This is a genomic window from Lysinibacillus sp. NPDC056185 (assembly GCF_047737915.1).
Taxonomy (GTDB): domain Bacteria; phylum Bacillota; class Bacilli; order Bacillales_A; family Planococcaceae; genus Lysinibacillus.
The window spans coordinates 325,979-431,060 of record NZ_JBLLLQ010000001.1 but is presented as its reverse complement, the minus strand read 5'-3'; the positions used below and the strand labels follow the sequence as shown (position 1 = coordinate 431,060).

Annotated in this window: 103 protein-coding genes, 2 pseudogenes and 2 riboswitches (1 of these 107 only partly in view); of the genes and pseudogenes, 84 read left to right on the top strand and 21 right to left on the bottom strand. The window is 37.7% G+C overall.

Annotated features, from left to right (window positions below; genetic code table 11):
* Positions 1-493 precede the first annotated feature (493 nt).
* On the bottom strand, positions 494-958 hold the full coding sequence (locus tag ACMZ42_RS02145) for a hypothetical protein (RefSeq protein WP_415730388.1): 465 nt from the start codon (positions 956-958) through the stop codon (positions 494-496).
* 64 nt (positions 959-1,022) lie between these two features.
* On the opposite strand from ACMZ42_RS02145, the gene ACMZ42_RS02140 reads away from it, so the two are divergent.
* Together ACMZ42_RS02140 and ACMZ42_RS02135 are read left to right on the top strand one after the other, a co-directional pair.
* Positions 1,023-1,583, top strand: coding sequence for a glycerol-3-phosphate acyltransferase (locus ACMZ42_RS02140; RefSeq protein WP_415730387.1), 561 nt, complete (start codon positions 1,023-1,025; stop codon positions 1,581-1,583).
* 4 nt (positions 1,584-1,587) lie between these two features.
* On the top strand, positions 1,588-3,129 hold the full coding sequence (locus ACMZ42_RS02135) for an aminotransferase class V-fold PLP-dependent enzyme (protein WP_415730386.1): 1,542 nt from the start codon (positions 1,588-1,590) through the stop codon (positions 3,127-3,129).
* A 21-nt stretch (positions 3,130-3,150) separates the two neighbouring features.
* Here ACMZ42_RS02135 and ACMZ42_RS02130 read toward each other — a convergent pair whose 3' ends face one another.
* The gene (locus tag ACMZ42_RS02130) at positions 3,151-4,119 is read right to left on the bottom strand and encodes an asparaginase (protein WP_415730385.1); all 969 of its coding nucleotides are present in this window, start codon (positions 4,117-4,119) and stop codon (positions 3,151-3,153) included.
* 358 nt (positions 4,120-4,477) lie between these two features.
* On the opposite strand from ACMZ42_RS02130, the gene prsW reads away from it, so the two are divergent.
* From prsW to ACMZ42_RS01945, 37 genes are all read left to right on the top strand, one after another.
* On the top strand, positions 4,478-5,152 hold the full coding sequence (gene prsW / locus ACMZ42_RS02125; RefSeq protein WP_370075937.1) for a glutamic-type intramembrane protease PrsW: 675 nt from the start codon (positions 4,478-4,480) through the stop codon (positions 5,150-5,152).
* Positions 5,153-5,634: 482 nt separating this feature from the next.
* The gene (sleB, locus tag ACMZ42_RS02120; RefSeq protein ID WP_370075935.1) at positions 5,635-6,456 is read left to right on the top strand and encodes a spore cortex-lytic enzyme; all 822 of its coding nucleotides are present in this window, start codon (positions 5,635-5,637) and stop codon (positions 6,454-6,456) included.
* Between the two features lie 15 nt (positions 6,457-6,471).
* Positions 6,472-7,755: a PepSY1/2 domain-containing protein gene (locus ACMZ42_RS02115; RefSeq protein ID WP_415730384.1), complete on the top strand. Its 1,284-nt coding sequence runs from the start codon at positions 6,472-6,474 to the stop codon at positions 7,753-7,755.
* A gap of 84 nt (positions 7,756-7,839) precedes the next feature.
* A complete protein-coding gene (locus ACMZ42_RS02110) occupies positions 7,840-8,499 on the top strand; it encodes a flagellar brake protein (RefSeq protein ID WP_370075931.1) in 660 nt (219 codons plus the stop codon).
* A 209-nt stretch (positions 8,500-8,708) separates the two neighbouring features.
* Complete coding sequence (cmk, locus tag ACMZ42_RS02105; RefSeq protein WP_415730383.1) at positions 8,709-9,383, top strand: (d)CMP kinase; 675 nt, start codon at positions 8,709-8,711, stop codon at positions 9,381-9,383.
* 102 nt (positions 9,384-9,485) lie between these two features.
* Entirely contained in the window at positions 9,486-10,622 is a 1,137-nt protein-coding gene (gene rpsA, locus ACMZ42_RS02100) for a 30S ribosomal protein S1 (RefSeq protein WP_370075927.1), read from the top strand.
* Positions 10,623-10,859: 237 nt separating this feature from the next.
* A complete protein-coding gene (gene der, locus ACMZ42_RS02095) occupies positions 10,860-12,170 on the top strand; it encodes a ribosome biogenesis GTPase Der (protein WP_370075925.1) in 1,311 nt (436 codons plus the stop codon).
* Positions 12,171-12,365: 195 nt separating this feature from the next.
* Positions 12,366-13,382 carry an NAD(P)H-dependent glycerol-3-phosphate dehydrogenase gene (locus tag ACMZ42_RS02090; protein ID WP_415730382.1) on the top strand — a complete coding sequence of 339 codons (1,017 nt, stop codon included), beginning with the start codon at positions 12,366-12,368 and terminating at the stop codon, positions 13,380-13,382.
* Positions 13,383-13,826: 444 nt separating this feature from the next.
* A complete protein-coding gene (locus tag ACMZ42_RS02085; protein ID WP_370075921.1) occupies positions 13,827-14,036 on the top strand; it encodes a DUF2768 domain-containing protein in 210 nt (69 codons plus the stop codon).
* Positions 14,037-14,061: 25 nt separating this feature from the next.
* Complete coding sequence (locus ACMZ42_RS02080; RefSeq protein WP_370075919.1) at positions 14,062-14,853, top strand: hypothetical protein; 792 nt, start codon at positions 14,062-14,064, stop codon at positions 14,851-14,853.
* Positions 14,854-14,944: 91 nt separating this feature from the next.
* The gene (gene spoIVA, locus ACMZ42_RS02075; protein WP_370075917.1) at positions 14,945-16,423 is read left to right on the top strand and encodes a stage IV sporulation protein A; all 1,479 of its coding nucleotides are present in this window, start codon (positions 14,945-14,947) and stop codon (positions 16,421-16,423) included.
* A gap of 199 nt (positions 16,424-16,622) precedes the next feature.
* A complete protein-coding gene (locus tag ACMZ42_RS02070) occupies positions 16,623-16,895 on the top strand; it encodes an HU family DNA-binding protein (RefSeq protein WP_004232618.1) in 273 nt (90 codons plus the stop codon).
* A gap of 466 nt (positions 16,896-17,361) precedes the next feature.
* Positions 17,362-17,931: a GTP cyclohydrolase I FolE gene (folE, locus tag ACMZ42_RS02065; RefSeq protein WP_370075915.1), complete on the top strand. Its 570-nt coding sequence runs from the start codon at positions 17,362-17,364 to the stop codon at positions 17,929-17,931.
* Positions 17,932-17,994: 63 nt separating this feature from the next.
* The gene (gene mtrB, locus ACMZ42_RS02060; protein ID WP_049666799.1) at positions 17,995-18,213 is read left to right on the top strand and encodes a trp RNA-binding attenuation protein MtrB; all 219 of its coding nucleotides are present in this window, start codon (positions 17,995-17,997) and stop codon (positions 18,211-18,213) included.
* 574 nt (positions 18,214-18,787) lie between these two features.
* The gene (locus ACMZ42_RS02055) at positions 18,788-19,555 is read left to right on the top strand and encodes a heptaprenyl diphosphate synthase component 1 (RefSeq protein ID WP_402868795.1); all 768 of its coding nucleotides are present in this window, start codon (positions 18,788-18,790) and stop codon (positions 19,553-19,555) included.
* A gap of 15 nt (positions 19,556-19,570) precedes the next feature.
* A complete protein-coding gene (locus ACMZ42_RS02050; RefSeq protein WP_370075911.1) occupies positions 19,571-20,275 on the top strand; it encodes a demethylmenaquinone methyltransferase in 705 nt (234 codons plus the stop codon).
* Positions 20,276-20,294: 19 nt separating this feature from the next.
* Positions 20,295-21,269, top strand: a complete 975-nt coding sequence (gene hepT, locus ACMZ42_RS02045) for a heptaprenyl diphosphate synthase component II (RefSeq protein ID WP_370075909.1) — start codon at positions 20,295-20,297, stop codon at positions 21,267-21,269.
* Between the two features lie 86 nt (positions 21,270-21,355).
* The gene (gene ndk, locus ACMZ42_RS02040) at positions 21,356-21,772 is read left to right on the top strand and encodes a nucleoside-diphosphate kinase (protein ID WP_053482577.1); all 417 of its coding nucleotides are present in this window, start codon (positions 21,356-21,358) and stop codon (positions 21,770-21,772) included.
* A 674-nt stretch (positions 21,773-22,446) separates the two neighbouring features.
* Positions 22,447-23,595, top strand: a complete 1,149-nt coding sequence (locus ACMZ42_RS02035) for a thiolase family protein (RefSeq protein WP_415730381.1) — start codon at positions 22,447-22,449, stop codon at positions 23,593-23,595.
* Between the two features lie 15 nt (positions 23,596-23,610).
* Positions 23,611-24,372, top strand: a complete 762-nt coding sequence (locus ACMZ42_RS02030) for a 3-hydroxyacyl-CoA dehydrogenase (protein ID WP_370075905.1) — start codon at positions 23,611-23,613, stop codon at positions 24,370-24,372.
* Positions 24,373-24,595: 223 nt separating this feature from the next.
* Positions 24,596-26,221 carry a long-chain fatty acid--CoA ligase gene (locus ACMZ42_RS02025; RefSeq protein ID WP_415730380.1) on the top strand — a complete coding sequence of 542 codons (1,626 nt, stop codon included), beginning with the start codon at positions 24,596-24,598 and terminating at the stop codon, positions 26,219-26,221.
* A gap of 315 nt (positions 26,222-26,536) precedes the next feature.
* Positions 26,537-26,767: a hypothetical protein gene (locus tag ACMZ42_RS02020; RefSeq protein WP_415730379.1), complete on the top strand. Its 231-nt coding sequence runs from the start codon at positions 26,537-26,539 to the stop codon at positions 26,765-26,767.
* A gap of 84 nt (positions 26,768-26,851) precedes the next feature.
* Positions 26,852-27,622, top strand: a complete 771-nt coding sequence (locus ACMZ42_RS02015) for a CheR family methyltransferase (protein WP_415730378.1) — start codon at positions 26,852-26,854, stop codon at positions 27,620-27,622.
* Positions 27,623-28,046: 424 nt separating this feature from the next.
* Positions 28,047-29,228, top strand: a complete 1,182-nt coding sequence (aroC, locus tag ACMZ42_RS02010; RefSeq protein ID WP_402868799.1) for a chorismate synthase — start codon at positions 28,047-28,049, stop codon at positions 29,226-29,228.
* A 1-nt stretch (position 29,229) separates the two neighbouring features.
* Entirely contained in the window at positions 29,230-30,321 is a 1,092-nt protein-coding gene (aroB, locus tag ACMZ42_RS02005; protein WP_415730377.1) for a 3-dehydroquinate synthase, read from the top strand.
* On the top strand, positions 30,318-30,686 hold the full coding sequence (aroH, locus tag ACMZ42_RS02000; RefSeq protein ID WP_370075893.1) for a chorismate mutase: 369 nt from the start codon (positions 30,318-30,320) through the stop codon (positions 30,684-30,686). The genes aroB and aroH overlap by 4 nt, the downstream gene beginning before the upstream one ends.
* A gap of 18 nt (positions 30,687-30,704) precedes the next feature.
* Entirely contained in the window at positions 30,705-31,805 is a 1,101-nt protein-coding gene (gene hisC, locus ACMZ42_RS01995; RefSeq protein WP_415730376.1) for a histidinol-phosphate transaminase, read from the top strand.
* The gene (locus tag ACMZ42_RS01990; protein WP_415730375.1) at positions 31,802-32,899 is read left to right on the top strand and encodes a prephenate dehydrogenase; all 1,098 of its coding nucleotides are present in this window, start codon (positions 31,802-31,804) and stop codon (positions 32,897-32,899) included. The genes hisC and ACMZ42_RS01990 overlap by 4 nt, the downstream gene beginning before the upstream one ends.
* Positions 32,900-32,977: 78 nt before the next feature.
* Positions 32,978-34,264: a 3-phosphoshikimate 1-carboxyvinyltransferase gene (gene aroA / locus ACMZ42_RS01985; protein WP_415730374.1), complete on the top strand. Its 1,287-nt coding sequence runs from the start codon at positions 32,978-32,980 to the stop codon at positions 34,262-34,264.
* Between the two features lie 95 nt (positions 34,265-34,359).
* Positions 34,360-35,628, top strand: coding sequence for a tetratricopeptide repeat protein (locus tag ACMZ42_RS01980; RefSeq protein ID WP_370075885.1), 1,269 nt, complete (start codon positions 34,360-34,362; stop codon positions 35,626-35,628).
* Positions 35,629-35,642: 14 nt separating this feature from the next.
* Positions 35,643-36,200, top strand: coding sequence for a ReoY family proteolytic degradation factor (locus ACMZ42_RS01975; RefSeq protein WP_370075883.1), 558 nt, complete (start codon positions 35,643-35,645; stop codon positions 36,198-36,200).
* A 243-nt stretch (positions 36,201-36,443) separates the two neighbouring features.
* The gene (locus tag ACMZ42_RS01970) at positions 36,444-36,893 is read left to right on the top strand and encodes a DUF2487 family protein (RefSeq protein ID WP_415730373.1); all 450 of its coding nucleotides are present in this window, start codon (positions 36,444-36,446) and stop codon (positions 36,891-36,893) included.
* 154 nt (positions 36,894-37,047) lie between these two features.
* Complete coding sequence (locus tag ACMZ42_RS01965; protein ID WP_142508359.1) at positions 37,048-37,554, top strand: ubiquinol-cytochrome c reductase iron-sulfur subunit; 507 nt, start codon at positions 37,048-37,050, stop codon at positions 37,552-37,554.
* 14 nt (positions 37,555-37,568) lie between these two features.
* Complete coding sequence (gene qcrB, locus ACMZ42_RS01960; protein ID WP_053482547.1) at positions 37,569-38,243, top strand: menaquinol-cytochrome c reductase cytochrome b subunit; 675 nt, start codon at positions 37,569-37,571, stop codon at positions 38,241-38,243.
* Positions 38,244-38,285: 42 nt separating this feature from the next.
* Complete coding sequence (locus tag ACMZ42_RS01955) at positions 38,286-39,080, top strand: menaquinol-cytochrome c reductase cytochrome b/c subunit (RefSeq protein WP_370075879.1); 795 nt, start codon at positions 38,286-38,288, stop codon at positions 39,078-39,080.
* A 480-nt stretch (positions 39,081-39,560) separates the two neighbouring features.
* Positions 39,561-40,157, top strand: coding sequence for a DUF1405 domain-containing protein (locus ACMZ42_RS01950; RefSeq protein WP_415730372.1), 597 nt, complete (start codon positions 39,561-39,563; stop codon positions 40,155-40,157).
* A 60-nt stretch (positions 40,158-40,217) separates the two neighbouring features.
* Positions 40,218-40,892 carry a zinc metallopeptidase gene (locus tag ACMZ42_RS01945; RefSeq protein WP_053593597.1) on the top strand — a complete coding sequence of 225 codons (675 nt, stop codon included), beginning with the start codon at positions 40,218-40,220 and terminating at the stop codon, positions 40,890-40,892.
* Between the two features lie 118 nt (positions 40,893-41,010).
* Here the strand turns inward: ACMZ42_RS01945 and ACMZ42_RS01940 are convergent, their stop codons facing one another.
* Positions 41,011-41,880: a YitT family protein gene (locus ACMZ42_RS01940; RefSeq protein WP_415730371.1), complete on the bottom strand. Its 870-nt coding sequence runs from the start codon at positions 41,878-41,880 to the stop codon at positions 41,011-41,013.
* Positions 41,881-41,995: 115 nt separating this feature from the next.
* Here ACMZ42_RS01940 and ACMZ42_RS01935 point away from each other — a divergent pair, with 115 nt between their 5' ends.
* The 6 genes from ACMZ42_RS01935 (at position 41,996) to ACMZ42_RS01910 (ending at position 47,280) form a co-directional block, all read left to right on the top strand.
* Entirely contained in the window at positions 41,996-42,331 is a 336-nt protein-coding gene (locus tag ACMZ42_RS01935; protein WP_370075871.1) for a nucleotide pyrophosphohydrolase, read from the top strand.
* Positions 42,331-43,128, top strand: coding sequence for a 4-hydroxy-tetrahydrodipicolinate reductase (gene dapB, locus ACMZ42_RS01930; protein ID WP_370075869.1), 798 nt, complete (start codon positions 42,331-42,333; stop codon positions 43,126-43,128). Before ACMZ42_RS01935 ends, dapB begins: the two co-directional genes overlap by 1 nt.
* Positions 43,129-43,147: 19 nt before the next feature.
* Positions 43,148-43,552, top strand: a complete 405-nt coding sequence (gene mgsA / locus ACMZ42_RS01925; protein ID WP_370075867.1) for a methylglyoxal synthase — start codon at positions 43,148-43,150, stop codon at positions 43,550-43,552.
* Positions 43,553-43,585: 33 nt separating this feature from the next.
* Positions 43,586-44,731, top strand: a complete 1,146-nt coding sequence (gene bshA, locus ACMZ42_RS01920; RefSeq protein WP_415730370.1) for an N-acetyl-alpha-D-glucosaminyl L-malate synthase BshA — start codon at positions 43,586-43,588, stop codon at positions 44,729-44,731.
* A complete protein-coding gene (locus ACMZ42_RS01915) occupies positions 44,718-45,896 on the top strand; it encodes a CCA tRNA nucleotidyltransferase (protein ID WP_415730369.1) in 1,179 nt (392 codons plus the stop codon). Before bshA ends, ACMZ42_RS01915 begins: the two co-directional genes overlap by 14 nt.
* Before the next feature lie 400 nt (positions 45,897-46,296).
* Entirely contained in the window at positions 46,297-47,280 is a 984-nt protein-coding gene (locus ACMZ42_RS01910) for a biotin--[acetyl-CoA-carboxylase] ligase (protein WP_415730368.1), read from the top strand.
* A gap of 114 nt (positions 47,281-47,394) precedes the next feature.
* Here the strand turns inward: ACMZ42_RS01910 and ACMZ42_RS01905 are convergent, their stop codons facing one another.
* The 5 genes from ACMZ42_RS01905 to ACMZ42_RS01885 form a co-directional block, all read right to left on the bottom strand.
* Complete coding sequence (locus ACMZ42_RS01905; protein WP_415730367.1) at positions 47,395-48,186, bottom strand: CPBP family intramembrane glutamic endopeptidase; 792 nt, start codon at positions 48,184-48,186, stop codon at positions 47,395-47,397.
* A 186-nt stretch (positions 48,187-48,372) separates the two neighbouring features.
* Positions 48,373-48,900, bottom strand: a complete 528-nt coding sequence (locus ACMZ42_RS01900; RefSeq protein WP_415730366.1) for a GNAT family N-acetyltransferase — start codon at positions 48,898-48,900, stop codon at positions 48,373-48,375.
* Positions 48,901-49,157: 257 nt separating this feature from the next.
* A complete protein-coding gene (locus ACMZ42_RS01895; protein ID WP_415730365.1) occupies positions 49,158-49,991 on the bottom strand; it encodes a DUF4097 family beta strand repeat-containing protein in 834 nt (277 codons plus the stop codon).
* The gene (locus ACMZ42_RS01890) at positions 49,991-50,596 is read right to left on the bottom strand and encodes a DUF1700 domain-containing protein (RefSeq protein ID WP_415730364.1); all 606 of its coding nucleotides are present in this window, start codon (positions 50,594-50,596) and stop codon (positions 49,991-49,993) included. The genes ACMZ42_RS01895 and ACMZ42_RS01890 overlap by 1 nt, the downstream gene beginning before the upstream one ends.
* Entirely contained in the window at positions 50,589-50,909 is a 321-nt protein-coding gene (locus ACMZ42_RS01885) for a PadR family transcriptional regulator (protein WP_415730363.1), read from the bottom strand. Before ACMZ42_RS01885 ends, ACMZ42_RS01890 begins: the two co-directional genes overlap by 8 nt.
* A 224-nt stretch (positions 50,910-51,133) precedes the next feature.
* Here ACMZ42_RS01885 and ACMZ42_RS01880 point away from each other — a divergent pair, with 224 nt between their 5' ends.
* From ACMZ42_RS01880 to dinG, 6 genes are all read left to right on the top strand, one after another.
* Positions 51,134-51,805 (top strand): TetR/AcrR family transcriptional regulator, encoded by a 672-nt coding sequence (locus ACMZ42_RS01880; protein ID WP_370075847.1) that lies wholly within the window; start codon positions 51,134-51,136, stop codon positions 51,803-51,805.
* 2 nt (positions 51,806-51,807) lie between these two features.
* Positions 51,808-52,572, top strand: coding sequence for a lysostaphin resistance A-like protein (locus ACMZ42_RS01875; RefSeq protein ID WP_415730362.1), 765 nt, complete (start codon positions 51,808-51,810; stop codon positions 52,570-52,572).
* 379 nt (positions 52,573-52,951) lie between these two features.
* Complete coding sequence (gene panB, locus ACMZ42_RS01870) at positions 52,952-53,788, top strand: 3-methyl-2-oxobutanoate hydroxymethyltransferase (protein ID WP_415730361.1); 837 nt, start codon at positions 52,952-52,954, stop codon at positions 53,786-53,788.
* Entirely contained in the window at positions 53,788-54,642 is an 855-nt protein-coding gene (panC, locus tag ACMZ42_RS01865) for a pantoate--beta-alanine ligase (protein ID WP_415730360.1), read from the top strand. Before panB ends, panC begins: the two co-directional genes overlap by 1 nt.
* A gap of 1 nt (position 54,643) precedes the next feature.
* Positions 54,644-55,027 carry an aspartate 1-decarboxylase gene (panD, locus tag ACMZ42_RS01860; RefSeq protein WP_370075839.1) on the top strand — a complete coding sequence of 128 codons (384 nt, stop codon included), beginning with the start codon at positions 54,644-54,646 and terminating at the stop codon, positions 55,025-55,027.
* A gap of 127 nt (positions 55,028-55,154) precedes the next feature.
* On the top strand, positions 55,155-57,926 hold the full coding sequence (dinG, locus tag ACMZ42_RS01855) for an ATP-dependent DNA helicase DinG (RefSeq protein ID WP_402868822.1): 2,772 nt from the start codon (positions 55,155-55,157) through the stop codon (positions 57,924-57,926).
* A gap of 237 nt (positions 57,927-58,163) precedes the next feature.
* Here the strand turns inward: dinG and ACMZ42_RS01850 are convergent, their stop codons facing one another.
* Both ACMZ42_RS01850 and ACMZ42_RS01845 read right to left on the bottom strand, forming a co-directional pair.
* Positions 58,164-58,343, bottom strand: a complete 180-nt coding sequence (locus tag ACMZ42_RS01850; protein ID WP_415730359.1) for a hypothetical protein — start codon at positions 58,341-58,343, stop codon at positions 58,164-58,166.
* A gap of 113 nt (positions 58,344-58,456) precedes the next feature.
* The gene (locus tag ACMZ42_RS01845) at positions 58,457-59,134 is read right to left on the bottom strand and encodes a TetR family transcriptional regulator (RefSeq protein WP_415730358.1); all 678 of its coding nucleotides are present in this window, start codon (positions 59,132-59,134) and stop codon (positions 58,457-58,459) included.
* A gap of 306 nt (positions 59,135-59,440) precedes the next feature.
* On the opposite strand from ACMZ42_RS01845, the gene ACMZ42_RS01840 reads away from it, so the two are divergent.
* On the top strand, positions 59,441-61,471 hold the full coding sequence (locus tag ACMZ42_RS01840; protein ID WP_415730357.1) for a CocE/NonD family hydrolase: 2,031 nt from the start codon (positions 59,441-59,443) through the stop codon (positions 61,469-61,471).
* A 23-nt stretch (positions 61,472-61,494) separates the two neighbouring features.
* Positions 61,495-62,784 (top strand): MFS transporter, encoded by a 1,290-nt coding sequence (locus ACMZ42_RS01835; protein WP_415730356.1) that lies wholly within the window; start codon positions 61,495-61,497, stop codon positions 62,782-62,784.
* Positions 62,785-62,994: 210 nt separating this feature from the next.
* Here the strand turns inward: ACMZ42_RS01835 and ACMZ42_RS01830 are convergent, their stop codons facing one another.
* The gene (locus ACMZ42_RS01830; RefSeq protein ID WP_415730355.1) at positions 62,995-64,794 is read right to left on the bottom strand and encodes a diguanylate cyclase; all 1,800 of its coding nucleotides are present in this window, start codon (positions 64,792-64,794) and stop codon (positions 62,995-62,997) included.
* A gap of 693 nt (positions 64,795-65,487) precedes the next feature.
* Between ACMZ42_RS01830 and ACMZ42_RS01825 the strand changes: the two genes are divergently transcribed.
* Positions 65,488-65,880 carry a DUF378 domain-containing protein gene (locus ACMZ42_RS01825; protein ID WP_415730354.1) on the top strand — a complete coding sequence of 131 codons (393 nt, stop codon included), beginning with the start codon at positions 65,488-65,490 and terminating at the stop codon, positions 65,878-65,880.
* A 221-nt stretch (positions 65,881-66,101) separates the two neighbouring features.
* Here the strand turns inward: ACMZ42_RS01825 and ACMZ42_RS01820 are convergent, their stop codons facing one another.
* Positions 66,102-67,271 carry a PucR family transcriptional regulator gene (locus ACMZ42_RS01820; RefSeq protein WP_415730353.1) on the bottom strand — a complete coding sequence of 390 codons (1,170 nt, stop codon included), beginning with the start codon at positions 67,269-67,271 and terminating at the stop codon, positions 66,102-66,104.
* Between the two features lie 138 nt (positions 67,272-67,409).
* On the opposite strand from ACMZ42_RS01820, the gene ACMZ42_RS01815 reads away from it, so the two are divergent.
* From ACMZ42_RS01815 to ACMZ42_RS01790, 6 genes are all read left to right on the top strand, one after another.
* Positions 67,410-68,654, top strand: a complete 1,245-nt coding sequence (locus ACMZ42_RS01815; protein ID WP_402868835.1) for a Zn-dependent hydrolase — start codon at positions 67,410-67,412, stop codon at positions 68,652-68,654.
* A 66-nt stretch (positions 68,655-68,720) separates the two neighbouring features.
* Positions 68,721-70,124, top strand: a complete 1,404-nt coding sequence (hydA, locus tag ACMZ42_RS01810; RefSeq protein ID WP_415730352.1) for a dihydropyrimidinase — start codon at positions 68,721-68,723, stop codon at positions 70,122-70,124.
* A gap of 334 nt (positions 70,125-70,458) precedes the next feature.
* Complete coding sequence (locus ACMZ42_RS01805) at positions 70,459-71,835, top strand: NAD(P)-dependent oxidoreductase (protein ID WP_415730351.1); 1,377 nt, start codon at positions 70,459-70,461, stop codon at positions 71,833-71,835.
* 180 nt (positions 71,836-72,015) lie between these two features.
* Positions 72,016-73,278: an NAD-dependent dihydropyrimidine dehydrogenase subunit PreA gene (gene preA, locus ACMZ42_RS01800; RefSeq protein ID WP_370082721.1), complete on the top strand. Its 1,263-nt coding sequence runs from the start codon at positions 72,016-72,018 to the stop codon at positions 73,276-73,278.
* A 197-nt stretch (positions 73,279-73,475) separates the two neighbouring features.
* The gene (locus ACMZ42_RS01795) at positions 73,476-74,996 is read left to right on the top strand and encodes an NCS1 family transporter (RefSeq protein WP_415730350.1); all 1,521 of its coding nucleotides are present in this window, start codon (positions 73,476-73,478) and stop codon (positions 74,994-74,996) included.
* Between the two features lie 149 nt (positions 74,997-75,145).
* Positions 75,146-75,355, top strand: coding sequence for a hypothetical protein (locus tag ACMZ42_RS01790; RefSeq protein WP_049666712.1), 210 nt, complete (start codon positions 75,146-75,148; stop codon positions 75,353-75,355).
* Between the two features lie 69 nt (positions 75,356-75,424).
* Here ACMZ42_RS01790 and ACMZ42_RS01785 read toward each other — a convergent pair whose 3' ends face one another.
* The gene (locus tag ACMZ42_RS01785; protein ID WP_415730349.1) at positions 75,425-75,568 is read right to left on the bottom strand and encodes a hypothetical protein; all 144 of its coding nucleotides are present in this window, start codon (positions 75,566-75,568) and stop codon (positions 75,425-75,427) included.
* Positions 75,569-75,758: 190 nt separating this feature from the next.
* Between ACMZ42_RS01785 and ACMZ42_RS01780 the strand changes: the two genes are divergently transcribed.
* The gene (locus ACMZ42_RS01780) at positions 75,759-77,123 is read left to right on the top strand and encodes an amino acid permease (protein WP_415730348.1); all 1,365 of its coding nucleotides are present in this window, start codon (positions 75,759-75,761) and stop codon (positions 77,121-77,123) included.
* A 26-nt stretch (positions 77,124-77,149) separates the two neighbouring features.
* On the opposite strand, the gene ACMZ42_RS01775 is transcribed toward ACMZ42_RS01780, so the two are convergent.
* On the bottom strand, positions 77,150-77,374 hold the full coding sequence (locus tag ACMZ42_RS01775; protein ID WP_415730347.1) for a hypothetical protein: 225 nt from the start codon (positions 77,372-77,374) through the stop codon (positions 77,150-77,152).
* Between the two features lie 152 nt (positions 77,375-77,526).
* Positions 77,527-78,291 (bottom strand): peptidoglycan editing factor PgeF, encoded by a 765-nt coding sequence (pgeF, locus tag ACMZ42_RS01770; RefSeq protein ID WP_415730346.1) that lies wholly within the window; start codon positions 78,289-78,291, stop codon positions 77,527-77,529.
* A gap of 169 nt (positions 78,292-78,460) precedes the next feature.
* Between pgeF and ACMZ42_RS01765 the strand changes: the two genes are divergently transcribed.
* Both ACMZ42_RS01765 and ACMZ42_RS01760 read left to right on the top strand, forming a co-directional pair.
* Positions 78,461-79,084: a hypothetical protein gene (locus ACMZ42_RS01765; RefSeq protein WP_415730345.1), complete on the top strand. Its 624-nt coding sequence runs from the start codon at positions 78,461-78,463 to the stop codon at positions 79,082-79,084.
* 180 nt (positions 79,085-79,264) lie between these two features.
* Positions 79,265-80,257 carry a VanW family protein gene (locus tag ACMZ42_RS01760; RefSeq protein WP_370082731.1) on the top strand — a complete coding sequence of 331 codons (993 nt, stop codon included), beginning with the start codon at positions 79,265-79,267 and terminating at the stop codon, positions 80,255-80,257.
* Between the two features lie 407 nt (positions 80,258-80,664).
* Here the strand turns inward: ACMZ42_RS01760 and ACMZ42_RS01755 are convergent, their stop codons facing one another.
* From ACMZ42_RS01755 to ACMZ42_RS01745, 3 genes are all read right to left on the bottom strand, one after another.
* A complete protein-coding gene (locus ACMZ42_RS01755) occupies positions 80,665-81,282 on the bottom strand; it encodes an HAD hydrolase-like protein (RefSeq protein ID WP_415730344.1) in 618 nt (205 codons plus the stop codon).
* 318 nt (positions 81,283-81,600) lie between these two features.
* Positions 81,601-82,380, bottom strand: a complete 780-nt coding sequence (locus tag ACMZ42_RS01750) for a YibE/F family protein (protein WP_415730343.1) — start codon at positions 82,378-82,380, stop codon at positions 81,601-81,603.
* A complete protein-coding gene (locus ACMZ42_RS01745; protein WP_415730342.1) occupies positions 82,380-83,498 on the bottom strand; it encodes a YibE/F family protein in 1,119 nt (372 codons plus the stop codon). Before ACMZ42_RS01745 ends, ACMZ42_RS01750 begins: the two co-directional genes overlap by 1 nt.
* Before the next feature lie 386 nt (positions 83,499-83,884).
* Between ACMZ42_RS01745 and ACMZ42_RS01740 the strand changes: the two genes are divergently transcribed.
* The 9 genes and pseudogenes from ACMZ42_RS01740 (at position 83,885) to ACMZ42_RS01700 (ending at position 91,805) form a co-directional block, all read left to right on the top strand.
* Positions 83,885-84,016 (top strand): SDR family NAD(P)-dependent oxidoreductase, encoded by a 132-nt coding sequence (locus ACMZ42_RS01740; protein WP_370082739.1) that lies wholly within the window; start codon positions 83,885-83,887, stop codon positions 84,014-84,016.
* A gap of 12 nt (positions 84,017-84,028) precedes the next feature.
* Positions 84,029-84,190 (top strand): annotated as a pseudogene (locus ACMZ42_RS01735) (short chain dehydrogenase); the annotation flags it as partial.
* A 228-nt stretch (positions 84,191-84,418) separates the two neighbouring features.
* Positions 84,419-84,544: riboswitch (FMN riboswitch) on the top strand.
* A 125-nt stretch (positions 84,545-84,669) separates the two neighbouring features.
* Positions 84,670-84,795, top strand: a riboswitch (FMN riboswitch).
* A 141-nt stretch (positions 84,796-84,936) separates the two neighbouring features.
* Complete coding sequence (gene ribE, locus ACMZ42_RS01730) at positions 84,937-85,572, top strand: riboflavin synthase (RefSeq protein ID WP_415730341.1); 636 nt, start codon at positions 84,937-84,939, stop codon at positions 85,570-85,572.
* A 212-nt stretch (positions 85,573-85,784) separates the two neighbouring features.
* Positions 85,785-86,375, top strand: a pseudogene (gene ribB, locus ACMZ42_RS01725) (3,4-dihydroxy-2-butanone-4-phosphate synthase); the annotation flags it as partial.
* 361 nt (positions 86,376-86,736) lie between these two features.
* Positions 86,737-87,204: a 6,7-dimethyl-8-ribityllumazine synthase gene (gene ribE, locus ACMZ42_RS01720; protein WP_370082743.1), complete on the top strand. Its 468-nt coding sequence runs from the start codon at positions 86,737-86,739 to the stop codon at positions 87,202-87,204.
* A gap of 170 nt (positions 87,205-87,374) precedes the next feature.
* Positions 87,375-88,835 (top strand): spore germination protein, encoded by a 1,461-nt coding sequence (locus ACMZ42_RS01715; protein ID WP_370082745.1) that lies wholly within the window; start codon positions 87,375-87,377, stop codon positions 88,833-88,835.
* A 123-nt stretch (positions 88,836-88,958) separates the two neighbouring features.
* Positions 88,959-89,261, top strand: coding sequence for a hypothetical protein (locus ACMZ42_RS01710; RefSeq protein ID WP_415730340.1), 303 nt, complete (start codon positions 88,959-88,961; stop codon positions 89,259-89,261).
* Between the two features lie 6 nt (positions 89,262-89,267).
* Positions 89,268-89,993, top strand: a complete 726-nt coding sequence (locus ACMZ42_RS01705; RefSeq protein WP_415730432.1) for a C45 family autoproteolytic acyltransferase/hydolase — start codon at positions 89,268-89,270, stop codon at positions 89,991-89,993.
* A gap of 507 nt (positions 89,994-90,500) precedes the next feature.
* Positions 90,501-91,805, top strand: coding sequence for a GHKL domain-containing protein (locus ACMZ42_RS01700; protein ID WP_415730339.1), 1,305 nt, complete (start codon positions 90,501-90,503; stop codon positions 91,803-91,805).
* A gap of 90 nt (positions 91,806-91,895) precedes the next feature.
* Here ACMZ42_RS01700 and ACMZ42_RS01695 read toward each other — a convergent pair whose 3' ends face one another.
* Entirely contained in the window at positions 91,896-92,486 is a 591-nt protein-coding gene (locus ACMZ42_RS01695) for a hypothetical protein (protein ID WP_415730338.1), read from the bottom strand.
* A gap of 164 nt (positions 92,487-92,650) precedes the next feature.
* On the opposite strand from ACMZ42_RS01695, the gene ACMZ42_RS01690 reads away from it, so the two are divergent.
* The 8 genes from ACMZ42_RS01690 (at position 92,651) to ACMZ42_RS01655 (ending at position 98,587) form a co-directional block, all read left to right on the top strand.
* The gene (locus tag ACMZ42_RS01690) at positions 92,651-93,277 is read left to right on the top strand and encodes a TetR/AcrR family transcriptional regulator (protein ID WP_370082755.1); all 627 of its coding nucleotides are present in this window, start codon (positions 92,651-92,653) and stop codon (positions 93,275-93,277) included.
* Between the two features lie 137 nt (positions 93,278-93,414).
* The gene (locus ACMZ42_RS01685) at positions 93,415-94,116 is read left to right on the top strand and encodes a M23 family metallopeptidase (protein ID WP_370082757.1); all 702 of its coding nucleotides are present in this window, start codon (positions 93,415-93,417) and stop codon (positions 94,114-94,116) included.
* Between the two features lie 454 nt (positions 94,117-94,570).
* Complete coding sequence (locus ACMZ42_RS01680) at positions 94,571-95,134, top strand: histidine phosphatase family protein (RefSeq protein ID WP_415730337.1); 564 nt, start codon at positions 94,571-94,573, stop codon at positions 95,132-95,134.
* A 20-nt stretch (positions 95,135-95,154) separates the two neighbouring features.
* On the top strand, positions 95,155-96,021 hold the full coding sequence (locus tag ACMZ42_RS01675) for a GNAT family N-acetyltransferase (protein WP_415730336.1): 867 nt from the start codon (positions 95,155-95,157) through the stop codon (positions 96,019-96,021).
* Between the two features lie 187 nt (positions 96,022-96,208).
* Complete coding sequence (locus ACMZ42_RS01670; RefSeq protein WP_142508321.1) at positions 96,209-96,430, top strand: DUF2829 domain-containing protein; 222 nt, start codon at positions 96,209-96,211, stop codon at positions 96,428-96,430.
* A 55-nt stretch (positions 96,431-96,485) separates the two neighbouring features.
* A complete protein-coding gene (locus tag ACMZ42_RS01665) occupies positions 96,486-97,241 on the top strand; it encodes a 3-oxoacyl-ACP reductase (RefSeq protein ID WP_415730335.1) in 756 nt (251 codons plus the stop codon).
* 152 nt (positions 97,242-97,393) lie between these two features.
* The gene (locus ACMZ42_RS01660) at positions 97,394-97,903 is read left to right on the top strand and encodes a QueT transporter family protein (protein ID WP_402868867.1); all 510 of its coding nucleotides are present in this window, start codon (positions 97,394-97,396) and stop codon (positions 97,901-97,903) included.
* A 456-nt stretch (positions 97,904-98,359) separates the two neighbouring features.
* On the top strand, positions 98,360-98,587 hold the full coding sequence (locus tag ACMZ42_RS01655) for a transcriptional regulator SplA domain-containing protein (RefSeq protein ID WP_370082767.1): 228 nt from the start codon (positions 98,360-98,362) through the stop codon (positions 98,585-98,587).
* A 105-nt stretch (positions 98,588-98,692) separates the two neighbouring features.
* Here the strand turns inward: ACMZ42_RS01655 and ACMZ42_RS01650 are convergent, their stop codons facing one another.
* Positions 98,693-99,139 (bottom strand): NUDIX hydrolase, encoded by a 447-nt coding sequence (locus tag ACMZ42_RS01650; protein WP_370082769.1) that lies wholly within the window; start codon positions 99,137-99,139, stop codon positions 98,693-98,695.
* A gap of 142 nt (positions 99,140-99,281) precedes the next feature.
* On the opposite strand from ACMZ42_RS01650, the gene ACMZ42_RS01645 reads away from it, so the two are divergent.
* Complete coding sequence (locus ACMZ42_RS01645; protein WP_415730334.1) at positions 99,282-100,217, top strand: arginine deiminase family protein; 936 nt, start codon at positions 99,282-99,284, stop codon at positions 100,215-100,217.
* 25 nt (positions 100,218-100,242) lie between these two features.
* Positions 100,243-101,568: an amino acid permease gene (locus tag ACMZ42_RS01640; RefSeq protein WP_415730333.1), complete on the top strand. Its 1,326-nt coding sequence runs from the start codon at positions 100,243-100,245 to the stop codon at positions 101,566-101,568.
* 373 nt (positions 101,569-101,941) lie between these two features.
* Here the strand turns inward: ACMZ42_RS01640 and ACMZ42_RS01635 are convergent, their stop codons facing one another.
* The gene (locus ACMZ42_RS01635) at positions 101,942-102,706 is read right to left on the bottom strand and encodes a YqcI/YcgG family protein (RefSeq protein WP_402868875.1); all 765 of its coding nucleotides are present in this window, start codon (positions 102,704-102,706) and stop codon (positions 101,942-101,944) included.
* A gap of 591 nt (positions 102,707-103,297) precedes the next feature.
* On the opposite strand from ACMZ42_RS01635, the gene ACMZ42_RS01630 reads away from it, so the two are divergent.
* Positions 103,298-104,878 (top strand): ATP-binding cassette domain-containing protein, encoded by a 1,581-nt coding sequence (locus ACMZ42_RS01630; protein ID WP_415730431.1) that lies wholly within the window; start codon positions 103,298-103,300, stop codon positions 104,876-104,878.
* Positions 104,875-105,082 carry the beginning of an ATP-binding cassette domain-containing protein gene (locus tag ACMZ42_RS01625; protein WP_415730332.1) on the top strand. 1,367 nt of this gene lie beyond the right edge of the window, so the window shows 208 of its 1,575 coding nt (coding positions 1-208); its start codon is at positions 104,875-104,877; the stop codon falls past the right edge of the window. The genes ACMZ42_RS01630 and ACMZ42_RS01625 overlap by 4 nt, the downstream gene beginning before the upstream one ends.

Sequence of the window (105,082 nt, the reverse complement as noted above, 5' to 3'; positions counted from 1 at the left end):
GCCGAATCGACGGATAGAAGGGCAAGAGCGACGGAAAGAGATTGAAGCGACGGATAGAAGAGCCAGAGCGACGGATAGAAGGGTCAGAGCGACGGATGAAAGAGCTGAATCGACGGATAGAAGGGCAAGAGCGACGGAAAGAGAACGAAGCGACGGATAGAAGAGCCAAAGCGACGGATGAAAGAGCCGAATCGACGGATAGAAGGGCCAGAACGACGGAAAGAGATTGAAGTGACGGATAGAAGGGTCAGAGAGACGGATGAAAGAGCTGAATCGACGGATAGAAGGGCCAGAGCGACGGAAAGAGATTGAAGCGACGGATAGAAGGGTCAGAGCGATGGAAAGAAGAGCCGAATCGACGGATAGAAGGGCAAGAGCGACGGAAAGAGATTGAAGCGACGGATAGAAGAGCCAGAGCGACGGATAGAAGGGTCAGAGCGACGGATAGAAGGGCCAGAGCGACGGAAAGAGATTGAAGCGACGGATAGAAGGGTCAGAGCGATGGAAAGAAGAGCCGAAGCGACGGATAGAAGGGCAAGAGCGACGGAAAGAGATTGAAGCGACGGATAGAAGAGCCAGAGCGACGGATAGAAGGGTCAGAGCGACGGATGAAAGAGCTGAATCGACGGATAGAAGGGCAAGAGCGACGGATGAAAGAGCCGAAGCGACGGATAGAAGAGCCAAAGCGACGGATGAAAGAGCCGAAGCGACGGATAGAAGGGCCAGAACGACGGAAAGAGATTGAAGTGACGGATAGAAGGGTCAGAGCGACGGATGAAAGAGCTGAATCGACGGATAGAAGAGCCAGAGCGACGGATGAAAGAGCCGAAACGACGGATAGAAGGGCAAGAACGACGGAAAGAGATTGAAGCGACGGATAGAAGGGCCAGAGCGACGGAAAGAGAACGAATCGCTCATCGAATGCCTCCAGGAAAGCGCCCAGTCGTAAGGAAATCACCCCCGCGTTAAGGTGTTAATACATAATTTCTCTAATGGAAGTTGAGAAAAAAAGGTGTGAAAGAATGCTTGGATTATATTGGATTCTTAGTTATATTACAGGGAACTTTATGACGGCGTATGTCGTTGGAAAAGCATATGGTGTTAATTTACAGGAAGAAAGAAGTAGAAACTTAGGGGCTAGAAATGCTGGTAGTGTGATTGGGAAAGGTGCTTTTCTATGGACTTTTTTAGGGGACTCTTTAAAAGGTGCACTCATTGTTGGTGTAGGGCGTTTATTGCATTTCGAAGAATGGGTAATTGTGTTAGGCGCTAGTTTGGGCATGCTTGGTCATATGTTTCCGTTTTGGCTTAAGTTTAATGGGGGAAAAGGAGTAGTAACTTTTATAGGTGTAGGTCTGACATTATCTCCGAGCTTATTTTTCATGATGGTTGCAGGGACAGCTATTACGCTTGGTGTAACTAGAAGTTTAACACTTAGTATGTTAGGTGGCTTTGTTTTATATGTTGGAGCGATTGTTTATACAGATAAATTACTGTTATACATACCGATACTAGTAGCAATAAGTTTTATGCTTATTAAACATATGTCGAATATTAAAGAGTCTTTAGAGAGAAGGAAGTGATTATATGTATTGGTGTAAAATTGCGCATACAGAAGTGGAGTTTGAGGAAATTGCACGATTAAATTATGAAACCTTTGTCGAAGAAATTCCACAGCATAAACCAAACTCTGAAAGGAAAAAAGTTGACCGTTTTCATCATGAAAATACGTATATTGTTGTTTATAAAGGAATAGAACTTATAGGCATGCTTGCATTTAGAGATCAGAGGCCGTTCTCAATTGATGAAAAGATAGGAAAGGTTGAGCAGTATTTATCAAAAGAGATTAGTACTAAGCTATGTGAAATTAGATTGCTTGCCGTTAAGAAGGCTTACCGAACAGGAAGAGTACTGCTGAAATTGACGCAGGCATTGACTGCTTTTGCGTATGAAAAAGGTTATTCGGCAGCGGTTATCTCAGGTACTACTCGTGAAGAGAAGCTGTATAAGCAAATGGGCTTTACCCAATTTGCACCTGCTACAGGGACAGAGGGTGCTTTATTTTTACCAATGGTATTAACTAGACAGCAGTTTGAAAAATCTTTACAGCAAAGACTTGCGAAGGAGTGCCATACTTTTTATCCAGGTCCAGTGAAACAAAGAGAATCATTTATGTATTCAGAGCTTTCTCATCGTTCATTAGGCTTTCAATCATTATTTGAGCAAATGAGAAATAAGTTGCTTCAATTATCAGGAGCGGAGCATGTAGCTACAATTGTAGGGACTGGGACATTGGCAAATGAAGTTATGCTCGGGCAATTGAAGGCTCAACAATTAGGGCGTGGACTAATTTTAACAAATGGAGAGTTTGGAGAACGTCTTCGGAAGCAAGCAGAGAGATGGTCATTGGATTTTGATGTAATGGAGCAAGATTGGGGAAGTTCCTTTGATACAAATATTTTGGACGCTTATTTGCAAAAAAGATCTTATCAATGGCTTCTTGCAGTGCATGGAGAAACGTCGACTGGTACTTGTAATGATATTAAGGAAATTTTACAGCTTACAAAGCGATATAATATTAAGCTTTGCATTGATAGCATTAGTTCTTTCGGAGCAATGCCATTTTCTTTAAAAGATTGTTATTTAGCGACTGCGGTGAGTGGAAAAGCAATTGGTGCGCTCAGTGGTTTGGCTTTTGTTTTTTCGCAAAACATTGTGAAATCTTCTTCAACATTACCTGCTTATCTCGATTTAGCTATTTACCAGCAAGGTGAGATTCCATTTACATTACCAGCAGTACTTGTTGCAAATGTTACTGCAGCATTACAAGCATATCCAGAAAGATATGGACAGTTACAGCAACGTTTTAAAACATTACTGCAACTACCATTTATGCACTACCAAGTTTCAACTAGACCGTATCCGATGTTGGTCACTTTACAACTTCCTAAGACTTTGGCAAATCTACAGAGTGATTTAAATTTAAATGGTTATTATGTTCATGCAGATAGTCAATACTTACGTCAAAGAGATTTCATACAGCTCTCTGTTATTCAACCGGACTTTGAGATAGCAATCCATCATTTACATAAAATCTTGAATTATTATAAGCAAATTGTAGAGGCATAAGCCTAATTGAATACAATAGTCTTACATGAAAAATTCCTTTAAATCAAGAGGAGTTCCTACTTTGTTGAGCCCAATTAATAATTTTAGTCGCGCCTTTTGACCATTGATACCAGTTGCAAATATAGCTCCTAAGTCTTCGAGCATTTTGCCACCGCCAACATAGCCATAAACTCCTTCTGCGATACCATTAAAACAACGGGATACGAGTATAACAGGAATACCGCGCTCTAAAAGACTTTCAATACCTTTAACAACTGTTGGAGGGACGTTGCCTTGTCCAAGGCCTTCTAACACCACGCCATCGTATTTACATGCGAGTACTACATTAAGTAAGTCATCCTCCATACCAGCATACACTTTCAGCATGGCTACTCGTTTTGATAATCCATCAATTTCTACATATTGACGGCGGAGAGGGGCATGATGAAATAATATTCTTGATTTTGTAATAAGTCCAATCGGGCCATATTGAGGTGACTGAAAGGTATTTACCGAACTAGTGCTTGTTTTTGTAGTGTTAACAGCAAGGTGGACCTCGTCATTCATGACAACAAGCACACCTTTCTCTCGAGCTTCTTCATCAACGGCCACACGAACGGCTTCTACTAAATTATAAATACCGTCTGCACCGAGTTCGTTTGAGGAGCGCATTGCACCTGTTAAGACAATAGGAATTGATAAATCAGTCGTTAACTCTAAAAAATAAGCTGTTTCTTCTAATGTATCAGTACCATGAGTGATAACAACGCCATCAATTTTCTCCTCTGCAACTTTTTCGATTATAAGATTACGTAATTTAAGCATTTCTTTTTGTGTAATATGTGGTGATGGGAGGTTAAAAGCCTCCATTTCAATAATTGTGGCAAGTGCATCAAGTTTACTGCTCTCCTTCATTAGAGGATTTTCCTTGTTTGGCATAACGGCACCTTCATCACTCATCGCCATAGAAATTGTTCCACCTGTATGAATTAATAAAATTGTTTTTTTCATAAAAAATATTTATCTCCTTTTAAAAAGTTTTATGTCATATCATGGTATAATAATAGCAGTTTATCTTCATGTAATAGATATTTATTGTCGAAAACGGAAGCTTAAGTCTAATAAGTTTTCCACCTGAGATATACGGATATATTTTTTATGCAGGTGTCCAATATTCGGTAGATAAAGATAAACTTAGGATATGGAATTTTACATCCTTTGAAAACGCCAAAGTTAACCAACATTATGCGCTGTCGCTTCGCTTTTGCGCAGAAAATATTTGTTAATACTTTAGAAGGATGTCACGAATTTTAAAATCTTAACATAAATATGTCAAGGCGAAATTGATTTTTTGAAAGGAGCCGGCATCATGATCATTTTATTATCAGCTGCCATTGCTCCCGGTCTAGCGCTTTTTAGTTACTTTTATTTGCGCAATCAGATGGCAACGGAGCCAAGAAAAACCTTACTTCAAACGTTTTTGTATGGCGCATTTTTAACGTTCCCAATCTTGTTCTTACAATATGTACTAACAGAGGAAGGGGTCTTTCGTTATCTTTATCTACAAGATGTAGTTTTTTCTAGTGTAGTTGAAGAGTTTTTTAAATGGTTTGTTCTTTTGATCGCAATCTACAATCATGTAGAATTCGATGATCCTTATGATGGCATACTGTATGGTGCAAGTATATCTCTTGGTTTTGCTACGATAGAAAATGTGCTTTATTTATTTTCTTTCGGTTTGAATACTGCATTTATGCGTGCATTATTACCTGTATCGAGTCATGCTTTGTTCGGTGTTGTAATGGGCTATTATTATGGACGTGCCAAGTTTTCTAAGCTTGCAAAGACGAAAGAAATGATTGCTATGGCGCTATGTGCACCGGTAGTATTACACATTTTATATAATACAATTTTATCATTCAAAGGGTATTGGGTATATTTAATGATCCCTTTTATGCTATTTTTGTGGTGGTTTGGGCTACGGAAAGTCAAGCTCGCTCACTATCACCTAGTACAACATTTGCATATGCATAAAAAAATATAAAGCGTAGAAATCTAAAAAAGATTTCTGCGCTTTTCTATTTTTAACTTCTTTCAGCAAATGTTCCTTTGTACCGAAAGCGTAGCGACAGGTATAGGAATCTTCTTCCTCTATAGGTGGTGAGATGAATACGGATTTAAGTTACTTTTCAGCGGGTGTCCAAACACCTGTAGCTGACGCTTCGCTTTCGCTACAAAAAAATTGCTGAAATAAAGGAACTCAGTCTAAGAACGCCACGTCCTGTGGCAACGACTGAGTGACCAACTTCGTGTCGGCCTAAAGCCTCCGGCGGATGTCACGGAATCGGAAAGGAGTTCTTAACGGCTAACTGACCTGCATCGGTGCCGCTGCCGCTTCGCTTTCGCGCAAAAAACATCTGCAGGCCTAAGCACAAAGCCGATTCCAGACGCAATTTTGCCGAGGCAAAATTGATATGTATAAAATGAGTCGTTTGTTTCAAGCTATGAAAAAAAGGAGTGATGATAATGCGTTTAGTAAGCATAGTTTTTGCTTTGATGTTGGGGATTAGTATATTTGCTATTCCGCAAAATGACGCCATTGCATTTACCGAGCAACAGATTTCTCGTGGTGCTTATGGAGATGATGTAATTGAGCTACAGGCAAGGCTACAATACTTAGGATTTTATAAAAGTAAAATTGATGGAAAATTTGGCTATAACACATATTGGGCTTTACGAATTTTCCAAGAGAAATATGGTTTACCAGTAGATGGAATAGCCGGTGCTAAAACTAAAAAAACTTTATCGGGTTATTCAGATTACGATGAAGGATGGGTAAAAGCGCAATTAAATGCAGGAAATCAATTTACTTATTATGGTGGAACGCCACTTGAACAGCAAGTGAAAACAAACACTGGTGGCGGTGGTGGAGGAGGTAAAAGTAGTGGCAGTACTAATAATAATGGGACTAAAACTCAAGTACCTCCAAAGTATACTGACAGAGATGTACAGTTAATAGCGAATGCGGTTTATGGTGAAGCTAGGGGAGAGCCTTATGAAGGTCAAGTGGCTGTAGCGGCTGTTATTTTAAATCGTTTGGAAAGTCCTGAATTCCCAAATACTATTTCAGGTATTATTTTCCAGCCACTAGCATTTACTGCAGTGGCAGATGGGCAAATTTGGCTTGAACCAAATGAACGTGCAAAAGAAGCAGTTCTTGATGCTATGAATGGATGGGATCCTTCGGAAAATGCACTGTATTATTTTAATCCGAAAACAGCAACAAGTAAGTGGATTTGGTCACGACCTCAAATTAAACGAATTGGAGAACATATTTTCTGTTCATAAGAAAGGAGGAAAAAAATGAGAACTATGCTCGTTATACTCACTGCGGCAGTTATTGGATTAGGGGCATATAGCATTAATATGCACGGAAAAAATGCAAGTTTACAACGTACTGTGCTAGCTCAGTACACAGATAATTTAACGGATGCATCCGAGAAATTATCTCATCTACAACAAGCAGTTTCACAATCTCTATTGTTTCGGGATGACAATGCCATTCACAATGAGTTAGATTCCGTTTGGCGACTAAGCTCTGACGTTCGATCTTCCATGTCGAATATTCCTATCGGGCAGGAAATGTCGAACGACTGGCTAAGTTACTTAGGACGTCTAGGAGATGAGGCAAAGAAAACATCTAAAACTGGTGATTATAAAGCTTGGCGAGAAAAAATGCCACAAGTCTCAACGAATTTACAATCACTTTCAGATGAATGGTCAGCTGCAACAGTAGATTTTTATAAAAATAACGGTAAAATGGATGTCTGGTTAAGACAAGTAGATACGAAAAATCCAAATACAACTTTTGATAATGTACAAAAGACATTAAAGGGTTACAGTGAAAAAGACTTCCCGCTTACATTAAGCGAATCAGATTGGCAGAAAAAAATAGATCTTAAAGCCTTACAAGATTCAGTCATTACTGAAAAAGAAGCGTTGGAAAAAGTAAAACAATTATTCCCTATCATAAAAGATGCAACATTTACTGTGACGAAAAGTAGCGATACTGCACCATATCCGTTTTATCATATCCAATTCCACCAAGATATTCGTTTAGGATATGTCGATCTAACAGAAAAGGGTGGACATTTAATATCCTATTTAGTGGAACGTCCAGTAGATGAAGCAAGGCTATCACAAGATGAAATCATGAAAAAAGCTGAAGAATATGTAAAACGACTTGGGATGAATGATGTTGCATTTGTGGAATCTCGTGAAAACCATCAAGCGTGGCATGTGACATTTGCACGTGTTCACCCTGGCGATAATGCATTGATTTATGCAGATGGGGTGCAATTGAAACTTGCTAAGGATACAGGCGAGTTACTTGGTGCAAATGCGATGGAATATATTCAGGCAGAGACGATTAAACCACAAACTCCAAAACCAATTGATTGGAGAACTTTCTTCGATGATGATGTGAAAGTACAAGAAGTGAAAAATATTTATACAGATAACGGCTCATTTGAACAACGTCTTTGTTATGAGGTAATTGCGGTCCGTGATAAAAACGCGCAAGAAACATTCCGAATTGTTATTGACGCTGAAAATCACAATGTTTTAAAAGTGGAATATTTAACTTAATATAAGAAAAAACTACCAGTCTATATAGCCAAATTGGGCATCTCGTGCGATAATAAATGTATATTTGTGTTCGGGGAGATGCTCATGGAAATAAAAATTGGTACACAATTAGAACTAGAACCAACTTATACAGAGAGTGTTGAAAAATTCCGCTGTAAAGTTGTAGAACAAAAAGAAAATATTGTTTATATCGATTATCCAATAAATGTTGCCACAAAGAAAACAGCTTTTTTAATAGATGGTTCTGAATTTAGAGCAACTTTTCGCACGGAGGATAAACAATCATTTGCTTTCAATACTGAAGTGATTGGACGTAAAGCTGGTAATATACCTATGATTATGTTGCATTGTCCACAGGCAGATGACTTTATCAAAATTCAACGTCGTGAATATGTACGTGTGGAAACGCCTGTGGATGTAGCGATAAAGTTTAAGGATTACAAATATCAGCTAGTAACATCGGACATTAGCGCAGGTGGTTTGGCAGTGATCTTGAAAGGGGCAATTGCTTTCCAAGATGGTGATGAGGTTCAGCTAACAATCGTTTTACCATATGCCAATGGGGATGTAAAATACGTGGTCACAGACGCGATGGTTGTTCGTATATACGAAAAAGATGATAAAAAAATTGCAACTATTCAACTAACAGATACCGATGATGTAGACCAACAGCATATTGTTCGTTTCTGTTTTGAACGTCAATTAGTGAATCGTCGTAAAGAAATAAATCCTTTTGATGCTTGATTTTTACAAAGCCGATTCTGGACGCAATTATGCCGTGGCATAATTGATTGGTCTTCCCAACCTCTATTGGTGAGTAGGAAATTCCATGAAATTTCTGTAGGGAGTTTACATTACCTTCAAATCGAGTAGTATTTTGATTTCAGAAAGCCCTCTGCTTAAAGAGGGCTTTTTTATGATACAATATGGTGTGTTAGAAAGTAGGGGAAAATATGAAGAAAAACATTCAAATTGCGATTGATGGACCGGCTGGTGCTGGGAAAAGCACAATCGCGAAAATTGTTGCAGAGGCACTTGGATTTACTTATATCGACACAGGTGCTATGTATCGTGCTGTGACGTATAAAGCAATGCAACAAAACATACATTTAGATGATGAAACAAAATTAGCAGAAATGCTAGCATCCAGCACAATTGAATTAAAGCCTTCTGCTGAAGGACAACTTGTCTTTTTAGACGGGAAGAACGTGTCGGCAGAAATTCGATCTAATGAGGTAACTTCATCTGTTTCACAAGTAGCGGCACATGCTAAAGTACGTGAACTATTAGTAGCACAGCAACAAAAGCTTGCGGCTAATGGTGGTGTTGTTATGGATGGGCGCGATATTGCTACGCATGTATTAAAGACTGCAGAACTAAAAATTTTTATGTCCGCAACTGTAGAAGAGAGAGCAAGACGTCGTTTTATGGACAATCAAAAACGAGGAATCGAATCTTCTATTGAAAAGCTTCAAGAAGAAATTGCCCTGCGCGATAAAATGGATAGCGAGCGTGAAGCATCGCCACTAATTCAAGCGGAAAATGCCGTATTTTTAGATACGACAGCATTGTCAATTGATGAAGCAGCACAGGCCATTTTAAAATTAGCGCAAGAAAAAATGGTATAAATCCTAAAATTTCAGACATTTTTTGAATTTAAAGGATTTATTTTTGTCTTTATCTTCAATTTCGAATAAAATAGTAAGGGAAGATGCGAAGGAGGGTTACATATGTCTGAAGAAATGAACTATGCAGAACAAACGTTTAACGAAGGTGATATCGTCAAAGGTATTGCAGAGCAAGTTGATGAAAAAGCGGTAACTGTTTCAATTCCAGGTGCACCATTTGACGGTATTGTACCAATAAGTGAATTATCAAGCTTACACATTGAAAAAGCGTCTGACGTAATTTCTGTTGGAGATGAGTTAGAGTTGATGATTACAAAAGTTGAAGAAGAAAACTATGTATTATCAAAACGCAAAGTAGATGCTGTAAAAGCATGGGATACACTTGAACAACAATTCAACGCTGAGGAAATTTTCGAAGCGGAAGTAAAAGATATTGTTAAAGGCGGTCTTGTCGTTGATTTAGGAGTACGTGGCTTCGTTCCAGCATCCCTAGTAGAAGACCACTTTGTTGATGATTTTGAAGACTATAAAGGTAAATCTCTTAGCTTTAAAATTGTTGAGCTAGATAAAGAAAAAAATCGCTTGATTTTATCACATCGTGCTGTAGTGGAAGCTGAAAAAGCTTCTCAAAAGAAAGATGTTATTAATCAAATTAAAACTGGCGATGTTTTAGATGGTAAAGTACAGCGTATCGCATCATTTGGTGCATTTATTGACCTTGGTGGTATTGATGGCCTTGTGCATATTTCACAAGTGTCTCATGAGCATGTGAGTGATGTGAGCGAGGTTTTATCGGAAGGACAAGAGGTGAAGGTAAAAGTTCTTTCTGTAGACCCAGAAAATGAGCGTATTTCGCTATCCATTAAAGAAACGATTCCTGGTCCTTGGTCGAACATCGAAGAGCGTGCAGCTAAAGGAACAGTGCTAGATGGAAAAGTAAAACGACTTACTTCATTTGGAGCATTTGTTGAAGTTTTCCCAGGTGTAGAAGGTTTAGTGCATATTTCACAAATCGCGCATAAGCATATTAACACGCCACACGAAGCGCTAAAAGAGGGACAAGATGTACAAGTAAAAGTGCTTGACGTTAATGCTGAAGAAGGTCGCTTAGCATTAAGTATTAAGGATTTACTTGAAAACCCTGAGGCAGAGGAAGTAGTCGACTATGAATTACCAGAAGAAAACACAGGCTTCTCTTTCGGTGATGTCATTGGCGATAAACTGAAAAATTTTAAATAAACTAGACATGCGAGGATGCAGTTTGTGTCCTCGCTTTTTTATGGAGGAAAATAGATAGAAGAGTCAAAGAGCCAAAGAGCCACATCGAACCACCAAATTTAAGAGGAAATGATGAAAAAAATACCAGAGAGATGAATAGAACGGTACATAGCGCGCTCGTTTATGGATATGATATGATATAATGGCATTTTTCGTGTATAATAGCGAAAGACAAGAAGTTGGAAGGATGAAGTACAGATGACGAAACCAGTAGTAGCCATCGTAGGTCGTCCGAACGTAGGTAAGTCGACGATTTTTAATCGTATCGTTGGAGAACGTGTATCGATTGTGGAAGACATTCCAGGAGTTACACGCGACCGTATTTATAGTTCGGCAGAGTGGTTAGCACATGATTTTAATATTATTGATACAGGTGGTATTGAGATTGGGGACGAACCGTTTTTAGAACAAATTCGTCAACAAGCAGAGATTGCCATTGATGAGGCGGACGTTATTGTCTTTATGACAAATGGCCGTGAAGGTGTAACAGCTGCTGATGAGCAAGTAGCAAAAATTTTATACAAAACAAAAAAACCGGTCGTTTTAGCAGTGAATAAAATTGATAACCCGGACATGCGTGAGATGATTTATGATTTCTATGCGCTTGGCTTTGGTGAACCTTGGCCAATTTCTGGTTCTCACGGCTTAGGCTTAGGGGATTTATTGGATGAATGTGCAAAACATTTCCCTAAGGAAGATGAAGATCAATATGGGGACGAAGTTATTAAATTCTCGTTAATTGGTCGTCCAAATGTGGGGAAATCTTCGTTAGTAAATGCATTTTTAGGCCAAGACCGCGTAATTGTTAGTAATATAGCGGGTACTACTCGAGATGCTATTGACACGCCATATGAGTATGATGGACAGGAATATGTCATTATTGATACTGCCGGTATGCGTAAAAAAGGAAAAGTATACGAAACGACAGAGAAATACTCTGTATTGCGTGCGTTACGTGCAATTGAACGCTCTGATGTTGTTTTAGTTGTTCTTAATGCAGAAGAAGGCATCCAAGAGCAAGATAAAAAAATTGCAGGCTATGCGCACGAAGCAGGAAAAGCTATTGTTATTGTTGTTAATAAATGGGATGCTGTTGAAAAAGACGAAAAAACAATGAACGTCTTTACACAACAAATTCGCGAGCATTTCTTATTCTTAGACTACGCACCAATTATTTTTGTTTCGGCCAATACAAAGCAACGTGTACATCAAATTTTACCGATTATACAACGTGTAAGTGAGAACCATGCAATGCGTATTCAATCATCTATCCTTAATGAAGTGATTGAGGATGCAGTGGCACGCAACCCAGCACCAACTGATAAAGGCCGCCGTCTTCGCATCTACTATGCTACCCAAGTTGCGATACAGCCACCTACTTTTGTGGTGTTTGTTAATGAGCCAGAGCTAATGCATTTCTCTTATGAACGATTTTTAGAAAATCGTATTCGAGAAACATTTGATTTTGAAGGAACGCCAATTCGTTTAATTACCCGTGCTCGTGCTTAGGAAAAATATACACATACAATACGCCAACCCGACAATTATTGTTGGGTGGCGTCTTTTTACAAGAGAGGAAAGAATAATTTTTCTAATGTCTACTAATAAGATTGCTTTGAAAGCTTTACTGTTATAAGCCTTTCTCTAGCATTTTTTGTAACTAATAGGAGTGAATTGTCTTTTCAAAACAAGGGAGGTTTTTGAATGGAAAAAGTTTGTGTGTTAGGGGCAGGCTCATGGGGTTCAGCGCTTGCGATGGTGCTTGCAGAAAATGGGCATGATACACTTCTATGGACTCATCGAACAGATCAAGCTGAAGAAATTAACAACCTGCATACAAATAGGAAGTATTTACCTGAAATGGTACTACCGACAAATTTGTATGCGACAAGCGATATTGCTAAGGCAGTTGCTCATTCGGAGACAATTGTCGTAGCCGTGCCTACTAAGGCTATTCGAGAAGTATGTGAAAAAATGATCGCAACACTTGATAAAAAAGTACTGTTTGTTCATGTATCGAAGGGAATTGAACCCGATACATTAAAACGAATTTCAGAAATTTTAGTAGAAAGTTTACCACCTGAATTTGTAGAAGAAGTTGTTGTACTTTCAGGTCCAAGTCATGCAGAGGAAGTTGTCTTACACCACCCGACAACTGTTACAGCCGCTTGTGCAAGCATTGAAGCCGCAGAAAAAGTACAGGATTTATTTATGAATCAATTTTTCCGCGTCTACACAAACAAAGATGTGATTGGCGTAGAAATAGGTGGCGCCTTAAAAAACGTAATCGCATTAGCTGCGGGTATTTCAGACGGCTTAAATTATGGTGATAATGCCAAAGCGGCACTAATTACTCGAGGATTAGCTGAGATTTCACGTCTTGGTGTTAAAATGGGGGGGAATCCATTTACATTCTCAGGACTTACAGGCATGGGAGACTTAATTGTAACATGTACAAGTGTGCACTCTCGTAATTGGCGCGCGGGTAATTTACTGGGGCAAGGAATGAAACTGCCAGAGGTACTAGACCAAATGGGCATGGTTGTTGAAGGGGTTCGCACAACAAAAGCTGCCTATCAACTAGCAGAGAAATATGACGTTGCTATGCCAATAACTACTGAGCTATATAGTGTTCTATTTAGTGATATAGAACCGAAAGTAGCGGTTGATGCATTAATGATGCGTATGAAAAAGCGAGAAATCGATGACATGATATATTGATAATATATATTTGTAGAGTAAAATAGGTAATCATTATACCTGATCTATAAGGTTTGTCATAAAATGGACATAAATAAGGTGTCTCAGTAAATAACTGAGACACCTTATTGTGTGCTTCTAATGGAATAATCTATAAAATTATAAAGGTTGTCCATTTAACTTCTTTCAGCAGATGTCTCCTACCTCAGTAGGTGGTGGTATGATGCGGATTTAAGCTACTTTTCAGAGAGTGTCCAAACACCCGCTGAAAGAAGTTAAAGCCTCCGGCGGATGTCACGGAATCGAAAAGGAGTTCTTTGTGCAAGCACAAAGGCGATTCCGGACGCAATTATGCCGAGGCATAATTGATTGATAGTTATAGGACAACTATTTCTTTTTAGCGAAAGCACATAGTATAATATACTTTGATTGTTTCGAGACGTTAAAGAAAGGTGGTTGTCTTAAATGGGTCCGTTAAAACATTTGCCTGCGCTTGATGTAATGTGGGTATCATTTTATTGTATCGGCTTTATGATTATATCTGTCGGGTTAATTTATTTAGCTCGTAATAAGGTTTCGAACGTTTTTTTACGTACAATCGTAAATTTAATTGCATACATACTGTTTGGACTTGGCACATTTTTAATGGTACTAATTGTAGCAACATGGCCATGATAAAAAATGATGAGGTGGAAGTGACATGAAAAAACTAAGTGCTTTTCTTTTGGTAATCGTAACCGCAGTGCTTCTAGTAGGTTGTGCATATCCAGAGGATGAAAAAAGGGCGAAATTAGTACCTGATGCTGACCAGTTAGCTGCTGTTCAGCGTGCGGTTGATGAATACCGTGAAGCAACTGGAGGCCTAGTTCCAATTAAAAATAGCGAGCTAGATACAGATATATATATAAAATATTTAATTGATTTTGAAAGACTAATGCCTAAATATCTTGCACAAATTCCAGGGAACGCCTATGAAAAGGGTGGGATTTTCCAGTATATTATTTGGGATCCTGAGAATGAAGCTAAAGTAAAATTGGTAGATTTAAATGCGGCAGAGCGAATTCGTGAAATTAATATTCAAAAACTTGCTACCCAATATTTACCGATAAAGGGTGCGACTTCTGATAATGTATATCAAATTAACTTTGAAGAATTGGGCTATAAAACAGATGTAACTGTGAAAAGCCCCTATTCTGGTGCCGAATTACCAATATTTATGACAGGCGATGGTGAAATGCATGTGGACTATTCAATTGATTTGGGTCAACTACTAAAGGAAGACAAGCCTAATGTGAAGCCTGGAGATGATATTCGTCAGCTACTTGTAGATAAATATCCAGTAGTACCAGCTTATTCTTTACCATATACAGTAGATGAAAAAGGTGAGCCAATTTATTTTATGGACGCCTATAATAGTGACGCAAAAAAAGCTAGAGAAAAAGCTAGAGAAAAAGCAATTCAAGAGTCTGAATCCAAAAATAAAAAAGATTAGTTACTAAGCTCCTTACATTTGTGAGGAGCTTTTCATATTTATCTATCAGCTCGCATATAGTGAAAAAGCGTAGATAAAGGAGGCAGAAACCTTGAGTGAAGCAGTATTTAGAGAAATTGCAGAGCGCACAAATGGCGATGTTTATATTGGTGTTGTCGGTCCAGTACGTGTAGGTAAATCAACATTTGTAAAAAAGGTTATGGAAGCGGTCGTGTTACCAAATATTGTGGATGATACAGAAAGAATGCGTGCACAAGACGAGTTGCCACAAAGTTCGCCGGGGCCAGTCATTATGACTGCTGAGCCGAAGTTTGTGCCTGCCCAAGCAACACGTATTGCGGTCGGTGATGATGAAATGTCATTCCAAATTCGTTTAGCAGATTGCGTTGGGTATATCATTGAAGGTACAAAGGGCTATGAGGATGAAAATGGGCCGAAATATGTGCATACACCTTGGCATACAGAGCCTATCCCCTTCCAAGAAGCCGCAAAAATAGGCACAGATAAAGTTATTCGTGACCATGCCAATATTGGAATTGTTGTAACAACAGATGGCACGGTAAATGGTATAAGTCGTCGTGCGGCAGAAAAGGCTGAAGAGGAAATTGTAGAACAATTAATGGATATTGGAAAACCTTTCGTTATTGTATTAAATTGCCAAATGCCAGCACGAGAGGAAACGGTACAGCTTCGAAATGAGTTATTTGAGCGCTATAATGTTCCAGTAATTGCTACTTCAATTGATCAAATGCGTGCATCTGATATTCAGTATATTTTGCAAGAAGCATTATTTGAATTTCCAATTCGAACAATTGAAGTGGAAAAACCAGATTGGTTAGATGTTTTAGATGCAACACACCCATTGAATGTTGCATTAATTGATTCGATGGAAGAAGTGTTGTCATCTATTATGAAAATTAGAGATGTACAGCAGGCATCAGATGCCTTTAAAGCCATTGATTTTATTGACCAGAGTGAAGTGGTGCATGTGGATGCTGGTGTTGGGACCGCAGTTATTCGGGTGTCATTGCAAGGTGAGCTATATAAGTCGGTTTGCAATGAATGGCTAGATGAGCCGATTGAGACGAAGCGAGATTGGCTACTATTTATTAAAGAGGCAGCAGAAGCAAAAGAGGCGCAAAAACGCTTTAAAACTGCTATTAGTGAAGCAGATTCGAAAGGTTATGGCGTAACATTGCCGATGATGCAGGAGTTTGAGCCAACAGCACCAGAGCTCATTAAACAAAATAATTTCTATGGTGTGCGTATGAAGGCAAAAGCGCCATCATACCATATCATTCGTGTAGATATGGAATCAGAATTCGCGCCACTAATTGGCTCTGAATTCCATAGTCAACAATTACTTAAGGATTTAAATCATGCCTATTTACATGATCGTGAAGCTTTATGGAGTACACAACTTTTTGGAACTCCGCTACATGAAGTGTTAAAAGAAGGAATACGCTATAAAATGGATGCCGTTCCAGCGACAGCCAAAAAACGGATGCGACAAACAATTGAACGTATGGTGAATGAAGGGGATAGAGGATTAGTTACATTTATTTTGTAGTGAAAAAATGAAAAATAAAGCACAAAAAATTACTACAGGGCTCTTCGTTTTTATGCGAAAAGTCCTGTTATTTTTGTTTTTTGGGTGAAAAACGCATTTTTTGGTTATAATCATGTATGAATACAGTTGCGTAGCGGTTTTCAATGTGTTAATCTTTTTACAGAATTGGTTCATGACCCTTTGAGAGGAGGTGAATGGTGTGAATAAAACAGAATTAGTAAACTCTGTTGCTGAAGCTGCAGGTCTTTCTAAAAAAGACGCTTCTAAAGCAGTTGAAGCTGTATTTGATACAATTCAAGATGCTCTTGCAAAGGGTGACAAAGTACAATTAATTGGTTTTGGTAACTTTGAAGTACGTGAACGTGCGGCTCGTAAAGGTCGTAACCCACAAACTGGTAAAGAAATCGAAATCGCTGCTAGCAAGGTACCTGCTTTCAAACCAGGTAAAGCGCTTAAAGATGCTGTAAAATAATACACGTCTAGTAGTTACATAGAGCGGTCTTCATGTAAATGACATGGAGGCTGCTCTTTTTAACTTCTTTCAGCGATTTCCCGACGCATTGTTTATCTGTGCGAAAGCAACAATTATACCGAGGTATAATTGATCTTCACTACGAAGAGTTGCGTACATAGCTAAATAAGTTAATGATACATAGAAAGATGCAATAAACATGAGTGTAACGTAGATAGAATATTATTTGAGGTCCAACACTAAAAGTTGATCCCCAGGAAAAAGCCTAGTCGGAACGGAAATCAACCACACGTTATGATGGTGAGTTATAAAATATGCTCCAAATTAGAAAGCATTAATTGGCTATTTTGCTCATATAGCGATGAATTTCTTTTGAATCAAGTAAGTCGTTTTGCGCTTACCTTTTGGATATGCTACGATGCATAAGGAAATGTGTAATGTATTGATACGCAGGAGGGTTTCACGGATGTCGAATATTGATTTATTGAAAATAGAAGAAGCAGTAAAAATGATTTTAGAGGCGGTAGGCGAAGATGTAAATCGTGAAGGTTTACTCGATACACCGAAACGTGTAGCAAAAATGTATGCGGAAATGTTTAGTGGCTTACATGAAGATGCAAAAGATTATTTTAGAACAGTGTTCCATGAAGACCATGAGGAATTAGTACTTGTAAAGGACATTCCGTTTTATTCGATGTGCGAGCATCATTTAGTTCCTTTTTATGGAAAGGCTCATGTCGCATACATACCAAACGATGGCATTGTTGCTGGACTAAGTAAATTAGGACGTGCAGTAGAAACTATTGCTCGTCGTCCGCAATTACAGGAACGAATTACTTCCACTGTGGCAGAGACAATTATGGAAATGCTCTCTCCGAAAGGTGTTTATGTAGTGATAGAGGCGGAGCATATGTGCATGACTATGCGAGGACTTAAGAAGCCAGGATCTAAAACTGTGACATCGGTTGCTCGTGGTATTTACGAAGAAGATGAAGTAAAACGTAGAGAAGTTTTATCATTTATTCAAATGTCTTAAATTGAGTGTCTAATTATGTTATGATGGACTAAGAATTTGTCGGATTTAAGGAGTGTACAAACAATGGCACAAGATTATATTGTTATTCAAGCAGAGGAAGATGGCGTACATGTAATCGGTTTAACACGAGGTACAGATACAAAGTTCCATCATTCTGAAAAATTAGATGCAGGCGAAGTTATGATTGCTCAATTTACCGAACATACATCTGCCATGAAAATTCGTGGGAAAGCACAGATTCATACAGCACACGGTGTTATAAATAGCGAAGCTAAAAAGTAATAGAACGAAATTACATTCAGAAGTGCTTATGAATGGTTTCATGTTTATTCAAATTAGTAATGGCACATATAAATCGACCAGATGTGTAAAACTAAGTAATGATGTTTTCGATTCGATTCTTATAGAGTGTGTCGAACATCGCTGAAATAGAGGAACTCAGTCTAAGAACACCACGTTCTGTGGCAATTTAGCTGTGCGAAAGCGCAGCGACTGCAGCAACACACGACTGAGTGGTCAACGTGTTGGCCCAAAGCCTCCGGCGGATGTTCTGAATCGGAAAGGAGTTCAATATAGGATGTTAGCCTAAAATCATCGCATCCATGCGATAACGGCTAACTGACCTGCGTCGTGCAGGCCTAAACATAAAGCCGGTTCCGGACGCAATTATGCCGAGGCATAATTGATAGGCAGTTGGATTTCTTCTGTTTTTTAACGGGGAAGCTCTTCTGCCTATCATGTTGAATAAAGCAAAAAATTTTTATTACGAATCGTCGCGTATGCTATAATGACTCAGTAAGCAAGCGTTAGGTCATGAAAAGACTAACGTATTTGAAAGTGAAATGGAGTAAGGTCTATGAATGCAACATACATTCAAAATTCAATTGCACAATTAAAAACAGAGATTTTCATGGATGTTCGTCATAGAACTTTGCAAAAATACACAGGAATGCCTGTGCTCGATGAAAATCAATTATTTTACTTGTTAGTTCCCTTTTTTAATGGGGAAGAGTGGCAACAAAATGAACGAGAAGCTGCAATCACTGTTGGAATTGTGTACGCAGCCTTAGCAGCGCACGATCATATTAAAGAACTAGATGCCACATCAAAAGAACAGCAGCTAACCGTTTTAGCTGGAGACTTTTATAGTGGCCGTTATTATGAGATTTTAGCGATGTCAGGAAATGTCGCATTGATTCGAAATTTGTCACAAGGAATTGTGGCACGTTGTGAACACCAAATTAAAGTATATGAGGCAGAAAAACGATCAATCGAACAATGGTTTGCCTCAATAACTAACATTGAATCAGGATTAATCTCAAAATTTTTTGAGCTCTATTCATTTGGTGATTATATTCCAATTGTGGAGAAGAGCTTATTAATCTTGCGTTTAGAAAGAGAATTGGCGACATATCAACGTGGGCAAGTATCTTTAATGAGTAAAGTTCTTGAAGAAAGCGCGAGATATACTGGAGCGACCTATGGCAACGCCATAAAGGACAAAATTGTGCAATTAAAAACAGAGCTGTTACAGGTGATAGAAAATGCATCGTTTTTACAAGGTGATGTGAAACAAGCTCTACAAGCACGTGTAGAGGCATCCATTGCTTCTACTAATGGATAAGAGAGGTTTTTCAAAATGGCTAAAACGAAAGAAGAGCACGTGCACGAAGTATTTGAAAGTATTTCGGATAACTATGACAAAATGAATGGCGTTATTAGTTTCCAGATGCATGTTGGCTGGCGCAATGATACGATGAAGCACATGGCAGTAAAACCTGGAGCGAAGGCTCTAGATGTTTGCTGTGGTACGGCAGATTGGACAATTGCATTAGCCAATGCAGTTGGTGAAGGCGGAGAAGTAAAAGGGGTAGACTTCAGTAAAAACATGCTGAAGGTTGGCGAGGAAAAGGTAAAGCCATACCCACAAATCGAGCTAATACATGGAAATGCTATGGAGTTACCTTTCCCAGACGATACTTTTGATTATGCAACAATTGGTTTTGGGCTTCGCAATGTACCAGATTATTTACAAGTTTTAAAGGAAATGAATCGTGTTGTAAAACCAGGGGGAATGGTTGTTTGTTTAGAAACATCTCAATCTGAAATTCCAGGCTATCGACAACTATTCCGTTTTTATTTTAAATATATAATGCCGATATTTGGTAAAATATTTGCGAAAAGCTATAAAGAATATTCTTGGCTACAGGAATCAGCAAATGATTTCCCAGGTATGAAGAAATTAGCGGCATTGTTTGAGCAGGCAGGTTTAGAAAAAGTAACGTACAAAGCATACAGTGGCGGTGCTGCGGCAATGCATATGGGCTTAAAAAAAGTACGTTAATGGGGGAAGGTTTTCACACGTGGAAAAGATGAAGTTAAAACTACTCTATTCCGATTTGAAATCAGATATCGATATCATTGAACAAGAATTAGAAAAAGCAGTGAACTCTTCTTCATGTTTGATCAATGATGCTTCTCTCCATTTATTGCAAGCTGGTGGCAAACGGATACGACCAATTTTTGTGTTGCTTGGCGCAAAATTTGGCGAATATGATATCGAAAAGATGAAAGATGTAGCCGTACCAGTAGAGCTTATTCATATGGCATCACTTGTGCACGATGATGTAATTGATGATTCCAATATGCGAAGAGGACGCCCGACGGTCAAATCACAATGGAATAATAGAGTTGCAATGTACACGGGCGATTTTATTTTTGCGCGTGCACTTGAATATATTACAAAGCTTGAAGACCCATTAGTTCATCAAATTTTAGCGCGTACAATGGTTGAAATTTGTAACGGTGAAGTCATTCAAATCGAAGATAAATTTAGATTAGATCAAGGATTAAAAGATTATTTTAGACGAATCAAACGAAAAACGGCCTTACTGATTTCTTCTAGTTGTGAACTTGGTGCAGTGGCAGCAGGTGTCGATCCTAAAACGGTGAGACATTTGAAACGATTTGGCTATTTTGTGGGCATGAGCTTCCAAATTATCGATGATGTTTTAGATATTATGGCAACAGATAAAGAATTAGGGAAGCCAGCAGGTAGTGATTTACTGCAAGGTAATATTACGCTACCGATTCTAATGTTAAAAGATGATCCCGTAATGCAACCTTATCTGGAAAAAGTGTTTGCAGGCACATTGACGGAAACAGAACGTCAAAATATGCTACGGTATGTGCGTAAATCCGACGCGATTGAGCAAGCTAATAAAATGAGTGATAAATATTTGAAAAAGGCATTACAGGAAATAGATGCATTACCAAAACATCCCGTCAAGAAAAAACTTCGTGATGTCGCTTTATTTATGGGTAAGCGTAAATTCTAGCTTTTTGTTGTACAAAGGCTCATTTTTTGTTAATATTTATCGGTAGGTGTAAAACCTGTTATACGAATTTAAGGAGTGTTTTAAACATGGCAATCGAACAAACTTTTTTAATGGTTAAGCCTGATGGCGTAGAACGACAAGTAGTAGGAGATATCGTAGATCGTTTTGAACGTCGCGGTTTTGTATTGAAAGGTGCTAAATTAATGGTAATTCCTACAGAATTAGCAGAAAAGCACTATGCAGAGCATGCTGAGCGTCCATTCTTTGGTGAATTAGTTGATTTCATCACTTCTGGTCCAGTATTCGCTATGGTATGGGAAGGCGAAAACGTAATTAAGCTTGCTCGTACAATGATGGGAGCAACTAAACCTGAAGAATCTAACCCAGGTACAATCCGTGGTGACTATGCAACAACTGTTTCTCACAACATCATTCACGGTTCTGATTCACTTGCTTCTGCTGAGCGTGAAATCGGCTTATTCTTCGGTGAAGATTTAGTTTAATTCGCAAAGTTTAATTTGCAAATAGATTAAGCAATCTCAATTTAATTTGAGATTGCTTTTTTTGTGCTCTAAATGGAGTGAAGGATAGTTTTGTTAAAGTAACAGGTAGAACCCAAGAATTAAAAGTATATCTACTAAAACAGTTGAATAGAATTTTCTAGATACATATAGAATTGTTAAATACTTCTTAGTCATGTAAAATAATAGATATAATATTCTGATAATTAAGGTTTTTAACTTCTTTCAGCAGAAGTCTACCACCTATATAGGCGGTCAGATAAATGCGGTTTTAAGTCACTTTTCAGCGGGTGTCCAAACATCTGTAGCTGTCGCTACGCTTTCGGTACAAAAAACATCCGCTGAAAGAAGTTAAAGCCTCCGGCGGATGTCACGGAATCGGAAAGGAGTTCACATAGGATGTTAGCCTAAGACCATCGCATCCATGCGATAACGGCTAACTGACCTGCGTCGGTAAAAACGCCACGTCCTGTGGCATTACCGAAATGACCGACATCGTGTCGGCCCTCACGCAGGCCTAAGCACAAAGCCGATTCCGGACGCAATTATGCCAAGGCATAATTGATATAGCTTATTATCAAGAATATATTTCATAACATCTAAATACATTGGGTGATAGGAAATGAGAGAGATGACAGTACAAAGGGGATTTTTTTATGAGAGAAGTAGTGATTGTATCAGCTGTTCGTACAGCGGTTGGCAGGAGTAAAGGGGCATTAAGCAATGTTCGAGCAGATGACTTAGCGGCAGATGTTCTGCAAGAAGTAGTGCAACGAGCAGGTATCAATAAGGGTCAGGTGGAGGATGTAATTTTTGGCTGTGTAACGCAAACTGCTGAACAGGGAGCAAATATAGCTCGTACAGCATTATTAATGGCAGGCTTTCCGGAAAGTGTCCCAGGTGTGACAATCGATCGTCAATGCGGCTCAAGTCAGCAAGCTGTACATTTCGCAGCACAGGCTATTTTAGCGGGGGATATGGACATTGTTATTGCTGGTGGGGTTGAAAGCATGACGAGGGTGTCAATGGGTTCTAACATGAAGGGTGCCTATGCAGGTAAACGATTACAAGACAACCATACGATTATACATCAAGGGTTATCAGCCGAGAAAATAGCGGAAAAATGGAACTTATCAAAAGAACAGCTAAATAACTATGCTTACAATAGTCATAGACGAGCTTTAGCTGCAATTGAGGCAGGCCATTTTAAAAAGGAAATACTGCCTGTCCAAGTTACGCAAGAAGACGGCGCAGTTACAACGTTTTCTGTTGATGAGGGGCCTCGGGCAGAAACGACAGTTGATAAATTAAATGGGCTTAAAACTGTATTCCAGGAAGATGGTGTGATTACAGCCGGTAATGCAAGTCAAATGAGTGATGGTGCCTCAGCGGTAGTTATAATGTCTTTAAAAAAAGCACAGGAGCTTGGCATCCAACCGCTTGCTAAAATTGTTACAAGAGTTGTTGTTGGCTCAGATCCGACGTTAATGCTAACTGGTCCAATTGAAGCAACTAGACAAGCACTAGAACGTTCAGGTCTTACGATAGAGGAAATTGATACGTATGAAGTGAATGAGGCTTTTGCGCCAGTACCACTTGTTTGGTTACATGAAATTGGAGCGGATCCAAATAAACTAAATCCAGACGGGGGAGCAATTGCCTTAGGGCATCCATTAGGAGCGTCAGGTACAAAGCTGTTAACAACGATGCTATACAGAATGGAACGAGAAAATTTACGTTATGGCTTACTTGCAATTTGTGAAGGTATGGGAATGGCGAATGCCACTATTATTGAGAAAATGTAAAAGGGGTTGTGTTTGATGAATGAAGTAATAGCAGTTGTAACAGGGGGAGCATCTGGTTTAGGAGAGGCGACTGTTCGTAAAATTGTTGCAGAGGGTGGCAAAGCAGTAATTTTTGATCTTAATGACGAGCGAGGACATGCACTAGTAGAGGAGTTAGGGGAGAATGTCCAATATGCACGTGTAAATGTCACAAAAGAAGCTGATGTAGCGGCAGGTCTTGAGCAAGCAGTAGCGAGATTTGGGTCCATTAATGTCACAGTGAATTGTGCTGGAATTGCTGATGCAAGTAAAGTACTTTCAAAGCGTGGTGTACATGCCCTTGATTTATTCGAAAAAGTGATTTCAGTAAATTTAATTGGTACTTTCAATGTTATTCGCCTAGCAGCTGAGCAGATGCAACATAATGAACCAAACGAGGATGGTCAACGTGGCGTTATTATTAATACTGCATCTGTGGCAGCATTTGATGGACAAATAGGACAAGCGGCATATAGCGCGTCAAAAGGTGGTGTGGCAGCGATGACCTTGCCGATTGCCAGGGAGCTTGCAGAAATTGGGGTACGTGTTATGACGATTGCTCCAGGATTAGTAGAGACACCAATGTTTGCATCGTTACCAGAACCAGCAAGAACAGCACTTGCCCAAATGACACCGTTCCCTAAACGACTTGGGAAGCCATCGGAATACGCGCTACTAGTCGAAAGTATTATCAAAAATGGTTTATTAAATGGTGAAGTAATTCGCTTGGACGGCGCGATTCGTATGCAGCCAAAATAGGGGAAACTTGAAGGTGCTCGACTCCTGCAAAATAAGCTAGAAAGATTGAGTGAAGGCTAATATCACCTTTTTTGTGATTGCGCCTTCGTGAAGCTCTGAAGTGAAAAGGGGCTTGTCTGCGGATAAAAAGCTGAATAAGTTAGCTTGTTTCGTATGTACTTATTGGTAGTAGCAGTAAGCCTTGGACGATTCAAAAATTTTATGAACAAAGGGGAGCGTTATTATGCATATGATGGATACACCTTTATTATTAACTAGTTTTTTGGATCGAGCAGAACGATTTTTTCATGCGAAAAAAATATATTCGCGGACAAGCCCTACAACAATTCACGAATTTACCTATAAAGAATATGTAAAAAGAACTCGTAAACTAGCTGATGCTCTTACAAAGTTGGGAATGGAGCGAGGTATGAAGGTAGGTACCTTTGCTTGGAATCACCACCGTCATTTAGAAGCATATTTTGCAGTACCATGCGCGGGAGCTGTCTTGCATATGATTAATATTCGATTAGCACCTGAGCATATTGCTTACGTTATTAATCATGCAGAAGATGAAATATTACTAATTGATGATAACTTAGTTCCGCTTATTGCACCGATTGTCTCACAGCTTAAAACGGTAAAGCATTTTATCGTAATGGGAGATGCTGTCGAGCTAGAAAACATCCCATTACCGAATGCTCTATCTTATGAGGCATTACTCGAAGAAGCGAATGAGAATTTTAGATTCCCAGATGATTTAGATGAAAATACACCTGCTGGCATGTGCTACACAAGTGCCACTACAGGAATGCCAAAGGGTGTGGTGTATACTCATCGAAGTATTGTCCTCCATACGATGGCAGCAGGACTCTCCGATAGTATTGCGATAGGCGAGGCTGATGTTTTACTACCTGTCGTACCAATGTTTCATGCGAATGCGTGGGGATTTCCGTTTGCTGGTGTATTATTTGGTGCTACCCAGGTGCTACCAGGGCCAATGTTTACACCACAACTATTACTTGATTTAATTGAAACATATAAGGTCACGTTGACTGCAGGAGTACCGACAATTTGGCTTGGGGTATTACAGGAGCAACGCAAAAATCCTCGTGATTTGTCTTCGATACGATTAATTATATGTGGTGGTTCAGCATCTCCACTCGGTCTAACTCGTGGCTTTGAGGAGGAGCTTAAAATTCCTTACATGACGGGCTACGGTATGACCGAAACATCGCCGCTTGTTAGCATATCGTCGTATTTAACACATATGCAAGATTATACGATGGATGAAAAAATGGACGTTCGTATTACACAGGGAATAACAGTGCCGCTCATTGAAACACGCGTAGTCAATGAAAACGGTGAAGTCCCTTGGGATGGCAAAACAATGGGCGAATTGACAATTAGGGGCCCGTGGATTGCTGCCGAGTATTATAATGATGAACGAACAACGGAAGCCTTTAAAGATGGCTGGCTCTACACTGGTGATATTGCTGTAGTGACAGTAGATGGTTATATTAAAATTTCAGATCGTACAAAAGATTTAATAAAAAGTGGTGGAGAATGGATTTCCTCGGTAGACCTTGAAAATGCTTTAATGTCACATCCTAAAGTGTTTGAGGCTGCTGTTATAGCCATTCCCCACGAAAAATGGCTTGAACGACCTCTAGCATGTGTTGTACCAAAGCCTGAATTTAAAGATGCTATTACGAAATCCGAGCTACTAGAAGATTTACGATCGCAATTCCATAAAACATGGATTCCTGATGACGTTGTATTTTTAAATGAGATACCGAAAACTTCTGTAGGAAAATTCATGAAGGTAAAATTACGAGAAGATTTAAAGGGTTATCGAGTAGAAGTTTAAAGGACTAAAAATCTTGAAGGTGGTGTCAAACTACCTTCATTTTTTATGTGAAAGGCTGGATCAATGCAATACTGGATCAATACAATAACGTGAGATTGATCTCCGTTCTGACTGGACGTAGTAGTATTGGCCAAAAGGATGTTTTGTCTCGAAGGAGTTATCATAGGACGACGTGATGCAATTTACTAAATGGCTACGTCGTAACAAATATCAAAATGAATATTTTTGCTAAATTAATGAAAGAATGAAAAGAAAAATGAAACTATTTTTTCCATTTTGCCGTATAATCATTATTAATGAAAGGAAGTGGACGTATTGTCAATTCCAATGGTTGCAATTCTCGGAGGCGTACTAATCGCACTAGTAGGGATACTTACTGATGCAAACACAAGAACGCAAAAGATTAAATTAAAGTCTATCGAAAAGGAATTGGAGCTAGAGAAGCTGAGATTAGAAACGTATACGATGGAAACAGAAAAATTACGTCTAGAATTAGAGCAATCCAAAGTGTTATTATTAGAGGAAAAACAAAATTCAACCAAGTAACTTGGATTACATGTGAAAGACTATTTCAGGAATGGCATTTTTCCGCTATAATGGAAATACGACGCTAGAGGGGAAGAAGACCGCATGTCTGATTATGAACAATTTATAGAAGGTATAAAGCGCAAAACAGGAATAGATTTAGCGCTATATAAAGAAGCGCAAATGAAAAGACGATTAACATCTCTATATGAGAAAAAGGGATATCGTAATTTTGTGGACTTTCTAAAGGCACTTGAACAAGATCGTGATTTAATGAATGAGTTTTTAGATCGCATGACGATCAATGTTTCCGAATTTTATCGCAATGGGAAGCGCTGGGAAGTGTTGCAGAAGAAAATATTTCCGAAATTACTGCAATCTAATAAGCGTTTAAAAATTTGGAGTGCTGCTTGTTCAACGGGTGAAGAACCCTATTCTTTAGTCATGGTATTATCTCAATTACTGCCATTATCTCAAATTCAAATCATTGCTACTGATCTAGATGAGAATGTCATTCAAAAGGCGAAATTAGGTGTTTATCCAGAGCGCTCATTAGCAGAAGTGCCGAGTGATATTAAAGCCAAGTATTTTGAGCAAGAAGGTTCCTTTTATAGGGTCAAGGATGAGATTAAACGTTGTGTGACGTTTAAGAAGCATAATTTACTTAATGATCATTACGATTCTAATCATGATTTAATTGTTTGCCGCAATGTGATGATTTATTTTACGGAAGAAGCGAAAGATCAGATTTATACTAATTTTAGTAAAGCATTGCGTAAAGATGGGGTTTTATTTGTTGGATCAACAGAGCAAATCTTTAATCCATCTCGTTATGAGTTTGAAGTCGAGGATACGTTCTTCTATAAACGAAAATAGTTAATAATATGAGAAAAGCATTTGTACAATAGATAATATGAATGTCATGTACATATTTTCAAAGCTTTAGACATAGATGAATCGTACGCTTTTCGCTTGATGTAAGCAAAAAGCGTATTTTTTATTAGCTATCTCGAATCTCGAATCTCGGGCAGTAAGGCTCCAACCTCAGACTTTAATGAAAGCTTAGGTAGGGGATAACTGATTGTTGAAGACTAACAATTAGTGGATATGCAGAAAATTTTTTCGGGCGAATCGTTCAGAATATTCTAATTTAACGAGCTGGACAGTTTCTGGAACAATCCGAAATTTGCGAACAATTAAAACGAGTCTTAAAAGACATTTGCAAAAGGACTGTTTTTTTAGAGAATATATGTTATAGTGAAAAATACATACTTTAGCGAGTTGAAGGGAGAAAGTGTTTATGCGTTACTTAACAGCGGGAGAGTCACATGGACCCCAATTAACAACAATTATTGAGGGCCTACCGTCGCTCTTACCAATTACAGCAGAAAAAATTAACCATGATTTAAAACGTCGTCAAGGAGGGCATGGACGCGGCCGCCGTATGCAAATCGAAACAGATACAGTGGAAATAGTCGCTGGTGTTCGTCACGGACAAACACTTGGTTCTCCCGTAGCGCTCGTAGTCACAAATGATGACTGGAAGCACTGGACAAAAATTATGGGAGCAGAACCGTTAGCAGAAGATGTGAATCCTGACGATATCAAACGTCAAATTTCACGCCCTCGTCCAGGGCATGCAGATTTAGTAGGCGGCATGAAATACGGACACCGTGATTTACGCAATGTGTTAGAGCGTTCCTCTGCGCGTGAGACAACTGTTCGTGTAGCAGTAGGTTCGGTTGCCAAAGCGCTATTAAATGAATTAGGCATTTCTATAGTGGCACATGTAACAGAAATCGTTGGTATTAAGGCAGACACTTCCGTAATCGAAGGAAAATCTGCAGATGAAATTCGTGCCATTGTTGAAGCAGATCCTTGCTATTGCGTTGACCCAGAGGCTTCGGCAAAAATGGTGGAGGCAATTGATGAAGCGAAAAAAGCTGGTGACTCAATTGGTGGTGTTGTAGAAGTCATTGTTGAAGGAATGCCAGCTGGTGTAGGTTCATACGTTCATTATGACCGTAAGCTAGATGCTAAATTAGCAGCTGCCATGTTATCTATCAATGCATTTAAAGGTGTTGAATTTGGAATTGGCTTTGAAATGGCACGCCGTAAAGGCTCTGAAGTACATGATGAAATCATTTGGTCAGAGGAAGAAGGCTATACACGTGCAACAAATCGACTTGGTGGTTTAGAAGGTGGAATGTCTACTGGAATGCCAATTGTCGTACGTGGTGTAATGAAACCAATTCCTACATTATATAAACCGTTGCAAAGTGTTGATATTGAAACGAAAGAACCATTTAAAGCAAGTGTAGAGCGCTCGGATAGCTGTGCAGTACCAGCTGCGTCAGTTGTTGCTGAGCACGTTATTGCCTGGGAAATAGCGAATGCAATATTGGAACAATTCCATAGTGATCAATTACCTCAACTAAAAGCTCAAATCGACGAACACCGTCGTTATACAAAGGGGTTCTAATATGCGAGTACCAGTAGCGACGAAATCCCATCAATATGAAGTTGTCCTTGGTCATAAATTTTTAGCAGAAGCAGTAAAAGCATTTGATGATAAGCTTCAAAAAGCGGATAAGCTCATTGTCTTTACGGATGCTAATGTGTGGGCAGCGCAAGGAGATTATTTCAAGGCTCATTTCCCTTATCATTTTGAGGTTTTTATCTTACCAGGTGGTGAGGCATGTAAAACATTTGAACAATACAATGCAGCGCAAACATTTTTACTTGAACAAAAATGCTCGCGTAAATCATTTATTTTTGCATTTGGTGGGGGAGCTGTAGGTGATTTAACAGGTTTTGTTGCAGCCACTTATATGCGTGGGGTGCCGTTTATTCAAATCCCAACTACGATTTTGGCACATGACTCAGCTGTAGGCGGTAAAACAGCTATTAACCATCCACTAGGTAAGAATATGATTGGTGCATTTTATCAACCTGAGGGAGTTATTTACGATACTGTTTTTATCGAAAGCTTACCTGAGCGCGAGGTACGTTCAGGAACAGCAGAAGTGATCAAGCACGCGATGATTTCTAATGCATCGTGGTTAGAGGAATTAATGGCTGCAGAGACAGTTATTCATTTCACCACTGAAGAATTAGCGAAGCAGCTAAGAAAAGGTATTGAAGTGAAGGCCCAAATCGTAGCAGAAGACGAAACCGAGCAATCCGTTCGGAAATTTTTAAACTTAGGTCATACTTATGGGCATGCCATTGAAGCGGCCGCTGGTTATGGAAAAGTAGCGCATGGCGAGGCTGTCATGATTGGACTCGTATATTGTTTATTATTAAGTGAACGATACGGTGAATTAGATCGTACTTTCACTACAGCATTTTTGCAGTTTGCAGTGAAGAATGATTTTCCATTTGAAGCTGTAAAAGAATATTCTTTTGAACAGTTAACAGAGTATTTAATGAAAGATAAAAAAGCGGAGTATGGTATTTTACAATTTGTGTTACTGGATAAAATTGGTAAACCATTCGTGCAACCAATTGATTTAGCGGAGTGCAGAGAAGTAGATGCCGAATTCCGACAGCTATTAGCGGAGGTGCTTGTATGATTCGTGGACTTAGAGGAGCAATTACAATTGAATCTGACAAGCCAGAGCTTGTATGGGAAGAGACAGCAAGATTAGTGCGTGAAGTAGTAGCAGCCAATAATGTGGAAATAGATGATATTGCTTCTATACTAATATCCACAACACCTGATATTACGTCAGCATTTCCAGCACGTGCTGTACGGTTAATGGACGGGTGGCAATATGTACCTGTCATGTGTACGCATGAAATGGACGTGCCAAACGCATTGCCACTTTGTATTCGTGTGTTAATCCATGCAAATGTGGAAGTAGCACAAAAGGATGTAAAACACTTGTATCTCAATGATGCAGTGAAATTAAGACCAGATTTAGCCCAAGCTAAATAAAAAGAGGAGATGTTTGAGATGAAATGGAAACAACAATTGGACGGTATGCAAGCATATAAGCCTGGTAAACCAATTGAAGAAGTACAACGTGAATATGGCTTACAAGAAGTCGTAAAATTAGCATCTAATGAAAACCCATTTGGGTGCTCACCTAAGGTAACTGCTTATTTACAAAATAATTCAGTAAATCATGCGATCTATCCAGACGGCTATGCGCAAAATTTACGTACAGCTGTTGCGAATCATCTAGGTGTCAAAGAAACACAGCTTCTTTTTGGTAACGGCTCCGACGATATCATTGCAATTATTACGCGTGCATTGTTGTATCCAGGTGTAAACACAGTGATGGCAGACCCATCCTTCTCCCAATACTGGCACAATGCTGAAATAGAAGGCGCAGAGGTACGCAAAGTTCCTTGTATCGAAGGTGCACATGATCTTGATGCAATGGCAGCAGCAATTGATGGTAATACATCGATCGTTTGGGTTTGTAGTCCAAATAATCCAACTGGTGTGGTGATACCTGATGTTGAATTGCGTGCATTTTTAGCTAAAGTTCCAAGTGATGTACTCGTAGTGTTAGATGAAGCATATATCGAATACGTAACGCATCCTGGTCACAAAGATACTCTACCTTTAATAGAAGAGTTTCCAAATGTACTATTAATGCGTACATTCTCAAAAGCATATGGTCTTGCTTCTTTCCGAGTTGGTTATGCAATTGGGCAACCAGAAGTAATTGCAAAGCTTGATCCAGTAAGAGCGCCATTTAATAATACAATTTTAAGTCAAGCAGTTGCGACAATCGCTTTGAGTGATCAAGAATATATCAATGCTTGCCGTGAAGCAAATGAAAAAGGTAAAAAACAATATATTGAATTCTGTGAGAAACATAATTTGAAATACTTCCCTTCTGATACGAACTTTATTTTCTTTAATACGAATGCTGATAGTGATGTTGTCTTCAATGAGCTAATGAAACGAGGCTATATAATCCGTAGTGGAAATGCGTTAGGATTACCTGGGTTTATCCGCGTGACAATCGGAACAGAGGCTCAAAATACGGCATTGTTAGGCCACCTTGAAAACGTCCTAAAAGAGCTAGGAGTTTTTGCATGACACGCAACGTGCTCGTTATTGGGCTAGGCTTAATAGGAGGCTCGATTGCCTTGGCATTGCAAAAGGCACCAGAAACAAAAATTATTGGCTATGATATGGATGCGAAAACTCGTGACCATGCGATAACATTAAATATTGTTCATGATATTGTGACAGATCCAAAAGAAGTGGTGGCCGACGTGGATGTAATCATTTTTGGAACTCCCGTCAACGCAACGCTTGAATGGATGGAACAATTAAAAACATGGCCGTTAAAAAATAAAGTAATCGTAACAGATACAGGAAGTACAAAAAAGAAGATTATGCAAAAGGCTGGGGAACTACGTGAGTTAGGCATTACCTTTATTGGAGGACATCCAATGGCAGGCTCACATAAAAGCGGTGTTTTAGCTGCTAAGGCTCACCTTTTTGAAAATGCGTATTATATGCTAACACCGCTCGCCGGTGAAGAAATTGTCAATATGGCACAGCTTGAAAGTTTATTAAAATTTACACATGCAAAGGTTGTTAGTGTATCTGCTCGTGAGCATGATCATATGACAGCTGTAGTTAGTCATTTTCCGCATGTCGTTGCTGCTTCTCTTGTGCATCAATTGGGCGGAGAAAACGGGGAATATCCAATGACACGTTCACTTGCTGCAGGTGGCTTCCGTGATGTAACGCGTATTGCCTCGTCCAATCCGATTTTATGGCGAGATATTACATTACAAAATCGAGAAGAGCTTATTGCACAGCTAGAAGGCTGGGAAAAGGAAATGAGTCGTGTAAAGGAGCTGCTTTTCAATGGTAGCTCGGATGACATAGAAACATACTTTGCAGTTGCTAAAGAGCTAAGAGATGAATTACCGATTAGTGCAGGAGCAATGTTCACATCATTTGACTTATATGTTGATGTTCCTGACTATCCGGGGGTTATTTCTGAGGTAACAGGCTTACTTGCAAACGAAGCGATTAGTATTACAAATTTACGTATCGTCGAGTCACGAGAAGATGTTTTCGGGATTCTTGTTATTAGCTTACAAAGTGAAAGTGACCGTGAACGTGCAGCAGCGTGTATACAAAAGCGCGCTAATTATGAAACATATATTTCATAGGATCCTAGGAAATGCCTATTTAAAAGAAAGCGTCGAAATTACGGCGCTTTCTATCTTCATATTGGAGGGAAGAAAACGATGAGTGAAAAAGTATTACAATATGATAAACCTTCCTTACAAGGAACTTTAACGATTCCTGGCGATAAATCTATCTCTCACCGTTCCGTTATGTTTGGAGCTATTGCAACGGGAAAAACAACAGTTGACGGCTTTTTATTAGGTGAGGATTGTTTAAGTACAATTGATTGCTTCCGTAAGCTCGGTGTGAAAATTGACGTAGAAGGAACAAATGTATCCATCGACAGCCCAGGTATAGAGGGGTGGCAAGAGCCTACAGAGGTACTATACACAGGAAATTCTGGTACAACGACACGCTTAATGCTAGGTATTTTAGCTGGATCTACTGTACATTCAGTAATGACAGGGGATGCGTCCATTGGAAAGCGACCGATGCGCCGTGTTATTGATCCGTTACGTCAAATGGGCGCACACATTACTGGAAGGGCAGATGGACAATATACGCCATTAGCCATTCAAGGTACAGCATTACAAGCTATTGATTACCACATGCCTGTTGCAAGTGCGCAGGTGAAGTCAGCTGTTTTACTTGCTGGTTTACGCGCTGAAGGTACTACAATTGTGCGAGAAATTGAAGTATCTCGAGATCATACTGAGAGAATGCTACGTCAATTTGGTGCACAGGTTGATGAGGTGGATGGTGTTATTTCGTTAAAAGGAGGACAAACTTTAACAGGGACACATGTGTCTGTGCCAGGTGATATTTCATCTGCGGCCTTTTTCTTAGTAGCAGGGGCCATCTGTGAGGGGAGTAAAATAACGCTAGAAAATGTCGGAATTAATCCAACACGAGATGGTATCATCGAAGTGCTTCATAATATGGGAGCATCTATAACACTTATACCGGATGAAGATAGCCAATCAGAGCCGACAGCAACAGTTACAATTGAAACGTCAACATTAAAAGGCACTACCATTGAGGGAGATATTATTCCTCGTCTTATCGATGAAATCCCGATCCTTGCTTTATTAGCAACGCAGGCAAACGGTAAAACTATTATTAAGGATGCCGAGGAGTTAAAAGTGAAGGAAACAGACCGGATAACGGCTGTTGTGGATGAATTGAAAAAACTAGGTGCTAATATTGAAGCTACTGAGGATGGCATGATTATTGAAGGACCAACTCCATTACGTGGTGCTAGCCTTAAAACCTATGGTGATCATCGTATAGGGATGATGGGTGCTGTTGCAGCACTAATAACAGATGGGGCTGTAACTTTAGATGACGCAAAATGTATTGCGGTTTCTTATCCATCGTTTTTCGAGCATATAGAGGAAGTAATATAAATCTATGCTTGACTCTCCAAGTCTTTTGGGGAGTTTTTTCTTGTTTCGAGAGAAAATGTTTTGTAGCATAAAGGTATTAATGAAAGAATAGGTGAATGACTGTGAACAATGCGATGACTGAAATGATGCAAGCACTTGAACAAGGGGACTTAGCATTAATTGAACAGCTACTTGAAACATTTTTAACGAAAGAGCTACCTGAGGACATTTATGCGCTAGCTGAAGTTTTTATGCAGTATGGATATATGAAGGAAGCTGACCGTGTACTGGAGCATTTACAATTTTTATTCCCAGAAGAAGCACAGTTGAAAATTGATCGTGCAAACGTCTTAATGGAACTTGGCGATGAAGATGAAGCGTTAGATTTTTTATTAGAAGTAGAGGAGACAGCTCCAGAATATCCTCAAGCATTATTAGTATTAGCGGATTATTATCAAATGCAAGGATTGTTTGAAGTAGCAGAAATGCGCATCAATGAGGCACTATCTATATTACCTGATGAGCCATTACTACAATTTGCTAAAGCGGAGCTTTTATTTGAAACGGGTCGCTTCTTAGAGGCTGCGAGACTATATGAAGAATTGTATGAACAACAAGTTGAATTTGCTGGGGTAAGTCTTACAGAACGACTTGCTGAGGTGTATCGTGCAGGAGCTGCCTATGAAACGGCCTTAGATTACTATTTAAAAGCTCTGGAAGCTGAAGTAAAGCCAGATGTTTTATTTGGTGCAGCGTATTCAGCCTTTCAATCACAAAAATATGAAATGGCCATTAAACAATTAGAGGAATTAAAAGAATTAGACCCTGATTATTTTTCTGCCTATTTATTACTTGCTGAAAGCTATGCCATGACGGAGGACAATAAAAAAGCATACGCTGCCATTCTGGAAGGATTAAAGCGTGACGAATACGATAAGTCCTTATTTTTATTCGCCGGTAAAATGGCTTTAAAAACTGGTTTGCCAGCTGAGGGTGAGCAGCATCTACGTGAAGCCATTGCCTTAGATCCTGAATACATGGAGGCAGTATTAACATTAATCTCCGTGTTGGCACAGCAAGAGCGTCATGAGGATGTAATAGAATTATTTGAAACGTTGCAAAAAAATGATTTTGAATGGAGCACCTTATACCCATTTGCTGCGGTTGCATATGAAAATTTAGAATTGTACGACCGTGCATACGAATTTTACCGTTTGGCATATAATGATTTTAAGGAAGACGCAGTATTTTTAGAAAAGTATGTTTATTTCTTGTTAGAGGAAGGAAAACGTTCAGAAGCTAAAGAAGTGCTCGGTCAATTAATAACTATTCAGCCGGGTGAACTGGAGTGGCAAGAGAAGTTAGAAACCTTAGAATTTGAGTAAAGGAGGGAGTGGGTATGACTGCTTCTGTATCAGTTGTCGATAAAAAAGCATTTGTTAGATGGTTTTTAAAAAATTATCAATTGAAACGTCGTGAGTGTGTATGGATTTTGAATTACTTATTAAGTAACGATGAGTTATTAAAACGAATTCGATTTGTTGAAGAAGCTCACTATTGCCCTAGAGCAATGGTAATGTCAACGGTCGATTCAACAGGAGTGCCGTTTCGTTTTTACAAAGGCAATGTAATGACAGCAGATGCTGAGAAATCCTTCCATGATTTACGTTTACATGAGCATGAAGATATGTATATACAATTGAATTTTCCAAATGTACCACCAAGTGCACAATACTTAGCAGTTCTTGAAGAAAACCCTTATATGCCAGAAGCACTGATTGTTAGTGAAAAAGATCGCTTACTGGCTGAAGAGCTGCTTTCCAACAGCTTACTCGTATTCCAAGAAGAAAAATTACTCGCGCAAATTGATGAAGCCCTGGATCAGGGAGATGAAGATCGCTTTTATGAATTGTCTAATTTGTTACAAGCTTTAAAGGAAACGGCTAATTTACGTTAGTTATAAGTAAAAATGGAATGTCCTTTATCTACCTCAATATGATAACATAACAAGTGAATGATTGTTTTCACTTTTTATTGGCTATCCTATTGAAGAGTGGAGAAGGGCATTTTTTTATCTTCATGCAGTGGGGTTTGGTACCCCCACTGCATGAAGATAAAGCCCCGGCGTGATTGTGCCCAAAATACGGACGCAATTACGCCAAGGCGAAATTGATTTATGCAACAAGAGGAGGTTTGTGAGATGTATTTTAATGCAAGTGATGTGACATTGTTTATGGCACAGAAGGAATTTATCGATACAGCAATTGTTCCACTCGTAACCGTCGATTTAACTCCTGAAAAAATGAAACAGAGTGGTACAGAAGTGGATTTTTTGTTATCGCTTACATCTTTTGTCGAACAACAGTTTAAAGGTCGTTTATTATTGATGCCACCGTTTACGTATAGTGCAACATTAAAAAACGAAGATATGCCGAAGCAATTAGAGGCACAATTACATAATGCTGGTTTTAAGCATGTGTTCTTCATTACTTGTGACCATTTTTGGACAAATATTGGAGATGAAGTAAATGTTATTTGGCTACCAGCGATTCCGTTAGAAAGCATGGATAAAGGCGTGAAAAACTCCATTCTCGAAGATCAATTGCGACAAGTGATTCCGATCTTTTCGACCAAATGGACACAGATTTAACAATTAGTTTCAATAATTGTTCACATTCTCCAGCTTTCCACAGAATGCTATATTGACCAAGCTATGGAGTTGATATATCATAGATATGTCCTAGTATTACTATTTGTAAATGAATGTCCGTTGGACTGACCTTTAAGTTAGAGGGGGGAAAAAAATGAGTAATAATCGAGTTTCACGTCGTCAATTCCTAAGCTATACACTAACTGGTGTAGGTGGCTTTATGGCGGCAGGTATGCTGATGCCAATGCTTCGTTTTGCAATAGACCCAGTGCTACAAAGTCATGCTGGTGGGAACTTTGTAAAAACAGAGCATAAAATCGCTGATATTACTGACAAACCTGTTAAAGTTGACTTAACATTTGAACAAGTTGATGCATGGTACAAATCAGACGTAACAAACGTAGCATGGGTTTTCAAACAAGGCGATCAAATCGTTGCATTATCTCCTGTTTGTAAGCATTTAGGATGTATGGTTGACTGGGGAACAGATTCAACACACCCAGATCAATTCTTCTGTGCTTGTCATGGTGGACGCTATGAGAAGAATGGTAATAACGTAGCAGGAACACCACCATTAGGTCCATTGGATGAATATGAAGTTAAAGAAGATGATGGTTATTTATCGCTTGGGCCAATTCATCCAAATACTCTAGTTAAGTAAGGGGGTACAAAACAGTGCTAAATAAAATTTATGATTGGGTCGATGAACGCTTAGATATTACACCTATTTGGCGTGATATTGCCGACCACGAAGTGCCAGAGCACGTGAACCCTGCACATCATTTTTCAGCATTCGTTTACTGTTTCGGTGGATTAACTTTCTTCATCACAGTAATTCAAATTCTATCAGGTATGTTCTTAACAATGTACTATGTACCAGACGTAGTGAATGCTTGGAAATCAGTTTATTATTTACAAAACGAAGTAGCATTTGGTGAAATCGTACGCGGTATGCACCACTGGGGAGCTTCATTAGTAATCGTTATGATGTTCTTACATACACTTCGTGTATTCTTTACAGGTTCTTATAAGAAACCTCGTGAATTAAACTGGATGGTTGGTGTAGGTATTTTTGGTGTTATGATGGGTCTTGGTTTTACAGGATACTTATTGCCTTGGGATATGAAAGCATTATTCGCTACAAAAGTAGGTATCCAAATTGCTGCATCTGTACCGTTTATCGGTGAATGGATTAAAATCTTATTAGCGGGTGACTCAACTATTCTTGGTGCTCAAACGTTAACACGATTCTTTGCGATTCATGTATTCTTCTTACCTGCAGTATTGTTTGCATTACTTGCAGCACACTTTATCATGATTCGTCGTCAAGGAATTTCAGGGCCGTTGTAATAGTTCTTGACGGTTCGATGATTTTTTAAAGGAGGGGACATAATGCATCGCGGAAAAGGAATGAAATTTGTTGGTGATTCTCGTATTAAAGCGAATCACAGAATGCCGAACGTTCCAAAGGATTATTCCGAATATCCAGGTAAGACGGAAGCTTTCTGGCCGAACTTCTTACTAAAAGAATGGATGGTTGGTGCTGTATTTTTAATTGCTTATTTAATATTAACAGTTGCACATCCATCACCACTTGAAGGACCAGCTGATCCGACAAGAGCGTACATTCCATTACCGGACTGGTACTTCTTATTCTTATATCAATTATTAAAATACACATATGCTTCAGGTCCATATAATGTTATTGGAACAGTTGTAATTCCAGGTCTTGCATTTGGAGCGCTATTATTAATGCCATTTTTAGATAAAAGTCCAGAACGTCGTCCATCTAAACGTCCGTTACCAACAGCGTTTATGTTATTGACTCTGGCATCTATGTTTTACTTAACATGGGAAGCAGTTGCTAACCATGACTGGGAAGCTCAAAAAGCAATGGGCGCAATTGAAACAGAAGTTCAAGTTACTATTGATGAATCACTACCAGGTTATAAAATTTGGACTGGTGAAACAAGTGACGCAGCTCAATCTTGTATCGGCTGTCATGCGGCTGACTTAAAAGGTGGCCCAGCTGCTCCAACATTACTTGGTAACACACTAACAGCTGACGAAATTGAAGATATTATCCATAACGGTCGAGGCAAAATGCCACCTGGTGTATTCAAGGGTACAGATGAAGAAGCGAAGCAAATAGCTGAATTTGTTGCGAGCTTAAAAGAAGATAAATAAGTATAGTTTAAAAGAGTCAGGAAACTGGCTCTTTTTTTCTTCTAGTATAATAATGTGACTGTTACAACTTCAAAAAAGTTCCCCAGAATGTATTTTAGTTCTATAATATTTATGAGGATACATTTTAGATATTCGAAAGTGGCAGGCCAGTCCCCGGAATTTATGTAGAACTAACCCTGTGCTATCCAAACATTTGATGTGGTCTATTTTGAAGTGTTAGAAAAAAGCTCATCAACAAAAGATAGGCATGACATTGGTTAAAATGTAAGCTATGTACATAAGTTGATTTCCTTTCCGACTGAACGCCCCCGGGAAAGCGCCTAGTCGGAAAGGAAATCAACCCCACGTTAAGGTTTTGGACAACAAAAATACTGCCAATATTCATTATCGATAGTATGTGGCTAATTAAAGATTAATTTATACATAATAACAAATAAAAAAGGCATCTTAGTAAAGACAGAAGATAAAGGAGTTTTAATTATGCAAATTACACGTGCAAACGTCTGGTTTCTCCTTACACATAAATCATTTTTAATACTATTACTTATTATCAATCTATTAGGAACTATTTACGGTTATTATTGGTATGGAGGGCAGCTTGCCATCACGAAGCCCATCTTTTATATTTTTGTGCCGGACAGCCCGACAGCCAGCCTATTCTTTTGCTTTGTATTGTTAGCATGGATTATGGGAAAAAAATGGCCGCTAATGGAAGTGCTAGCACTTATAACGCTGGTCAAATATGGAATCTGGGCCGATGTGATGAATATTTGGACGTTGGTTGAAACGGGATCTATTGGCTGGCAAGGCTGGATGCTTGTTGGCTCACATTTTGCTATGGCTGTTCAAGCAATTTTGTATCTCGGTAAATATGTTTTTTCATATTGGCATATTGCCGTGGCAGCTGTATGGACATTGCATAATGATGTAATTGATTATGTATTTGGCCAAATGCCGATGTACCGAGATTTAGCAGATTATACAAGTTATATTGGTTATTTTACTTTTTGGTTATCCATTACATGCATTTTTCTAGCCATCTTCTCAATTAGGTGGCGCAAATATTTGCCGAATTAGGTAATTGATTATAGAATTATAGTATTGAGATAGAAAGGGGTTAAAAAATTGTCAACAAGTATGTATATTGTTTATTTTGCAATCATAATGCTACTGCCGCTTTACGCACAGATGAAAGTAAAGGGCACGTATAATAAGTTTGCAAAAGAACGTACAATGAAGGGACAAACAGGTGCAGAGGTAGCGCGTGCGATTTTAGATGCAAACGGCTTATATGATGTACGAGTTGTTCCAACACAAGGTGTGTTGTCTGATCACTATAATCCGGCGACAAAAACAGTTGCTTTATCGGAAAGTAACTTTTATGAGGCGAGTATTGCTGGAGCTGCAGTTGCTGCCCATGAGGTTGGCCATGCCATCCAGCATAAAGAAGCTTATTCAATGCTGACATTACGTAGTAAGCTAGTGCCAGTTGCAAATATTTCATCAAATATGTCTTGGATATTTGTCATGATTGGTATTTTTGCAACGAATCCAAAATTTTTACTTTTAGGTATCGTATTGTTAGCAGCAGGTGTGGTTTTCCAATTAGTAACGTTACCAGTAGAGTTTGATGCATCCAAGCGTGCGTTAGTGCAAATGAATTCTCTAGGTATTATTACAAATGAAGAAGAGCGCCCAGCACGCAAAGTGTTAAGTGCTGCAGCATTAACATATGTTGCCGCGGCAGCAGTAGCTGTATTAGAATTATTACGTTTAGTATTAATCTTTACAAATATGCGAAGTGACGACTAATAAAAAACTTGTTGTAGTGGTAATTCACTATAGCAAGTTTTTTAATCCGTTACTTTACTATGTAAAAAAGCCTACCTCAACGAATGTTTTATTCGAAAGAGCAGGCAAATTGTTCGTTTTAATGGAGCGGTTGTTTTTGGTCGTCTAGCGTGAAGCCTTCTCCTGCAACATCACGTACTTCTATTATAGAAACGAAAGCGTGTGGATCCACCTCATGAACAATGGATTTTAAACGTACAACCTCATTGCGGCCGATGACACAATAAATAACTTCTTTTTGTTGCTTAGTAAAATGACCATGACCTTCAAGTATAGTAATACCGCGTTCCATTCGTAATGCGATCATCTCAGCAATGGCGCTAGATTTTTCAGATATAATAAGTGCTCCACGTGCTGCATATGCTCCTTCTTGAACAAAATCAATGACGCGCGCACCAACAAATACCGCAACAAGGGTATACATCATAGAGCGTGCATCTAAAAATGTTAGCCATGATAGGATAATGACAATTGCGTCAAAGATGAACATCGTTTTACCCATACTCCAACCAAAATATTTATGCCCAAGGCGAGCCAAAATATCTACACCGCCAGTTGTACCACCGAAGCGAAAGACGATACCGAGCCCTAGTCCAACAAAAACCCCTGCAAAAAGAGCAACAAGTAACAGATCGTCCTCTAAATGAATAGTAAATTGATACTTTTGGAAAACTTTAAGGAAAACTGAAACAGATAAAGTTCCAACAAGCGTATAAATAAATGATTTTTTCCCAAGTAAACGATACCCAATAATAAACATAGGAATGTTTAATAGTAAATTCATTAAAGCAGGGTCCCAGCCAAGTGTAAAATAAAGTATGAGTGTAATCCCACTTAGGCCACCTTCACCGAGTTGATTTTGCATGTTGAAGTGGACGAAGCCGAAGCTAAAAATCGCAGCTCCGAGCATTATTGCGATGATATTGCTGATTTTGATCTGTTTTAGCATATGACCTCCTGAAGTTCCAAACAAATGAAGTAGTGCTATCTATTATCTGACATTTTATTGTTTTTGACAACAATGGTGTAAATTTTATACGATGGTAAGTAGGAGTGTGATTTAGATGACTGAACAAGTGACAATGCAAGCTTTACAGCAGCGTGTAGATGATTATATAGGACAATTTAAAGAAGGCTATTTCCCGCCATTCGAGTTACTGGCACGTCTAACCGAGGAACTTGGTGAATTGTCTCGTGAAGTGCAAGACGTTTACGGGCAAAAGAAGAAAAAGAATACAGAGGAAGCAAACAGTATTGAAGAAGAATTAGGTGACTTTTTCTTTGTTTTAGTGTGCTTTGCAAATGCACAGGGCATTAAATTAGATGAAGCACTTTTACGCGTTATACATAAATTTGAAACAAGGGATAAAGATCGCTGGACTAGAAAGGATGGAGAATGATGTCAATTCGTGTAGCAATAGCAGGACCTAGAGGAAAAATGGGAGCTGAGGCTGTACATACGGTCATGAAGCATGACAAAATGGAATTAGTAGCTGTACTAGATTATAAGGAAGTTGGAAAAACATTAGGTGATTTGGAGATGTTTCCGGCAAGTTATACGGCTCCAATCTTTACAGATATGTCTGAACTTGTAGAGGCGACTGCACCTGACGTATTAGTAGATTTAACAAGCCCGCATGCAGTATACAAACATACTAAAGAGGCCTTGAATTTAAATGTACGACCTGTAATTGGTACAACAGGCTTTACAGATGAACAACTAGTGGAATTATCAGCAATGGCTAAAGAAAAAGAGCTAGGCTGTATTATTGCTCCAAACTTTGCTATAGGGGCAATCCTTATGATGAAATTTGCTAAGGAAGCGGCAAAATATTTACCTGATGTTGAAATTATTGAAATGCACCACGATCAAAAGCTGGATGCTCCATCAGGAACAGCTGTTAAAACGGCACAGTTGATTCAAGGAGTGCGAGCACAAAAGATGCAAGGACATCCAGAGGAAAAAGAAACTATTGAGGGTGCAAGAGGTGGAGAATTTGATGGCATGCGTATTCACTCTGTTCGTTTACCAGGTTTAGTGGCACACCAGCAAGTGTTATTTGGCGGAGATGGGCAGCTATTAACAATTCGTCATGATTCGTTAAACCGTAATTCTTTTATGTCTGGTGTAGCATTCTGCGTAGAAGAGGTCATGAAAATGGATCAACTTGTATATGGTTTAGAAAACATCATCTAAAGATTGGGATGGAAGCATTATGAAAATCGCATTAATTGCACATGATCGTAAAAAAGATAATTTAGTACAGTTTGCTATAGCTTACCGAAATATTTTAAATGAGCATACGTTGTTTGCTACAGGTACAACAGGACAGCGTGTTATGGAAGCTACAGGCTTAGAAGTAACACGTTTCCGTTCTGGACCACTCGGTGGCGATCAACAAATTGGCGCAATGATTGCCAATAATGATATGGACATGGTCATTTTTTTCCGTGATCCTTTAACAGCACAACCACATGAGCCAGATGTTTCTGCACTTATTCGTCTTTGTGATGTTTACCAAGTGCCACTGGCCACAAATATGGGAACTGCAGAAATATTACTAAAAGGCCTACAAGAAGGCTTTGTGGATTGGAGACTGATTCAAGAAAGACGAAATTAAAAAAAGACGTGATTTAGAAAGGATGATAATCGAATGAAAAAGCTAAAAATTGGCATTACCTGTTATCCAACTGTTGGAGGCTCTGGTGTTATTGCAACAGAATTAGGAAAAATGCTTGCAGAGAGAGGACACGAGATTCATTTCATCACCTCAAGCGTACCATTTCGATTGAATAAAATTTATCCAACCGTCTTTTTCCATGAAGTAGAAGTTAATAATTATTCAGTATTTCAATATTCGCCATATGATATAGCATTAGCGAGTAAAATGGCGGACGTGATTAAGGATGAAGAACTAGATGTGCTTCATGTGCATTATGCAATACCACATGCGGTCTGTGCTGTCTTAGCACGTGAAATGAGTGGTCGTGACATAGGGATTGTCACAACGTTACACGGTACAGATATTTCTGTGCTTGGGCAGGATTCCACTCTTTCACAGGCAATTAAGTATGGCATTGACAAATCTGATATTGTTACGACAGTGTCAGAGGCCTTAAAGCAACAAACCTATGAGCTTATTGATACAGTAAAGCCAATTAATACGATTTACAACTTTGTTGATGAACGTGAATACTTCCCGCGCAATTCAGGAACCCTGAAGGAACAATTTGGAATTCAAGAGGATGAAAAAGTGATTATTCACGTATCTAACTTCCGTAAAATTAAGAATCTTCCCCATATTATAGACGCTTTTATGAAGATTCGTGCCAACATGAAGGCAAAGCTGTTGCTAGTAGGAGATGGCCCAGAAAAGCATCGTGTAATGGATCAAGTAAAGGAAAGTTCTTATATGGAGGACGTTCTATTTTTAGGCAAACAAGAAAATTTGGCTGAATTATATGCGATCAGTGACCTTAAATTATTACTATCACAGCAGGAATCATTCGGGTTAGTCTTACTTGAAGCAATGGCTTGTGGTGTACCTTGTATTGGATCAGCTGTAGGCGGTATTCCAGAAGTCATTGAGCATGGTGTAGATGGCTATATAGTAGAATTAGGTGATACGGACGCAGTGGCAGAGTATGCAGTGAACCTATTGAAGGATGAAGAGAAATTACAACATTTCCGAGAAGCAGCTATCCGTGCTGTTGATGAAAAATTCCATTCATCTAAAATTGTAGAACAATATGAAAATTTGTATGAAAAGGTTGCTGAAAGAAATCATGCAAAACAATAAAGAATGGCAAGCAGCCTATTCAGTTATTGAACAACTAGAAAACGCAGGCTTTGAAGCAGTGATCGTTGGTGGTGCGGTACGAGATGCTATACTCGGTCGTACTGCCCACGATGTAGATGTTGCGACAAATGCGATGCCAGACGAAGTAAAGTTTGTCTTTAATCGCACGGTTGATATAGGGATTCAGCATGGGACGGTACTTGTTATCGACCCAGCTGGATCGGTGGAGGTAACGACATATCGTACAGATGGTGAATATACGGATCACCGTAGACCCGAGGAAGTGCAATTTGTACGTTCGTTAAAAGAAGATTTACAGCGCCGAGACTTTACGATGAATGCCATTGCGATGCGTCGTGATGGTTCTTTTGTTGATTTTTACGGAGGACGCCAAGATATTGAGGCTGGTGTAATTCGAGCTGTTGGTGATGCACAGAAACGTTTTTCGGAAGATGCATTACGAATGCTACGGGCCGTACGTTTTTCAGCTCAGCTCGGTTTTTTTATTGAATCAGAAACCATGAAAGCAATGCAGGACAAGGCCGATAATATTTCTTGGATTGCGAAAGAGCGTATAAAGGCGGAGCTCGATAAACTATGGGTAGGGAAAGATGTTTTTAACGGTATAAAAAAGCTTGAGGAAAGTAGCCTAGTGAATTATTTGAATGGTACTTTTCAAGCTGATGACTGGTCTGAATTTAACACGCAGGACAAGCTATTAGGCTGGGCATATTTTGCGGCTTTACAGGGTGATCATTGGCGAGAAGTGCTAGGTGACTATCGTTTATCGAATAAGGAGATGGCATTTGTAAAAGCTGTGTTAGAAGCTTTAAAAGCTTTAAAAAGTGGCTGGTCGAAAATGGATTACTTTGTATATGCTCAACAGGAACTGGAGGCAGCATGTTATTTTGCGGAGTTGAGACAGCTTGATGTTCAAATGCCACAACAAAGTATACTTGAAATACAGACAAAGCTTCCTGTTAGACATAAACAGGAGCTTATTGTAAAAGGTACAGATTTGTTAAAATGGTCCGGAAAAAAAGGTGGACCATGGGTAAAAGAAGCGTTGCAGGCAATGCTTGAAGCAGTGGTGAATGGCGAACTTCAAAATGACCGACAACAGATAAAGAATTGGATAGAACACGATTATTTCAAAAAAGAATAATCAACATCGATTTTTAAAAGAGGAGCCGTCTCAAAAAATGAATGAGACGGCTCCTTATTAATTTGGCTCCATTTTTGGTGCTATCATATTTTTGCTTATCACCAAAAGTTGCATTTGTTAAAATGCTTACCATGAGTATAAGTCGATTGTAGTGGAGGCTGGGCAGCTCCTTAGGGATTAGCGGCTTAGACGTCCCAGGAAAGCGCTTAGTCGGAACGGAAATCAACCACTTGTTATGACGGTGATTCCAAGAGAGTTAAAAATAATGAATAACTAGTAGCTAAAAGATATTTGATGATAGATTGTGGTCAATTGTCATAATTTACAGTATGATTAATACAATTGAATCAAAATTATGTAAGCATAAAAATATAGCAGAGTTTAATAAAGGATTGATAGCATGAGTATTTCTATGAAGGATGAAATTTTAAAAAGAATATTAGCTGCTAATGGTGAAGCGGTTTCGGGTCAGGAACTAGCAGATTCCCTTGGAGTATCACGTACAGCTATATGGAAACATATGCAATCGTTACAGGAGGAAGGCTATACATTTGAAACGGTAAAGAAAAAGGGCTATGTACTGACTGGTGTGCCAAATAGCTTAAGTCCAACACAAATTGAACTATTTTTAAATACGGAGCGTTTTGGACGTGAAATTCATTATTTTGATGTTGTAGATTCAACACAAACAATCGCACATAAGCTTGCACAGGAAGGCGCTCCGCATGGCACGATTATAATCGGGGAGGAGCAAACTGCTGGTCGTGGTCGTATGGCGCGTCCATGGGAATCTGCAAATGGTACAGGTATTTGGATGACCGTTATTGTGAGACCGGATGTTACGCCTCAGCAAGCTTCATCGTATACGCTTGTCGTAGCAGTTGCGGTTACGATGGCTATTAAAACATTATATAAACAAATTGAACCAGCCATTAAATGGCCAAATGATTTGCTCATTAACGGTAAAAAGTGTACCGGTATATTAACAGAAATGCAGGCTGAGGCAGACCGTGTACAAGCACTACTGGTAGGTATAGGTATTAATGCAAACCAAGTCGAATCAGATTTCTCCCCAGAAATTGCTGATATTGCGACATCTTTACGTTTAGAAGCGGGTGAGGAAATTAATCGTGCAGCCCTCGTTGCATCTATTCTTCAATATTTAGAACAATTCACGGATTTATACGTGAAGGAGGGCTTTGCTAGCATTAAAAAGCTATGGGAACAAATGTCATGTACTATTGGACAACGTATTGAAGTAACGACTTTACGCGGGCGCTTTGAAGGCATTGCCAGTGGAATAACGGACGAAGGTGTACTACAGCTAACAGAGGATGATGGCACTGTCCGAACAATTTATTCTGGAGATATAAAAATTTTGTAGAGCATAGAGTACTAGCATACTCGTGAGTACTTGCTTATCTGTTTTTAATTAAACAAGAACGTATATTTTCAATCAGAGAATATACGTTCTTTTATATATTTGATGATTTAATTTTTAGCTAGACATTCTTTTATTTAATATGAACAAGTATGTAATTAGAATTAAATTAACAACTAAGACAATAATACTACCTTCAATTTTATAGATGCCACCTGATAGTAATGGATTTCCTTGAAACGTACTGTTTAAGAGATTTGGATAATCACTTGCCAAAGAAACACCGCCAAATATAATCGCTCCAATTGTATTCCAAGTGAAATGAACAATTATAGGTGCTACAATTGTGCCTGTGTATTCTAATAGTAATGTTACAAGTATACTCATTGAAATAACATTGAGCACTGGGATAATACCTGCTTCAAATGCTCCACCGTGCATCGCAGAAAATAAAAGAGTAGTTAAAAAGGTTGCCACAATTACATTATATTTATGCTTCCATAATTGATATAGATAACCTCTCATCAACAATTCTTGCATTACAACATTCAATAATGATGCCAAAATCCAAATCCATATGTAATCAATATTGTTTTGGCCATGTATATTTAATGTCTTTGTAAGTAAAAGGACAGCTACCACGCTACCCAACCATAAGATACCCATTACAACACCTATTAGAGAATTTTTAAAGAATCTTGAAGCTATGGGGATCTTAATTTTACCCTTTTCTATTACTGAAACAAAAATAATAGATAATAAAACTACTAAAGCAAGTGGTACGAATTCCCACCATAATCGTAATACTGCCTGATTATTTGTTTGTATATCAGGCGTAAAAGAAATTAAAATTGCCCATCCAATAAAAAAGATAACTGTTTTTAAAATTGTACTTATTAACTTTTTCATTAATGATTCCTCTCCCATTTCTGTATATGAGTTTATATTTTTCGCAAAATGTCAATTTTATGAGAGGTCGTTATTTCATGAAAATCTCCTTTAGACAAAGTACATCCAAAGGAGTTAAACGGTGCAACTTTTTATAAACAGTATTAATTTACTTAAAATGGTACAATTTTCATAAACGGTACGACTTTATTTCAAAGCCCCATTTGTAACCCCATCAATATCATTCCATACATAAATAAGCTCTTCTACTATTTTTCCACCAATTTTAATTTCTACGTTATTGACATATTGTGCACCATAATATTCATAGAAATCACGTGTTTTATTTTCTGCTAATACTTCAACAAATACTTTTTCGTATCCTTTTTGTTTAAAATAGGCGAATACTTCTTTGAGTAGTTGCTTCCCGATTCCCATTCCTTGATATTCTTCTAAAAGATAGATAGATGTTAAATCAGTTGCATTGGGTACTGAATTAGTTTTTCGTGTGCCACCAGTTGCAAAGCCAATTATTTTACCTTGTTCATTTTCCGCCACCAGTACATAATTCGTAGCATCTGAAATATTCCTCTTCCATAACTCTGTTCGCTGCTCGTAAGATAAGTTATTCAAAAAATCATCTGGAAGAATGCCTTTATAAGTCGTTCGCCAACTGTCAACATGTACTTTTCCGATACCTTGAGCATCTTTAATGTTTGCTTTTCTAATTTTCATAATGATCACCTCATAAATCGAATTTTATCTCCAAGATGACGGCGTAACTGACCTGATTCACCTCGGTTATTGCCTTCACTTACAAGAATCGATTGCTCTGATGAAAATTTCTAATCATTATCATTTATCTGCTCTTGGAGCGAAAGAGAAGCGGCTCATCGTACGCCCCAGGAAGCTTTGCTCTGTGCGAAAGCGAAGCGTCAGCGACAAAGCGCCTAGCCGGAACAGAAATCAACTCCTCGTTTTGCCAAAGCCCTTTACTTCAACATTAATTGTAAGTCACCGAAAGAAAGTGTTACTTTTAGCTGGTTATCACCTTTATATAATTGTGACACTTTGTCGTTTTGATCTTTCTTATCAACTGTAAGATCCCCGAAGTCAGTTTCTAATTCATAGCCAAGTTCACTTTTTTTATTTTGTAAATGAAGTGTAGTATCTCCGAAGTCAGATGTAATAGTGGATTGACCATTTAATGTTCCATCTATGTTAATATCACCATGTTCACTTTCAGCAACGAAGCCATTACTTGAAAATTGTTGTAGCTTCATATCACCAAATGATTGTGTAATTTCTGTTTTATCACCAGTAGTGTCTTTCAATAGTATGTCTCCGAAATCTTCAATAAGATTTAACTCTTGATAATTCAGACCACGAATGGTTATATCTCCAAAATTACTATCAAGGACAACGGTTTTCAATTTTACATCTGAAGGAACATAGATTTTGATGGAAGGAGTACTGAAGCTGAAAAATCCGAATTCGAAACCATTCTTCTTCTTACTCTTTGTTTCAACAGTTAATGTCTTATCTTTAATACTGTACGTCACATCATCATCTTTGATAACATTTGTTTCTAGTGCATAACGATCACTAGTAATAATTTCAACATCTCCATAGTGATTAATAATATTGAGATTAGTGAAATCATCTAGTTTATAGGAATTGTTTACTAGTTTATTGTTCTCAGGTAATTGGATACCTTCATCATTTATCACAAAACTCCATTTCCCACCGGAGAAAAAACCAACTAAAGCTAACAGTACGCCTAAAGCGATCATAGTAATGGCAATATGGGTATGTCGGGACGTCATTAGTATCCCTCCTTCCGCTTCTTCGTTATTTTATGGAATAGTTTTCCTAATGCTTCAACACAAACAACAACGATTGTTTTGATCAAACGAGCAACGATTGGGAAAAGTAGGATGCCCAAACCTGTTACGATAAAGCCAACACCCATAAAGAGTAATGCTGTTGGCCAGTCCTGAGTTAAAATGAAGAAGCCTGAAATAAGTGCAGCGATTCCACCGAAAAAGATACCAAGTACAGTTGCGATAATTGCGATGATAACGCTGAATATAACTGCGCCAAATGAAAAAATAAGTGCTATAGCAACTACAAGTAGCGGTAAAGAAAGTGGGGCAGATATTATTGCTAGAATGATAAGCCAAATCGCAGACATATTCTTCTTAGTCGAAGTCGAATTTGAAGTTGCTTCTATATCCTTTAATGCATAGTCCGCCATTATTTGTGATGCAACATGAGAAGGGGAGCCTAGTTGTTGAATGACCCGCTGTTCGTTTTCCTCTCCTGCTTCATCGAAATATTCCTCATAATAGGCAAGCGCAGCATCAATCTCATGCGCTGGAAGACGTTGTAATTTCCCCCGTAGCTTTTTCAAATAGCTTGCTCTATTCATCATATTTCCCTCCTATAAGTACACAATCAACCATTTCTTTATACTGTTGCCATTCTTTTAATAGTTCCAGTAATCGGATTCGACCTTGATCAGTAATTTGGTAATAGCGTCTATTTCTGCCTTGGTAGGGCTGATCGTAGGTTGTTAAGCAATTTGCTTTTAGTAAACGACGTAATACTGGGTACAGCGTAGATTCTGATATATCCATCACGGATTGTATTTGCTGTGTTAATGAGTAACCATAAGCATCCTCTTTATCGACGATGGCGAGTACACAAGCGTCAAGTAAAGCTGAGCCAAGTTGAAATGTCATCTTCTCTCACCTCACAATGTATTACCTATACAAGATTTTATATTATACGTCGTATAGTATGGTGGAAGTATATTACATATCACATTGAATTGTCAAACTTTATTAAAAAAGTTCAAACGGAAATTAAAAATGATAGTAGTGTCATTTTTAAATTGACAATAAAAGGTATATGAATTACGATAAAATGACAATGGTGTCATTTTAAATGTTTGGAGGTAAAGATAATGCCAAAGGTAAGCCATGAATATGTACAGGAAAAGAAAAACAGCATTTTAGAAGCAGCCATAGCAGTATGTAAAGTGAAGCCGCTCTATGACATTACGATGAGGGATATTATTAAAGCGTCAGGAGTAAGTCAAGGTGGGATTTATCGTTATTATTCAGACTTGGATGAAATACTTGTTGATGTTATTAATCAAGTAAATGCTAACGCAGACTATAAACATATTATCGATGGAATTACGGGTGCGAGTAACTCTCCCTCAAAAACAATCATTAAATTATTTAGTTTTCTTGGAGAGTACATGAAGGAAAACGTATCAACAGTTGGCAAAATTCAATTTGAGCTTACGATTTTATTTGCTAACAATCCAGAAAGAGAAAAGAAAATTTTATCGAACATTGTGGAAAATGAAAGTGGGCAATATTTGATGCAACAAATTTTTCATTCAATCCATAAGGGTATTTCTTCAGGATGTTTTCAGCTTGAGATATCGATAGAGGATTTATCTACTTTTATGATGACATCCATTGGTGGCATTGTGAGAGACGTTGTCTTGCAAAAATGTTACGGAATGTTCTCAAATGATCAAGTGCAGTTTGATGAGATTCGATTGATGAATACACTTTGCAAATCCGTATTATTACTATTGGGTACGAAAGAAGGAGAGGATTAAAGTTGGGAGTAGAGATAAGAAGATTTCTATTTTATACCTTTGCTACGTCTTGGATAATATGGGGCAGTTTAGCTTTGTTAACACAGCTAAATTTACTGGAGTTTGGCAATGCAATATCAATGATATTATTTATTCTCGGCGGCATTACTCCTGCAATTTGTGAGATTTGGTTGAAAAAGAAATATTCGACTAAAGAAGAGTTCAAATCATTTATCCATAATGTGAAAAATCCTAAGCTTCCTGTTTCATGGTACCTATTTGCAATCGGATTCGCATTTGCGGCGTGTTTTTTACCAACTCTATGGGGTGGAGCGACTATGGAGAATCCAATGTATCTGGCGTTACTTGAATTGCCAATCATGATTATTGGTGGAGGACTAGAAGAAATTGGCTGGCGTGGTTTTTTACAGCCTACATTACAAAAAAGATGGTCTCCTTTCACAAGTACAATTATTGTGGGCGTTATTTGGGGAGTCTGGCATTTGCCATTATGGTTTGTCATTGGATCAAACCAAATGAACATGAACTTCCTATGGTTTTCTCTAACAGCTTTAGCACTATCCTTTTTATTGACAATCATTTACCTCTCCACTAAAAGTATTTTTCTCTGTATTATTTTCCACGCTTTAATTAATTCATTTTGGGATGTCGTCTTTGTACCAGTTACAAATGTAACATCTGGTTTATTCACATTTTTATTTGCCCTATTTCTATTTACAGTGTATGAAGTTTATCGAAAATCAAACTTTCAGAAACGAATGGTTTGAATTTAGTAATATTTATTGATCATAATTATTAGAAAATAATATTTGAAGATTACTAGGGGAATCTGTTATAGTATTTGCGAAGGGCAGTATCCTTTTGTGAACGGCACCTTCAAAAACGTAAGAACTATTTACAATAAATATCTGCCTTGATCTTTTAATGACAGGGACGGAAGAAAACAAGCGTTCAAAAATATAACTTGATTCATTGGAATGGGCAATTCTCTCAAAGAGATTTGTTTCCGTATCCCTTTATTAAGTTATGGCCTCTACACAACAACGAGAGGTGATTTTTGATGACGAACGAAACACTACCCTTCTGTCCATTTTAGGAACAGAGGGGTTTTTCTGTTTTCTTTCCTTAAAAAAGGAGGACTACATGATGAAAACAACTTCAGATTTTTTAAAGATGAAGGCAGCAGGTGAGAAAATCGTTATGCTTACTGCATATGATTATCCTGCTGCAAAATTTGCCGAGGAAGCAGGCGTCGACATGATTCTAGTGGGAGATTCACTAGGTATGGTCGTACTAGGCTATGATTCTACAATGCCAGTAACAGTAGCCGATATGGTTCACCACGCAAAAGCAGTGCGCCGAGGGGCAAAGGATACGTTTGTTGTTGTGGATATGCCATTTGGTTCATACCACGGTGATGTACATGAGACGTTGAAAACGGCAGTATCCATGATGCAAGAAACAGGAGCAGATGCACTAAAGTTAGAGGGTGCAGACGATGTTCTACCAGCAATTCGTAAATTAACGTCAGCTGGTATTCCGGTGGTAGCTCATTTAGGTTTACTACCTCAATCAGCAGGAGTGCTTGGTGGTTACAAAGTTCAGGGGAAAACAGCTGAACAGGCAACGAAACTCATTGAAGATGCAAAAAAATGTCAAGAGGCTGGAGCATGTGCAGTCGTCTTAGAATGTATTCCGCATCAGCTAACAGAGATGGTATCTGCTAATCTTATTATTCCAACGATCGGTATTGGAGCTGGTGTTGAGGCTGATGGGCAAGTGTTGGTTTATCATGACACGTTAAGCTACGGTTCACATCATGTACCAAAATTTGTGGAACAGTTTGCTAATATGGGTCAAGAAGCAAGCAGTGGAATTGCTAGTTACGTAGAAGCGGTAAAGACAGGTACATTCCCTGCGCCGAAGCATTCCTTCACAATGAAAGAGGAAGCATTGGATCAGCTATATGGGGGCGTAAAGTAATGAAAGTCATCACTACAATCCAAGCATTAGCCGTAGAAATTCAAGCAGCTAAGCAAGCTCAAAAAACAATTGGACTCGTTCCAACAATGGGTTATTTACATGAGGGTCATTTAACACTAGCGAAAACAGCTCATGCCGAAAATGATTTAGTCGTTATGAGTATCTTTGTTAACCCAACACAATTTGGGCCAGCCGAAGACTTTGAAAGCTATCCACGTGATTTGCCACGGGATACTGCTTTAGCAGAGTCTGTCGGTGTAGATATTATTTTCGCACCGAGCGTTGAAGAAATGTATCCGCATGATGGTGGTATTCGTATTCATGCGGGTGAACAGGCAACCATTCTTTGTGGGGCGAGCCGTCCAGGACATTTTGATGGCGTTTTACAGGTCGTATCAAAATTATTTCACCTAGCACAGCCGACACGAGCTTATTTTGGACAAAAAGATGCGCAGCAGGTTGCTATTATTGCTACGATGGTACGCGATTTTAATTTCCCTTTGGAAATGCGAGTAGTACCTATTGTGCGGGAGGATGACGGTTTAGCGAAATCCTCTCGTAATGTTTATTTAAGTGAAGTGGATCGTCTTGAGGCACCGGCAATTAATGAAGCGCTCCAGCTTGCTCGTGATAGTTTTTTAGCGAATGGTGATGTTGCGAATGCGCTTGCTAAAGCAAAGGAACACATTGCAGCACGTACACACGGCCACATCGACTATATTGAACTATTAGCGTATCCAGATTTAATACCTGCAACTGCTGAGACGGAGCAAGTGCTTTTAGCTGTAGCCGTTTATATTGGTAAAACTCGTTTAATTGATAATTGTATCTTTAATGTGAAAGAAGGATTGTAATATGTTACGAATGATGATGAACAGTAAAATCCACCGTGCTACAGTGACACAAGCAGATTTAAACTATGTTGGATCTATTACGATTGATGAGGATATTTTAGATGCAGTAGGGATGCTTCCAAACGAAAAAGTGCATATCGTTAATAACAACAATGGCGCACGCTTTGAAACATATATTATTGCAGGGGAACGTGGATCAGGCGTTATTTGTGTGAACGGTGCAGCAGCACGCCTAGTACAACGTGGAGATATTGTGATTATAATTTCTTATGTGTACGTAGATAACGAAGAGGCAAAAGATCATAAGCCAACAGTAGCTATTATGGGCGAAGGCAATACAATTAAAGAAATGATTACCTATGAGCCAGAAGCAACGGTGATGTAATAGAGAGGAAGCGTGTACAAGTTGTACATGCTTCTTTTTTGTGTCCAAACTAAAAGGCGAAGGGATGCCGTAGAGCCAAATATGTGATAAAATTCATCTATCTAATGTGAACTGTGAGTTGAGATGTATGATGGAAAGTCAAAAGTATGCAATTGTTGATTTAGAGACGACTGGTCATTCACCAGCAAATGGGGACCGAATGATTCAAATAGCAATTGTTATTATGAAAGATTGGAAAATTGAGCAGACCTTTACGAAGTTTATTTATCCAGGTAAAGCTATCCCAACGTTCATTCAGGATTTAACGCATATTACGGATGAGGATGTAAAGGATGCCTTGCCGTTTGAGGCACATGCCGACTACATATATGAACTGCTTGCTGATTGTGTATTTGTCGCGCATAATGCGGATTTTGACTTATCCTTTTTACAAGCAGAGTTTAAGCGTGCAGGTTTACCAAAATGGCAGGGTAAAAAGATGGATACAGTTGAGCTTGCCAAAATATTGTTCCCAATGTCACTGAGCTTTAAGCTAGGTGATTTAGCGGCAGATTTAAATATAGAGCTAACAAATGCACACCGGGCAGATGACGATGCACGAGCAACTGCTGAACTCTTTAAACATTGCTGGAAGGAGCTACTCTGTCTCCCTCAGCTAACTCTTGAACAAATGCATAAACGTTCATTCAGATTGAAATCAAATTTATCCCAACTTTTCTTTGAAGCTCTTCAAATTAAAAGACAGCATGTAACGGCTAATGAGAATGTCTCCTACTATCGCAATTTGGCTATTTGTGATGGACGAAAAAAGCATCCAAATAATGCGGGAATTGTATCATATCCACAAACAGCAGCTGACAAAACATCATTAATGACAAAGGTGATGCCAAATTTTGAGCAACGACCGGCACAATTCGAAATGATGGATACTATTTGGCAGGCGCTCAATGACAAAAGGGAATGCGTTATAGAGGCTTCAACAGGCATTGGTAAAACAGCGGGCTACCTACTTCCCGCGATTTTATATGCTCGAGCAGTCGATAAAAAAATTGCGATTAGCACATATACGTCACACTTGCAGGAGCAGCTTGTTGAAGAAGAGCTACCGAAGATTGAAAAAATCCTTGGCACTAAAGTAAATATTGCTGTTCTTAAAGGCATGCAGCATTATATTGACGTTGCACGCTTTGAGCAATGTATGGCTTATGCTGATGAAACTTATGATGATACATTTACGATTTTGCAGATTCTCGTTTGGCTGACTAAAACAGAAACAGGTGTGTTAAGTGAGCTCAATGTTTCTGGTGGTGGACAACTATTTTTAGAGAAAATCCGCAAAATGCCTGATGAAAAACCTTCGAAGGGCTTTGATTTCTATGAACAAGCGTTAAAAAATAGTGAATTTGCGGATTGTATTGTAACTAATCATTCCATGGTACTCAGTGATTTAGTCCGTCAAACACCGATCTTTACACAAATTGACGGTTGGATCATTGACGAAGCACATCAATTTATACAATCTGCCATGCAGCAGGACGAAGTAGTCTTCTCCTATACGCAGTGGAAGTATATTTTCGGTCAAGTAGGAACGATGGAGGAAACTGCTTTGTTCCAGCAATTTAGTCAGGCAGCTAAGAAAAAACAACGCGTTTCTATGCAAAGCTTGCAACGACTAGACGCACAATTTATACGCCTGCAACGGACATTCGATGAAACTATTCAGCGAGCCGTGCAAAAAATGCAGCAACAAATAAAAGGGAAACAAGCTAGTAGTAAATGCACTTTATTTTTTGAGGATGTATCGCTCGCAAAAGAACCGCTTTTGCAAGTAAGTAAGCTCACACAGCAGTGGCTTGATCTTGCGACAGAAGTAGGACAGGCTTTTGAAAATAATATTGAGCAATTAGATAAAAATGAGCTCTATATATTATCAGAATGGCATTATTGGATCCGTGAATTAAAAGTAAAAATCGCTGAATGGGAGGAAATTTTCCTATCGTCACAGGATGATAATTCAGTGTGGTTAGAATTTGATTTACGGAGTGTTCCAGGGAGCTTGCAAGTCTTTAAAAAGCCTGTTAATGTCACGCCGATCATTGAAAAAGTACTTGCACCACTTCGTAAGCAGGCAAGCATAGTATGGACTTCTGGTACTTTGACTGTACCAGGCAATGAGCGCTTTGTGACGCGTCAACTCGGTATTTCCGATAGTGTGAAAGTAATAAAGCTACAAGCGCCACCATCCTATTATGCAGGAGCGAAGGCATTTATTGTCACAGATATGCCCGATATTCAACATGTATCACAGGATGAATATATTGAAGCGGTCGCCCAAGCCATTACACGTACAGTGCGGATGACAGAAGGACGTTGTTTTGTCCTATTTACCGCTCAGGACATGCTACGAAAAACAGTGGAGCTTATTCAAGATAGTGAACTCCTTGATGACTATATGCTCTTTGCACAAGGTGTAACGGGTGGTAGTCGTATGCGAATCCTGAAATCATTCCAAAAATTTAGCCATGCCGTTCTTTTTGGTACAAACAGCTTCTGGGAAGGTGTAGATGTTCCGGGTGACGCACTTGCGTCGGTTATCGTTGTACGTCTGCCGTTCTCCTCACCAGAAGAGCCTGTATTTAAGGCGCGCGCAAAGCATATTACAGCACAAGGTCGCAACTCCTTCAATGAGCTATCACTACCAGAAGCCATCATGCGTTTTAAACAAGGCTTTGGTCGTTTAATCCGTTCATCAAAGGATAAAGGAGCCTTTATCGTTTTAGACCGCCGCATTTCAACAAAGTCGTATGGTAAGGAATTTATCAAGGCGTTACCACCGATTGATGTTAAGAAATTGCAGCTACCTGAGTTGTTAAAGGAACTTAATAATTGGCAGAAATAGTAGGAACCTCTTTACTGGTCAAAACCTTAAAAAGCGTGAGAAATCAATGTCTAAAGTTGATTTCTCACGCTTTTCTGATGTGGAATTTTAGTAGCTTGTCCATTGAAATTACTTAGGTAGTGAGTCTTTGATCGATTAATACAATCATTAGATTCACTTTCTTTAGCAAAAATCTAGCTCAATTTAGATAAAGGGTGTAATGCTAAAAACAATACTATGACTAAAAAGATTAATTTTTTATTTACAATTCCCCTTAATCCTAAATTTAATTTTTAAAAATTCGTACCAGGGAATACCAATAAAGAATAGTGAAAATAGAATAAGAAAAAGAAAATCATCTGTTTGGACACCATCTGCAAAAAGGATTAGTGATACGGCTAAAAATGCTAAAATTCTAATGATTATTAGTTTTTTCATAAAATACTCCCCTTTCTTTTTGTAGAATAATGAAAATGATTTTTTTAGAAAAAATTGATATTGAAATCATTTGTAGACTATTCACATCTATTATAAAAAATATTAATCTTTAGTTAACTATTTTTGGTTTGGAAACTAAATAAGTTAGCGTTAAGTACTATTTCAGATATATAGTTCATCACAATTTTGGTGGCTTCTTCCGAGTCATAGCTTTTTCTGTTATTTAAAATATTTGTAAACATCCCTTGCCAAATTAAAATGGTTAATTCATTGATTGAATCAACATTTTCCTCATTTAGGTACCCTTCTCTTAACGCAATCTCTAACATGGAACGACCCCGTTTTGTCATATTATGTTCAAATAGGATAGATGTTAAATCTTCTGGAATGTTAATTAAATCATTTGGATAGATTTGATAATAATGTTGTAGTAATTTTTCTGGAGTTTCCCCTAAGTCCATAATAAAAACAGCATGAAAAATTTGTGGTTTTTGAAAGGAATGTTGGCAAAAGCATTCCCAAGCCAATAAATATTTTTCAATTGGATCCTTACCTTTTTGAATGTAAATAGCGACTTCATCGGTGTAACTTTTCAAAAATTTCATGGAAGCAAAAAAGATGAGATGAGAGATTTCCGAAAAATAGTTATAAATTGTTGCGCTATTATAGCCTGCTTTATCTGCAACTTTTCTGATTGTCACATTTTCCAGCCCTTCATCTTCGATAATTTCCGCTGTTGCGTCCACAAAGTATTTCCACATACGGCTCAATTGTATTTCTTTCTTTTTCACAATACTCTCTCTCCTAATAAGAATCATTTAATACTTGTTATATTTTTTTCCATAATTGCTAAATTTAATCTTGATTATATCATAACTAGAGTCATCTCGATGTTGTATGTGAATGATACAAAACTCTGAATATTCAGAGTTGTCATTCTAATTATTCGGTGATATACTGGGCGTAATTATTTAGTAATCATGATTATTAAATAATCATAATATATTTAGTGATTGTGATTATAGTTTTTTAGAGTGTGATTACACCTGTTTTATTCCAAATCAAACGGTCTATTATCTAAAAGGAGGATTCAGATAATGCACAAAAAAATCATTACACAATTTCCGTATACATACCAAACCATTGAAAATACGTGGATTGTGTTAACAGACGGCACAAAACTTTCAAGTCGTATTTGGCTACCAGAAGTTGAGGGAAATCAGAAAGTACCGGCAATATTGGAGTATATTCCTTATCGCAAAACAGATGGAACAAGAGCAAGGGACGAACCAATGCATGGTTACTTTGCTGGACAAGGCTATGCGGTGGTTCGGGTAGATATGAGAGGCTCAGGGGAGTCAGATGGCTTATTAAAAGATGAATATTTAAAGCAAGAGCAAGATGATGCTATTGAAGTACTTGAGTGGATTGCAAGCCAAAGTTGGTGTAATGGGAGTATTGGAATGATGGGCAAATCGTGGGGAGGATTTAATTCTCTTCAAGTGGCAGCGAGAAGACCCAAAGTGTTAAAAGCAATTATTACTGTAGGCTTTACAGATGATCGCTATAACAATGATATTCACTATAAAGGTGGTTGTCTCTTAAACGATAATTTCTGGTGGGGAGCTATTATGTTAGCATATCAGCTTAGACCTCTTGATCCTCATATTGTCGGGGACAGCTGGCGTGAAAAATGGTTGGAACGATTAGAAAATATGCCATTATGGATGGCACAATGGATGGAGCATCAAACAAGAGACGAATATTGGAAACATGGATCAGTTTGTGAAAATTATGATGAAATTGAGGTTCCTGTTCTTGCGATTGACGGTTGGGAAGATGCGTATTCGAACACGGTATTAAGTTTGATGAAAGGGCTCTCTGTTCCTAGAAAAGGGATTATTGGACCTTGGGCGCATGTTTATCCGCATGACGGTATTCCTGGACCAGCAATGGGCTTTTTACAAGAGGCAGTGAAATGGTGGGATTATTGGTTAAAAGGAATTGACAATGATGTTATGGATGGCCCGATGGTAAACGTATGGGTAGAAGAAAGCATGCCGCCCTCTGCAAGTAAAACAACAAGTAAAGGATATTGGGTTGGGCTTGAATCATGGCCAACAACGGAAGTTAAGACAAAGGTATATAAATTAGCGTATGGTAAATTAATTGAAGGAATGAATGTTAGAGAAGAGCAAGTATTGTTGAAAACACCATTAAATCATGGTCTTTTATCTGGTGAGTGGATGGGGGCTGGCGTAATCGGAGAAAGTCCTACAGATCAACGTTTAGATGATGGTATGGCTATGATATTTGAAAGTGAAGTTTTAGAGAAACCATTAGAAATCGTTGGTTATCCAAGATTTGAAGTAGATTTAATGAGCGACAAATCAAAGGCGATGCTTTTTGCTCAACTATCAGATGTTGCCCCGGATGGAGCTGTTACCCGCGTTTCCTATGGCGTGATGAATTTAACACATTTAAATGGACATGATCGTGTAGATTTATTAATGCCTGGTGAAAAAGTAAAAGCGTTTGTTGATTTAGATTGTTGCGGGCACAAGTTTAAAGAAGGGCATCGTATCCGTTTATCACTTGGCACAACGTTTTGGCCAATGTTTTGGCCGATGCCAGAGGATGCGACACTTACATTGAATCTAGAAACGGCTTCGTTCTCATTGCCAATCTTTCATGGTAATCAAATTAGTGGGCCAAATATGAGTCCGGAAAGTGCTCCATTAACACCGATCACAATTCTTCAAGAAGGGAAAGTTGCGCGTTCTATTTCGTATGATATTTTAAGTGATACGTGGACATGTATAACAGATGGTGTTGGCGGTGTATTTGGAGAAGGCATCTATCGCTTTGATGAGATTGATGTGACAGTTGAACACAATTTGAAGAGAGAGTTAACATTAAGTAATTCTAATCCACTTTCTGCCGAATATACGATTTATCAAAAAATGAAAATAGGTCGTGACGGTTGGTGGATTGACGCTAATATTACGATTACTAAAACATCGGATCAAGAAAACTTCAGAATTGTCGGGGAGATGGATATAAAAGAAAACGATAAATTCGCCTTTCATAAGAAGTGGGATCAAAAAATTGAACGTTTTGGATTGTAAATAACATGTAAGGGGAAAAACAAATGGAAGCTAAATTAAAGAAGAACACAGCAACGTTAGTTATACTGGCTGTTTCAGGTGCCTTAATTTACGCATTGCCCTATTTTAGAAACTATTACTATGATGTTTTTCTAGAAGCATTTCAATTAACCAACACGCAAATGGGGACACTTGGAAGTGCCTATGGAGTTTGTTGTTTGATTTCTTATGTATTCGGTGGATATTGTGCAGATCGTTGGAAAACGAAATATTTATTAACAATTTCCTTGTTTGCTACGGGATTATTAGGTTTCACTTTATTATTGTATCCTCCTTATCCGGTGTTACTACTAATTCATGCGGCTTGGGGAATAACGTCTATTATGACGTTCTGGGGAGCATTAGTAAAAGCTATACGCTCGCTAGGTTCAGAAAACGAACAGGGAAAAGCATTTGGATTTTTTGAAGGGGGAAGGGGCATAACCAATATCGTTCAATCTGCTGTGATTTTAGGGATTTTTGCTTTTTTTGCAAAGCGAATGAGTGATAAAATGGCTTTATCAGCCGTTATTGGAGTTTATTCGGTAATTTGTCTTCTTTTAGGGATAATGATTATGTTACTCTACAAAGATTCAAGTAACGAAAATACTCAAGCCAATGAAAATGATAAAAAGTTTAATTGGACGGTACTTTGGATAATTCTTAAAATGCCAACGACTTGGTTAGCAACGATACTTATCTTTACATCCTATGCGATGATCATTAGCTACTATTATATTACGCCTTATGCAACAGCTGCTTTTGGTGCTTCTACGTTAATCGCTGCTGCTTTAGGCTACTTTTCTCAATATTGCCGGCCAATTGGAAGCTTCGGTGCAGGGATTATTGGGGATCGGATAGGCGTTTCGAACATGGTATTAATAGGATATTTTATATTAACTATTGGATTAGTTGGTCTTATTATTCTACCTGGAAAAGCTTCTTTAATTCTAATGTTGCTAGTTTTCATTGCGATTATTTATACGTCAATGTATGCACTACAAGCATTACACTTCGCAATATTAGTGGAAGGAGATTATCCTGTAGAAACAACAGGAACGATTTCGATGCCACTTATGATTATTGGTTATAGTGGAGAAATTTTCATGCCACTTATTGCAGGAGCTTGTTTGGATTACTGGGATGGAACGACGGGGTATAAAGTATTCTTTACCATTCTATTGGCCTTAGCGATTATAGGATTAATTACTGTTGTAATTTGGCAAAGAGTAACTCGAGAAAAACGAAAAGAAATTGCCATGCAAAGAACAATGGCCAAGTTACAAGAAACATAGAAGATTAATAGAACAGCGATCAACAGATTGCTGTTCTATTTTTTTCTGAAAAATATGACCTTATTGCAATGGTTTATGCCATACCCTGTAAGTAAATCTGGGAAGGATTAAGCAGAAAATATGGACAATTTTATTTGCAATTAAATGTAGAATTTATGAGGAGTCTCAACCACTGAATATCAAGTTACATGGTTTTACGGACCTTTCTTCTTAAAGCCGTGTAGTAACTTTGGCATCAAAAAATTCAACACAGTTTCTGCCTCGTTCCTTTGCCTGATATAATGCTTTATCACATCTTGATAATAATGTATTTCGTGTATCACCGTCTACGTAGCTAGTAACACCGAAGCTACTAGTTTTACGCTGCACAACAGGGAATCGATGATTTTCTAATTGTTGACGAAGCTTTTCAGAAAGCTTTACAGCATCATCTAGTGTAGTTTGAGGACAAATAACTAAAAACTCCTCGCCACCCCATCTTCCAATTGTATCTTGTTTTCGAATCGTATTTTGCAAGATCTCTGCTACGCTCATTAAAACTAAGTCACCTACTTGATGGCCAAACTCATCATTTACTTCTTTAAAATAATCAATATCTAGTAGAATAATAGAGAATGGAACCTCATGATGTTGAACATGTTGAAATGCTTCTTCTAACACATCATCTAACTTTACACGATTTGGAATTTTAGTCAGGCGATCTGTATTTGCTAATTTTTCAAGCTCATTTTTTGTTCTTTCTAACTCTTGTGTTCGTTCCTTTACTTTATGTTCGAGCGTTTCATTTAGCGTTTGTTGCATTTCTTGATGCTCTTTTTTAATAATATTGATTTTATCGCCTAATGCTAACGACAAAAATATAGATTCAAAAATAGCACCAACGGCAGGAACTTCCTCAAATATAACTGGATGGAATGGAATTAAACTTAAAAAGGCCAATGCTTGTACAATAATGGAACCAAGCAGAACAGTCCAACCTACCATATAAAATCGAGCCATTTTCTGACCTTTTAACAACACAAATATTCCTGATAACCAAAGAAAAATAAAGACAACTACAGCAAAAATAATTGTAAAATTATTTGTAATCGAAACATCAGGGACAATGAATGAAGCAATTAATGAAAGTATAGTGATCCATAATAGTAGATTTCCGATTTTGTGGAATCGAGGTAAATATTTTTTCAGTTCAAGAAATTCTTTGCAAAATAAAAGCATAAACAAAAGTAGAAAATTTCCACTTATCGCGGGAGATTTTATTAAATACCATTTAGGCAAATATTGACTTGCTAATTCAATATCTAAAGAATTCAATGTAGCTTGATAGAGGATAAAACTAAACATATACAAAACATAGTAAAAGTAAGCCTTTTCTTTTAGCGAAAAAAATAAAAATAAATTGTAAATTAATAATGCTGATAAGAACCCATAAAAAATTCCTGTTAAATATTTATAGTCAATAATCTTATTGACAAAGCTATCCGTTGTGAAAAGATAAGAAATTGAATTTAATGGTAATTCGCCATCTAATTTTATATAAATTTCTTTGACGGATGAGTCTTGGATTTGAAATAAATTAGAGCGATAATGAATTTTTTGATCGTCAATATTTGAAATGCCTCTCTTTTGAACCCTATAGGATCCATCTTCTTTCACTATAAACATTTCAATGCTATCAAGCTTGTCTGTTACCTCTAACCAGTATGACTCCTGTTTATCCGTTAATAGTTTATCGGCATCTAATCGTAGCCAAATCGTATCATTCGTATGCCAAAAGAATAAATAATTCTCTTTACTGTCGACAAAGGAATTATCATATGTACCACTTAATAAATCTTCTATTGTAATTTTTTTTGACGGGTCACGAAAAATATCATAATGCTTTCCCAATATAATAGGTTCCGATAGTTCCGCGGCATGACATGGCAAGCTGAATTGTGTAAAAGTAAATATAAGTACGATAAAAAAATAAAATACCGGGTTAGCTTTAATAATTTTATTTTTCAACATTTATTCTTTCTCCTATCCTAATCCCTAACCTTTAGTTACTAGTAAGGATGCTAATTAAAGGTAAAATAAGGTACTCTAAAAATAGAGTTTTTCCCGAGGTAACGAGCAGTAATTTATCTGTACCGAAAGCGAAGTGTAAGGTACAAGACTTTCATCTTTAATTTCAGTGAATGCAAAGAAGCTAGGTGGGAGATTAGCTGCTCGTAAAGGTCCGATTGATAAAGACTAATAATCAGTGAAGGGATGAAGAAACCCAATTGATTAAAGTTTAACTTTATGTAAATATATCACAACTATTATATGTTTAGGATTTTTACGAATTGCAAATAAAGGATTAATATAAAAAGTTACGATAATTGGTAACTGAAAGAAGATAATTTGTTTAGGAATTCTTCGATTTTTTCAAAGACCATAAGAGCAAGAATGTGGACGAAGTGAATGTATATTACCTTTGATTTTCTAACGTTCCTTTGTTTGTAAAATAACTTAGCCTAGGAATACGTTTTGTATAAATAAGCGGCATTTGCTAAAAATAAGACCGTCAAAATGGGTGATTTAATTACTTGATAAGTATTTGTAATTTTCCACTTGTTATGACAGTTTTTTTTGCAATATCGACGCTTTTTATACATGTGAGGAATGAACTTCAAGTGTATTACTGGCTTCGTATTTACAAGTGAAGGAGGTGCAAACGTGAGCGTAGTTTATAGAATCGCTTTAGTGTTAGTCATCATTGGAGCAATCAACTGGGGACTTATAGGATTTTTTAGATTTGATTTAGTTGCCTATTTGTTCGGTGGACAAACAGCAGTATTGTCACGATGGATTTATGCATTCGTTGGATTAGCAGGACTAGTATCCTTACCTGTTCTTATTATGCGATTTGATGAGGACGAAGATCATGATCATGATCATGATCATGATCGTGACCATCATTCTCGCATAGACAGAAATCCAAGCTATGGTATGGAGTTTGGTGATGAAGCAGATTTTACTGCATTAAAAACAACTAATGTGCTAAAAGAAGAAAAAAAGGATTCACATAGTAAAAATAAAAATAAAAACAAAAATAAAAATAAAAAATAACCTCGAGTTTATTCCTTAAAAAAACTGATGACCATTTGGTTTGTCAGTTTTTTCGTTATGGCTAGGATAAAAAATCCGCAAAGATATAAGGGATTGGCACCCAGATAACGAAGCGGATTTTTACTTGAAGCCCTTCATTAGCCGCTATCACTTAGAAATGGTACATGGACACCAACAAACTAGATTTGGATTTAAGAACGGAAATCTTATGGTGATAAAATTTATTGGTGCGTCAACACATCCTCAATCAAAAATGCAATATAGAGATTTGTTTTTGTAAATGGGTTACTTAAGTCCATATCTAATAGCGTTTCTATTTTTTTTATTTTATAAAGTACTGTATTGCGATGAATAAATAGACGCTCACTAATCCTACGGGTACTTCCATTTTCATCGAGGTAAATGCGTAGAAATTGTACATAATCTGAGTTATGCAATTCATCATAGCGATAAAGCTGACCTAAGATGTCTTGGCTATATGATTTGATTAAAGTTTGATTTTGCACGGCCATAATAATTTTGTAGGCACCAATTTCTTTATATTTATATAGGAAGCGATTGTTATGAAGCTTTGCTAATTGGATTACTGTTAATGACTCATCATAGCTTTTACGAACATTTTCAAGCTCTTTATGATAATTTCCTTTTCCAATGATAATATCCAAGTAACCATTTTTTTGCGTAATTTTGTCGTAAATTTCTTCAACAACTTTTGAGAAGGGAGTATTTGGTGTATTGATTTGTGCTCTGTCGATTAAAAAGATGAGGTGATTTTTATGCTTTAGTTTTAAGAAGCGTTTATATCTATTTTGAAATGCAAATTGGATCATGACCTCGTAGCGGTCAATATTAGCTTGTGCACCATTTGTTGTACATGAAATAATGGCAAGCTCCCTACCTTGTGGAAAACCTAGTAGTGCTAATTGATCTTTAATATAGTTGGCGTTTTGTTTGTAGTGAAAAAGTAAGTTATAAAGAACCTTTTCCTCAATAGAAAGCTCTTGATGGTGATTGGCGATAAATTGAAATGTTGTTTTTAATAGATCGGCTATTCGATAATTCCATGGCATGTGAAAAATAGGGAAATCATGTTCATTGGCAAAAGAGATGACTGATTCTGGTATATTTGGAATGTATGGTCCGGTATTAATAATGAAACCTGCTACCTTTTTAGTGAAAGCTAGTTTTACGAGTTGCTCTAAGGAATCGCCCTCTGAAGATAAATTAATACCTGTGGTCACGACTAATTCATTAGGTCTACAAAACATAATTAAATCGATGCTTTCTACTACATTAATCCCTGTAACTCTTCGATACGTTCCGTTATGTCCAGCTACTAATGTTAGCATTGGGAATTGGACACCCTCTACAATTTTGCGAATTGTCCCCATTTTCTCCCCCCTTATTATGAACATAACTTACCATATATTATGTGCAGATGCACATATTTTTTTAGCTTGCTATCTATATCTCATAATTTTTATCTCTTATAGAATGTGTATAACTACTGTGAAAGAGAGGACTTGCATATGTATAAGTGTAATAGTAGACGATTGCAAGAGTTAATTGAACAATTTAGTCAATTTGGAGCTACTGAAAATGGTGGCGTAACTCGTTTGTCTCTTTCGAATGAGGATGTATTAGCAAGAAACTATTTTTGTGAGTGTTGTGATGAATTAGGGATGGATATCAAAATCGATGATATGGGTAATATTTATGCCATTTTACCTGGGAAAAAGGATGTTCCTCCAATTGTTATGGGGTCGCATTTAGATTCCGTTGAAAAGGGTGGGAAATTTGATGGTGTATTAGGCGTTTTAACGGCTATTGAGGCTATTAGAACGTTAAAAGAAAACGAGATTGAGCTAGATATCCCGATAATGATCGTGAATTTCACGAATGAAGAAGGTGCTCGTTTTGATCCAGCGATGATGAGCTCTGGGGTTATTTCAGCGAAATTTGATAAAGAAAAAATGCTGCAATCTATCGATAAAAATGGCACTAGTTTCAAAGAAGCACTGCAAGCAAGTGGCTTTGAAGGAGATCAAGAAAATCGTTTAAAGGAAGCACTTGCTTATATCGAATTGCATATCGAACAAGGACCTGTTCTAGAGGCGAAGCAGTTGGAAATTGGCGTTGTTGAAGGTGTATTAGGTATGGTGTGTTATGAAATTACGGTTGCAGGGCAGTCCAATCATGCTGGAACGACACCGATGACAATGCGTCAAGATCCGATGATCGTAACTTCAAAAATCATTACGTATTTACATGAAGAGCTCGGAAAAATTGATGAACAGCTAGTGTTTACCTTTGGTCGAATGAATGTTTCTCCAAATATTCATACTGTGATACCGAACAATGTGACATTTACGATAGATTCACGTCATCAAAAACCAGAGATCATGCAAAAAGTAGAGGACATACTGAATAATCTTCCTACAGAGGATATGGGCTGTAGCATTAAGCCAGTTAAGCTATGGGGTAGAGATACAGTCTATTTTGAACCTCATATTTGTAATGAAGTGGAAAGGGCTTGTCAGAGCTTCGGTTATACTGCTCATCGAATGTTTAGCGGGGCAGGACATGATGCGCAATATATCGCAAGCATTGTCCCATCAGCAATGATTTTCGTACCAAGTATTAATGGTAAGAGTCATTGCGAGGAAGAGGAAACAACATTTGAGGATTGTGCGAAAGGAGCAGATGTATTACTTGAAACAGTGTTGACGCTACAAACAAAGTTTAGTGTGGGGGAGACTTACACGTTACATTAAAGTTGGTTTTCCAAACATTGTCATGATTGAGCATTCTCCATTATTTTACGAAGGGTGAGGGGCAGAATGAAGAAAATTATTAAAGGTGGACGAGTGGCGACAGCTGCAGATGTTTTTGAGGCAGATATTTTAATTGAAAACGGAAAAATTGTTCAAATTGGCAAAAATCTATCCGACATTGGGGCAGAAGTTATTGATGCTACAGGTAAATATGTGATGCCAGGAGGAATTGATCCTCACACACATTTAGATATGCCATTTAACAATACTGTGACTGATGATGATTGGAAATCTGGTACCATTGCAGCAGCTTTCGGTGGAACAACTACTATTTTGGACTTCTGCTTAACGGCTGGCGAGGATAAACTTTCAGCTGCAGTTGAAAAGTGGCATGACAAGGCGAAGGGGAAATCAGCCATCGACTATGGATTCCACTTAATGATTGGTGATTTAACCCCTGAAACAGAAGTCGAATTGCCGCAGATCTTAGAGCAAGAGGGTATTACTTCTGTCAAGGTATTTATGGCGTATGCGAAAGAATTTCAAGCCTCAGATCGCACCCTTTTTAAGGCTTTTAAAATAGCGAAAGACCTCGGTGCTGTTGTTATGGTGCACTGTGAAAATGGTTCTGTTATTGATGAGCTTGTAGAAGAGGCGCGACGTGCAGGTCATAAGGAGCCGATTTATCATGCGCTTACTCGTCCAGCTGAATTAGAGGGCGAAGCGACAAAACGTGCAATTGAGTTAGCCCATATTGCTGGCGCTACCCTTTATGTTGTACATGTAACTTGTAAAGAGGCAGTAGATGAGATTATTGCTGCGCGTGAAAAAGGCTATGACGTTTATGGTGAAACATGTCCACCATATTTAACTTTGGATCAATCTGCTTTAGCACAGCCAGGTTTTGAGGGTGCAAAATATGTTTGGTCCCCACCACTTCGACCAAAATATCATCAGGCTCATTTATGGAATGCTCTAAAAGCAAAACAACTACAAACAATTGGCTCTGACCAATGCTCGTTTAGTTTTAAGGGTAAAAAGCAGTTAGGAATAAATGATTTTTCTAAAATTCCTAACGGTGGGCCTTTTATTGAAGATCGCTTTAGTATTTTATATTCAGAAGGCGTAGCAAAAGGAAAAATTTCTATCAATGAGTTTGTCGATATGATTTCCACAAGTGCAGCAAAAGTATTTGGTTTATTCCCACAAAAAGGAACAATTGCAATCGGTTCTGATGCCGATATCGTCATTTTTGATCCTGAGGTAAAACGAGAAATTTCGGCAAAAACACATCATATGAACGTGGATTATAACCCATATGAGGGATGGGAAGTAACAGGTGAACCAGTAAGCGTATTAGTACGTGGAGAATATGTCATTAAAAATAAAGAATTTGTTGGTGTACTAGGTAGCGGACAATATATAAAACGTGCATTAAAAACAACGGCTACAGAAGCACTAAACATTTAGCATGATCCCGCATTAACGGGCAGTAATACTCCCACCACAAAATTTTTGCAAAAGCTGAGAAGTTAGGTGGGAGATAAAAAGCCCGATTCGTTCAACTAATAATCAGTGGGGGATGAAGAGACCCCCACTGATTAAAGTTTCACTTTATGACCGATTGCTTTGGATGGAGAACAGAGCAATCGGTCTCGTAATATCTTCATTTAGCTACAGAAGACTATCTACCTCTATAGGTGGTGAGATGAATGTTGAATGTGGCTTTTTTCAATGGTCCAAGCATCAATTACGCCTAGGTGTAATAAGAAGGAAAAAATGAACACATGAGGGGGATGTGGAAATGGCTCCGAATCAAGAAAATGCAATGTCCCAACAGTTAAACCGTAATTTTATGGAATTGACTAGCAGGATGACAAAGAATGAAGCAATAGAGGAATCTAATCGTTGTCTTTATTGCTATGATGCACCGTGCATTAAAGCCTGTCCAACGAGTATTCAAATCCCAAATTTCATAAAAAAAATTGCTTCTGGTAATATGAAGGGCTCTGCTACGACTATATTAGAAGCAAATCCAATTGGTGCAAGCTGTGCAAGGGTTTGTCCAACGGAGGAACTATGTGAAGGGGCGTGTGTGTTAAATTCCTCAACAAAGCCAATTAAAATCGGAGAGCTACAGCGCTTTGCAACAGATTGGGCAATGGCAACGAACGCTCAGCTATTTAAGCAAGGGCAAAACAATGGACATAAGGTAGCGATTATTGGTGCAGGTCCTGCTGGTTTATCGGCTGCTCGTGAACTAAGTCGATTTGGTTATCAGGTCACTATTTATGAAGCTGAATCGAAAGCTGGTGGCCTAGGAAGCTATGGTATTGTGTCGTTCCGTTTACCAAATGAAGTCGTTGATTGGGAAATTGAACAAATCGAAAAGCTTGGTGTGGAGATTAAAACAAACACAACTGTCGGTGTAGATATTTCTGCTGAAGAAATTTTGGAGCAATATGACAGTGTTATTTTAGCAGTTGGTATGGGAGCAGTGCCGAATCTGGGCATTGAAGGAGAAGATTTGGATGGAGTGCATGATGCAATAGAGTTTGTCAGAGAGACAAAAATGGGACCGCTTACAAAAGATATTGTTGGGAAACCAGTGGCTGTCATCGGTGCGGGAAATACCGCGATTGACGGTGCTACATGTGCAGTGCGTTTAGGTGCTGATAATGTTCAAATTCTTTATAGAAGAACACAAAAAGAAATGACTGCTTACAAATTTGAATATGAATTTGCCAAGCAAGATGGTGTGGAGTTTAAGTGGTTAACAGCACCGAAAAAAATTATTGGTAATGAGTCAGGTGAGGTCGTAGGTATCGAATGTACGAAAATGAAGCTCGGTGAAGCGGGTGCTGATGGTCGTCAAAGACCTGAGGAGATTAAGGGGTCCAATTTTATTATTGAAGTGGATGCTGTTATTAAGGCAATCGGGCAAACACGTTTTGTATCATTGATTGAAGCTTTTGGCTTACAGCATACAAATGGTGTTGTCGATATTGATGAAACGACAATGCAAACTTCGAATGACAAAGTATTTGCGTGTGGAGATGTCGTCTTCGGAAATGGCCAGGGCGAGGCGATGGTTGTAACCGCTGTACAGCAAGGAAAAGACGCAGCATACAAGATCCATGAACGTTTAACTTCTTTCAGCGGAAGTCTCCCTCCTCTATAGGTGGTGAGATGAATGCAGATTTAAGCTACTTTTCAACAGGCTGAAAGAAGTTAAAGCCTCCGGCGGATGTCACGGAATCGGAAAGGAGTTCTTTGTGCTAGCACAAAGCCGATTCCAGACACAATTATGCCGAGGCATAATTGATAAAACCAAGTGAGATTGCATAAGGGAGGAACTAATATGGCAGACTTACGCATCGACTTAGCGGGCATCAAATCGCCGAATCCATTTTGGCTTGCGTCAGCACCACCAACGAATTCAGGCTATCAAGTACAACGCGCATTTGAAGCGGGGTGGGGTGGAGCTGTATGGAAAACATTGGGGGATCCGATTTTAAATGTTTCTTCACGCTTTGCAGCTGTTAGCTTTAACGGACAAAGAGTAGCAGGCTTCAATAATATTGAACTGATTACGGATCGACCGTTAGAGGTGAATTTACAAGAAATTTACGAAACGAAAAAAAGGTTTCCACATCATGCAATCATCGCTTCTTTAATGGTGGAGCCAAAGCAAGAAAAGTGGCATGAGATTGTTAAACGAGTTGAAGATGTAGGGGTTGATGGTCTTGAGCTTAACTTTGGTTGTCCACATGGGATGGCGGAACGAGGAATGGGGTCTGCCTCTGGTCAAGTACCTGAGCTGGTGGAAAAGCAAACGTACTGGGTGAAAGAGGCTGCGAAAACTCCAGTAATTGTGAAGTTAACACCGAACATTACCGACATTACGGTAACGGCAGAAGCGGCTACAAGAGGTGGAGCGGATGCCATTAGTATGATTAATACAATTAACAGCTTGGCTGGTGTTGACTTAGATACATGGAATACAGTGCCTCATGTAGCGGGAAAGGGTGCACATGGTGGCTATTGTGGTCCTGCCGTTAAACCAATTGCGCTCAATATGGTTGCAGAGTGTGCTCGTAATCCATTAATCAATGTTCCTATTTCGGGCATTGGTGGTATTTCCAACTGGCAAGATGCTGCTGAGTTTATATTAATGGGAGCTACAGGCGTGCAAGTTTGTACAGCAGCAATGCATCATGGCTTTAGTATTGTTGAGGATATGATTGATGGACTCAATAACTATTTAGACGATAAAGGCATTGCCTCTGTCATGGATTTAGTAGGTCGCTCAGTTTCTAGATATTCCAATTGGGGTGACCTGGACTTAAATTATAAAATCGTGGCTGAAATTAATAATGATGTTTGCATTAACTGTAACAAGTGCCATATTGCATGTGAGGATACATCGCATCAATGTATCGACTTATATTCAGAAGATGGCCGCCCAATGCTGAAAGTGCGGGAAGAGGATTGTGTAGGCTGTAATTTATGCTCAATTGTTTGTCCTGTAGATGATGCTATTACAATGGTTGAACGCAAATCTACAGTTCCACCAATGACTTGGAATGAACGTCAATCTTTAATTAGCAGTCTATCTAAGTAAAAAGTCTAAAATCAATTTCACCTTGGCTTAATTGCGTTTGTATGCTTAATCTTCATTCGTCTCACTACCTTCTGAGGTGGGAGTATTTTGTCGAAGGAAGATAAACTGAAATTCCACCTTCCTTCAGCATTTTCGTTGGAGGAAGGAATAACCTCATGTAAGTTGTCACGGAAATTTGATAAAAAAGGAGAGATTATATGGAACGTGATGGGAATTATTTAAAATCCCCAGATTTACTTCCAGTGACACATCAACAAAGAAATATCGGAACATTTGGTTTTGCAGTAATTTGGATAGGGATGGCAATTGTATTAGCGGCTTTTGCAATTGGTGGCACAGCAATCATAAGCTTACCATTGCCAATGGTGATTTTAGCAACATTGATTGGCTCTTGTCTAATTGGTGTATTTATGACGTTAATTGGAGATATCGGCATTGAACATGGCTTATCATTTCCAGTATATATGCGTGCTCCATTCGGTACATTTGGCACACATATTCCGTCACTTGTCCGAGGTGTAACGGCTGCCTGTTGGTTCGGTCTGAATACTTATTTTGGAGCATTAGCGATAAACGGCATTTTAAATTTACTTTTTAGTTTTGATAATTGGTTTGTCTGTTTCATTGTCTTTGCAGCACTTCAGTTATTTAATACATCACTAGGTATTAAATCTATTGAACGCTTTGCAGATTTAGCAGCACCAGTTATCATTTTAATTTCCTGCTGGATGTATTATACACTGGCAGATCATGCAGTAGCTCAAGGGAAAAATATTTGGACGTGGGTGGAAGCGCCAACAACAGGATTCTCAGCCTTCACTGCATTTATGGTAGTGATTATGGCGAATATGGGATTTTGGTCGACGCTAGCAGCCGATATGCCTTCACTTTCACGCTTCTTTAAAGCACCGAAAAATGAACGTAATTGGTTCAAACGCAATAAAACACAGCTAGTTGGCTCATTAATCGTCATGCCGATTACAAATACTTTCATAGTAACAATTGGTGCCGTGTGCTATATGGCTGTTGCTTCTGCTGATCCAATCAATGCACTACAGCAAAGCGCAAGTGGCTTTATTTTAGGAATATTACTGTTAATGATTGTATTAGCACAATGGTCGACTAACACCTCTGCAAATGTTATCCCAGCTGCAACGATCTTCTCGAATATCGGTGGGCCAAAAGTGCCGTTTTGGGTGGGGGTTGTTATTGCAGGAATCATTGGTATTCTAGCACAACCATGGAGTTTATTTGATGTGTTAGTCAATGCACTTTTAATTATCGGGGGAATTTTAACAGCAATCGTTGGTATTCTATTTGCCGATTATTATTTAATCCGTAAACGTCGCGTGCATGTAAAAGCACTTTATGACTTAGAGGGTCAGTTTAAATATTTGAAGGGCTTTAACATAGCTGGTTTAATCGCTTGGGTTATCGGTGGTGCAGTGGCAAATATATTCTCCACTTATTCTTCATTAGTAGGGTTCTTTGGAGGGGCACTTGTATATTATGTATTAGCGAAGTATTGGTGGTTCAAAAAATACCCTCAAGCTGAGCTAAAAGATCCAAGTGATGCAAAATATTTAGGGATTACAGCTGGTCACAATTTGGATGAACTATTTGGACAGCAACAAGCGCCTGCTCCAACCGTTGTTCCAAATGAGGATGGTGTCGTTGAACAACCAGATCCGGTGTTAGATATAAAAGGTGCTGAATAAAGTGAAACGTGGGGTTCCTCTTCATCACCCACTGATTTTGTACCTGACGCTTCGCTTTCGGCAAAGACAAATTACGGCCGTTAAAGCGGGATGAATTAAACACCAAACGTATTTTTAAGAGGTTGATAACGGAAAGGTGGAGTGATAGCATGTCAGAACATCAACAAAGCACAGAAGAAATAAAAAAAGTGGATCATTATTTAGATAGTGGCTTTAAAATCAAATATGTTTATGAAAATCTAAGTGGAATGTTTGTAGAATTTGCGCGTCAAGAAGAGGTTGTTCTGCTGCAAATTCTAACAGCGGATGCACGCAAATATTTCTCTGCAAAGCTCCAAGAACAGACGTTATTACAGTAATAAAGTAGACTCTATTCCATTCATTGTTACATGATGGAATAGAGTTTTTTTACGTAATAAAATAGGCTTTTACTCTAAGTTGATCCGTTTACGGCAAAAGCAAGATAAAATTGTTGCTACAACAGCTAATCCAATTGTAATAACAGCCAAAGTGATGGATAGAACATTCAAAGTCGTGGATAGAACCGCCGAAATCGTGGATAGAACATTCAAAGTCGTGGATAGAACCCCCGAAACAGTGGATAGAACATCCAAAGTGACGGATAGAACACAATGCTCAGAATCCTTGTTGTATTGCTATAATTGTGTTTTTCCTAAAAATACAATTGTGTTTTTTAACGGAATTTATTATTATTATAAGATAATTCATCGTAGAAAGAACTTTAGAAAGAGGCGTTATTTAGTGGCAAATAAAGAATTAAAAAGGGGATTAGATGCTCGCCATATCCAAATGATTGCTCTTGGTGGAACTATTGGCGTGGGCCTGTTTATGGGTTCTGCTAGTGCCATTCAATGGACAGGGCCTTCCGTGCTCCTTGCATATGCTATAGCAGGTATTTTTATTTTTTTCATTATGCGAGCAATGGGAGAAATGCTTTATATGGAGCCAAGTACAGGTTCCTTTGCAACGTTTGGCTATAAATATATACACCCATTAGCCGGTTATTTAACGGCATGGAGTAACTGGTTTCAGTGGATCATTGTTGGGATGTCAGAGATTATAGCAGTAGGAACATATATGCAGTACTGGTATCCTGATTTACCAGCATGGATTCCAGGTTTAATTGCAATGGTGATTTTAGGCGTTGCCAACTTCATTTCTGTTAAAACGTTTGGAGAATTTGAGTTTTGGTTTGCCATGATTAAAATTGTGACGATTGTTTTAATGATTGTTGCGGGCTTTGGTCTTATTTTCTTTGGTATTGGTAACGAAGGTGTGGCAATCGGATTATCGAACCTATGGAATCATGGAGGCTTCTTTACAGGTGGCTGGACAGGCTTCTTCTTTGCGTTATCATTAGTAGTTGCAGCCTATCAAGGCGTTGAGCTTATTGGGATTACGGCAGGAGAAGCGAAAAATCCTCAAAAAACGATTACGAATGCGATTCAAAGTATTATTTGGCGTATTTTAATATTTTATATCGGTGCAATCTTTGTCATCGTAACAGTTTATCCGTGGGATGAATTAGGTACGATTGGTAGCCCATTTGTTGCAACTTTTGCAAAGGTTGGAATTACCGCTGCGGCAGGAATTATTAATTTTGTTGTCATTACAGCAGCAATGTCAGGCTGTAATAGTGGCATTTATAGTGCGGGACGTATGCTGTATACGCTTGCCATGAATGGACAGGCACCTAAATTTTTTGCAAAGCTTTCTAGTAATGGTGTTCCTATTTTCGGCACAGTAGGCGTGTTAGTTGGTTTGGTCATCGGTGTTGTTCTAAGCTACATAGCGCCAAAAAATTTATTTGTATATGTATACAGTGCAAGTGTATTACCGGGGATGATTCCTTGGTTTGTTATTTTAATAAGTCAAATACGATTTAGAAAAATAAAAGGTGAAAAACTGTCAAAGCACCCGTTCAAAATGCCCTTTGCACCATTTACAAACTATATAACAATTGCCTTTTTAGTAATGGTGCTAATTGGTATGTGGTTTAATGATGATACTAGAGTTTCTCTTATTGTGGGAATTATTTTCTTAGCTCTTGTTATCATTAGCTATTATGTTTTTAGAATTGGAAAAGAACGACCAGTTAATAAATAATGAAATGTTGAAAGGGTGTATTTCATTTATGAGATACATCCTTTTTGCTTTTGTGATAAAGATATTGTCATTTTTGCAAAACGAGGGGTGATTTCCGTTCTGACTGAGCGTTTTGTTGCTGCCGCTTCGCTTTCGCACAGATAAAACATTTGTTGCTGCCGCTTCGCTTTCGCGCAGAGCAGAGCTTCCTTGGGGTGTCTGATGAGCTGCTTTTGTTGTTGACGCTTCGCTCTCGCACAGAAAAAATCCACTGCCAGCCTTCACTCCAATCAACCACTTAGCATGTATCCTCAGGCATATCACTCTAATTTATTGTGATAAAATGAAACGACTTTTCTTAACTATTTTGGTTTTCAATACTACAAAAGGGACACTCCATTAATAATTGGATTGTCCCTTTAAACTACTGTTCTTTTCGCATAATAAAGCTTAAATGTCTGCCAGCCTGTTTATCTTGACGGTAAGAAAAACCATCTGGGCTAAGGAATGTGCACGTTGAATCAATCGAAATCTGCTTAGAAGGGATACCTGCAAGCTCACATTGCTTTTTCACAGTTTGTTGATTATCGATATGATATTTATTTGTTTGTGCATTGTAATACATAAAATCCTCAGCATAGCCTAGGTTGTGAAATTTTTCATAGACATCTGTATCCACCTCAAATTTCTCCTGACTAAGTGCCATACCGATTTGTACGTGAAAATCTTGTGGATTACATTGTTCATGCTCTATCAAATGTTCGAGAAGCCTTGGTGTGACTTCCTTAACTGTGCCTTGCCAGCCTGAATGTACTACGCCAATAAGACCATTAACTTCATTATAAAAAATGACAGGTACGCAATCTGCTGTAAAACTACATAAAAGTAAATTTGGCTCTAATGTATAAAGTGCATCGGTATTACTAATGGCAGTGTCCATTTGCTCTGCACCGCGTCCTTTATCAGAAATCGTGACTTTATGGAAATTGGCACTATGTGTTTGTTGAGTGCAAATAAAATTATTCAAGTTACAATGCAATGTAGTTGCCAATTTTTCTCGGTTTTCTAGCACATCAGCTTCATTCACACATGTATGTAGTGCCATATTGTTTTGTTCTAGCTCGATGTCATCCTTTAAGGTAGTGCCTGCGATAAATTGGTCGTTATCAAAATAAATTTTATTTTTCATATCATCACCTCGTCTTACTATATATGATTGCTTAATGAATGTATAGGCGCTTACTCTTAAGATTTTTAAGAGGCCTTGAGTATTTTCTACAATTCTTTTGACATAAAGAATTGATTTCTTCACATATAGTAATCGAAGAATGATAATTAGAGGGAAGGAGTTTGTAGATTTGACTCAAGAAAAATTCATACTGATTTCCCAATTCGGCATGTGGCTATTTTGGATTATTACATATATATTAATCATCAAACAAGGAATAAAGGATAAGAGATATGGGATGCCCATGGCCGCAATTTGTGCCAATATTTCATGGGAATTTATTTTTTCATTTATGTATCCGCTAAATGACTTGCAAAGGATCCTTACTTTCCTGTGGTTTCTTTTGGATATCTTCATTTTGATGCAATTTTTACTTTATGGTTATAAGGAGTATAAAAAAATTATTCCGAGAAAGGTATTTTATACATCTTTTTTCATAACACTCGTAGTAAGCTTTCTCACGATTTTAGCGATGATGCATGAATTCAAAGATACGGCAGGCATATATGCCGCGTTTTTCCAAAATCTGATGATGTCAGGGCTTTTTATCGCCTTATTCATTCAAAGAGGGAACTTAAGTGGACAATCAATGGGCATAGCCATTTGTAAAATGATTGGAACTGTGTTAGCAGCAGTTTGCTTCTATTTGTATTTTAGAACACCATTGATTACTATCATTTCGCTTGCAATTTTTATTTATGATTGGATTTATATAGTATTGATCTTTAGGTTTAAAGTGAAATATGCAAAATGAAAAAATTGATAAAGGGATGTACCGTGCCCTGCATCTATAAAAAATAGCACTCTACAATGTCACTCAACTTTGTAGAGTGTTTTCATTTTATAAACAAATAAAAATAATGAAATGAAACACACTATCAGCAATACACGAATAAGATGTCTCTGTAGTATGAAGATAGGGAAGGTGTTTTATTTGAAAAAGAAGTGGATAACCACACTATGTATTATTTGTACGATTGGGCTAATTGGCTGTCAGGGGAAATCTGCGGATGAAAAAAAACAAGAACAACAAGTTCAAGAGTCAGAGCATAAAGCTGATGATGTAAAAAAGCCTGTTACCTTTGAACAACAACAAGCAGAGCCAGTCGTTGTTGAAATTGTAGATCCTTCTACACAAGCCATCGTACAAACCATTTCACCGCAAGAAATGGACTATGAACGTGATAGACTATCGTATACAAAACAAATTGAGCAATTAGCAAAAGGTTTAGCGAGAGGGAATGAAAATACAACCGGCTATGATAAGCGTATGATACTTGATAAGCTGGACGATCAAGGAAAAGTAATTAAAGGTAGTCCTTTAACTGTTTTAAAAGAAAGTGAATTAGTAGAGAGAATATTAGAAGCATCAGCAACTGGTGGTACAGTGGAGATGCCTCTATCTGTTACAGAAAGCGGCTATAATTTTGAAGATATTCCATATTTAGAAGACGTGGTTGTGGCATCCTATACAACTTACTTCAATACGCATGATGTAGGAAGAAATAAAAATATTGAACTTTCTGCGAAGGCAATTAATAATGTTATCGTTGGAAGTGGAGATTCTTTCTCCTTTAATACAGTCGTTGGACCTAGGGACGAAGTAAATGGTTATCAGCCTGCACCAGAAATCATCAACAAAAAGGTTGTGATGGGCATTGGGGGAGGTATCTGTCAAACGTCCTCAACCTTATTTAATGCGGTTGATCAAATACCAGTAAAATTTGTTGAACGTCATCACCATTCTTTAGATGTCGGGTACGTTCCAAAAGGAAGAGACGCTACAGTTTCCTATGGTGGCTTAGATTTCAGATTCCAAAATACAACTAACGTACCTTTTTTAATTAAAGCTAGCTATAGTAAAAATTCTCTTACAGTTGAGTTAAGAACAGCGGAAAAATATGTAGAAATCTTGAAAAAGCAATAGTATTGCTCTTTACAAAACGAGGAGTTGATTTCCGTTCCGACTGGGCGCTTGGTTGCTGTCGCTTCGCTTTCGCTACAGAGCAAAGCTTCCTGGGGGCGTCCGATGAGCCGCTTAGGGCAACAGCAGGATGTTAGTCACGAAGGCGTTATCACAGGATGTGATGGTATTAGCCTTCGTTCCTCTATTGCTAATCCCCAAGGAGTCGCCCAGTCTCCACTCCAATCAACCACTTCGCTTAATATGTATCTTCAATCTGTTCCTCTAATAAAATGAAGCTGCAGCAATGTTTTTTATATGCGAAAGCGGAGCGACAGTGGTATATCTGAACACCCTAAATCATTCCCACAATAATTTTTTCAACAAGAAGAGGATCACAGCAATTAAAAAATTGCTATGATCCTCTTAGCTTATATGATATTTAAAATTTCTTGTGGTGTAGCTACTTTGTACTCGGGATCCTCTTGTTGTACAACTTCAATAGCGTCATATCCCCAACTAACCCAAATAATAGGCACGCCCACTTTTTTGCAGGCTACAATATCTCTTTGTTCATCACCAATGTATATAACTTCTGAAGGTGTAATGCCTGAGTCCTTTAAAAAACTTTTTATCACTTTATCCTTTCCAAAAATACGGTTTGAAGAAAGAACATTTGACACACAATGAATACCGTTCATTTTTAGAAATTCTAAAATGTTCTCCTGTGAATTGGAGGAAATAATAAGGATTTTATAGCCTCTTTGATCAATTTCCGTAAGGACTTCTTTAATACCATCATAAAGGTGAACATCATTTAATGACTGGCGATACAGGCGATAAAACTGTGGTAAAATCATGGGCAATTTATACATAGGGAAGTCGAATAATTTACTTCGTTCCGCTATAGATAGTTTTTTTAATGATTCGATTTCCTTTAACTCTATTCCTTTAAATTTATACTTTTGCGCAATCGTATTCCAAGCTGATGTAAACACTGCTGTTGAATCAGCCAGTGTTCCATCAAAATCAAAGATAATATATTTCATGACAAACTTTCTCCTTTAATCATCTAATTGTAAAGACGTCTTTTTCTTGAAAATGTTACTGCCTATTTTAAAATAATGACATGATTATACAGAATATGTAACAGCATATTATAAATGACCCCAGATGAATAATTTTTTTTCGAATGGGTAAATATTTTTTCAGGGTAAAGGGGCTTATGGCATCTTCTTTGGTAAAAATTGTACCGAAAAATGTGTCGAAATCAATAATGAAATTATCTATACAGTTTTTATGTAGTTGAATGGACAAAAAAAGTACCTGTCATCCGTTAGTATTGAGCTGGATGACAGGTACGACTATTATGAAGCATCTTGTGATGTTGTATCTCGTTTTTTTGTTAAATAATATGCATTTACCGAGGAAGTGATAGGAATGATAAGTGCGATTCCAATACCTGCGCAAAATATCATAATAAGTTCAGTGGCAAATACTTTAGAATTAATGATTTCACCAATTGAATAAGATAAATCTTTGAACCAAATGAGCAAGCTTAAATATCCACCAAAGAAAGCGAAAAATAATGTATTTGTATCTGTACCTAAAATGTCCCTTCCAATGCTTAAACCTGATGTAAATAATTTTTTTCTGCTAATTAACGGATTATGATGAAGAATCTCATGCATGGAAGTAGCAATGGAAATGGCAACATCCAAAATTGCTCCAATCGTACTCATAATAATAACGGAAGCTCCAATTTGCACAAAATTGACGCCAATATAAAGAGAAAATATGCTAATTTCTTCAGCGGATTCTTCCCCGAATCCTCGGATCATTGAATTCTCCGTTACAAAAACAATGAATAGTAATAAAATTACAATCGTAATCATTGTAGAAATGAATGCAGTTACCGTTTTACTACTCATTTCATTAATAAAAAATAAGCTAATCCAGCTAATGATGGTACAGGCAATGAGCGTTAATATAATTGGACTATTTTTCTGACTGGTCATTAAAAAGATAGTGATAAAGAGTACTCCAAAGTTTAAAAATAAAGATAGAAAAGATCGTACTCCTTTTTTTCCACCAATAACAATCATCAATATGAATAAAATGGCAGTTAACCATACTAATACATTCATTATTTTGCCCTCTTTCGATTAATGAAAAAAATAGAAGTGTATAAACTGATCGGAATCGTTAAGACAACACCTATTCCACCTGCTAGGGCCCTAGCTAATTCTAATGAAAGATTCATGGAAAGTGTTTGCCCTAATGGATAAGAGTTTTTCAAATATAAAATCAACATAGGGATTGAGCCACAAATATAAACAAAAAACAAAATACTTGTAATCGTTCCCATAATGTCTTTCCCGATGTCCATCCCTGAGGTTTTCAGTGCTTGGTCAGATATTTCTTCGTTTTGCTCAAATAAAGCGAACATTGAAGAAGCCATTGTGATGGAGACATCCATTACAGCTCCTAGTGCTCCAATAAATAAGCCAGCCATAAAAATCACTCGATATGGTCGCGTTAAAAATTGCATTTCTTCATATCGAAGCCCATTCTCGGATGTAATCCACAAAACTAAAGCACTAATCAATATAGAAATAAATGTTCCTATAAGTGTTGCCACTATCGCTGCATATGTTTTTTCATTCAAGCCGTTAATGAGAATTAAAGAAATGACCGTAAATAAAAGAACACATACCCCGCTAATAAATATCAAATTTATATTAGAATTTATATATAAATCCAAAGCGTATGATAATACAAGCGAATTTACAATTAAACTGATGATTGAAAATAATCCTTGTCTTTTACCGACAATTAGCAAAGCAAAAATAAAAATCCACGCCACTATCAAGACAAACTGATCACGTTTCACGTCTAAAATAGCCCCAGTTAAATCTCCATTTTTGTCTGTATTTACTTTAATGGAAACAAATAATTTATTCCCAACATGGTACTCTTGATCAAAAGCCCCAGATGCTGAATACTCATTTGTAAAATGAATAAGCTTACCTTTTTTTTCACCATTTTTTAATACAGCTGTAATTTGCTGAGTATATAAATGATCTTCATTTTCATACATATCTGTTACAGGGTTTGATTCTTTTAATTCCGTTTTTATAACTTCCGCAATTGGACGATCATAAAATGCTTCGTTGTGATAAACGAAAAAAACAGAAGCGATAAAGCAAATTGCGATAAAGGTATAAAATATAAATTTAGATTTTTTTTTCAAGATGTTTTGCAATAAAAAGCCTCCAATGTGAGAAAGGAATCTGATTGTACTTATGCGTTCATTGTTAAAATGGCACGAAAATGACTCACAATATCACTAATTTTTTAATGTCAAGCAGATTTAAAAAATGCCATTATAAAGTAACGTGCTAATTGAATAGAGGTTCCTTAATTATATAGTAGATTTTAGCTTACTTAGTTAGTTTTAGCATAATTAAATTATTGTTATTCATTATGTAAGTGTTTATTAATTTTTTGCTTATGACAAATGGGATGGTACAACATAGCATGTGAAGGAAGCGAAAAAATATAGGAGAAATCGCCATTATTCAGGACGCGATAGTTGAATTGATACTGGCCAGGTTAGGCAGTATTTAATCAAAAGAGGAATGGTTTGGCATGAAATGTGCTATTCCAGTAATGGAAAAGCAGGGTAAAGGATCGATTTTTAATACTGCTTCATCGGCAGGTATTCGTCCAGAACACAGTATCGCTGTATATTGCGCAAGTAAACATGCGGTAATCGGTTAAACGAAAGGCGCCACGATCGAGTATGCAAATAAAGGTATTCGTATTAATGCTGTGTGTCCAGGCGGCATCGTTACACCATTATTTCAAAGTGTTGGTGAAACACTTGAAAAAACAGGGTACGTACCAGAAGAAATGTCACGTGTATGTATGGGACGCCATGGTGAACCAGAATAAGTTGCAGAAGCGGTCCTATTCTTAGCATCAGATAAAGCAAGCTTCATGGCTGGTGCTGTTGTCTCTGTTGATGGTAGTTTGACTGTATAAATTTATTGTTTTTGTAGCAATTTACAAACGCAACGATAGGCAAACTTGCGAATGTGAAATGAATTATAGAAAAAATTTATAAAGAATTATCTGGATAATAAAATAAATTAGTGTTATCGTAAGAACTAGCTAAATAAAAATATCCTTCAGGGTAGGGTGAAATTCCCAATCGGCGGTGATGAAGAAATTCAAAGTCCGTGAGCGCAAGCTGATTTGGTGCAAATCCAAAACCGACAGTTATAGTCTGGATGGGAGAAGGGTAAAAGTGTGAGCTTTTTAAATTCGCTTGAGTTTATAAGGTGTATTTGAGTATGCTTTTATTTTAACTACTTCCCATTTTATAGTTGGGAAGTAGTTTTTGTTTTATTTGGCTAAAAAATTGAATAGCAGTAGTTCTTCGGGGTAGGGTGAAATTCCCAATCGGCGGTGATGAAGAAATTCAAAGTCCGTGAGCGCAAGCTGATTTGGTGCAAATCCAAAACCGACAGTGACAGTCTGGATGGGAGAAGAACGATGAGATGACAGCCTATGGAAAAAATATTATATCCATGAGGTTTATTTGTTGACGTCTTATGTATATGAACTCCCAAACCCCTTTATTCTAAGGGGTTTTTTGTTTGAGCGGAAATTATTAAATGAATGAAAGCAGGTGAAAAATGTTTACAGGAATTGTTGAGGATATTGGCACCGTAAAAACCATGCAAAGCGATCGACAAAGTATGAAAATCACCGTTATTTCAAAGAAAATGGTAGAGGATGTAAAGCTAGGGGACAGTATAGCGGTCAATGGTGTTTGTTTAACAGTGATATATTTTAATGGACAAGAGCTAACGATGGATGTAATGCCTGAAACAGTGAGCGCAACAAATTTACAGCAGCTCGCAGTTGGAGATCCGGTAAATTTAGAACGCGCTATGTCAGCTAATGGACGTTTCGGTGGTCATTTTGTATCCGGACATGTTGACGGGGTAGGGAAAATAGTGCGCAAGCGGCCATTAGCAAATGCAGTCTATATTGATATTGAACTATCGAAGGAGTTAACGAGCTACTGTATTCCAAAGGGCTCCATCACAATTGACGGAACGAGTCTAACACTCTTTCAGGTCGAGAAAAACGGTGTCACAGTATCACTGATACCTCACACATACAAGGAAACAATTTTAGGTATGAAAAAAATTGGTGATCTCGTCAATATAGAAACCGATTTAGTTGGAAAATACATTTTGCATCAACTTAAGTATGGACAGGAACCAACCATTTCAAGAGACTTCTTAGCAAAAAACGGGTTTTAACTTCTTTCAGCGAAGCCAAAACATCTGTACCTGTCGCTACGCTTTCGGTACAAAAAACATCCGCTGAAATAGAGGAACTTAGTCTAAGAACGCCACGGTCTGTGGAAACGGCTGAGTGACCAACGTCATGCTTGCAGGCCTAAGCAATCCGGACGCAATTATGCCGAGGCATAATTGATCTAATAACACTTTAAGAACTGGAGGTGGCGATATTGCTACATTCAATTGAAGAAGCAATAGAGGATTTAAAACAAGGGAAGATGATTATCGTAGTAGATGATGAGGACCGAGAAAACGAAGGGGACTTACTCGCACTTGCGGAATTTATGACCCCAGAAACGATTAACTTTATGGCGACCTATGGAAGAGGTCTTATTTGTACGCCGATTTCACAGGAGCTTGCACAAAAATTAGCATTAAAGCCAATGGTTAGTATTAATACTGATAATCATCAAACGGCATTTACCGTTAGTATAGATCATGTAGACACAACAACTGGAATTAGCGCCTTTGAACGGGCAATGACTATACAAAAAATGCTAAAACCACAGGCAAAAGCTGCGGATTTTCGTAGACCGGGCCATGTATTCCCGTTAATTGCAAAGGACAATGGTGTATTAGAGCGTAGAGGACATACGGAAGCTACAATTGATTTGGCCAAGCTATGTCATAGTATTCCTGCGGGCATTATTTGTGAAATTATGGGGGACAATGGCAAAATGCTACGCTTTAATGACCTTGTTAAATATGCAGCGCAACATGATTTAAAAATGATTTCAATTGAAGCATTGGCCACTTATCGTCTTAAACAAATAATGGAAGAAAACACACAGACAATATAAAGGATCATCAACAAAAGTTTGGAATGACATTTGTTAAAACGTACTTTATGTATATAAGTTGATTGGAGTGGAGACTGGGCGACTCCTTGAGGATTAGCGGATAGAGGAACGAAGGCTAAAACCATCACGTCCTGTGATAACTCGTGATCAACATCGTGTTGGCCCGAGACCCTGGAGCGCAAGCGAAGGGGCTCATCGGACGCCCTCAGGAAGCTCTGCTCTGCGCGAAAGCGTAGCGACAGCAATAACAAAGCGCCCAGTCGGAACGGAAATCAACCCCACGTTATGATGATTAGACTAAATAATAGAGGAGAGATTCAAAATGGTTAAAACATTTGAAGCACAATTAATTGGTACGGATTTAAAAATAGCAGTAGTAGTTGGTCGTTTCAACGAATTTATTACAAGCAAATTATTAGACGGTGCATTAGATGGTTTAAAGCGTCATGGTGTGGATGAGAATTCTATCGATGTAGCATGGGTTCCTGGTGCATTTGAAGTGCCATTCATCGCGAAACAGTTAGCTGAAACAAAGAAATATGATGCAATTATTGGATTAGGTACAGTAATCCGTGGCTCAACAACACATTATGATTATGTATGTAATGAATCAGCAAAAGGAATTGCAAATGTGTCACTAACTACAAATGTACCTGTTATTTTTGGCATTGTAACTACAGAAAATATTGAACAAGCGATTGAGCGTGCAGGGACTAAATCAGGAAATAAAGGCTATGATGCAGCAATGTCCGCTATTGAAATGGCAAATTTAAAGAAGATGATTGGATAAATTTTTCCTAATAATAGTATGAAAATTTCGCAGATGAATTATTCTGAAAAAGTATTATAAACATTAAAGTTTTCTTGAATATTTTTTTAGACAATGGGGAAAATATCCGTAAGTGTATTTATGTTATTACTCATAAATGTACTAATTAGGGGCTGGCTCAGTAGGAGTTGATGGATATTTCTTCAATGGAACAAGAATTAAATTTGAAATCTTTGAAGTCACTATTTCAACGCTCTGCTGATGTGATATTCCAAGAGTATTCCTTTCAGCAACATAAAGTACATTTGATAAAATGTGAAGCGATGGTTGATGAGCGGTTACTGCAGACCGTTATTGTGCAACGAGTTCAATCATTATTTACTGCAACAACAGAGGAAATGTTAGAAGAACATATACAAAACAATTTACACGTTCCCCATCTTCAGAAAATAACAAGTAAAGATGAAGCTATTACAAGAGTTTATAAAGGACATGTTTTACTTTATTTTGAAGATATGAATTTGTTATATTCAAGCTATATCGCTAAAAAACCGAATCGAGAGCCTAAAGAAACAACCCTTGAATTAGTTGTCAAAGGTCCGAGAGATGATTTTATTGAGGATGTTTTTATCAATATTGCTTTATTACGAAAACGGATTCCTACTAATTCATTAAGTGTTGAGACATATGAACTTGGTAAACGATCCAAAACAACTGTAGCTGTACTTTATTTTGAAGATATCGTCAATCAAAAAATGCTTGAGCAAATAAAACTACAGCTGCAACGAATTGATACGGATGTTGTATTTAGTGGGGATTTATTGATGGAGAGAATTGAGCAAAGTGCAAAAATTCTACCTAGACACGATTATACTGGACGCCCTGATTTTGCTGTACAAGCTTTAAGTAGAGGACGCATTATCATTATAGTTGATGGAGTATCATATGCCATCATTACCCCGGCTAATTCAATGTTACTTTTTAAATCCGGTGAGGATAATGAGTATCCGATTATTGTAAGTTCTATGGAGCGTATACTACGAATAATAGCTATCTTAATAAGTATACTTTTACCAGGTTTTTGGCTTGCATTAACGACCCACCATCAAGAACAACTGCCATTCATCCTATTGGCAACTGTCGTTGAATCAAGAATGGGACTCCCATTTCCAACTACTCTTGAAATATTAATGATGCTTTTTATGTTCGAATTATTTCGAGAAGCAAATATTCATCTACCCAATGTTATCAGTGGTTCAATAAGTGTTGTCGGGGGATTAATTATTGGAGATGCAGCTATTAAATCGGGTGTTACGAGCGCTTCCATGATTGTAGTTATAGCTACTTCAAGTATTGCAGCCTATACACTTGTCAATCAGTCCATCGTAACAGCGATGAGCATTCTCAGGGTAATCATCATTTTAGCATCTGCCTTTTTAGGATTATTTGGATTCTTCATTTCGGTGTTTTTCATACTTCTTTATACCGCAAACTTACGAGTATTAGGTGTTCCGTACTTAAGTATGGGCGCAGATTTAGATTGGACGGACATTAAAAGATCTTTAGTTCGCTTATCTCCTGCAGGTTATCGTACGCGACCCAAATTCTTAAATGTACAGGATGAGACAAAGACATCGAGTAGGAAAAAATAAATATTTAGAATGTAGAGATCAGGCTTTTATAGGCCTGATCTTTTTATTTCTTGACCTTATATTTACTTGAAGCTTTAAGATGAATATAGAAAACCAATTACAGTAGGTAAGGAGAGAAAAGTAATGAGATCTTATGAAGAATTAATCGTAAAAGTTATAAATGTAAGGGGCAGTTACTATCAAATTGGGCTTCAGCAAAGTAAAGAACTACTGTCAACTTCTCATCCAATACAGAATGAATCTCTGAATTTTATAAATGTCCAAATGGCAAAACAACTACTACAATTTCATTCCCCTAGTCTTTTGCAAGAAATGGAAGGATTGGCCGTTGGATTAGCTCAAACGCTGGATTCTGTCATTGATATATATAGTGGCTATAATATTACCTTTCCTGAAATGGGCTGTACATCTTTTGTGCTAGATTGAAATTATATTAGAAACTATGATTTTAGTCCAACATTGTATGATGCAAGACTTGTATTTTCTAATCCAATGAATGGATATGCAAGTGTTGGATTTAGCCAACAAATTATCGGTAGACTTGATGGGATGAATGAATATGGGCTAGTTGTCGGTCTGCATTTTGTCAACAATGATTACCATGGTGAGGGCTTTATCGCTTCAACGATTGTCCGAATATTATTAGAGCAATGTAAAAATATTGAAGAAGCACTTAAATTAATTACAGAACTCCCACATGGTTATTGTTACAATTACTCAATGACAGATCAAAGCGGACAATCTATAGTAGTAGAAGCTTCTCCACATAAGCAGGAATTAAGATATGAAAATCCGTTAATTTGTACGAATCATTTTCAAACAACGAGTATGAAAGAGAAAAATAAGAAAAACATTCAAGGGTCCGTCAATCGAAAACATTTTATAAATAATTTAATAGAAAAGAATTTGACTACAATCGCTGCATACCGACATTTTAATAATGGAAATTCTCCGTTATTTTTCAAACACTATCAACAATACTTTGGCACATTACATACTGTAGTTTATTCGCCAAAGCTTCTAGAAGTTATCGTAGGAATAGGGGAGGACGCAGAACCGATAACAATTTCTTTTAAAGATTATTTGAACGAAGCTCTAACGCTTCCTAAAAAGTTAAAAGGTTGGATTGATTTAAACTACAAAGATGGAATGGAATAAGCAATATATAATAAGGAGGGGGCATGATAAAAATTCTTCTCCTTTTTAGTTTACTTTCTAGAGAAGGATTATTAAACTAATGGTTGCGACTGGAACGATGTTTCGCTCGAAAAATAAAAATTGTTTTAGCATTTTATCAGTTCCAGACAGACTTCTCCAACGTCAATAATGGGAAGGAGATAGCCCAAAAAAGTAAGTGGCGATAAATGTGGGTTGGTAATAGTCAAAACTCTCTTGGGATGATAAGATAAGAACGAATATTGTTATTTAGAGAGGCGAAGAATCCTGAATCGTATGCATTTACCCAAGCTGATTCCGGAAGTAATTATGCTGAGGCATAATTGAACAACCATAAAAAAGAAGATTACAATAATGGATTGAAATCATTTCCCCAGTGGAGAGTATGACATGATGTTAACTTCGGCAAAGATTTTCGTATTTGCGAAAGCCAAGCCCAACTAAATTAAGGCATTATTCATGTCTATAGATAAGGAAGTACCAGTTTGTATGAAAACACGAAAAATAAAACTAATTTTAATACTATCAACTCTCTTATTAGTACTGTTTACAAGTTTAAACATCTTTACATCTTATATAAAAATGAAAAAGACAGTAGAAGAATCAATAGCGAACCAAAGTCTGAAAGCGGCTATGTCTATCGCATCTACTATTGATGTAGAAGCGTACAAACAATTTTTAGATAACCCCGAGGAAAATGAGTATTATTGGCAAATAAGAAGCTACTTAAACGATGCAAGAGTAAAAATAGGTGCTTTATTTGTTTATACATTAGATATTGAAAATCCAAAGGTATCCAAAGCAATGATTATGGGTTTACCAAGTGAAGTTAAAGGCTTTTATATCGGAATGGACTGTACAGTACCCGAGACACAAGTGCAAAAAGCTTATAATGGAGAAACATTTATAACAGATGTAATACAAGATTCTATATATGGCTCCTACTTAACTGTTGGTGCACCGATTAAGGATGAAACAGGGGCGGTTATTGCATACATAGGAATTGATATTAGTGCAGACACATTAAATGACATTAAGGGAAAAGTGATCGAAGACAATCTTTTAGTCTTTATTTTTAATGGTGTACTTATTTTAATCGTGATTGGCTCAGTTTTCTTCTTACAGAGATGGTATCAAAAAGAAGTGGCGGAGGAAGTTGAAGCGACAGAAGATACATATCAAGCAGAAATTAAAACTTTAATCACTTCCGTGTCCTCTTTAAGACATGATTTCACAAATCACATACAAGTACTACATGGATTTCTGCAATTAGACAAACCTGATCAGGCCAAACAATATTTATATTCACTATCCAAAGAGGTTCAGGCTATTAAGTCACTCAAATTAAATATTGATCATCCTGGCTTGGCGATCTTATTACAAACGAAAAAACTAACTGCACAAAATCATAATATTGATATGGATTTTTCAGTATCACAGGATGCATTTAATAAAATTAAAACAACAGATTTAATCAAAATCTTGTCGAATTTAATTGATAATGCGATTGATGCGGCAAATGAATTATCGGATGAGCAACGTAAAATAACAATTTGCTGTAAAGCTGATGACAAGCAATATGAATTTAAGGTTACAAATACTGGACCAAATATTGTAGAAGCAGGGCAAATATTCAAGCAAGGATTTTCTACTAAAAAACCAGAAACTGGTAAAATAAGAGGCCAGGGCTTGTTTATTGTGAATGAAATTGTTAATAAGTACGACGGTCAAATTTCTATCGATTCATCAAAACATTTAGAGACAACAGCAATAGTAACCATTCCAATAAAGTAAATTTCCAAACTAAAAGTCAAGTGTTAAAGTAATGCAAATAAAGCCGTCGGATTGGACGGCTTTATTTGCAATTATTACACGCACGCATTTCTAAGCAACACTCTCTAAATAGTCTTTATGTTCCTCCTCAATCTTTGATAAAAATTTAGTAATTGCTCTAATTGAATCTTCTCCTTCTAGCTGAGTTCCTAATTCATCCGCCATCCGTTTTAAAACATAATCCTCAAACTCAGTATAATCTTTGAACGGCTCCAAGCCCTTAGATGGATCTTTATGTTCATTCGTCATATGCATATATTCCTTTATAGCATTATCTTCTTGAATCACTAAAATCGTGGATAGAACCTTCGAAAAGATGGATAGAACGTCCGAAGTCATGGATAGAACCTTTGGAATGATGGATAGAACGCCCAAAATCGTGGATAGAACCTTCGAAAAGATGGATAGAACGCCCCAAATCGTGGATAGAACCTTCGAAAAGATGGATAGAACGCCCCGAGCCGTGGATAGAACCCTCAAAAAGATGGATAGAACGCCCCAAGTCGTGGATAGAACCTTCGAAATGATGGATAGAACGTCCGAAATCATGGATAGAATCTCTGAATTAATGAAAAGAACCTCCGAAGTGACGGATTGCTCCTCCGAAATGATCGCTAGAATCACTAAAGTCGTGTATTTCATTTTATTGTAATAAGGCTCTTAAAAGTTGTTTGCATTCAAAATTTAATAATAAAATTGTGTAATTCTTGTTCAACTAACACATTCGTTGACCTTTTAGGTAAATAACCTTAAAATGGAATTGACCTAATAGGTTAATCATGTTTCTTATAAAGGAGTGACGAATGTTGACAAAGTTATTAGATTTAGACTCTCAAAGAAGGAACGCAATTCTAAATGCAGCGTTAAAAGAATTTTCATCACAGGGGTATGACAACGCTTCAACAAATGTAATAGCAAAAGAAGCCGGAATTTCTAAAGCCCTTATGTTCCACTATGTCAGTAGCAAGCAGGAGCTATTTCTTGTTGTGTATGATTACTTCTCTGACCTAATTAAAAAAGAATATTTTGAATTGATGAATTATGATACGAAAGATATTTTTGACAGATTGCGTCAATCATATCTTTTGCAAATTAAACTATCGGAAAAGTCCCCTTGGATTTTAGAGTTTAATAAACTTTCAGGAACTACTAATTCCAACGAGGTTAATGAGGAACTTGAAAATAGAACAAACAAAGAACATTCAAGCTGTTATCCTAAATTATTTGATGAAATAGATGAAGATAAGTTTAGAAAAGGGTTGGATATAGAAAAGTGCAAGCAGTTTATACTTTGGTCTAATATTGGATTTACTAATGAAATATTAGATGATATTAGAAATTCAGAATCGCAGTCTTTAAACTATGAACTCGTTGTTGAAAAACTTGATGGATATTTTGATGAACTTAGAAAAGTATTCTACAAAATTAAATGAATAAGGGGTTGGGAAATGTGCGTTCAACACGAAAAAAACGGTTGACTGCACGTGTCTGTATTGTACTGGGACTTCCCCTTGTAGCACTAGTCATTTTCAATAATGTAGGTAAAGAATCGACGGGGGAGGGATATGAGATGATTGATGCGCGTGAGCCGATAATTGTAGAGTTTCCTTTGAGAGGAGAATGGCACTCTCCTAACACTCCAGGTACAAAAATTCCGAGTCACGGCACAAACAAATTAGCATCAAGATATGCTTATGACTTTATACAAGTGGATTGGGAAAGAAAGGGCTGGCCCGCCTATCGCGTTAGTTTGGCGCATTATCTACTTTTTGGGGTCCCCTTAGATGAATATTATTGTTGGGGGCAAGAGGTATATGCTCCTTGCGATGGGGTTATTGTCCAAGCAGAGGATGGTTATAAAGAACGACCACGAACAAAATTGCTTTCAGATATGTCTAACGCTTATAAAAATGCTCATTATTTTGACCCGAAGAAAGACGACATACAATCAGTTGCTGGCAACTACATCATTATAGAATGTGGCGACAATGTATATGCTGCATTAGTCCATCTTCAAACAGGGGCAATTCAGGTTTCAGTTGGTCAAAGTGTAAAAAAAGGTGAAGTTATTGCTAGAGTTGGTCATTCAGGTAACTCCTTTGCTCCGCATTTGCATTTTCAACTTATGGATAGTAGTGACATCACTACTGCACACGGATTGCCTTTTGCTTTTGAACAATACGAATTATTTAAAAATGGCAAATGGGAAAAAGTAAATAATGGAATTCCAACAAATAAGGATAGAATAAGATTTCAAAAATCTGATGAATAGGATTAAATTAAAACTGCATAAGAGGTACCGTCAGGAAAATGGGCTTAGCGTTGTAAATTCGCATTTTCCTGACGGTACCCATATAACAAAGTTTCCCCCTTACGGCAAACGCCTAAATAGGGAGTTTTAGCGGCGAAGTAAAGAGGTTTAGTGGCTAAAGTGGGAGTTTTAGCGGCGAAGTAAAGGGGTTTAGCGGCTAAAGAGGAAGTTTTAGCGGCGAAGTAAAGGGGTTTAGCGGCTAAAGAGGATGTTCAACCGGCGAAATAAAAGGGTTTACTGGCTAAAATAAAAGTTCATCCGGCGAAATAAAGGAATTGCAGACTAAATTATCTGCTCTACAGGTGAAGTAACTCATTCACTGTGTGAAAAGCATTTTCAACTTTCATTTTTACATTTTTTGAGCAATTCATTTCATATATTAATAATAATCAAAATGGTACTCTATTAAGAGGAGATGAAATATTTGGATAAATCAATCCTTTCTTTATTGAAAAAGGGTGGATTTGTTTTGTATGCGAGGCATGGCCAAGCAACTGTCGGGGTAGATCAGCTAAATTTAAATTTTCAAGATTGTTATACTCAAAGAAATTTGTCTGAAGTTGGGCGAAGGGAGGCAATTTACTTTGGACAAATGCTTCGCTATTTACAAATCCCGATCAGTTCACCGATTGTCGTAAGTCCTTTTTGTCGTACAATTGAAACGGCACAGCTCGCATTTCCTTATTCCTATATCCAAATTGATCCACTTGGATATGAAATTTATAAATTGGGTGGAAACATTCCAATCGTTGAAAAAACAAATATATTATCAAATCTACAATCGATGTTAGAAAGAGAGCCACCACAGGGTACGAATCAAGTGATTGTTGCCCATAGCTTTCCCGAAGGTGTTGGATTAGGGAATGTTTCTAATATGGGAATGGTTATTATTAAGCCAAAAGGTCCTGGAAATGGGTATGAAATAATAAAAAAACTAACTTTAGAAGATCTACCACTGTTAGGTAGTAGCTCTAATTAAGCTAGGGATGGGAGAAAAGTATGGACATAAAAACGGTCTCACAATGCACTTTAGAGGAAACTTTAAAAACTTGGAATAAAGGCTTTGAGGGGTATTTTGTACAAATAGAAATGAATGAAGAGATGTTTTTAAACCGACTCGTTGGAGAAGGACTATCGCCAGAGCTTTCAATTGTCGCATTTGATCATAATAATCCTGTGGGTATTGTATTAAATGGCTTCAGACAAATAAATGGTAAGAAAACCTCATGGAATGGCGGAACAGGTATCTCTCCAGACTATCGTGGTAAAGGTGTTTCTCGTGTTTTAATGGAAGAAACAATCGCCATCTATGAAAGAGAGAAGGTGGAGGTTGCAACGCTTGAAGCTATAAAAGAGAATAAAGTAGCAATTGCGTTATATGAGAAGTATGGCTATACAATTACTAATCAATTGCTATTTTTAAGTGGCGAATATGAAGCAAAAGTAGAGGGACAAGCCGCAATTCATGTGGAAACAATTCGGCCAGAACAACTTCCATATTTATCTTTTTATCAGGAAGATGTTCCTTGGCAATGTAGCTGGCAAAGTAATAAACAAGGGGAAGCTAAAGTTTTTTACAACGAGAATAATGAAGCGCTTGGCTATATGTTATATAAAATAGTATGGGATCAGGATGGAGCCATCAACCACATAGTGCTTTATCAATTAGAGTTATTGGAGAATGGCAATGTAGAACATATTCCACACTTTATCGCAAGCATTACAAATCATAAAGTAAATTTAGCCACAGTTAACTTTTTAGCAAGCAATCCAGCGGCGAGCTATTTGATGGAAAATGGGCTTGAGGTTAAGACAGAGCAAGTGCAAATGAAAAAATATGTTTGCGAGATGAGTAGAGAAAATTAGGGATGGTTTAAAAGTCAACGTTAGGCTGGAGAAAGTGGGACAGAGATTTTTTCCAATCATTGCTGACATTAATGGGCAACAACTACTTTATACGGTTTTACTTAAGGGCTAGTTTTAACAGGTTGTCAACATTCAAGAATTCCAGTATACTAATCCGATAAAGAATGTAAATAAAGGATGAATTTTAATGACGTTTGAAGAGATATTACCACGCTTAAAAGCGGGAGAAAAAGTAATTCGTAAAGGTTGGGGCGGTGCCGAATTGTATGTGAAGCTTGTTGGACAAAGCGAACATGATGGCGAGGCTTTGAATCCTTATTTTTTAATTAATGTACGTGGTGAGGGCTATACAATGTTCACACCGACAGTTTGTGATTTATTAGCGGAAGATTGGGTAATTGTCAATTAATCGAAAGAGCCATCTCAAATGAGGTGGTTTCTTTGTTTTTTGGGGAGAGATATATATGAAGTTTGAAGAATATAACAGTAAAACGGTATTTGTAACGGGGGCTGCTTCAGGTATTGGTCAAGCCCAAGCTATTGCATTTTTAGAAAATGGGGCGAGTGTATTCGGGTTTGATTTAGATGAGCAAGGGTTAGTAAATCTACATAACCAATTTCCTGAACAATTTGCCTATACAGTAGGTAGTGTATGTAATAAGAACGATGTAGAGCACGCATTTGAAGCTGCGATTTCTATATTTAAGCAAGTAGATATTTTATTAAATACCGCAGGCGTTTTAGATGGCTTTGCTAAAACGCTTGATACAGATGAGGCGCTTTGGGATAAAATTATGAATACCAATGTAAAAGGTACTTATTTTGTGACAAATACGATATTACCCCATATGGTTAAACGAAAATCTGGCACAATCGTTAATATGGCATCTATTGCTGGACTTGTTGCCGGCGGTGGAGGTGCGGCATATACAGCGTCTAAACATGCAATTGTAGGCTATACAAAGCAGTTAGACTTAGATTATTGTCGTGCAGGAATTCGTGCCAATGCAATTGCACCTGGGGCCATTCAAACACCGATGAACAAAGCAGATTTTGAAGGTGATGGTGCAATTGCAAAATGGGTCGCCGATGAAACGCCTGCTGGACGCTGGGCCCAACCACACGAAGTAGCGAATTTAACACTTTATTTAGCAAGTTCAGCAGCTGATTATATTCATGGAGCTGTTATGCCGATTGATGGCGGCTGGCTGACGAAATAGTATTGTTCTATAAGATATTCTTCTGCTATAATACGCAAGTAAGCCAAAATTTAGCTTGCACTGCGGCACTTCAGATAGGGCAAAAGCTCTCTTCCTTTGGCCGTAGTTATTACTAAAATAGCGGATGTGCTATTTTACAAAGGAGAATAAAATTGAATACATCTATTGTAAAAGATTCTAGCCGTACTTCTGTAACCGAACTTACAAAGACGGCACTTGTTGCAGCTTTATATGTGGCTGTAACTGTTTTATTGTCAGTTATTAGTTTTGGGGCAGTTCAACTACGCTTATCGGAGATGTTTAACTACCTGGCCCTATACAATAAGCGCTATGTGTTAGCAGTGACTCTAGGAGTAGTACTCGCAAATTTCATGTCACCAACGTGGATATTAGATGTACCTATTGGTGGAATTGCGACATTTCTCGTTTTAATTCTTTGCCGAAGAGTAACGAAAAATATAACAAATGATATTGTGAAAATGGTTATAACTGCATTGATTTTTGCTATATCAATGTTCACAGTTGCAGGACAATTAACAATTCTCTATGATCTTCCGTTTTGGGCAACCTGGTTTACAGTAGGTGTTGGAGAATTGCTATCCATGACTGTTGGTGGTATGACTATTTATTTATTAAATAAAAAAATTGATTTGACGAAATAAATTGAAGAGAAAGCAAGTCATCATTAAAAGGTGACTTGCTTTTTTGATTTTATAAGAGAAACTGGCCTGTAATTAGTTGTGGTATGAACATTTTGGGAAGCCTCACTCGCTCAATAAATCCTTTTCTACTTTATCAGATTTAATTAATCCCCCTCACTTCCTCATTTCACTAACACGAATTATCGGCTAACCAACATTGACAGGAAGACTATCGCTAATTGATCCCACAAGCCAGCACCGTGAGCGAGATTATTACCAACACGATCAACTAGTTTGTAATGTTCTTGCCCCGTTGCCTATAAGTGTTGCACCACGAACATTTCCATTCCAAACAGATAAGCTCCCATAACCATGAAATTTCTGCATTTAAATAAAATCTATATGAGAAATCAAAAATTGATTATATTTAACATCTTCTTACACCAAACTAATGGAAAGGCTTAGGAAGGTGATGGAATGAAGCAAAAGCAATATAGTGCAGGGGATATAGTTTTCATTTTTTATCAACATCCATCTATTCAGCAAGTAGTAAACATACAGGAAGCGGCAGTGGTGAACAATCCTGATAATCCAAATGAACTGGGGCTACTTCTCTTTGATTCGTATTATCCACTAACAAACGATATGTTAATATTTACGAGCGAAATGGATGCTGAGCAAGCTTATCACCAATATTTTCATTGATAGAGGCTTACAATAAGTAGTTCATTAGCATTGATTTTCCTACATTAAAAAGTGCATTTTCAACACTATAATGAGAGAAGACGTAATAAGTTTTCTCTCTAAATCTTATTCTATAACTAACTGCGTTATATATGGTTCAATATATCTGCTATCTAATCCATCCGGTAAATTTAATAGTGAGAAATATTGCATTGTCTCTGATTCTTTATAATCAATAACTAAATTGCCTTTAACATTTCTTGTATAATAGACTGCCGTAACTGAGTAAAATTCATCCCCATTCGGAACTTTAAGATAATACTCTGGACCAGAAAAAATATCTAATAACTTTAGGTCCGCTATAACCAATCCTGTTTCTTCTAACACTTCTCTTTTTGCGGTATCTTCTAAGCTTTCTCCTAATTCCATTAAACCACCTGGAAGACCCCAACCTCCATCGTATCTTTTTTGTAATAACACTTCATTTGCGTTATTAAGAATTAATACAACTGAACCAGGTAAAATGATGGGTTGGTGTCCTACATATTGTCTTAAAAATTTATAATATTCCATAGTTACACTCATTTCTTTAATTGTTTTTATACTTATATATATGAATTATCTAAATAACAAAAAAATCCTCCTTTAATTTGTATAATCCCAATCTTGGTGGTAACGCTAACAGTGATAGGAATGAAGAAGGGGAGAATACAATATGGACTCATTTCAACCGAATTGTTGGTCGGAGCATGAAGAACTCAAGGTTGTTATGCTTTGTGCACCTTCAAAATTAGATGTACCAGATTTAACAATAGCTGAAAATGTAGGATGGGATGCTGCTGTTAATCATGTAAAAGCAATGGAAAATTTCATGGAATTTAAGACAGCGCTAGAAAATGCGGGTGTCAAGGTTATTGATTATTCGAAAGAGCTAACAACTGATCAGAAAACAGTAAGTGAGCAGCTTATTAATAGATACTTTGTACGCGATCTTGCCTGTGTTATAGGAAATAGTATTTTCCTTGGAGAGGCAGGTAGTTCGCTAAGGCGTCCAGAGTATCCACATGCACACTCATTATTAGAAAAGTGGTTTCCAGAAAAAAATTTAAAAGTTAAACAACCTTCGACTGCTTTAGAATGTGGAGACGTGCTGATTTTAAATAAAGATGCCGTACTTATTAATATTGGGATGAGGACAACATTAGAGGCTGTGGAAAGTATCAAGGATCGTATCTTCCAAGAAGGATTTTCGGAAATTGCGATCATTGATTTGCCAAGACGCTCCGATACACTTCATTTAGATATGAATTGTAATGTGACGAACGCTAATCTGCTAATAGCTAAAAACTTTATGCGTTATTTTCCTGTTCATGTATTCACAGCTGAAACAAATCGTTTTGAAATGACTGAGCAATTTTTAAATCACCATGGCTTTGACGTTTACTGGCTTGAAAAATATAACACAATCCCTGATATTAATTTTATCAATCTTAATCCCGAAACACTGTTAATTAGTAAGCAAGCAACGAAGCAGCAATGGACGAAGCATCCACTATTGCAAAAGAAGAATTTGATAGAAATTGATGTCACAGAGCTTGAAAAAGGCGGTGGTGGCATTCGTTGCATGACATTGCCATTGTTAAGAAAGTAGCAAAAAGGTAGGAGGGTTGATCAAAATGACATCTAAAACAAGTAAAGGGAGGTTGTCTTGGTGGCAGCTTTCACTTCTCGGTATAGGTTGTACACTAGGAACAGGATTTTTTCTTGGGACAAGTATGGCCATTCATAAAAGTGGTCCTGCTGTTGTGATTCCTTTTTTGTTAGCGGCAATTGCTACGTATATTGTCTATGATGCTCTTGTTAAGATGTCAGTTGATAATCCAGATAAGGGTTCATTCCGTACTTATGCAAAGCAAGCTTTTGGCAATTGGGCAGGATTTAGTAATGGCTGGATTTACTTGATTTCTGAGATGCTCATTATGGGTAGCCAATTGACGGCGCTTGGTATTTTCACAAAACTGTGGTTTCCAACGCTTCCATTATGGGTTGCTGCGTCTATTTATGCTGCACTTGGATTAGCTGTTATTCTTACGGGTATGAAGGGCTTTGAAAAATTTCAAAATATTTTTGGTGCGTTAAAGGCAGCAGCGGTTGTGATGTTTATTATAGTAGCGGTTGTCTTACTAATAAAAGGATTTAATTCGGAATCAACGACACTCGATTCACTGCATGCAAATTATGAAGAATTTTTCTCACAAGGTGTGAAAGGACTATGGCTTGGGCTGCTATATGCCTTTTATGCATTTGGTGGGATTGAAGTTATGGGATTAATGGTCATTGATTTAAAAAATCCTAAAGAAGCACCGAAAGCTGGAAAAGTCATGATTATTACTATAACTGTCATTTTTATAATGGCTATTATGCTTGCTTTGGCGCTTGTTTCTTGGAAGGACTTTAATATTGAGGAAAGCCCATTTATTACAGCGCTTAATGGCTATCACATTCCTTTTTTTGCAGACATTTTTAATGGCGTGTTAATTATTGCAGGTTTTTCAACAATGGTCGCCTCTTTATATGCGGTTATAACGATTCTCATTACATTGGCAGAGGATCATGATGCTCCAACGGCTTTGGCGAAAAAAGGGAAGATGAAGATTCCATTTCCTGCATTTCTCTTTTTAGCTAGTGGTCTAATCATCACTATTGTTATAGGCTTTCTTATGCCAGAAAAAATTTTTGAATATTTGGTTACTGCTGCAGGCTTAATGCTAATTTATAACTGGCTCTTTATATTAGTGACATATAGAAAGCTAATGGAGCTGTCAAAGTGGGAGCATGTGAAGAATAGTATCGGGATGTTGCTCATTGTAGTGACGGTGTCTGGGACGTTAGGGGAAAAAACAAGCAGACTCGGTTTTTTCGTGAGCCTGCTTTTTATCATCATCATAGGAATTGCGACTTGGATTGTCATGAAAAGGCAAAAACACGGTAAGAATGTTTAACTTCTTTCAGCGGGTGTCCAAACATCTGTACCTGTCGCTGCGCTTTCGGTACAAAAGACATCCGCTGAAATAGAGGAACTCAGTCTAAGAACGCCACGTGCTGTGGCAATTTATCTGTGTAAAAGCGAAGCGACAGTAATAGGGTTTTATCTGTGCAAAGCGCAGCGGCAGCAACAATACACGACTGAGTAACCAACATCATGCTGCTGTCGCTACGCTTTCGCGCAAAAAACATCATGCTGCTGCCGCTTCGCTTTCGCGCAAAAAACATCTGTTGGCCCAAAGCCTCCGGCGGATGTCACGGAATCGGAAAGGAGTTCTTTCTGCTAGCACAAAGCCAATTCCGGACACAATAATACCGAGGCATAATTGATTATTGTTCTTTGTTCTGCAGAGAATGTTGCATTCGTAAAAAAGGACATTTCGATGCACTACTATTATCATCACTTAAAAAATACTGCTTCCATTCATAACTACCTTCTTGCCCATACCATTTTAAATCACTATGAGCTGGAATAGCATCGTATTCGTTAATACGTTGACGAATAAGCTTCTTTAACTTTCGACCAAAGACAGTAGAGTCGTTCATTTCTTCAAATATCCAGCGTGGCTGAAAGGCCATTAATAAAGTAGAAAAATTACGACTCTTGCGCAATTTATGTGCGGGCGTTGCACAAGATACAAAATAAGGCTCACCGTTAAAACAAAATTCCCATTCATGCTGCGCTGGATCGGTTGGAATTTCCTTTGGCCAATCGATATCATCGAATTTCGTCAAATTGTTTAAAACAGACCAAAATAAATTTCTGTAATCTTCAACATCGAAATTTTTATGCATATCATTAGGGGTTTTGAAGAAAATGGTATGTGTTGTATATTTACCAAACGTTTTAGCGCACTTATCATATTCCTTTAAGCATCGTGCTAACGTCTTTATCGATTGCTCCTCTCGTGGATCTCCGATAAAACTATAGCGAAGCTCGTTCGATAAAAAACCTTTTCTAGCTGGAATACAGGGAAACGTATTTGCTTCATCTGCAACCATGGCAGCGAAGTCGGTATATGCTGACTGTTGCCATAATGGAAGTGTTACAAAATGTTCTTCTATCCACTTCCTGTCTAACACTGCTACTTCCACTTATGTCTCCTCCTTCTATACATCTTTATACTATTAAAAAAAGTGTAAATAGGTGACGATGTAAAGCCATTAACGTTTTCTAAATGGCGAAAGTAGGGGGATCTACACTAAATACTTCCATTTTTACTTTTTTGAATTGAAAATAATGATCTTATTCTTAATAGCTCTTTAGTAAGCTCGTAATCAAAAAACGCATATAATATTCCAGGGCATCTCCGGTACGATAGACGTATCAACTAAAGGAGGTGCTTGTCTTATGCCAACAAACAAATTAACCATTCCTGTCAAACTTGATCCCCTCCAACTGAAACATGAAACATCTACATTTCCTTCTTCCATCGGTAAGCGTCAAATAGCGCCACCTGAATGAAAAGGTGGGTGCTATTTGACGCTTATACTTAAAGTTAGTAGGTGTTTATTTTGTGTGTAGTTAATTTGGCATTCAGTCTATTTTTCTAGTAATTTAAAATATCAATCATTACTAACTAATCAAGTTTAAAAATTATCTCCACCAATTGATAATTATCTCCAACGATTAGTAGTTGATTAAGCGATTAGTTTGTATACTGAAGAACGAAAGTAGGTGAGAATCTGTCTCAATTAGAACCAATTCAGCATTTTTATAAAAAGAGAGAACTTGGGATTGTAATCCTTTTTTCATTTGGTAAAGCATTCTCATTTGTTTTGTCTTTTTATCTGATTTACCTTGCAATAAGTAATGGGCAGGAGGAGATTTTCGGATATAGTTTGTCCTTACTTTTGGTAATAATTATTCACTTTATCTGTTTAAGGCTAGAACGACTATTTGTTCATAAGGTAGCGTACCAGTATATACGTGATTTACGTATAGCTACTTTAGAAAAAATCGAGAAGCTTCCTTTTGAAATCGTTGAAAAACAGTCAAGAGGTCATATGTTGCGTCTAATATTAGATAGAACAGAGCAACTTGAGAAAATTATTGCCCATCAAATGCCACAAGCATTATATGTCATTATGATGCCATTGATTTCAGCTGTTTTATTAATAGGAATTGACTGGAGATTTGCTATTTTAGCAATGTTCCCATTACCGATTGCCCTATATATTCAATTACGCAAAAATCCTCAATTGTTCATTGTGGGTGAACGCTATGCAAGTATTAGCACAACGATGCAAGAACGAAATGTTGATTTTACGGAAAGTTTAACGTATTTACAAAGCTTCCGTGTAAGAGGCAAGGAATTGGATGCACTTCAGCAATCCTACACGAATTATCAAACAGTCTGGCAGGAAATGAGTCGAGTAAAAATTCCTCGATTTATTTTATATGTAACGATCGTCGAGGGGGCACTCCTAAGCTTTATTCCTGCAAGTGTTGGTTGGGATGTGTCTGTCACCTTATTTTATGTCGTATTTATATTGGGGTTAAATATTTCGATTCCGTTCCGTGAATTTGCAAGCTTTGGACATCAATTTACCGAAGCAAAGCAAATTCAATTGGAGGTTCAGCAGTGGCTTCAGAAACCAGATATGCTATTTGGTTCTAGCAATACAATCACAAAGAGCGATCTTACCTTAGCTGATGTCGGTTATACATTTGATGAAAGTACGCAAATCGGACCGGTGACCTTCTCGACAAAAGCGAATAATTTTGTCGTTTTAAAAGGGAAATCAGGTAATGGGAAGTCAACTATTTTAAAGATATTGGCTGGACGATATCAAGGTACAGGTACATATGAAATAGATGGTGTTCCGGTGAAAGCCTATAGCGAACAAGCACTACGGAATGGTATATGGTTTGTTCCACAAACGAGTCAATTTTTCCATGAAACGCTTCTATTCAATTTAACGCTTGGAAAGATGGTGTCGGAGCATACGCTTCAACATGTTCTCAAAATTGTAGAGTTAAGCGAACGTGTTAGCACATTGCCTGAGGGACTAAAAACCTATATGAATGACTCTAAAGTTATCTTCAGTGGTGGAGAACTACAGAGAATAGCCTTAGCACGTGCAATTCTACAAGATGTACCACTTATTTTATTGGATGAGGCGACAGCAGCAATTGATGAGGCAATGGAAATTCGGATTATTGACCAATTTAAGCAATTGCCACATACCTTTATTAGCATTGCACATCGACAACAACATATACACCAAGCAAATCTTCAAATACAGATTGGAAGAGAAGTATGAATGCATTACAACAATTTAAAAAACAATTACTTATTCGCTCCTTTATCGCTAGTTTGATTGCACTGTCACCATTAGTAATTTTAGTATTGCTTTTATCAAATATGTTGGACATGACCTTTGGAGCAAGTGTAGTTGTGATGGGTATAGCGTTTGGTTGTATTTTTTTCAGTGGTGTATATGAGCAACGCTGGATTCAATCACAAG

What these genes read in the sequence shown, in the direction of transcription:
- ACMZ42_RS02135 (WP_415730386.1), top strand. Translation starts at nt 1,588, where the DNA reads ATGTATTGGTGTAAAATTGCGCATACAGAAGTGGAGTTTGAGGAAATT.
- ACMZ42_RS01670 (WP_142508321.1), top strand. Translation starts at nt 96,209, where the DNA reads ATGACGTTTGAAGAGATATTACCACGCTTAAAAGCGGGAGAAAAAGTA.
- ACMZ42_RS01970 (WP_415730373.1), top strand. Translation starts at nt 36,444, where the DNA reads ATGTATTTTAATGCAAGTGATGTGACATTGTTTATGGCACAGAAGGAA.
- dapB (WP_370075869.1), top strand. Translation starts at nt 42,331, where the DNA reads ATGTCAATTCGTGTAGCAATAGCAGGACCTAGAGGAAAAATGGGAGCT.
- ACMZ42_RS02090 (WP_415730382.1), top strand. Translation starts at nt 12,366, where the DNA reads ATGGAAAAAGTTTGTGTGTTAGGGGCAGGCTCATGGGGTTCAGCGCTT.
- ACMZ42_RS01830 (WP_415730355.1), bottom strand. Translation starts at nt 64,794, where the DNA reads ATGTTGAAAAATAAAATTATTAAAGCTAACCCGGTATTTTATTTTTTT.
- ACMZ42_RS01945 (WP_053593597.1), top strand. Translation starts at nt 40,218, where the DNA reads ATGTATATTGTTTATTTTGCAATCATAATGCTACTGCCGCTTTACGCA.
- ACMZ42_RS02030 (WP_370075905.1), top strand. Translation starts at nt 23,611, where the DNA reads ATGAATGAAGTAATAGCAGTTGTAACAGGGGGAGCATCTGGTTTAGGA.
- ACMZ42_RS01655 (WP_370082767.1), top strand. Translation starts at nt 98,360, where the DNA reads ATGAAGCAAAAGCAATATAGTGCAGGGGATATAGTTTTCATTTTTTAT.
- ACMZ42_RS01965 (WP_142508359.1), top strand. Translation starts at nt 37,048, where the DNA reads ATGAGTAATAATCGAGTTTCACGTCGTCAATTCCTAAGCTATACACTA.
- rpsA (WP_370075927.1), top strand. Translation starts at nt 9,486, where the DNA reads ATGTCTGAAGAAATGAACTATGCAGAACAAACGTTTAACGAAGGTGAT.
- ACMZ42_RS01940 (WP_415730371.1), bottom strand. Translation starts at nt 41,880, where the DNA reads ATGCTAAAACAGATCAAAATCAGCAATATCATCGCAATAATGCTCGGA.
- ACMZ42_RS01665 (WP_415730335.1), top strand. Translation starts at nt 96,486, where the DNA reads ATGAAGTTTGAAGAATATAACAGTAAAACGGTATTTGTAACGGGGGCT.
- ACMZ42_RS01685 (WP_370082757.1), top strand. Translation starts at nt 93,415, where the DNA reads ATGATTGATGCGCGTGAGCCGATAATTGTAGAGTTTCCTTTGAGAGGA.
- ribE (WP_415730341.1), top strand. Translation starts at nt 84,937, where the DNA reads ATGTTTACAGGAATTGTTGAGGATATTGGCACCGTAAAAACCATGCAA.
- ACMZ42_RS01880 (WP_370075847.1), top strand. Translation starts at nt 51,134, where the DNA reads ATGCCAAAGGTAAGCCATGAATATGTACAGGAAAAGAAAAACAGCATT.
- ACMZ42_RS01715 (WP_370082745.1), top strand. Translation starts at nt 87,375, where the DNA reads ATGGATATTTCTTCAATGGAACAAGAATTAAATTTGAAATCTTTGAAG.
- folE (WP_370075915.1), top strand. Translation starts at nt 17,362, where the DNA reads ATGTCGAATATTGATTTATTGAAAATAGAAGAAGCAGTAAAAATGATT.
- mtrB (WP_049666799.1), top strand. Translation starts at nt 17,995, where the DNA reads ATGGCACAAGATTATATTGTTATTCAAGCAGAGGAAGATGGCGTACAT.
- ACMZ42_RS01840 (WP_415730357.1), top strand. Translation starts at nt 59,441, where the DNA reads ATGCACAAAAAAATCATTACACAATTTCCGTATACATACCAAACCATT.
- ACMZ42_RS01740 (WP_370082739.1), top strand. Translation starts at nt 83,885, where the DNA reads ATGAAATGTGCTATTCCAGTAATGGAAAAGCAGGGTAAAGGATCGATT.
- ACMZ42_RS01850 (WP_415730359.1), bottom strand. Translation starts at nt 58,343, where the DNA reads ATGAAAAAACTAATAATCATTAGAATTTTAGCATTTTTAGCCGTATCA.
- ACMZ42_RS01755 (WP_415730344.1), bottom strand. Translation starts at nt 81,282, where the DNA reads ATGAAATATATTATCTTTGATTTTGATGGAACACTGGCTGATTCAACA.
- ACMZ42_RS01790 (WP_049666712.1), top strand. Translation starts at nt 75,146, where the DNA reads ATGTCAGAACATCAACAAAGCACAGAAGAAATAAAAAAAGTGGATCAT.
- ACMZ42_RS02085 (WP_370075921.1), top strand. Translation starts at nt 13,827, where the DNA reads ATGGGTCCGTTAAAACATTTGCCTGCGCTTGATGTAATGTGGGTATCA.
- ACMZ42_RS01835 (WP_415730356.1), top strand. Translation starts at nt 61,495, where the DNA reads ATGGAAGCTAAATTAAAGAAGAACACAGCAACGTTAGTTATACTGGCT.
- ACMZ42_RS01640 (WP_415730333.1), top strand. Translation starts at nt 100,243, where the DNA reads ATGACATCTAAAACAAGTAAAGGGAGGTTGTCTTGGTGGCAGCTTTCA.
- ACMZ42_RS01900 (WP_415730366.1), bottom strand. Translation starts at nt 48,900, where the DNA reads ATGAAAATTAGAAAAGCAAACATTAAAGATGCTCAAGGTATCGGAAAA.
- panC (WP_415730360.1), top strand. Translation starts at nt 53,788, where the DNA reads ATGAAAGTCATCACTACAATCCAAGCATTAGCCGTAGAAATTCAAGCA.
- ACMZ42_RS02055 (WP_402868795.1), top strand. Translation starts at nt 18,788, where the DNA reads ATGAATGCAACATACATTCAAAATTCAATTGCACAATTAAAAACAGAG.
- ACMZ42_RS01910 (WP_415730368.1), top strand. Translation starts at nt 46,297, where the DNA reads ATGAGTATTTCTATGAAGGATGAAATTTTAAAAAGAATATTAGCTGCT.
- ACMZ42_RS02025 (WP_415730380.1), top strand. Translation starts at nt 24,596, where the DNA reads ATGCATATGATGGATACACCTTTATTATTAACTAGTTTTTTGGATCGA.
- ACMZ42_RS02050 (WP_370075911.1), top strand. Translation starts at nt 19,571, where the DNA reads ATGGCTAAAACGAAAGAAGAGCACGTGCACGAAGTATTTGAAAGTATT.
- ACMZ42_RS01795 (WP_415730350.1), top strand. Translation starts at nt 73,476, where the DNA reads ATGGAACGTGATGGGAATTATTTAAAATCCCCAGATTTACTTCCAGTG.
- aroA (WP_415730374.1), top strand. Translation starts at nt 32,978, where the DNA reads ATGAGTGAAAAAGTATTACAATATGATAAACCTTCCTTACAAGGAACT.
- ACMZ42_RS01890 (WP_415730364.1), bottom strand. Translation starts at nt 50,596, where the DNA reads ATGAATAGAGCAAGCTATTTGAAAAAGCTACGGGGGAAATTACAACGT.
- ACMZ42_RS01700 (WP_415730339.1), top strand. Translation starts at nt 90,501, where the DNA reads ATGAAAACACGAAAAATAAAACTAATTTTAATACTATCAACTCTCTTA.
- mgsA (WP_370075867.1), top strand. Translation starts at nt 43,148, where the DNA reads ATGAAAATCGCATTAATTGCACATGATCGTAAAAAAGATAATTTAGTA.
- preA (WP_370082721.1), top strand. Translation starts at nt 72,016, where the DNA reads ATGGCAGACTTACGCATCGACTTAGCGGGCATCAAATCGCCGAATCCA.
- panB (WP_415730361.1), top strand. Translation starts at nt 52,952, where the DNA reads ATGAAAACAACTTCAGATTTTTTAAAGATGAAGGCAGCAGGTGAGAAA.
- ACMZ42_RS01805 (WP_415730351.1), top strand. Translation starts at nt 70,459, where the DNA reads ATGGCTCCGAATCAAGAAAATGCAATGTCCCAACAGTTAAACCGTAAT.
- ACMZ42_RS01885 (WP_415730363.1), bottom strand. Translation starts at nt 50,909, where the DNA reads ATGACATTTCAACTTGGCTCAGCTTTACTTGACGCTTGTGTACTCGCC.
- ACMZ42_RS02035 (WP_415730381.1), top strand. Translation starts at nt 22,447, where the DNA reads ATGAGAGAAGTAGTGATTGTATCAGCTGTTCGTACAGCGGTTGGCAGG.
- ACMZ42_RS01650 (WP_370082769.1), bottom strand. Translation starts at nt 99,139, where the DNA reads ATGGAATATTATAAATTTTTAAGACAATATGTAGGACACCAACCCATC.
- ACMZ42_RS01675 (WP_415730336.1), top strand. Translation starts at nt 95,155, where the DNA reads ATGGACATAAAAACGGTCTCACAATGCACTTTAGAGGAAACTTTAAAA.
- ACMZ42_RS01695 (WP_415730338.1), bottom strand. Translation starts at nt 92,486, where the DNA reads ATGAAATACACGACTTTAGTGATTCTAGCGATCATTTCGGAGGAGCAA.
- ribE (WP_370082743.1), top strand. Translation starts at nt 86,737, where the DNA reads ATGGTTAAAACATTTGAAGCACAATTAATTGGTACGGATTTAAAAATA.
- ACMZ42_RS01980 (WP_370075885.1), top strand. Translation starts at nt 34,360, where the DNA reads ATGACTGTGAACAATGCGATGACTGAAATGATGCAAGCACTTGAACAA.
- ACMZ42_RS02140 (WP_415730387.1), top strand. Translation starts at nt 1,023, where the DNA reads ATGCTTGGATTATATTGGATTCTTAGTTATATTACAGGGAACTTTATG.
- ACMZ42_RS01975 (WP_370075883.1), top strand. Translation starts at nt 35,643, where the DNA reads ATGACTGCTTCTGTATCAGTTGTCGATAAAAAAGCATTTGTTAGATGG.
- hydA (WP_415730352.1), top strand. Translation starts at nt 68,721, where the DNA reads ATGAAGAAAATTATTAAAGGTGGACGAGTGGCGACAGCTGCAGATGTT.
- aroH (WP_370075893.1), top strand. Translation starts at nt 30,318, where the DNA reads ATGATTCGTGGACTTAGAGGAGCAATTACAATTGAATCTGACAAGCCA.
- ACMZ42_RS01680 (WP_415730337.1), top strand. Translation starts at nt 94,571, where the DNA reads ATGAAATATTTGGATAAATCAATCCTTTCTTTATTGAAAAAGGGTGGA.
- hisC (WP_415730376.1), top strand. Translation starts at nt 30,705, where the DNA reads ATGAAATGGAAACAACAATTGGACGGTATGCAAGCATATAAGCCTGGT.
- ACMZ42_RS01750 (WP_415730343.1), bottom strand. Translation starts at nt 82,380, where the DNA reads ATGAATGTATTAGTATGGTTAACTGCCATTTTATTCATATTGATGATT.
- bshA (WP_415730370.1), top strand. Translation starts at nt 43,586, where the DNA reads ATGAAAAAGCTAAAAATTGGCATTACCTGTTATCCAACTGTTGGAGGC.
- ACMZ42_RS01710 (WP_415730340.1), top strand. Translation starts at nt 88,959, where the DNA reads ATGAGATCTTATGAAGAATTAATCGTAAAAGTTATAAATGTAAGGGGC.
- ACMZ42_RS01990 (WP_415730375.1), top strand. Translation starts at nt 31,802, where the DNA reads ATGACACGCAACGTGCTCGTTATTGGGCTAGGCTTAATAGGAGGCTCG.
- aroB (WP_415730377.1), top strand. Translation starts at nt 29,230, where the DNA reads ATGCGAGTACCAGTAGCGACGAAATCCCATCAATATGAAGTTGTCCTT.
- ACMZ42_RS01935 (WP_370075871.1), top strand. Translation starts at nt 41,996, where the DNA reads ATGACTGAACAAGTGACAATGCAAGCTTTACAGCAGCGTGTAGATGAT.
- ACMZ42_RS01815 (WP_402868835.1), top strand. Translation starts at nt 67,410, where the DNA reads ATGTATAAGTGTAATAGTAGACGATTGCAAGAGTTAATTGAACAATTT.
- ACMZ42_RS01955 (WP_370075879.1), top strand. Translation starts at nt 38,286, where the DNA reads ATGCATCGCGGAAAAGGAATGAAATTTGTTGGTGATTCTCGTATTAAA.
- ACMZ42_RS01895 (WP_415730365.1), bottom strand. Translation starts at nt 49,991, where the DNA reads ATGACGTCCCGACATACCCATATTGCCATTACTATGATCGCTTTAGGC.
- ndk (WP_053482577.1), top strand. Translation starts at nt 21,356, where the DNA reads ATGGCAATCGAACAAACTTTTTTAATGGTTAAGCCTGATGGCGTAGAA.
- ACMZ42_RS02015 (WP_415730378.1), top strand. Translation starts at nt 26,852, where the DNA reads ATGTCTGATTATGAACAATTTATAGAAGGTATAAAGCGCAAAACAGGA.
- cmk (WP_415730383.1), top strand. Translation starts at nt 8,709, where the DNA reads ATGAAGAAAAACATTCAAATTGCGATTGATGGACCGGCTGGTGCTGGG.
- ACMZ42_RS01905 (WP_415730367.1), bottom strand. Translation starts at nt 48,186, where the DNA reads ATGAAAAAGTTAATAAGTACAATTTTAAAAACAGTTATCTTTTTTATT.
- ACMZ42_RS02130 (WP_415730385.1), bottom strand. Translation starts at nt 4,119, where the DNA reads ATGAAAAAAACAATTTTATTAATTCATACAGGTGGAACAATTTCTATG.
- dinG (WP_402868822.1), top strand. Translation starts at nt 55,155, where the DNA reads ATGATGGAAAGTCAAAAGTATGCAATTGTTGATTTAGAGACGACTGGT.
- sleB (WP_370075935.1), top strand. Translation starts at nt 5,635, where the DNA reads ATGCGTTTAGTAAGCATAGTTTTTGCTTTGATGTTGGGGATTAGTATA.
- ACMZ42_RS02110 (WP_370075931.1), top strand. Translation starts at nt 7,840, where the DNA reads ATGGAAATAAAAATTGGTACACAATTAGAACTAGAACCAACTTATACA.
- ACMZ42_RS01950 (WP_415730372.1), top strand. Translation starts at nt 39,561, where the DNA reads ATGCAAATTACACGTGCAAACGTCTGGTTTCTCCTTACACATAAATCA.
- ACMZ42_RS01645 (WP_415730334.1), top strand. Translation starts at nt 99,282, where the DNA reads ATGGACTCATTTCAACCGAATTGTTGGTCGGAGCATGAAGAACTCAAG.
- panD (WP_370075839.1), top strand. Translation starts at nt 54,644, where the DNA reads ATGTTACGAATGATGATGAACAGTAAAATCCACCGTGCTACAGTGACA.
- ACMZ42_RS02115 (WP_415730384.1), top strand. Translation starts at nt 6,472, where the DNA reads ATGAGAACTATGCTCGTTATACTCACTGCGGCAGTTATTGGATTAGGG.
- prsW (WP_370075937.1), top strand. Translation starts at nt 4,478, where the DNA reads ATGATCATTTTATTATCAGCTGCCATTGCTCCCGGTCTAGCGCTTTTT.
- aroC (WP_402868799.1), top strand. Translation starts at nt 28,047, where the DNA reads ATGCGTTACTTAACAGCGGGAGAGTCACATGGACCCCAATTAACAACA.
- ACMZ42_RS01915 (WP_415730369.1), top strand. Translation starts at nt 44,718, where the DNA reads ATGCAAAACAATAAAGAATGGCAAGCAGCCTATTCAGTTATTGAACAA.
- pgeF (WP_415730346.1), bottom strand. Translation starts at nt 78,291, where the DNA reads ATGAAAAATAAAATTTATTTTGATAACGACCAATTTATCGCAGGCACT.
- ACMZ42_RS02080 (WP_370075919.1), top strand. Translation starts at nt 14,062, where the DNA reads ATGAAAAAACTAAGTGCTTTTCTTTTGGTAATCGTAACCGCAGTGCTT.
- der (WP_370075925.1), top strand. Translation starts at nt 10,860, where the DNA reads ATGACGAAACCAGTAGTAGCCATCGTAGGTCGTCCGAACGTAGGTAAG.
- ACMZ42_RS01820 (WP_415730353.1), bottom strand. Translation starts at nt 67,271, where the DNA reads ATGGGGACAATTCGCAAAATTGTAGAGGGTGTCCAATTCCCAATGCTA.